Origin of the sequence: Streptomyces longwoodensis, assembly GCF_001514125.1 — a bacterium.
In the GTDB taxonomy this organism is placed as follows: Bacteria; Actinomycetota; Actinomycetes; order Streptomycetales; family Streptomycetaceae; genus Streptomyces; species Streptomyces longwoodensis.
Genome location: NZ_KQ948555.1, coordinates 301827 through 393114 on the forward strand (window position 1 = coordinate 301827; position 91288 = coordinate 393114).

Below are 91288 nucleotides of genomic sequence, written 5' to 3' on the forward strand. Positions count from 1 at the left end.
GGGCTACGGCTCCGACGACTCCGGCTACGGCTCGACCGGCGGCCACACCCCGCCCGACGAGGACTGCCAGGAGACCCCGCCCGGCGGTGGCGACCACACGCCTCCTCCCGGCGGTGGGGACCACACGCCTCCCCCCGGCGGCGGCGAGACCACCCCGCCCGGTGGCGGTGACCACACCCCGCCCGGCGGGCCGCAGGAGCAGCCGCCCACGCTGCCCCACACCGGGGCCGAAGGGCTGCTGGCCGCCTCCGGGTTCAGCGCGGCGCTGATCACCTCGGGCGCCCTGCTGTACCGGCGCGGCCGCGCGGCGTCCCGCCGCTGACCCACGGGGTGCCGGACGCCCCGCGCCCGGCACCCCGCCCGCCGTTCCCCGCCGGCCGGCCCGCTTCACCCGGGCCCGGCCACCCCCACGCCCTCCCGCAGGTCCCGGCCCGCCGGGACGTGGGCCAGGCCGCCCGGCGGGGAGCCGCGCAGATGGCGCCGTACGCCTCGCAGCAGGGTCCGCGCCGTGAACGTGGCGCCATAAATGAAGCGCATGGACGGCCCGAAGGCCGGGGCGGTGATCAGACCCGCCAGGAACAGGCCGGGCCGGGTGGTCTCGAACGTGTGGCCCACCACCGGGGCGCCGTCCGCCGTGGTGGCCAGGTCGGCGCGCAGGTCGGGTGACAGCAGGGCCAGTCGGTCGAGGGTCGCCCGGAAGCCCGTGGCGGCGATGACGTGCTCGGTCTCCAGGTACCAGGGCGAGCGGCCCGCGCCCGGGGTGTCCAGCTCCGGGCGGACGCCACCCGGCACCGGCCGTGCCCCGGTGACCCGGTGGGCCGTCAGCACCTCGACGGCGCCCTCGACGCGCTCGCGGATCCACCACGCGCCCGCCGGTCCCAGGGCCGTGGCCGCGATCCGGGACCGGGTGGCCCCGGGCAGGCGGCGGTACAGGCCCTGCCGTTCGGCGTAGAACCAGTTGCGCCAGCCGCAGCCCAGCCCGCTGTGCGGGGAGCGCAGGGAGCGGGTGCGGGGGCGGTCCAGGGGCGGCGGGACGTCGTTCCAGCGCAGCCGGTCCGCGCGGGCCAGGACCCGTACCCGGGTGCCCTGTTCGGCCAGCAGCGCCGCCGTCTCCAGGGCCGCCTGGCCGCCGCCGACCACCGTGACGTCCCGGCCGCGGAAGCGGTCCAGGGCGCTGTGGTGGCTGCTGTGCGACACCAGGGCGGGGTCCAGGGTGCGCAGGACCGGCGGGACCTCCACGAACGGCAGCACGCCGACCGCGAGCACCACCGCGCGGGCGGCCACCCGCTCGCCGTCCTCCGTGACCGCCTCGAAGCCGCCGGGCCGGGCCGTGACCCGGGTGATCGTGCGCTCGTCGACCGCCGGGACGGCGTGGCGGGCGAACCACTGCCCGTACGCCGCGAACGTCTCCACCGGGATCGGCGTCCCGTGACGGGCCGTCATGCCCCGCTCGGCGCAGTAGCTCTCCAGCCGCAGCCGGCCGGCCGGGTCGGAGAGGTCGGACGCCCACGGCTCGGACTTCAGGAACATGCCCCGGGGCATGTGGTCCCGCCAGGACGCCATGGGCCGCCCGAACACCCGCGGGTCCAGCCCGGCGGCCGCGGCGTGGGACGCGATGGACAGGCCGTACGGGCCGGCGCCCACCACCAGGAGGTCGTGCATCAGCGTCGGCCCGCCTTCTCGTCGTCGCTCGGCCCGGTCGCGGCCCCGGGGCCGGGTGGTGCCGTCTGCCGTACCACCCGGGGAGTTCCTCCGGAGCGCGCGGCGGCGGCGGTCCGGCGGCGCAGCCGCGCCAGCAGCCGGCCGCCGACGTGCCGGCCCCACAGCCCCCACATCGCCCGCCCGGGCGCGGTGTCGTCGCGGGCGCCCCAGGCCAGCTCGCGGCCGGCCGGGGCGGGCCGCAGCGCGGTGAGCGGGGCGTAGTTCTCCACCACGAACAGCCGGCCGGGCAGCGGCCGTCCGTCCGGCAGGGGACGGTGCGTCAGGTCGAGGTGCTGGGCGCGGACGACGTCCAGCCCGGCCGTGTCGGTGAACAGCCGGAACTGGGCGCCGGGCCGGGGGTTGAAGTCGAGCAGGTGGTAGCGGCCGGTCGTGCCGCAGCGGCGGAAGTCCAGGTCGAAGATGCCCCGGTAGCCCAGGCCGTCGGCGAGCCGCTCGGCCAGCGCCTGCACCTGAGGGTTGGGCGCCCAGGTGCCGGCCGCCGTCAGCCCCGCCGCGCGCGGCCAGGCCAGCAGCTTGCGCCCGGGGCCGCCCGCGCGCACCGCGCCGTGACGGTCGGCGTACCCGTGGAAGAACCAGTCGCGGTCGGCGCCCGGCGGCAGGAACTCCTGGAGCAGCAGCCGGCTGCCCGCCTCGGCACCGCGCGCGTACAGCTCGCGCGCCTCCCGCGGGCTGCGCACCACCAGCGTGCTGCGCAGTCCCGCACCGGCCGGCAGCAGCCAGGGGCGGCTCCACTTGGCGACCACCGGCAGCCCCAGCCGCCAGGCGGCCGCAGCGGCCTGGGCGGGGCTGTCGGGGACGACGGTCGTCGGGTGCGGCACGTCCGCCGCCGCGCACAGCCCCGCCAACTCCGCCTTGTCGGCGACCCGCTCGGGCAGGTCGCCCGGCTGCTGCGGCAGCAGGAAGGCGGGCGCCAGCCGCGCGCGCAGCCTGCTGACCGCGACCGCGCCCGCGTCGTCCATCGGGATCAGCACGGCGGGCCGTTCGACCCGCGCGGCCACCCGCAGCAGTGTGGCAGCGACCTCATCGAGGCCGGCGCCGGGCGGCGGCGGGGGATGCAGCTGGCGCACGAACCGGGAGGCGCGCACGGGACTTCCCGTCACGTCCGCGACCAGGTGCACGTCGACGTCGGCTCTGCCGAGCGAGCGCACGGCACCCAGCGTTCCGTGGTGAAAGGGGTTCCGGTCGATCCGCAGCAGTACGGCGGGGACGCGGGTGTCGAGCAGGGACACGTACCAATTTCCTTCGGTCGGTTCACCGGAGCGGCCGAGCGGAACACTCGAATGCCGTAACGGCGGTGGCGTACTTCCTTTTCGTGTGACTTTCATGTGACTGGCCGTCAGTAATGCGGCGTGAGGAAGGAGCAGGCATGACCCCACAGCAGCGCGGCGTCCGCTCGCGGCGGCTGACCGTCGTGGCGGCGGCGCTCGTCGCGTCGGCAGCCCTGGCGTGCGGACCTGGATTCGCCGCGGGCGCGGGGGTGACGCGGGTCGCCGACCCGCCCGCTCCCACCCCGGCCGTCCCGGCCCCGCCCGCCACCGCACAGACTCCGGCCCCGCAGGCCCCGGTCCCGCAGGCCCCGGCCCCGCAGGCCCCGGTCCTCCTGGCCCCGGTCCCGGAGACACCGGCCCCGCAGAACCCCGTCCCGCAACTCCCGGCGCCCGTGACCCCGGCCCCCGTGCCCCCGGCCGTCACCCCGGCGCCCGGGACGTCCGCCGGGCCCGGGCCGACCCCGGCGCCGCCGCAGCGCCCCGCCTTCGGCGCCTACCTCGACTACGGCCCCCTCGGCGTCGCGCGGATGGCCCAGCTCAGCACCTGGCTCGGCGGCGCCGAGCTGCGCGTCGGGCACACCTACCTGCCGGGCGACCGGTGGAGCAACATCGAGGGCCGGCCCGGCTTCCTGGACGTCTGGGCGCACTGGCGCCGCGAGAAGGCCGACCGGATGCTCGTCCTCAACGTGCCGATGATGGAGCGCAACGAGGACGGCGTGTCCGACGCCGAGGTGCGCCGCCTGCTGCGCCGGGGCGCCGACGGCGAGTTCGATCAGCACTTCAAGGCCCTCGCCGAACGGCTGGTCGAGCTGGACGTGCCGGACACGGTGCTGGTGCTCGGCTGGGAGATGAACGGCATCACGTACACCCATCGCTGCGGCCCCGACCCCGAGGCCTGGAAGACGTACTGGAACAGGATCGTCACCGCCATGCGGTCCGTGCCCGGCCAGCGGTTCAAGTTCGACTTCGCGCCGAGCCGCGGCCGGGACGCCGTTCCGTGGCCGCAGTGCTACCCGGGGGACGACACGGTCGACATCGTGGGAATGGACTCCTACGACCAGCCGAGCGGCCTCACCTTCGACCAACAGGTGAAGGAACCGTACGGCCTCCAGGAACACGTGGAATTCGCCGAGAAGCACGGCAAGGCCATCTCCTATCCCGAATGGGGCCTTTTCCGCAACGGCGACAACGCCACCTACATGCGGGGCATGCTCGCCTGGATGGACGCGCACAAACCGCTGTACAACACGCTGACCGACTACTGCCCGCACGGCGTCTGGCAGTGCCGGCAGAACCCGGAGGCGTCGGAGGTCTACCGCGCCGTCCTCTCCGGCCGCCCCGCCGTCCCCACCCTGCTGCCGTCCACGCCCGCACCGAGCGCGAGCGCGCAGCCCGCGACGCCACAGCCCGTGACGCCGCAGCCCGCCGGACAGCCGGTGCCCCAGCCGTCGCCGTCCGCGGCGCCCGCCCGCTGCTCGCCGCTGGACCTCGGCGACTGGGTCGAGTACTGGCTCGGCGGCAAGCTGTGCGTCCGCCTCGACTGGTACTCCCGCCGGCACTGACCGGGCCGCGGGTGGCGGCGGGCCCGGCTCAGGGCCTGCCGCCACCGGTGTGCTCCTTCGCCCGCCCGCGCGCCTCCCACCGGCGCACCACCTCCTTGCCCCGCTGTCGCGCCGCCGCGTCGCACAGCGCCGCCTGCAGCAGCGGGGCGGTGCGCCGACGGGCCATCAGCAGCCGCTGGCTGACGACCGTCTCGGGCCGCCAGTGGTGCTTGTACGGCTCGTCGCCGCGCAGCAGGCTCAGCGTGTCGTGGCCGCCGTCGCGGGTGTGCTCGGTGCAGGCGTCCAGCAGCATCACCGCCACGTCGGCCTTGCGCTCGCGCAGCCGGGGGTGGGCGCCGTACAGGTAGCCCCCGGCCAGGCGCGGCGACAGCAGGGTCAGGTCGACGGCCACCACCTCGCCCTCCAGCAGGAACTCGGTGACCACCGCGTCCCCGGAGCGCACCATCGCCCCCGCCGCGCGCACCAGGTGCGCACGGAACCGGGGCCGCAGGTGCTCGCCCGTCACCTTCCGCCCCTGCCACTGCAGCGCGTGCAGCTCCAGGAGCCGGCCCAGGGCCCGGTCCACCTCCCGCGGGCCGACCGGACGGCGCTCCACGCCCAGCGCGGCCAGCTTGCGCAGCTTGGCGCGCACCCGCTGGGCCTTCGCCGACGGCAGCCGCGCCAGCAGCTCCTCCATCGGCACCGCGGGCAGCTCCAGGCACACCGAGTCGTCCACCCGGTGCCGGGGCCCGCGCCAGCGCGCGTAGACCCGCTCGACCGCGCCGCCGGGGCGGACCTCGCGGAAGTCGACGAGCGCGGTGCGGGCGGCGGCGGCCAGCCCGTCGGTGAGCGCGGCGACGGCTTCCTCGCCGCGCTCGTCGTCGACCAGCACGTCCGCGTAGTCGGAGACGGCCCCGCCGAGCGGCACCAGCGCGGGCAGCGGACGGCGCACGGCCGTCAGCGGGGCCGCGGCCAGCAGGTCGCCGCCGTCGCGCACCACCAGCAGCCGCAGCCGCCCGGGCGTGCCGTACGAGCGCCACCAGGCGTGCAGCCAGGCGTGGTGCTGGAACGGCGTGGCCGTGGGGCAGCGCCGGTACAGCCGTCCCCAGGCGGGCGCGAGGTCGGCGAACGCGGCCTCGTCGGTGAGCAGTTCGCACACCGTCCCCGAGCGGCGCGCCGGGCGGGCGGTGCCCGGGAACGTGCCCGTCAGCGCCGCGTTCACAGTGCCCCGTGCGCGTCGGCGGCCACGGCCGGTCCCGGTACGGCGGCCGGGCGGCCGGGCTCCTCCTCGCGCGCCCGCTTCGGCCGGACCAGCAGCACCAGGCCGCCCAGCAGTCCGCCCGCGCTCGCGCCGACCAGGCCGGTCACCGCGGGCGACGCGGACGACGGCCCGGACGGCTCGACGGCCCGGGCGAACTGCTGGAGCCGGACGTTGGTGGCCCCCTGGCTGTGGGACGCGTACTGGGTCAGGGCGCGCGAGACGGCGTTGGCCATGTCGGCGGCCACGTCCGCCCGGTCGGCGTTCGCGGTGACGGCGACCATCGGCGCGTCCGGCGAGGTCGCGGTCTGCACGTCGCGCTGGAGCGTCGCCGCCGGCACCCCGGCCCACACCTGGGCGTCGCCGAGCACCGCGAGCTGGGTGGCGACCCGTCCGTAGGCCTGCGCGAAGCCCAGCGCGGACGCCGGGTCGGACTTCTCGGTGGGGACGGCGACGACGTAGGCCGTGGCCGTGTAGACGGGCGGGTGCAGCGCGCCGTACGCGGCGCCGAGCAGACCGCCCGTGACGACGCCCGCCGCGAGCAGCGACCACGGCGGGAGCGTCCTGACCCGCGCGAGCCGACGGGACCGGCCGTGCTGCCGGGTGGTGTTCTCGGTCATGACGAACTGACTCCCTGGGGTGACGGGGACGGGGGCAGTGACGGGGACAGTGACGAGGAAGGGGACAGCGACGAGGAGGGGGATGGTGACGGGGCCGGGGACGTGTGGGAGGCGGGGGACGCGGGGGTCACGGGGGCCGTGGGGGGCCGACCGGCCGCGGACGGGAGCGGGCGGCCCTCGACGACCGCCGTGTACACCTCCGTCAGCCGGGCCGCGCTGCGGGTGATGTCGTAGTGCCGGGCCGCCTCGGGGGCCTCGCGCGGGCGGGGGCCCCGGGCGCGGGCCTCGGCGACGGCCCGGGCGAACGCGTCGGGGCCGCCGGTGACGCGCCGCGCGCCGGGCGCGGCCTGCGGGGGCAGGTCCTCCACGGCGGGGCAGGAGGCGAACAGCACGGGCAGTCCGGCCGCGAGCCCCTCCACCACCGCGAGGCCGAACGCCTCCTCGGGGGACGGCGAGGCGAGCAGGTCCATCGCCGAGACGAGGGACGGCAGGTCGGGGCCCGGGCCGCCGTCGGGCAGGCCGGGCCGCTCGCCGGTGAACAGCACCCGGTCGGCGACCCGGGCGTCATGGGCGGTGCGCCGCAGCACGTTTTCCTCGGGTCCGCCGCCGACCAGCACCAGCCAGTGGTCCTCGGGCAGCCGGGCCAGGGCGCGCACCAGGACGTCGAAGCGCTTGCCCGCGGCCAGGCGGCCGATCCCGCCCACGACGAAGGCGCCCGGGGGCAGCCCGAGCCGCTGCCGGGTCCGCTCCCGGGCCGCCGGGTCGAAGCGGAAGCGGGCCAGGTCGATGCCGTTGGGCACGACCTCGACGCGCGAGGCGGGCACGCCCCAGCGCGTGAGCCGTGCGGCGACCGTCGGCGAGACGGCGACCGTGGCCCGGCCCAGCCGCTCGCCGGCCAGGTACAGCGCCCGCACGCCCCGGGTCAGCGGGCGCCCCTCCATCTGGGAGTCGCCGAGGGAGTGCTCGGTGGCCACGACCGCCCGCACCCCGGCGAGCCGCGCGGCCAGCCGGCCGTACAGACAGGCCCGGTACAGGTGGGTGTGCACGAGGTCGTACCGGCCGGAGCGCACCAGCCGGGCCAGCCGGGGCAGGGCGGCCAGGTCGCGGTTGCCCGCCATGCCGAGGTGGGTGACGGCGACGCCGTCGGCGGCCAGCCCGTCGGCCACCGCGCCCGGGTGGGTGAGCGTCACCACGTCGCAGTCGACGGGCAGGTGCCGCAGCAGCAGCCGCAGTTGCTGCTCGGCGCCGCCCACCCCGAGCCCGGTGATGACGTGCAGCGCCTTCACGGCTGCGCCGCCACGGGACGCCGGCGCAGCCGGTGCAGCCGGTACTTCAGGAACAGCCGCACGGCCGTGTCGCGCTCCCCGACGTGCAGCCGAGGCAGGGCGTGCGGGCCGGTCAGCGGGCCCGGGTCGATGGCGCACGCGTACGCGTACCCGGCGGCGCGCACGGCCTCGACGACGCGGTGGTCGACGGTCCCGTACGGGTAGCAGAAGCCCGCGGGCTCGGTGCCGAGCAGGTCGCGCAGCGCGGCGCGGCTGCCGGCGGTCTCCGCCGCGAGGGTGGCGTCGTCGACGCGGGTGAGGTCGAGGTGGGTGAGCCCGTGCGAGCCGATCTCGGTGCCCGCGTCGGCCGCCGCGCGGATGCCGTCGGCACTCAGCAGCGGCTTGCACGGGCCGGGCCGGTCCCAGGCGTTCTCCCCGCCGAGCCGGCCGGGCAGCACGAACAGGGTCGCGGTGCAGCCGTGGCGGGCGAGCAGGGGCAGCGCGCCGGTGAGGAAGTCGGCGTACCCGTCGTCGAAGGTCAGCCCGACCAGGCCGTGGCCGTCGCCCCGGGCGCGGGCGGCGAGGAGTTCGGCCATGGACACCCCGCGCAGGCCCCGGCCGCGCAGCCACGCCAGCTGCCGGTCCAGCCGCTCGGGTGTGACCGTCACCCGGTAGGGGTCGTGGGTGCGGTCGCCCACCGAGTGGTACATCGCCACCCAGGGGACCGGGCCGGGCGTCTGCGCCGGGCGTCGTGCGGTGTCAGCGGGAACGGACATGCGGCAGCCTCCGGAACGCGGAACGGACGGAACTCAGTGCGGTGTCGACGCCCTGGGCGCCCAGCGCCCGGCCGAGCGCCACGAAGACGGCGGTCACGGTGAGCGCCCCCGCCGCCAGGCCGGTGAGCGGGTCGCCGGGGCGGCCCGCGACGAGCGCCCCGGCGAGCGTGGCGGCCACGGCCGCGAGGACCGGCCGGGACAGCGCGCGCAGCAGGGCGCGGACCCGGACCGGTACGGCCCGCGGACGGCCGTGCCGGCCCGCGCTCTTGGTGCCGGTCAGCAGGACCAGCGCGGTGGCGGTGATGCCGGCCGCGTTGGCGGCGGCGATCCCGTACACGCCCCAGGGCCCCACGGTCAGCGCGCCGGCCAGGCAGGTCACGGCGATCCCGACGCCCATCGCGCCGACTGGGTACCAGGTGGCGCGGCCCGCCGAGAAGTAGGAGCGGGTGAGCGCCCCCACCAGCGTCTGGCCGAGCAGCCCGAGCGCGTACACCCGCATCACCCCGGCCGTCGCGGCGGTGTCCCGGGCAGTGAACGCGCCGCGCTGGAACAGCACCTCGATCATCTGCGGGGCGCACGCGATGACCGTGGCCGCGCCCAGCAGCACCACGCAGGCGGCCAGGGCCACGTCCCGCTCCACCCGGCCGCGGGCCCGTTCGGTGTCCCCGTCGGCGAGGGCGCGCGCGACCACCGGGAAGGTGACCGTGCACAGCATCAGCGACAGGATCATCGGCATCTGCGCGACCTTCTGCGCGTAGTTGAGGTGCGAGATGGCCCCGGCGGGCAGCTGCGAGGCGAGGAACCGCTCGACCAGCACCTGCGACTGGCGGCACAGCGCGAACAACAGCACGCTCGCCACCAGCGCGGTGTCGAGCGGACGCGGCTCCTCGGCGGGCGCGCCCGCCCGCTGCCCGCTGCGCCGCCCCAGCTGCCGCAGCAGCGACGGCAGTTGTACGACGACCATCAGGCAACCGCCCACCGCCACCCCGGCCGCCGCCGCGCGCACCCCCCACCGGCCACCGAGGACGAGCATCCCGGTGATGATCCCGGCGTTGTACGCCACGTAGATCGCCGCCGGTGCCACGAACCTCCGGTGGGCGCGCAGGGCGGCGGAGCAGTACCCGGCGAGGCCGAAGCTGACCACACAGGTGGCGGTGAGCCGGGTGCAGTCCACGGCGAGGCCCGGGTCGGGCAGCCCCGGCGCGAGGACGTCCACGAGTGGGGGCGCGGTCGCCACCAGCAGCGCGCCGACGGCCACGAAGGCCAGCGACAGCCGGGGCAGCGTGCCCGCGACCAGGGCCCGCACCGGGTCCCCGCCGGCGCCCCGGGCCCGCCGGGACAGGGCGGCGCTGAAGGCCGGGATCAGCGCGAACGCCAGCCCGTCCTCGATCAGCAGGGTGGCGGCGAACTCCGGCACGGTCCACGCCACCAGGAAGGCGTCGGTGTCGCTGCCCGCCCCGAACAGCCGGGCCAGCGCCTGGTCCCGCACCAGCCCGAGCAGCGACCCGGCGAGCGACAGCCCGGCCGTGACGAGCGCGGCCCGCGCGAGGAAGCCCCGCGAGGGGGCGGCGAGTTCGGGTCCACCGGGGGACGGCTCGGCGGGCAGGCCCGGCGCCCCGGGTGACGAGGCGGCGGACGGCCGCACCGGCGGCACGGGCGCGGGTCCGTCCGCCGGGGGTGTCCGGGAGGGCGTCACCGTCATCGCGCGACGGCCTCCGGATCGCCCTGGGCCCCGGTGGCCGGCCGGCCGGCGGCGGCCGGTGCGGGCGGGCCGTCCGGCTCGGCCAGCGCCCACCAGGCGACGAGCCCCAGGCAGACGGCGGTCAGCACGGTCGAGGGGCCGCCGATGTCGGCGTACACGAAGTCGGTCAGCTGCCACACGAGCAGCCCGCAGGCGACCAGCGCACAGTCCAGGCCCGGCGCGCGGGAGCGGTGCGCGCGGCGCAGCCGGCCGAGCGCGCACACCAGCAGGGCCAGCCAGCCGCCCGCGAGGGCCAGCAGCCCGATCAGGCCCTGCTCGGCGAGGACGAGGAGGTACATGTCGTGCGGGGACAGCAGCGGCTGCCGTACGAAGCCGGAGCCCGCGCCCGCGGTGTCGCTGCCCGAGGACAGGGCCAGCGAGGCGTGCGCGTCCCGGTGTTCGGGGAAGCCCTTCAGGCCGACGCCGGTCAGCGGGTGCTCGCGCCACATCCCGGCCGCGGCCGCCCACATCGTGTACCGGTCGGTGACCGACTGGTCGGGGGCGTCGGTGACCTGGGTGATGCTGCTGATCCGCTCCTGGAGCATCGCCGAGCCGACGCCCAGCCCGCCGACCAGGATCACGCCCAGCGCGGCCACCACCGCGGCCACGGTCAGCGCCCGCCGCAGCCCCGCCAGCACCAGCTGGGCCGCACAGGTCACCGCGGTCGCGATCCAGGCGCCCCGGCTGAAGGACACCGCCAGGGGCAGCAGCAGGGCGCCCGCGCAGGCGGTCGCGACCAGCCGCTGCCGTACGTCGGCGCGGCCGAGCGCCAGTCCGACCGCGCAGACCAGGCCGAACGACACGACCGTGGCCATGCCCATCACGTCCTGCGGTCCGAAGGTGCCGACCGCGCGGAGGTCCTCGCCCTGGTAGGAGGCGCCGGTGCGGGTGACGTACTGGTGCACGCCGACCGCGCCCTGCCAGCCGGCGAGCCCCACGAACGACCAGGCCAGCAGCCGGAAGTCGGAGCGGTCGCGGACCAGCAGCAGCACGGCCGCGGGTACCAGCACGAAGACCTGGAGGTAGCGGCCGAGCCCGGCCAGGCCCTCGCCCGGCGAGGACGCGCCCAGCGCCGCCAGGGTCAGCCCGGCCACCGGGAGGCCCAGCACCACCGCGGCCCGGCGGGACAGCGGGCGCCTGCGCCGCCGCAGCAGCCGGACGGCGCAGTACAGCACGGCGAGCGCGGAGAGCGCGTCCGCCGGGCCCGCGCCGCCCTCGCCGCCGGGGGCGACGGGCAGCGCGACCAGCGCGATCACGGCCACCACGGGCAGTACCGGCGGCCAGGGCCGGGGCGACTTCAGCGGCAGGGCGAGGGCCATCGGTGTCAGCTCCCGGTGGGCCGCACCAGGGCGGCCGCGGTGCGCAGCAGGATGCAGACGTCCTGCCACAGCGACCAGTTGTCGATGTAGGCGTTGTCGAAGCGGGCCCGGTCCTCGATCGAGGTGTCGCCGCGCAGCCCGTGGACCTGGGCGAGCCCGGTGATGCCGGTGCGCATCCGGTGGCGGGCCGCGTAGCCCGGGTAGGTCTGGCTGAACCGGTCCACGAAGTAGGGCCGTTCGGGGCGCGGTCCGACCAGGCTCATGTCGCCCCGCAGCACGTTCCACAGCTGGAGCAGCTCGTCGAGCGAGGTCTGGCGCAGGAAGCGGCAGAAGGGGCTCATCCGCTGCTCGCCGGCCACGCTCCAGCGGGTCGCCGACTCGTGCTCGTCGACCGGGCGGTGGGTGCGGAACTTCAGCAGCGTGAACGGGCGCCCGTCCTTGCCGATGCGCTCCTGCCGGAACACCACCCCCGGCCCGTCGGTGAGCCGCAGCACCACCGCGCACACCAGCAGCAGCGGGCCGACCGCCAGCAGCAGGGTCCCGGACACGGCGACGTCCAGCAGCCGCTTGCCGAGGTCGTCCCGCTCGCGCGGCCCGAGGTCCAGCCGGCGGCGGGGGAACCCGGCGAGCCGGTCGGGGGCGGCGTACGACGGGCTGTCCGCGTCGACCTCCCAGACCGTGCAGCCCGACCCGGCGAGCGCCCGCAGCAGCGGGCCCTGCGCCGTGCGCGCGGAGGGGTGCACGCACAGCACCTCGCTCACCGCGTTCTGGATGAGCGCGCGCTGCACCTCCTCACCCGTCGTCAGCACGGGCAGCCCGCCGCCACCGTCCGGGTGGTCGGCGACGATGCCCACCGGCCGCACCCCGCACCGCGGGTGGCGCAGCACCGCCGCGGCGACACGCTGGGCGGTGGCGGCGGGGCCGACGACGAGCGCGGCACGGGGGCGGCGCAGCAGCGCCCGGCGGCGGACCGAGTGGACCAGGCAACGGCCCGCGAGGGCCGTCACCGCCTGCGCGGCGCAGCCCAGCAGCAGGGTGCGCGCGGACAGGGCGTGGGCCGGCGCGTACGCCGCGACGAGCGTGCCCAGCGCGAGCCAGGCCACCGCGATCCGGCCGCAGACGGTGGGCAGTTCGTCCAGCACCCCGCTGACGGGCCGGGCGCGCCGGACCCGCAGCAGCAGGGTGGCCGCCAGCAGCACGGCGACCAGGTCGGGGTGGCGCGGCGCCTCCGCGAGCGCGAGGGCGCCGCCCGCGAGGGCGGCCGCGCCGTCGGCCAGCAGCAGCGGCAGCGGGGAGGCGGGGCGCGTCGGGGGGCGCCGGACCGGGAACGGGAAACCCGCGCCGCTCGCGCGCCGCGGGATGACCGACACGGACGCGCGTCCGGGCTGTGCGCCGGGGGAGGGGACGGTACTTTCCGCAGTCACGAGGGGATGTACTCCCTGCACTCGGTGGGTACGGTGTGCGGCGCCGGCCCGGGGCCGAGGAGGTCGCGGTACACCTCCGCGACCCGTTCGGCCGTGTGCCGCACGTCGTGCGTGGACAGGACGTGACGGCGCCCCCGCGAGCCGAGCGAGGCGCGCAGCGGCGCGTCGAGCAGCAGCCCGGCGACGGCCCCGGCCAGTTCCGCCGTCCGTTCGGGGAGCACCAGGCAGGGGGCGGCGAGGTCGGCGGGCAGGCTCTCGCGGGCGCCGTCCACGTCGGTCGCCACCACCGGCCGGCCGCACGCCATCGCCTCCAGCGGGGCGAGCGCCATGCCCTCCCAGCGCGACGGCAGGACCACCAGGTCGGCGGCCTGGTACCAGGGCACGGGGTCGGCGACCGCCCCCGCGAACCGCACCGAGCCGGGCGCCCGGGCGCGCAGCGCGTCGCCGTCGGGTCCGTCGCCGACCAGGACCAGCCGGACGTCGGGCACCCGGCGCACCACCTGCTCCCAGGCGTCGAGCAGCACGTCCTGGCCCTTCTGCCGGCACAGCCGCCCCACGCACACCACCAGCGGGGCGTCCGGGGCGAGCTCCGGCAGCAGCGCCGCGCGCACGCCGGCGGCCGGGGCGGGGCGGAAGCGGCCGGGGTCGATGCCGTTGGGGACGACCACGGTCTCCGCGGCGGCGATCCCGGCCCGCAGTCCGGTCGTGCGTTCCGCCTCGCTCACGCACACCAGCCGGTGGGTCCAGCGCGCCCCGAACCGCTCCCACGCACGCGCGAGGGCCGCCGTCGTGCCGGCGACCGCCTCGAACGACCAGGCGTGCGGCTGGAACACGGTGGGGATCCGCCCGCGCACCGCGAGCCGCCCGGCCAGCCCGGCTTTGGCGCTGTGCGCGTGCACCAGGTCGGGCCGCACCTCGTCGACCACGCGCGCGAGGCGGCGCACCTCGCCCCACAGGGCGGGACCCGGCGCCCGCGTCGCCTCCCACCGCCGCACGTCCGCGCCCAGGGCCGTCAGGTCCCCGGCGAGCGGGCCGCCGGGGCAGGCCACCGCGACGCGCAGCCCGGCGGCGAGCTGCGCCCGCACCAGGTCCGTCACGACACGGGCGACCCCGCCGTCCACCGGCTGGGTCAGGTGCAGGACCCGGACCCCGGGTTCTGACTCGTGCATGGCGCGTCTTCCTCGCTCGGGCGGTGGCGCTCGGGACGGGCGGAACCGCGCCTGGTCACTTCCGGGCGTCGACGGCGACGAAGAGTGCGCCGGCCCACGCCGCGTCCCGGTGGGCAACGAGCCGTAGCGCCGCCTGGTCACCGCCGCGCGGCGATCCGGGCCTGAGATCGAACACGTCGGAGTCGTAGCCGAGGGTGTGCGCGTACGCCGGGACACGCGCCGCCGGAGCCTCCCCCGGCTCGCTGATCGTGGAGTTCAGTACGTCGTCCCCCGGATTGGCCGCGTCCGACAGCGGGGCCCGGTCCGGGTGACCGTTCGAGAACGTGAGCGAATCCCCCGTACGGCCGCGGTCGCCGTCGTACGCCACGAGCCCCACCCGCCCGCGCGCCCCCGCCGCGACGGGCCGCCCGTCCAGTCGGACCCGCAGACCCCGCGCGAGCGTGTCGAAGCCGTCCCACAGGGTCAGGTGGCGCACCGGCTCGGCGGGGTTCTCGTACGCGGCCACCAGCGTCCAGCCGCCCCACGCGCCCGCGGCCGAGCGGCCCTTGGCCACGTCGACCTGGGCGACCGTGTACAGCCCCGAGCCGCTGTCGCGGACCAGACCGGTGACGTCGGCGGAGGCCTGGAAGGCGTCGGCGTCGTCGCCGACGCGGTGGCCGACGACCGTGTCCGCGCGGACCGCCTTGTACCGGCCGCCCGGCTCGGCGACCAGCACCCGCCCGGTGTCGGTGGCGGGCTTCTGCTCGCCCACGCGCAGGTTGCCGCCCCAGTACAGCCGCGCGTACGTCACCTGGGAGCCGGGCGGCAGGCGGAGCTCGGCGCGGGAGGAGTTGTAGGTGTTCGGGTCGTCGTCGACGTCGACGTAGGACATGTCGAAGTCGTCGTTGGCGCCCGCCCGTCCGGCCCGTACGTCGGCGCAGCCCGCGTCGGCCGTGCGGCAGCTGATCGCGGTGTTGGCCGCGCGGACGAACCCGCCGTGCTGGGTGGCGCGGTGGCGCACGGTGAACGGCAGGCGCTGGGCCTCGGCGGCGGGGGGCGCGGGTGCGGGGGGCGGGGGAACGGCGGCCCGGGCGCCGGTGGGGGCCCAGAACGCGGCGAGGGCGAGCGCCCCCGCCGTCGCGCGGCGCAGCAGGGGACCGGGGAGGAGGCGCATGACCGGCGATGCCCTTTCGGAAGAAGCCCCCGCGCAGTGCGACCGCAACCGGCGGGGTGGGTTCCGCCGGCACACAGGGGTGCGTCGGATCGGCCGCAACTCTAGCCCTTGTCCGGATTAATCCGGTCATTTCAGGCATCTGTGTCGGAACGGTGTGCCGGACGTGCGCGACGTGTGCGGACCGGGCCGGGCGGTGCGGGGGAGCGGGCGGTGGGAGGGCAACCCCCCGGACGGCGGATCACTCCTTTGGCGGCACAACTCCCGGCGCGTCCACGCGTTGACACAGCGCCGGGCATCCCCGCCCGGGTGTTCGTCTGTGTCAAAACCCCCAAGGAGCACCTCTCCATGTCGCGTATCGCGAAGGGCCTGGTCCTGACCTCTGTTGCCGCCGCGGCCGTCGCCGGCGCCTCCGGCATCGCCGCCGCCGATGCGGGCGCGGGCGCCGTGGCCGCCGGCTCCCCGGGCGTCCTGTCCGGCAACGCCATCCAGGTTCCGATCCACATCCCGGTGAACGTCTGCGGCAACACCATCGACATCATCGGCCTGCTGAACCCGGCGTTCGGCAACACCTGCGTCAACGACTGACGTCGGTCACGACGCGTTCGTGGTCGAGCGGCCGCCCTTCCGCCAGGAGGGCGGCCGCTCGCTCGTGCGGGGGCGGTCCCGGGTTCGCGGCGGGCCGTGAGTGCTGCTCCGGACGGGGGTGCGGCGGAGGGCCCCGTACGGGGGTGCCGCCGAGGGCCCCCGGGTGAGGGGCCGCACCCCCGCGCCACCAGCGGTGATTCGCCCGAACGGCGGTCACTGACCGTACGCGCCGGTTGCGAAGGGTGACCACCCCTTCCACGGTGGGCTCAGGCCCTGCCCACCTGCGAAAGGAACACCATGCGCCGCCTGCCCGTCCGGCACGTCGCGTCCACCGCGCTCTGCGCCGCCCTCGTGATCGGGATCGCCGGCCCGGCCGCCGCCGCGGTCGGCACGGCCCGTGAGCACGCCCCCGCGGCGGCCCACGCGCCCGTCCCCGGCGCGGACGAGCTGCTCGCCCAGGTCAAGAGCCTCGGCGACCTCGGGACCGTACTCACCCCGGTCACCGACCTGCTCGCCGACGCCCTGAAATCCGACAGCGGTCAGCTCACCTCCGCCCAGGCGACCAAGCTGGGCGACGCGATCAAGGACGTGATCGCCCGGATCACGGCGACGAACGCGGCCGCGTCGGCCACCTCGTCCACACCGTCGGCGCCCTCCGTGGCCCCGTCGTCGTCCTCGGCGGACGAACTGCCGTACACCACCCTGCCGTTCCCGCTCGGCAAGAACGCCCACGACCGGGCGGCCGCCCACGGCAAGAGGGCCGCCGACCTCACCGACGAGGCCCTCGCCGACCTGCAGAAGCAGATCGACGTCCTGCTGACGGCGGTCACCTCCGGCAACGTCACCGACGTCGTCCCCGCGGCCACGGGCCTGATCTCCCGCCTGGTCAACCTGGTCACCGCGACGCTGCTCGGCAGCGGGCTCCCGGCCGCCGACCTGGCCGCACTGCCGTCCCTGCCCGACCTGCCGGCGACCCCCGACGCCCCGGTCACCCCCGCGCTGCCCGCGCTCCCCGACATCCCCGCGCTGCCGGAGACGCCCGCCGCGCCGGAGACCCCCGCCGTCGCCCAGGTCCCCGCCGCTCCGCTGTCGCCCGCCGCGGCGGCCGCCGTCTCCCAGCCGTCCACGCCCGTGGTACCCGCGACCTAGGCGACGCTGGTGCCGGTTCCGTCGATGCACCCCGGTCGCCCGGTGTTTCTCGCCGGGGAAAAGTCCGGCCGGGGTGCAGAAATTTTCTGCGTACGGGGTTTCCGCTGACACGGGACATCGTTAGACACGGCGTCAGACATTTCCCTGGCGACTTTCCTGGTGTCCCCGGCCCTTTCCCGGTGATTCCCCGGTGACGGGGCGCGCCGTGGCGCCGGGCCGCCGTCGAGCCCAGTCGCCGATGAAAGGAACCCGATGAAGTCCCTGAAGGCTGCCGCCGTCGTCGCCGGAACCGTCGCCCTCGCCGGCGCCGCCACGCCCGCGTTCGCCTACGACACCGCCGAGCTCACGCCCACCAGCATCAACGGCGCCTGGAACACGCTCACCAAGGGCCCGATCGACCTGATGCCGGTGCGCCACCAGTCGGACGCGCTGGACACCGAGAACAAGGACTCCGCGCTGAGCACCGTGAACAGCGCGACCGACGCGCTCAACGCGCACAACCCGCTGCTGGGCGGGCTGCCGCTGTAGGGCGGAGCAGGTTCCTCCCGTACGCAGGGCCGGTCCCCGGGACCGGCCCTCGGTCGGTCGGGACGGATCTCCCCCGAGGCCCCCGAGGCCCCGAGGCCCCCGAGGCCCCCGAGGGCCCAGGGAGCCCGGGCCGCCCGGGATCCGATCGTGGGATTTCCACAGCAGCCGACGATCCGGACGATCGGAGCATTGGTGCGGCCGGGGGAATTGTGAACTGGTGACGTTTTCCTGCTCGTTACTCGCTACGCACGCACACAGCCCGCTTGAACTCCGAAAGGGTCCGTACTCGCGATGAAGTCGACCACCCGAGGAACCCTCGCCGCAGCACTCATGGCGGCCGCGGCCGGCGCCGCCGCCGCGACCCCCGCCGCCGCGGTGGGCACGGTCCCCGTCCCCCTGCCGCTGGGCGGCGTCGAGAAGTCCCTCCACGTGGAGCTGCCCGAGGTCACCGGACAGGTGCCCGTGCCGAAGCCGGGCGCACCCGACGGCCCCCGGTACGTGGAGGGCCGGCTCCTCCCGGAGCGGGTGGTCCCGCGGCTCCCCGTCAGCGCCGGACTGCCGGGCCTGGACGCGCGTGCCCCGCTGCCGCAGGTCCTCGGCGACGACTTCGACCACGCCGGCGTCGACGCCCCCGCCTCCGACCTGCGCACCCTCGGCCCCGGCCTGGCCGTGGACGCGCCGCTCACCCCGCCCGACGCCGACCACTTCGGCCTGCCCGACCTCAAGCTCCCCCAGGCCGGCGTGCTCACGCCGGTGCTGCAGGGGGCGCCGACGGCGGACCTGGGGCTGGGCAGCGGGCTGTAGTCCAGCGTCCGTCCGCCTCCCCTGCCCACCTGCCCTCCTGCCCACCTGTCCGCCCGTACGGGCCCGGGCCCGCTGTCCGGGCCCGTCGGCCTGTCCCGGCACGGACGGACTTCCCCGGCCCGCTCGGGCCGTTCGGGGGGCCGGCGGTGACCCGGGGGCCCGGTTCGCGGTTACCGCTGTGAACACCCGCAACCGGACCGGACGTAGGAGTGCAGCATGGTCGTTGGCGTCGGTGGACTGCCCGTGGGATCGGAACGCCCCGTACCGGACGCGGGGAGAGCGCGGCGTGCGCCGGGGACGCGCCGCAGGGACGTGCTGCGCGGGCTGTTCGGCGCCGGTGCCGTCGCCGCGATCGCCCCGGCGGTGGCCGCCTCCCGGCCCCCGCGCGCGGGCGGGGGCGACGGCCCGGGCGCCTCGGGCTTCGACCTGACCTACCGGGGCCGCCACCTCGTGGGCGCCCCGGTCGCCCGGTCGGCCGCCGCCGGGGACGAGCAGTGGCGGGTCACGGTCGACGGACGGCCGCTGCACCTGATGCGCCGCGCCGACGGCAGCTGGCTGAGCATGGTCGACCACTACCGCTCGTACGACACCCCGCTGGACGCCGCGCGCGCCGCCGTCGACGAGCTGGGCCCGGGGGAGCACCTGCGCGACCCCGGTCCGGGTACCGCACACGAGCACACGGACATGGGGGGACGCCATGGTCTACACCCGTAAGGACGTCAGCAGGCTCACCGCGTCGGAGAAGCGCCGCTTCGTCAACGCGCTGCTGGCACTCAAACGCCGGGGCGAGTACGACGAGTTCGTGCGGATGCACATCGACCACTACGTCTCCGACGGCGAGGGCGGCCTGCGCGCGGCCCACATGGCGCCGTCGTTCCTGCCCTGGCACCGGCGGTTCCTGCTGGACCTGGAGCGGGCGCTGCGCCGCGTCGACTCCTCGGTGACGGTGCCGTACTGGGACTGGACCCGCCAGCGGTCGGCCACGTCGGTGCCGTGGACGAAGGACCTGCTCGGCGGCAACGGGCGGCGCTCCGACCACCGGGTGACCACCGGGCCGTTCGCCCACGCCACGGGCAACTGGCCGATCAAGGAGAACGTCACCGACGGCGTCTTCCTCACCCGCGACCTGGGGCGCGCGAGCAACCCGATCGAGCTGCCCACGGCCGCCGAGCTGGAGGGGGCGCTGCGGGACCCGGTCTACGACACCTCGCCCTGGGACTCGACGTCCACGCGGGGCTTCCGCAACAAGCTGGAGGGGTGGGGGAGCGGGCGGGGCAGTGCCGCCTGGCGCAACCACAACCGGGTGCACCGCTGGGTCGGCGGGAACATGGTCGGCGGCGCGTCCGTCAACGACCCGGTGTTCTGGCTCCACCACGCCTTCGTCGACCTGCAGTGGACCCGCTGGCAGCAGCGCCACCGCGACGCGCGCTACCTGCCGGCCCAGCCGCCCCGCTTCGGCGACCCGCAGCGGGACCGGGTCGTCGCGCGGCACGAGGACCTGCCGCCCTGGGGCGTGACACCGGCCCAGCTGGAGGACGTCAGCGGTATCTACCGCTATGCGTGAGACGCGCTGAGCGGCGCGGTGCTCTTTCGGTCATCTTCCGGAGCCCCGCGCTCCGCGCCGGGCTCCCCGCCCCGCGCGTGGAAGAGCCCCGGCGCTCGAGGTGCCGGGGCTCTTCCACGCACATGCGCGTGCGGTATGACGAACGGTCAGCCGCCGTAGCTCTGGCTGCCGCCGTGCTTGCCACCGCCGTGACGGCCGTGGCCGTCCTTGTCGTGGCCCTCGTCGCCCTTGTCGTCGCTGATGTTGGCGCAGGTGTTGCCGAACGCCGGGTTGAGTACGCCGACGATGTCGATGGTGTTGCCGCAGAGGTTGATCGGGACGTGGATCGGGACCTGGATGACGTTGCCCGAGATGACACCCGGGGAGCCGACGGCCGCGCCGCCCGCGTCCGCGTCCGCCATGGCCAGGCCGGTGCCGCTGAGCACCACGGCACCGGCGCCGAGTGCGACGACGGCTGCCTTCGCGATGCGAGACATCACGTTCTCCTTTGTGACTCGGTTCGCGCGACGGCATGAGGCGCCGCCGCACTCACCGTTCAACGCCGCAGATCAGGGCGGGTCACGGCCGCCCGGCCCCGCGTCACCCTTCTGCGCGGCGAGCGCGTCGCCCTGAACACACCGTCTCGGCCTGATTACGTGGGGTGCGCCTTCGAAGGGTGACGGTGCGGGGTCCCCTTGGGGGTTTCGCTGGTGGAAAGTGGCGCCCCCGGCAGGACTCGAACCTGCGGCCAAGCGCTTAGAAGGCGCCTGCTCTATCCACTGAGCTACGGGGGCCGGGTGGGATGGCCTCGTACGTGCTGCCCTGGTGGGGGCCGGTCCGTGACGTTGCCGGGGACAAGGATAGGGCTCCCGCGTCCTCGTCCCGGTTGCTTCGCCTCCGTGGCTCGATGTGGAGGTTCGGTGAAGCGGTTCCTGATAATCGCAGGCAGGTACGAATCGTGCAGCGCTTTTCGCGCCACGAAGGCCGGGTGTTGTGCACTCGTTATGCCTGACCCGTGCCCCTGTCCCGCTCGCCCCTTGTGCCCTTTCTGTCCGGTCGGCGCGCAGACATGCTCATATGCTTCATAAATCCCCCGAAGTTGGGCATTCTTCGCATGTGGTGACCTTGGACGTACGGCCTCAGCTGCTCGACGCACTCTCCGCCCTGCGCGACCGTGTCGCCGCCGCACGCTTCCCGCTGCCGCTGGCGGGGGCCCCACGCGCGCGTGCCAACCGCGACGAACTCCTCGCGCAGCTCGACGACTACCTGGTGCCCCGGCTCAAACAGCCGGAGGCCCCGCTGCTGGCCGTCGTGGGCGGATCGACCGGCGCCGGGAAGTCGACCCTCGTCAACTCCCTGGTGGGACGGCGCGTCAGCGAGGCGGGTGTGCTGCGGCCGACCACCCGCACCCCCGTGCTGGTCTGTCATCCGGAGGACCACCACTGGTTCAGCGGGATGCGCGTCCTGCCCGAGCTCACGCGCGTGTGGACGCCCCAGCGGGAGGCCGGCGACGACCTGTTGCTGCCCGGCGACGACGGACGGCGCGTGCTGCGCGTCGAGACCGTCGACACCGTACCGCCCGGCATCGCCCTCCTCGACGCGCCCGACATCGACTCGCTCGTGGCCGACAACCGCTCCCTGGCCGCCGAGCTGATCTGCGCCGCCGACATCTGGATCATGGTCACCACCGCCGCCCGCTACGCCGACGCCGTCCCCTGGCACCTGCTGCGCACCGCCAAGGAGTACGACGTCACCCTCGTGACCGTCCTCGACCGCGTGCCCCACCAGGTCGTCTCCGAGGTCTCCCGGCAGTACGGCGCCCTGCTCACCAAGGCCGGACTCGGCGACGTACCGCGCTTCACGGTGCCCGAACTGCCCGAGTCCGCCTGGGGCGGCGGGCTGCTCCCGGCCAGCGCCGTCGCCTCGCTGCGCACCTGGCTCGTCCACCACGCGCAGGACCCGGCCTCGCGCCAGTACGCCATGGCCCGTACGGCGCAGGGGGTCCTGAACTCGCTCAAGTCCCGCCTGCCCGAGCTGGCCAGCGCCGCCGCCGTCCAGTACGCGGCCGCCCTGCGGCTCACCACCGCCGTCGACGGCGCCTACGACAACGAGTACGCGCGCCTGCGCGGGCGGCTGCAGACCGGCGCCGTCCTCGCCGGTGACGCCCTCAAGCGCTGGCGCGCCTTCCCCCTCGACTGCACCGCGGGCGAACTCCTCGACGCCCTCGTGGAGAGCCTCGCCGCGCTGCTGCTGTGCGCGGTCACCGCCGCCGACGAACGCGTCGACCAGGCCTGGCGCCTGGAACCGGGGGCCGCCGCGCCCGAACTGGCCGACGCCGACCCCGCCGGCAGCGGAGCCGAGCACCGCATCGCGCTCGCCGTCCGGCGCTGGCGGCGCGAGCTGGAGGAGTACGCCGAGGAGGAGGTGCGCGAGATCGACCGCGGCGCCGCGCCCGACCCCGAGGTGGTCGCCGCGCTCGTCGCCACCGCCCTGCTGGGCGGCCGACGTGCGCGGTCGGCGGGCGAGGGGCTCGCCGGGCGCATCGGTGCCCACGGCGCGCTGCGGCTGCGCGACCGGGGCGGGCGACTGCTCTCCGAGCACCTGGACCGTGTGATGCACGCCGAGCGCGAGCGCCGCCTCGCCCCGCTCGACGGCCTGGACGTCCAGGCCGAGCCCCAGGCCGAACTGATCGCCGCGCTGTCCGTTCTGCAGAAGGAGAGGTGACCGGTGACCGCCGTCACTGACCAGGACCACGACCCGGCCCACGCGCACGCGCACGCGCACGTGCAGGAAGGGGCCGAGCGGACCGGGCCGCCGCGACCGGGGGGTGAGCCGGACGCGGGAGCCGCCGCCGGTGCCGCGTCGGGTACGGCCTCCGGTGCGGCTTCCGGTGCCGTCGTGGGGGCGGCGTCCTCGGGTGGCGAGGGGGCGTCGTCGGAGGACGGGGCCTCGTCCGGTGAGGGTGCTTCGTCCGGTGGAGGGGTCAGGGGAGGGGCGTGCGCGGTGAGTTCGGACGGTGACGGTGACGGGGACGGGGATGTCAAGGGCGAGGGCGATGGTGACGGTGGGCGTGATGGGGCGGGCGTTGAGGAAGGGCGCGACGGCGTGAACGGCGTCAAGGCTGTGGAGGGGAAAGAGCGGCACGCGCGGGGGGAGTCCGGGGACGCGTCCGTAGGGGTGAAGTCGGGGGGCGGTTCCGCGCCGGTGAAGGCGGCGGGCGCCTCGGGGCGGGTGGAGGCCGGTGACGGTGCCGCCTGCGAGAAGGCGGGCGGTGACCACGCGCGCGTGAACGGCGACAGCGGCCGCCCGCGCGGGAAGGGCGACGACGACTCGCCCCGTCGTACGGACCCCCCTGCGCCCCGCGCGGAGGACTCATCGCGGCGAGGGGACGACGTCGGGGTCTGGGACGACGGGCTGATCGCGCGGCGGGTGAGTGAGAACGCCGCCGCGGCCGCCGCCGAGCACGCGGGCGTGCGGGAGGCGCGCGGACCGGGCGCGCAGTCGGCGACCACGCTGGCGCTGGACGGCCCGTTGCGGTCCCGGCTCGACGCGCTGCGCGAGCTGGTGGGGCTCTCCCGTACGCGTGTCGACAGCAAGACCCTCGCCGAGGCCGGCAAGGTGCTGGACGAGGCGGCGTCCCGGCGGCGGCTGTCCGGCCGGCACACGGTCGTGGCCATCGCGGGCGCCACGGGCAGCGGCAAGTCCCAGCTGTTCAACGCGCTCGCGGGGGTCACCATCTCCGAGACGGGCGTACGGCGGCCCACCACCGCCTCGCCCATCGCGTGCAGTTGGAGTGACGGCGCGGGGACCCTGATCGACCGGCTCGGCATCCCGGGGCGGTTGCGCAGGCGGCCGGTGCAGAGCCCGGAGGCCGAGGCGCAGTTGCAGGGCCTGGTCCTGGTGGACCTGCCCGACCACGACTCCGCGGCCGTGCAGCACCGCGAGCAGGTGGACCGCATCCTGACGCTGGTGGACGCGGTGATCTGGGTCGTCGACCCGGAGAAGTACGCGGACGCCATGCTGCACGAGCGGTACCTGCGGCCCATGGCCGGGCACGCCGAGGTGATGTTCGTCGTGCTCAACCAGGTCGACCGGCTGCCCGGCGAGGCGGCCGAGCTGGTCCTGGACGACCTGCGGCGGCTCCTCGACGAGGACGGCGTGGCGCTCGGCGAGTACGGCGAACCGGGCGCCGCCGTGCTGGCGCTGTCCGCGCTCACCGGCGAGGGCGTCGGGGAACTGCGGGAGGTGCTCGGCCAGTTCGTCGCCGAACGTCAGGCTCCGGCGCGGCGCATCGCGGCGGACGTGGACGCCGCGGCGAGCCGGCTGCGGCCCGTCTACACGACCGGCCGGCGCGCCGGGCTCAGCGAGGAGGCGCGGGACGAGTTCGCCGCGCGGCTCGCGGACGCCGTCGGGGCCACCGCGGCGGGCGAGGCGGCCGAACGGGCGTGGCTGCGCAACGCCAACCGGGCGTGCGGCACACCGTGGTTGCGGCTGTGGCGCTGGTACAACGACCGGCGTGAGCCCCCGACCGGCCGGATGCGGCTGCGGCCACCGGCCGACGAGGAGGCGACGGCCCGGCAGCGCGTGGAACAGGCGGTGCGGAGCGTGGCCGACCGTGCCTCGGCGGGACTGCCCGTGCCGTGGGCGCAGGCGGTGCGCGAGGCCGCCGTGCGCGGGGCGCACGGGTTGCCCGAGGCGCTGGACGAGCTGGCCGCGCGGGCCGGGCTGCCGCCGGGGAAGCCGCCGCGGCCGGGCTGGTGGCCGGTGGCGGTGCTGGCGCAGGCGTCGATGACGATCCTTCAGATCATCGGCGGGCTGTGGCTGGTGGGGCAGATCGTCGGGTTCATGGCACCCAACCTCGGGGTGCCGGTGCTGCTGATGGTGGCCGGGATCGTCGGCGGTCCGGTGGTCGAGTGGAGCTGCCGGATGGCGGCGCGCGGACCGGCCCGCCGGTACGGCCAGGACGCGGAACGGCGCCTGCGGGAGGCGGCCGCGGGGTGCGGGCGGGCGAGGGTGCTGGATCCGGTGGCGTCGGAGCTGCTGCGGTACCGGGAGGTGCGGGAGCAGTACGGGAAGGTGGTGGGGGTGGGCTAGGGGGAGGGCGCGGGCCGCGGGGGTGGGCTGAGGGGGCGTGTCCGGACGGCGGGTGGCCGGCGGCGGGGGCTGTCCGCTCGTCCTGGTGACGGAGTTGTCCACAGGCTGTGGGCGGTCCACAGCGCTCGGCGGGCCCGGCCCCCGCGGGGGCAGTCTGGCTCCGCGGCGATCGCGAGGAACGCGGTCGGTCGTGGCGGAGCCGTGGCGGTGCGCGAGGTGATGGCGCGCCGCCACGGCGGACGCGGCCGTACGGGACGGGCCCGTGCGGGTGCCCGCCCGGCGCGGGGCGCGGGGCGGGGAGGGGAGCTGGACATGAACGAGACGATCGTGTGCGCGGTGGGGAACGTGGCGACGCAGCCGGTCTACCGGGAGTTGGCGTCGGGACCGTCGGCACGGTTCCGGCTGGCGGTGACCGCGCGCTACTGGGACCGGGAGAAGAACGCCTGGACCGACGGCCACACCAACTTCTTCACGGTGTGGGCCAACCGGCAGCTCGCCGCGAACGTGGCCACGTCGGTGTCGGTCGGCGAACCGGTCATCGTGCAGGGCCGGTTGAAGGTGCGCACGGAGACCCGCGAGGGCCAGCAGGCGTGGACGTCGGCCGACATCGACGCGGTGGCGATCGGCCACGACCTGTCGCGCGGTACGGCGGCGTTCCGGCGGTCGGTCAGGACGGAGCAGCCCGGGGCGCCGGGGACGCCGGGGATGGGCGCGGCGCAGCAGCCGGAGCCCAACTGGGAGACACCGGTGCCGGATACGGCGGCGGAGGCGGCCGCGGTGGCCTCTGTGGCCTCCATGGGCGAGGCGGCCGGGGCGGAGCCCGAGCGGGAGCCGGTCACGGTGACCTGAGCCCATCGGACCGGAATCCGTACGGACGTCCGGGTCGGCAGAAGGGCGACGTATCACCGTACTGACCCAATTGCACCGGTGCATGCGGGTGGATATGTCGATAAGCCCAGCTCAGGGGCGGCCCGCAACCGATCTTGGCGATAACGATTCCGAGTCGGATCGGCGCGCGGGGTACCTCGCCGGGAGGTGGGGGTCCACGCGTCTCTAGGATGCCGAACGTAGCTCGTGTGGCTTCTGATGCTGCTGGTGGGACCCGGCCCCCCACGTCAACGGGTCCCGCTCGGAGGGGAATTAGGTGCTCTCTTGGTTCTCCGCGCCGTTCGCGCGCGGGCGAGGGGCGGGCCGCAGGCTCGCCGCCGTGGCCGCGGTGTCGGGGCTCGTCGCCGCCGGCGCGCTGACCGCCGCCGGGCCGGCCGCGGCAGACGCGACGGTGCGGAGCCAGAGCGGCGCGACCGCCGCCATGGACGGTCTGAAGACGTACGGCACCGCGGTGGTGCACGGCGCGGAGGGCGACCAGGAGGTCTCGGCAGGCCTGTTCGAGATGTCCGTCGACGGGGGCGGCACGCTCCAGACGTACTGCGTGGACCTGCACAACCCCACGCAGAAGGACGCCCAGTACCACGAGACCCCGTGGAGCGGCACCTCGCTCGCCGCGAACAAGAACGCGGGCCGAGTCCTGTGGATCGTGCAGCACTCCTACCCGCAGGTGAACGACCTGGCGGCGCTCGCGAAGAAGGCGGGCGTGACCGGCGGCCTCACCGAGCAGGACGCGGCGGCCGGCACGCAGGTGGCGATCTGGCGGTACTCCGACGGCGCGGACGTCGACGCGGTGGACCCGCAGGCCGAGCGGCTGGCGGACTACCTGCAGAAGGCGGCCCGCACCGTCCCGGAACCGGCGGCCTCCCTGGCCCTCGACACCTCGGCGGTGTCCGGTCACCGCAGTGAACGCCTGGGCCCGATCACCGTCCGCACGCGGGAGAGCGCCGTCACGGTGGTCCCGCCGGTGGACGCGGCGACGACCGGGGTGCGCGTGGTCGACGAGGCCGGCAAGCCGGTGACCACGGCGGCCAACGGCAGCCGGCTGTTCTTCGACGTCCCCGCGGACGCCCCGGACGGCACGGCCGAACTGACGCTCCAGACGTCCACCACCGTGCCGGTGGGCCGTGCGTTCACCGCCGACAGCCGCAGCCAGACGCAGATCCTGGCGGGCTCCAGCGAGTCGACGGTCTCGGCGACGGCGACCGCGACCTGGGCGGCCCGGGGTGCGATACCGGCCCTGTCGGCGGCGAAGGACTGCACGCACCACGGCCTGGCCGTCACCGCCGCCAACCAGGGCGACGAGGACTTCACCTACTCCCTCATGGGCACGGAGTACACCGTCGCCGCAGGCCAGTCGCGCACGGTGACGATCCCGCTCCAGGAGGACCAGGCGTACGACTTCACGATCGGCACGCAGCGCTTCGCCGGGATCCTCGACTGCCTGACCCGCAGCACGGAGACCGCGACGGCCGACCTGACCACCCAGACCCTCGCGGAACCCAGCCCCGCGACGATCGGCGGCACGACCACGGACACCAACCTCGCCGAGACGGGCGGCACGAGCGCGACCCCCCTGATCGCGGGCACGGCCATAGCCCTGGTGGTGATCGGCGGAGCGGTCCTGGTCCTGCTGGGACGCAGGGAGAACACGGCGGGGGAGTGACAGCCGGGGCCGCCCCGCAGACCCCAGCTCACAGGCCTCGGTCGCTATGCGTTTCCGCGCAGGGGTGGCGGTACGGCAAGATGGGGTGTATCTGCCCACTGCCTGATTTCAAGCTGCCGGACGGTTTCTCTTGGCTGAGTTCATTTACACCATGCGCAAGGCGCGCAAGGCGCACGGCGACAAGGTGATCCTCGACGACGTCACCCTGAGCTTCCTCCCAGGGGCGAAGATCGGCGTCGTCGGCCCGAACGGCGCCGGTAAGTCCACCGTGCTGAAGATCATGGCGGGGCTGGAGCAGCCGTCGAACGGTGACGCGTTCCTCTCGCCCGGTTACAGCGTCGGCATCCTGATGCAGGAGCCGAAGCTCGACGAGAGCAAGACGGTCCTGGAGAACGTCCAGGACGGCGTCGCCGGGATCAAGGGCAAGCTCGACCGCTTCAACGAGATCGCCGAGCTGATGGCGACCGACTACTCCGACGCGCTGCTCGACGAGATGGGCAAGCTGCAGGAGGACCTCGACCACGCCAACGCCTGGGACCTCGACGCCCAGCTCGAGCAGGCCATGGACGCCCTCGGCTGCCCGCCCGGCGACTGGCCCGTCGTGAACCTCTCCGGTGGTGAGAAGCGGCGCGTCGCGCTGTGCAAGCTGCTGCTGGAGGCCCCCGACCTGCTGCTCCTCGACGAGCCCACCAACCACCTCGACGCCGAGTCGGTGAACTGGCTGGAGCAGCACCTGGCCAAGTACGCCGGCACCGTCGTGGCCATCACCCACGACCGGTACTTCCTCGACAACGTCGCCGAGTGGATCCTCGAGCTCGACCGTGGTCGTGCCTACCCGTACGAGGGCAACTACTCCACGTACCTGGAGACCAAGCAGACCCGTCTGAAGGTCGAGGGGCAGAAGGACGCCAAGCGCGCCAAGCGCCTCAAGGAGGAGCTGGAGTGGGTCCGCTCCAACGCCAAGGGGCGGCAGGCCAAGTCCAAGGCGCGTCTGGCCCGCTACGAGGAGATGGCCGCCGAGGCCGAGAAGATGCGGAAGCTGGACTTCGAGGAGATCCAGATCCCGCCGGGCCCGCGGCTGGGCAGCATCGTCGTCGAGGTCAACAACCTCAACAAGGCCTTCGGTGAGAAGGTGCTGATCGACGACCTCTCCTTCACGCTGCCGCGCAACGGCATCGTCGGCGTCATCGGCCCGAACGGCGCGGGCAAGACCACGCTGTTCAAGATGATCCAGGGCCTGGAGACGCCCGACTCCGGCACCATCAAGGTCGGCGAGACCGTCAAGATCTCCTACGTCGACCAGAGCCGCGAGAACATCGACCCCAAGAAGACGCTGTGGGCCGTTGTCTCCGACGAGCTCGACTACATCAACGTCGGCCAGGTCGAGATGCCGTCCCGGGCCTACGTGTCCGCGTTCGGCTTCAAGGGCCCGGACCAGCAGAAGCCGGCCGGTGTGCTCTCCGGCGGTGAGCGCAACCGCCTCAACCTCGCGCTCACCCTCAAGCAGGGCGGCAACCTGCTGCTCCTCGACGAGCCCACCAACGACCTCGACGTCGAGACCCTCTCCAGCCTGGAGAACGCGCTGCTGGAGTTCCCGGGCTGCGCCGTGGTCGTCTCCCACGACCGGTGGTTCCTGGACCGGGTCGCCACGCACATCCTCGCCTACGAGGGTGACTCCAAGTGGTTCTGGTTCGAGGGCAACTTCGAGTCGTACGAGAAGAACAAGGTCGAGCGGCTCGGTCCCGACGCCGCCCGCCCGCACCGGGCCACCTACAAGAAGCTGACCCGGGGCTGATCGGTCTTGCGGCACCTCTACCGCTGCCCGCTGCGCTGGGCGGACATGGACGCGTACGGCCACGTCAACAACGTGGTGTTCCTCCGCTACCTGGAGGAAGCCCGTATCGACTTCCTGTTCCGCCCGGACAAGGACTTCCAGCAGGGGTCCGTGGTGGCGCGCCACGAGATCGACTACAAGCGGCAGCTCGTCCACCGGCACCGCCCGGTGGACATCGAGCTGTGGATCACGGAGATACGCGCCGCGTCCTTCACCATCGCCTACGAGGTGAAGGACGACGACGTGGTCTACGTGCGCGCCTCGACCGTCATCGTGCCGTTCGACTTCACGGCGCAGCGGCCGCGGCGGATCACCGACGAGGAGCGCGCGTTCCTCAAGGAGTACACGGACGACGCCTCCGGCCAGGGGGCCGTCGCCGCATGACCGTGCTGCACCTCGCCGACGAGACGGAGGCGGCCGACCTGGCCGCCTTCCTCTCCCGGCTGCTCCACTACGACCGTTCGGCCGCGGTGCGCCTGCAGGCCGCGGGCACTGCGCTGGCCGTCTTCGGGCGGCCGCCGTCCTTCGAGGTCCTGGCGATCCGCGCGGTGCGGCTGGCCAAGCCGTACGAGGACGGGCTGGACGTCACGCTCGACGTGACCGTCTCGGCCGGTGAGCTGCTGGAGGCCGTCGACGAGGCTGCGGCCACGGCGGGCGTGCCCGACGCGGTCACCGGGCCGCCGTGGGCCGGGCTGCTGCCGCCGCGCTCGGGCTGGCAGCCGGAGGGCGGACTGCCCGGCGCCGACGCCCTGCGGTCCCTGGTGTCGGCCGCGGTCGCGGAATTCCGTTCGCGGACCGAGGAGCTGGCGGCCGAACGGCGTACGCGGGCCGAACTCGACGCCATCGGGCGGGACATCTGGTCCCGGACGGTCGGGGAGACCGGGCTGCCCGTACGGGCCGTGCACGCGGCCCAGTCGCTGGGGTTCCTGCGACCCGGCGGCGGGGCGGCACTGCTCTCCGCCGGGGCATGGCTGCGGCTGCGCACGCCCTACGGGTCCGTCGCCGTGCGGCGGGCGGGGCTCGGGTCGTTCGGGCTCAGCGTGCGCTGAGGCGCTGTCCGAGGTCACGGTCCCGGAGGCCCGGTCGTGGACCGGGCCCGACCGGACCCTGACCGGATTCCGGCACGACGGGACCGGTCAGTCCGGGGTGTTCACCATCGACTTGGCCGCGTACGTCAGGTAGTTCCACAGCGTCGTCTCGTGCTCCTCGGACAGGCCGAGCTCCTCGACGGCGACCCGCATGTGCCGCAGCCACGCGTCGTGCGCGGCCCGGTCGACGGCGAAGGGGGCGTGCCGCATCCGCAGCCGGGGGTGGCCGCGGTTGTCGCTGTAGGTCGTCGGGCCGCCCCAGTACTGCATGAGGAACAGCGCGAAGCGCTCCTCGGCCGGGCCGAGGTCCTCCTCGGGGTACATGGGCCGCAGGACCGGGTCCTCGGCGACGCCCTCGTAGAAACGGTGCACCAGCCGGCGGAAGGTCTCCTCCCCGCCGACCTGCTCGAAGAAGGTCTGCTCCTGAAGCGTGCCGCGCCGAATCTCTTTCACGTCCCCCATGGTCTCAGACGACGGGTCCTAGGACCGAGGCCCTAGGGAGGCCGGCGGGAGGCCGCGCTGGGCCCGGCGCGAGGTGTGGCGGGAAGGCGTACTCGCCGCGGGCCGTCGCGGGCCGCACAGTGGAGGCATGGGTGCGGATGCGGTGGCGGCGCGGGCCGCGCTGGTGCGGGAGATCGAGGCGAGCGGCGCCTTCGCCGCCGACCCGCGCTGGCGGGAGGCGTTCACCGCGGTCCCGCGCCACCTCTTCGTGCCGTACTACTACGTCGCCACGGTCGCCGGCTACGAACGCCGCTGGGGCGAGAACCCCGACCCCGTCGCCCGCGAGCGGTGGCTGCGCGGCGCCTACGAGGACACCCCGCTGGCCACCCGGCTGCGCGACGGCGAGCTGGTCTCCTCCAGCAGCCAGCCCTCGCTCATGGCGCTGATGCTGGCCGAGCTGCGGGTCGAGGACGGCCACCGGGTGCTGGAGATCGGCGCGGGCACCGGCTACAACGCCGCGCTGCTCGCCCACCGGCTCGGCGACGACCGGGTCACCACCGTCGACCTGGACCCGGAGATCACCGAGTCCGCGCGCCGCCACCTGGACGCCGCCGGGTACCACCCCGTCGTCGTCACCGGCGACGGGGCCCGCGGGGTGCCGGAGCGGGCGCCCTTCGACCGGGTGATCGCGACCTGCCAGCTCGGCGCGGTGCCCCGGGCCTGGATCGCCCAGTGCCGGCCGGGGGCCCGGGTGCTCGTGCCGCTGGCCACCGGGCTGATCGCGCTCACCGTCCGGGACGCCGGGCACGCGGAGGGCACGTTCCTGGCCACCGCGGCCTACTTCGTGCCGCTGCGCGGCCAGGGCCGGACCGACCCCGGACCGGTCGCGCTCGGCGGGGTACCGCGCCCGGCACGCGACGACGACCTGTTCCGCTTCCTGGTGACGCTGACCCGGGGCGCTCTCGAACCGCCCGAGGCGTACGCCCTGTGGCGGCGCGAGGGCATGCCCGGACGCTCCCGCTACGGCATCACCGTCGAGGGCGACCGGGCCTGGGCCTGGCTGGACGACCCGGCGGGGCCGTACGCCTGGCCCCTGCCGGAAGGGCGGCCCTGACCGGCGCCGGGGCGCCGGCCGGGAGGGGGCGCGTCAGCCGCGCCGGACCGTGATCGTCGTCCACGCGCCGACGTGCACGCGGTCGCCGTCCTGCAGCGGCACCGGCACGAACGGCTGGATCGGCTCGTCGGAGCCGTTCACCGTGGTGCCGTTCGTCGAGTTCTGGTCGACGACCGCCCAGCCGCCGTCGGGCTGCTGCACCAGCACCGCGTGCTGGTGCGAGACGCCCGGGTCCTCCGGCGGCACCGACAGGTCGATGTCCGGGGTCTCGCCGGTGGAGTGCCGGCGGCGGCCGATGGTGACCTGGTTGCCGCTGAGCGTGCGCTGCTGCTCCGGGGAGTACGCGGGCAGGTTGAGCCCCGCGGCCTCCGGTCCCGAGCGGTGCATCATCGCCATGAAGTACTCGCGGTCCGGACCGATGGTGGCGGTCCAGGTCGCCGGCTGCTGCGGGAACGCCGGGCCGGGCGGGGCCTGGGCCGCGCCCTGCTGCGGGTAGCCGTAGCCACCGCCCTGCGGGCCCGTGCCGGGACCGCCCTGGCCGCCGTGGTGCCCTGGGGCCTGGCCGGACGGCGGGGGGATCACCCAGTCGTCCTCGCCGCCGCCGAAGGGCGGGGCGGAGCGCCGGCCCTCCTGCGGGAACGCGGGCGGGGCCGGGGGAGCGCCGGCCGCCTGGTAGCCCTGGGGGGCACCCGGGTCCGTCGCACCGGGGCCGCCGTGGCCGCCGGGGTCGCCGGGACGGCCGGGGCCGCCGTGCGTCGGCGGGAGGGGGCGCGACGGGTCGGCGCCGAAGCCGGACGGGCCGGGGCCACCGGGCCCACCCGGGCCGCCCTGTCCGGGGGGCGCGCCGAAGGGCTCACGGCCGTAGGGACCGCCGGGGCCACCGGGACCGCCCTGCTGGCCAGGGGTGTCCCGTCCGTACGGTCCGGGAGCACCGCCGGGACCGGAACCGGGGCCGCCGAAACCGCCACCGGGGCCGGTGGGGCCGCCAGGATTGCCGGGACCGCCGGGACCGCCGGGACCGCCGGGGCCACCCGGGCCACCCGGGCCGCCGGAGGGAGCCGACGGCTCGCGGCCGAAGGGGTCGGCGGGCGGACCGGACGGCTCACGGCCGAAACCGGACGGCTCGCGGCCGAAGGGGTCGCCCGACGGGCCCGGGGCCTCACGTCGGAAGGGGTCGCCGGCCGGGCCCGTGGGACCGGACGGGCCCGAGGGAGCGGAGGGCTCCCGTCCGAACGGTCCACCCGGACCCCCGGACGTCGACCCCGGGCCACCGCCGGGCCCGCCGGGACCACCAGGTCCACCGGGACCGCCAGGTCCGCCCTGTCCGCGCTGCCCGCCCGGTTCGCCGCCGAACGGCGGGGCCGGCGGGATCGGCTCGGCCGGCCGGTTCACCTGGGACGGCCGGGAGTGCTGGTAGTCGAAGGAGTCCCGCCCGCCGAACGACTGCGGCGCACCCTGGAACCGCCCACCGGGACCCGCGCCCGGGCCACCAGGACCACCGGGGCCGGGCCCGCCGGGGCCGCCGAAACCGCCACCCGGGCCACCCGGCGCACCCGGGCCGCCCGGTGCGGGCGCCGGCGGGCGCGGGGCGGCCGGGGTGTACGAGGTGGCCGTGTTGGTGAGGAAGTTCCACCGGCACTCCTCGCAGAACGGCGCACCGCCCTCGCGGGGCGTGCGGCACTGCGGGCAGAGCTCCGGCTCGGGGTCGGGCGACAGGGGCCGGCCCGGCTGACCGGGCTGACCCTGGTGGCCGCCCGGCGGGGGCGGCGGGAAGCCGTAGCCGCCACCGGGCGGGGGCGGCGGCGGGGGCGGTGGCACGGCACCGGCCATGCGGTGACCGCAGACCTCGCACCAGTCGTCGGAACCCGACTGGTGTCCGTTCGGGCAGGTCGGCATGTCGGCGCGTCCCCCTCTCCTTCGGTGTCCTGCTTGGGTACGGTCAGGTCACTTCTTTACACGAACAGTCTTGGTGGACCGGGTCTCGAGGGTCATTTCGTCTGCCTCCGCGACCTTCGCCTTCAACCGCACAGTACCTGTCGCGGCATCGACCACGTCCACCACCTTCGCAAGCAGTTTCGCAGTATCCGCGTTCCCGGAAGCGCTTGCCAGCTGAACGGCCCGGCCCAGTTTGGCCGTTGCCCCGTCCCGGTCGCCCGCCTTGCGGAGGTCGAGGCCCTGCTGGATCGTCCTCGCCAGCTCGGCCTGGCCGGTGTAGTGGGCGACCTGCGGGTTCAGGGAGGTGGAGGCGGCCACGTCGTCGGTCCACACGGCCCGGACCAGGCCCTGGGCGCCGAGGCTGCGGGCGCTGTCCGTGCCGGGCTCCGGGACGACCAGGGAGACGCGGGCGGCGAGCATCTCCTGGCCGACGTGGGCGGGCGGGACCTCGACGCACACGTGGTAGTCGCGGGACTCGTCGCCCCAGGAGCCGGTGGGGTAGTCGCCGGAGCGGGGCCCGGACTCGGTGCGGCGGCCGGTCAGGTCCTCGACCGCCGGGGCGACCTGCTTGACGAACCGCACGGTCGTGCCGACCGGGGTCCACAGCCGCAGCGCGACGTCCGCGACCTCCTTGCCCATGGCCGTCTCCATCATCCGCGTGAAGTCGGCGGCCAGGCCCGCCGGATCGGCGACGATGTCGGCGGTGCCGAGCAGCGCGGAGGCGATCCCTGTGACCTCTTTCACCTCCCAGTCGGTGCCCACGCCCCGGGCGTCGCAGGTGAACCGGCCGGCGCAGTCGTCGAGGGCGGCCCGCAGGTCCTGCGGCGACTCGTGCTCGTTGCGGCCGTCGGTGAGCAGGATGCCGTGGCGGATGGCGACGTCGGCCGAGGACAGCAGCCGGTCGGCGAGGCGCAGCCAGGTGCCGATGGCGGTGCCGCCGCCCGCGTGGAGCCGGCGCAGCGCCTGCTTGGCCTGCTCGCGGGTGGAGGCGTCGGCGACCGCGAGGCGCCCGCCGCCGGGGTAGACCTCCTTGGCCACGTGGGTACCGGCGATCACCGCGAAGTGCACGCCGTCGCGCAGGGTGTCCACGGCGGCGGCCGTGGCGTCCCGGGCGTTGCGCATCTTGGCGGGCGGGTAGTCCATGGAGCCCGAGCAGTCGACCATGACCGCCACGGCGGCCGACGGGGCCCGGCCGGGCGTGTACAGGTGCGGTGCGCCGACCGCGCCGCCGACCGTGCCGCCGCCGGTGGCGGTGACCGTGACGATCGCGTTCACCTCGCGCCCGCCCTCGGGCAGGTACTCGTTCTGGTAGACGTCCACCGCGAACTGCGGCACGTTCGGTTTCGAGAGCTTGGCCATGCCCACATCCCCCTTGAAGGCCCCGCGGCGACCGCGGAGTGACGACTCCTCCCGCCCCGGTCCCCTCCGGGGCGGTGAGGTTTCCCCGTTTTGTGCGGGTCGCTCAGGCCGATCCTGCCCCCTGCGGCGGCGCCGGGAACGGGACGACGGCCACTGTTACGTTGTCGTGGCCCCCGCCGTCCAGGGCGTGCCCGACCAGGACCCGGGCGCTGTGCAGGGGGCGTACGGCGGCGTCGCGGGGGACCGCCTCGGCCATCTCCTCGGCGGCCTCGGCGTAGTTCCACAGGCCGTCGGTGCACACCACGACCACGCCGGGCCGGTCCGGCTTGAACGAGGCGGTGTGCGGCTCCAGTTCGTAGGCGTCGGCGCCGAGCCAGCCGGTGATCGCGTGGGCGCGCTCGTCGGCGTAGGCCTCGGCCTCGCTCATCAGGCCGGCGGCGACCATCTGCGCGGCCCAGGAGTCGTCCTCGGTGAGCCGGGCGGCGGGGGAGCGGTCGTCCGGGATCCAGTAGGCGCGGCTGTCGCCGACCCAGCCGACGACCAGCAGGCCGGCACTGACGACGGAGCCGACGAGGGTGCAGGCGGGGGCGTTCTGGTGCGGGGTGTGCTCGCGGGCCGTGGCGGGTTCGGCGGCCAGGGCGTCGACGGCGCGGGCGGCGGCGACGATCGCGTCGTGCATGGCCTGCTGCGGGTGGGTGCCGTGGGCCAGTGCGGCCACCAGCGACTCGCACGCGGTGCGGGAGGCGGCGAGCGAGGCGTCGTCGGGGCGGGTCGCGGAGGACACGCCGTCGCAGACGATCGCCACGGTCGCGTGCGTGCCGTCGGGCAGCGCGGTGCGGCCGAGGGCGAAGGCGTCCTCGTTGCGGTGGTGGCGCAGCCCGCGGTCGCTGACGGCGGCGACCGGGCCGAACTCCTGCTCCAGGTGGTCGCGTTCGCGGGGCTGGGCGTGGCCGCAGTTCTCGCAGTAGCCGTCGCCGTCGACCCGGCCCGCGCGGCAGGCCACGCACACCGGGACGGGTCCGGCACCCGGGGCGGTGTCGGCGGCGACGCGCGGGTCGGGCGCCTGGAGCGGGTACTCGTCCGGCTCGGGCGCCCGGTCGAACCGCACGCCGGGGGCGGCGGCCGCGGGCGCCGGCGGTACGGCAGCGGCGGCGGGCCCGGCGGGCGCCTGCGGGGCCGGTGCGTGGGCGGGCAGGGGCTCGGCCGCGGTGGAAGGCGGGCCCTGGGGGGCGTCCGGGAGCACCGCGCCGTTCATCGCGAGCGTCGGGTGGTCGGGCGGGGGCGGCGGCACGGCGGACAGGTCGTACCCGCACGCGCCGCAGAACCGGTCACCCGACTCCAGCGGCTCGGCACAGCTCGGGCACTTGGACAGCGCGGCCTGGGGGGGCATCTGCGACATCAACTACACCCACGTCCGGGGGCGGTAACGGTTGGCACGTTCCACCAGATCGATCCTCTCCTCACCGCCGGGCGCGAGCCGGGCCAGCGTGCGGTACGAACGCTCCAGTCCGAAGCGCAGGCCCCGCTCGTCCAGGTCGCTGCCGAGCAGCGTGCGCCGGGCGTCCGGGGCGGCGTCGCGGCCACCGGAGAGTATCCAGTCCAGCGCGCTGCCGAGGACTTCGGCGGACAACTGCTCGCGCCGCGTGGGGTCGAGGCCGTGGGCGTCCAGCGCCTCGACCTGGGCCGCCGCGGCGGTGAGGTCCTCCAGGAAGGGTACGTCCCCGGCGGTGGCCGTCCGCTGCCGCAGCCGGGCCCGCACGGCGGCGACCCGGGCGGCGGTGGAGTGGACGGAGGACTCCGGCACCGACTCCAGCGTCCGTACGGCGGCCCGGCGGTCCCCGGCGGCGAGCTGCACGCGCGCGAGGCCGAACGCGGCGCTCACGTGGCTCGGGTCGGTCGCCCAGACCAGCCGGTAGTACTCGGCGGCGTTGTCCAGCTGGTGCAGCAGCTCGGCGCACAGGCCGAGGGCCAGCTTCGGCACGGGTTCGCCCGGGAACGCGTCGTAGATCGCGTCGAAGGCGAGGGCGGCGCCCTCGTGGTCGCCGGTGACCAGCGCGCTCACGCCCCGGTACCAGACGACCCGCCAGTCGTCGGGCCGCTCCTCCTCCAGGGTGGCCAGGGTGGCGAGGGCGTCCTCCAGGTCGCCCTTCTCCAGCCGGGCGCGCACCTGGCGCAGCCGGGTCTCCACGGAGGGCGCGGGCGCCGCCGCGAGCGCGGTGAGCAGCTCGCCCGGCGCGGTGGTCACCAGGCCCGCGAGGAAACCGGCGTTGGGGTCGGCGGGGTCCACGTGCGGCACGGGCAGGGCGAGCGCGGCGGCAGCGGCGTCGACGGGCCGGACCAGCCCGGGCGCCGTACCGGCACCCTGCGGGGAACCCGGCGGCGGGGTGGGGGGCCGTCCGGTCCGGTCGGTCCGGGCGCCCAGCCGGGACACCTCGCCGTCCAGGCGCGGGAACAGCTCCGTGTCGGTCACCCGGGTCTCCGGCCCGAACAGGGTGGACAGCGCGGGGCGCGCCCGCCCCGTCTGCAGCGAGACGACCTCGCGGAGCACACCGGTCAGCTGCTCGGCCATCTCCTGCGCGGAGGCGAACCGCCGGGCCGGGTCGGGGTCGGTGGCGCGCACCAGCAGCCGGTAGAACGACTCGTAGGCGCGGAACACCTCGATGTGGTCGGGGTCGGGCAGCGCGTCCGCGTAGACGGACGTGTAGCCCTGGAAGTCGAAGGTGAGCACGGCGAGGGTGCGGCCGACCGTGTACAGGTCGGACGCCACGGACGGCCCGGCGTCGGCGACCTCGGGCGCCTGGTAGCCCACCGTGCCGTAGATCGCCGACTCGGTGTCGTCCATGCGGCGCACGGCGCCCATGTCGATCAGCTTGAGCTCGTCCTCGGTCTGAATGGCGTTGTCGACCTTGAAGTCGCAGTACAGCAGGTTGCGGCTGTGCAGGTGGCCGAGCGCCTCCAGCGCCTCGATGCCGTAGGCGCAGGCCTGCTCCACGGGCAGCGGGTCGCGCCGGCCGTCGGGCGTGCGGCGGGCGTTGGCGATCTCCTTGAGGGACTTCCCGCCGACGTACTCCATGACGATGTACCCGTCCAGGGACCCCGTCCGCTGGTCGAGGTGCTCGACGAAGTTGTAGATCCGCACGATGTTGGCGTGCTCGATCTCGGCGAGGAAGCGCCGCTCGGAGATCGCGGCGGCCATCGCGTCCTGGTCGCCGGTGTCCAGCAGGCCCTTGAGGACCACCCACCGGTCGGAGACCGCGCGGTCCACGGCGAGGTAGATCCAGCCGAGCCCGCCGTGCGCCAGGCAGCCCACGACCTCGTACTGGCCGTGCACGACGTCGCCGGACTTCAGCTTCGGCACGAACGAGTAGGGGTGGCCGCACTTGGTGCAGAAGCCCTCGGTGCGCCCCCGCTGCTCACCGCGCGAACGGCCCACCGGCGCACCGCAGTCGGAGCGCGAGCAGAACCGCTTGCGTTCGGGCACCTCCGGGTCGTCCAGCACCATCGCGCGCGGGTCGGGGCGCGGCACCTGGGGCACCGAGACCAGCCCGGCGCCGAGCCGCACCCGCCCCGAGGAGCCGGCCGAGGAGCCGGAGCTGCGCACCGACACCGACCGGCCGGTCGAGGTGCCCGAGAGCTCGCGCGACAGGCGGCCCGACACCGAGCGCCGCGACCGCGACGACTGCGAGGCCGTGCGCGCGGAGCGGGCCGAGCGCGCACTGCCGCTGTCCGGGCCACCCCTGCCGGCGCCGACGTGCGTGGGCGCGGAGCCGCCGGGACCGCTGCCGGAGACCACCGGGGCGAGCCCGCAGGTGCCGCAGTACAGCTCGCCGCCGCCCATGTCCTCGTACGACCCGTCGCAGCCCGGTCGCTGGCACGGCCGCCCTGCCTGACTCATGGCGTCTGCTCCCCCCTGCCGTCGTGGCCGTTCTGGCCGTCGTGGCTGCCCCGGCCGTCGTACGGCCGGTCCTGCGGGCCGCCCTGGCCGGGCACCCGCGAGGTGCCGAGCAGTTCGGCGGCGGCCTGCTGGAAGCGCAGCACGGCCTGCTCGGCGACGCGCAGGTCGCACGGCGCGCTCCACAGCATGCGGCGCGCCGCGTCGTACCGCTCGACCAGGAACGGGTCCTCCGCCAGGCCGTGCCGGGCCACCTTCGCCTTGTACGCGTCGAGGCGGCCGCGCAGCTCCGCGCGGACCGCGAGCGGCGCGGTGACCGCGGTCAACGACTCACGGGCGCGCAGCAGTTCGTCCTCGGCCTTCTCCTCCAGGGACTCCAGGAGCGGGGACAGCCGGTGCCACTGGCCCTGCCGGCGGTACTCGGCGGCGGTCGCCAGCTGCTCCTGGAGCGCGGTGGGCGGGCCGCTGACCACCGGCACCTCCGTGGCGGCGATCTTCGCCAGCACCTCGCCGCGCGCGGTGCGCGCCTCGGCGAGCGTGCGGTCGGCGCGGGAGAGCACGTCGCGCAGCCGCACCAGCCGCTTCTCCGCGTCCTGACGCACCGTCAGTACCGCGTCGATCTCCCGGCGCACGTCCTCGAGGGCCCGCGCCTCCCGGTCGTACACCGTGGTGTCGGGCCGGCCGCCGCCCGGGGCCGAACTGCCCTGCGCGGGCACCCAGAAGGCCAGCGGGTCGGAGATGACGCGGGCGCGCAGCGCGGTCAGCGTGCGGGTGATGCGCTCCAGGTCGTCGCCCGACGGGTGCTCGCCCGGGCGCACGCCGACGGAGTGCGCGAGCTGCCGGGTGCGCTGGAGCTCTGCGGCCAGTAAATCGATCCGCGCGGGGAGCGCCGACCACACCGAGTCGGCGGCGACGACCACGTCCAGCGAGGACGCGTACAGCTCGTTCATCCGCTCCACCAGCGCGGCCAGCGTGAAGCGGTGGCTGAGCCTGCCGGTGCCGTGCAGCGTGGGCGCGTGCGCGAGGGCGGTCGCGGAGTCGGCGATCGTGACGCTCTCGCCGCGCAGCAGCTCGGTCAGCTCCACCAGGTCCTCGCGGCTGGACCAGCGGCGCCGCGAGCGGATCCCCCGGGCGGTGCGCAGCGCGTCCGCGTAGGCGTCGAAGTACGTCCACAGCAGCGTGATCGACGCCTCCGTGGCCGTCCAGCGCTCGGCGGTGACGCCGGTGAGCTCGGCGCCCTCGAGGAGTCTGCGGCCCGCGTGGTCCTGGAGGGCCAGCAGCGAGGTCTCGATCGCCTCGTGCTCCTGGCCGAGCCGCGCCAGCGCACGGTCCACCTCGTCCCGGTCCATCACCGGCCCGGCGGGGTCCGTGACGCCCATCGATCACCTCTCGCTGCTGTGTGTGCCCTCGTGTACGTCCTGGCCGTGCCCCGGTCCCGCCCGGTCGCCCCCGCCCTCCTCCGTGGTGCCGTCAGCTCGTGCGCCGGTACGTGGGCGCCGGCGGCCGGGACGCCGCCGCGTCTGTCCCCAGTGTGGCCGACAGCCAGGTGTCGTACGACGCCTGCCAGCCGCTCGCGCGGTACTGCACCAGGATCTGATTGACCCGGCGTACCAGATCGTCCGCGTCCTTCTTCATCGCCACGCCGTAGTACTCGGTCGTGAACGGCGCGCCCTTGAGCGTGACCGTCGGGTCCTGGGCGGCCTGGCTGGCGGCGAGCGCGCCGTCGGTCACCACCGCGTCCGCCTCGCCGAGTTGGAGGCGTACCAGGCAGTCCAGCTGGTTGGGCACGGTGAGGGAGATGTCCGTGGACGCGGGCAGCCGGCCCGTCCCGCGGTCCTCCGTCAGGCGGGAGTTGGCGGTCGAACCGGCCGCCGAGCACACCTTCTGGTGCGCCAGTGAGGCGTCGTAACCGGTGATCGCCGACGACCGGGGCGCGAGCACCTGCTGCCCGGTCCGGAAGTACGGCGCGGAGAACGCCACTTCGTCCAGCCGGGAGCAGGTGATGGTCATGGTGCGCACCACCATGTCGACCCGGCCCTCCTGGATCGCCGGGACGCGCTGGTTGGTGGGGATCGCCTTGAACTGGACGGCGTCGGGGTCGCCGAGGATGTCCTGGGCGATCCGGTGGACCAGGTCGATGTCGAAACCCTCCAGCTCCGCACGGGCGTTGTTGGGGTTGCGGTAGCCCCAGCGGTAGCTGTTCTGGTCGACGCCCACGACCAGTTTGCGCTTCTCGCCCCGGCGGGCCTTGATGGCGCTGATCGTCGGACCGTCGGCACCGGACGGCGCGAGGGTCTGCTGCTCCGGCGCGGTGCAGTGCTCGTCGGCGGCCGCGCTGCCCCGGCCGCTGCCCCCGCCGTCCCGGCCGGGGCCGTCGCCGTGCGCCCCGGCCCGCGGCAGCAGCAGCACGAACGCCAGCGCGAGCACGCAGGCGACCGCCATCGCGCCGACCCCGCCCCAGCCGCGCGGGAGGCGACGGCGCGGCCCCGTCCGGCCGGCGGCGCCGTCCGCCCCGGACCGTCCGCGTCGCGTACGTATCCCTGCGATCACTGCGCCCCCTCTCACCGGTACTCCGACAGCCGGCGCCCGATGCCGACGACCGCGCCCGCGGCCGCGAGGACGGCGAGCACGGCGGCACCGGCCGGCAGACCGGTCATGGCGTCCCGGCCGTCGCCGGCCGCCCGCAGGAACTGGCGCTGCTCGTGGGCGAGCGCCTGGTCGAGGTGGTCGTCGACACTGTCGAAGCACTCGCCGGTCGACCCCTTGGCGCCGATCACCAGCGCCAGCGCCTGCTGGTAGTTGCCGTTGTCGTCCTGGTCGCGGGCGGCGGTGTGCCGCTTGCGCCACTCGGTCATGTTGCCCTCGGCCGCGGTGACCGGCTGCCGGCCCGCGCGGTCGTCGGCCAGGTCGGCGGCCCGGTCCAGGCCCTTGGCGAGGACGGCCATGTCGGCGGTGAAGTCGTGGTCGTAGCGGTCGACGGTCCGTTCCTCGCCGTCCGCGGTCACCTTCACCGTCTCGGCGCCGCGGGCCACCAGGGTCAGGTTCTCGTTGCCGCGGGCCTTCAGGGAGGCGACGCGGGCGTCGTGCAGGACGTTCAGCGAGCGGACGCCGTGGTCGTAGGAGTCGTCCAGGCCCGCGCGGGCGACACCGTGCCCGACGACCAGCCAGAGCAGGACGATGCCGGTGGCCGCCGTCGCCGCGACCAGGCCGTGGTTGAGCACCCGGTTCGTGCGGCGGTAGGTGCGGTGCTGGGCCCAGGCCAGCGCGGCCAGCGCGAGGACGCCGAGCGCGATCGCCGCCCACGGGTAGGGCGTGGCGTCCGCGTAGTCGTCCTCCAGCCGCTGGTTCTCCTTCTGGTACAGGTCTTCCGCGGCCGGGAGCATCTCCTGCTGCATCTTCTGGTTGGCGTAGCGCAGGTAGGCGCCGCCGACCGGGAAGCCCTGCCGGTTGTAGGTGCGGGCGCGCTCGACCAGGCCCTTGTACTCCGGCAGCAGGGTGTTGAGCCGGGTGATCGACGCGGCCGCGGGGGAGCCGGGGTCGGAGCTCTCCGCGGCGGTGACGAGGCCGGCCGCCGCGGTGTCGATGTCCCGTTCGTAGCGCTCGCGGGTCCCGGCGCTCTCCTGGCCGCCCGACAGGAAGCCGCTGGAGGCGGCCGTGTTGGCGTCCGCGAGGGAGCGGTAGATGTCGGCCGCCGCCGAGCTGAGCGGCTGGCTCTTGTGCAGCACGTCGTCGGCGGCGGCCGCGCGGTCGGTGGTCTGCCAGGCGGCGACGGAGCCGAAGGCGAGCACCAGCAGGGCGAGCAGCGCGCCGATGACGCGCAGCCGGCCCGGCTCGGTGGTGGCGGCCGCCCGCAGCCGGTCCAGGCCCTCGGCGAACGCCGTACGGCGGGGCGGCGGCGGGGCCGCGGTGATCGTCGGCGTCATGGCCACTGCCTGACCTCCCCCATGGTCATCTCCCGCGGCAAGTATCGCTGCCGCGACCGGCGGTGCGAACCCCGCTTCACGGGATCTTGGTGCGATCCCGGCCCCCCTGTCCATGAATACGCGGAGAACGGGGGTTCGGTTCCTGGGGGATGGAGGGGGAGGGGGAGGGAGGCCGGGGGGCGGCCCGCGCACCGGCCTGGTGGGCGGGCCGCCCGTCAGGGGCTGGTCAGGACCACCAGCCGCTGGGTGGCCCGGGTCATCGCCACGTAGTGGTCCACCGCGCCCCGCACGCCCCCGCCGAACCGCTGCGGGTCCACGAGGACCACGAGGTCGAACTCGAGCCCCTTGGACAGCTCGGGGGTGAGCGAGCGCACCCGGGCCGTCTCCCGGAACGCCGGGTCGCCGATCACGCACGCCACGCCCTCGTCGTGGTCGGCGAGCCAGGCGTCGAGCACCGCGTCCCGCTCGGCCACGGGGGCGTGCAGCACCGGAACGCCGGTGCGGCGCACGGACATCGGCACGTTGGCGTCCGGCAGCGTGGCCCGGATGACGGGCTCGGCCTCCTCCATGACCTCCTGCGGCGTGCGGTAGTTGATGCCGAGGGAGGCCACCTCGACCCGGTCGAGCCCGACCCGCGCCAGCCGTTCCCGCCACGACTCGGTGAACCCCTGCCGGGCCTGCGCCCGGTCGCCGACCACGGTGAAGCTCCCGGACGGACAGCGCAGCCGCAGCATCTGCCACTCGGCGTCGGTCAGTTCCTGTGCCTCGTCCACCACGACGTGCGCGAACGGGCCCGCCAGCAGGTCGGGTTCGGCGACCGGCGGCCCGTCCACCGGGACCAGGCTGTTCTGCAGGTCCTGCCCGGTCAGCATGGTCATCAGCATGGAGTGCCAGTCGTCGTCGGCGCGGACCAGGTTCTCGGTGACCTGCGCCCGGTACGCGCGCTCGGCGGCGGCCTCGGCCTCCCGTCGGCGCCGGCGCCGGGACGCGCGCGGGTCGCCGAGCCGCTGCCGGGCCGCGTCCAGCAGCGGCAGGTCGGACACCGTCCACGCCTGCGGCTCGGCCCGCTGGAGCCGCCGCACCTCCTCGCGGGACAGCCAGGGCGCGCACAGCCGCAGGTACGCGGGCACCGACCACAGGTCCCCGACGAGGTCGGCCGCCTCCAGCAGTGGCCAGGCCCGGCCGAGGGCCCCGGTCAGCTCCCCGTCGGCCGCGAGGGCCCGGCGGAAGTGCTGCGGCGGGACGTCGCCGCGGTAGCGGTCGTACAGGATCTCGACCAGCTTGTCCCACACCTGGTCGCGCCCCTCGTTGTGCGGGGTGCCCGGCTCGGGCGCGTCGAACGCCTCGGCCCAGTCCGCGGCGTCCAGCCGCAGTTCGTGCCGGTCGACGGTGACCGTCAGCGGCTCGGTGGGCGCCTCCTCGTAGAATGCGACCGCCTTCTCGATCGCCCGCACCAGGTCCGCGGACGCCTTCAGCCGGGCCACCTCCGGGTCGCCCTCCTCCGTCGCGGCGGCGCCCTCGGGCACCAGGTCCCGCAGCAGGCAGGTCTGCACGCCCTCCTCGCCGAGGCTGGGCAGCACGTCGGAGACGTACGTCAGGTACGGCCGGTGCGGGCCGACGAAGAGCACCCCGCCCCTGCGGTGCCCGAGGCGCGGGTCGGAGTAGAGCAGGTGGGCGGTGCGGTGCAGGGCGACGACGGTCTTGCCCGTGCCGGGGCCGCCGTCGACGACGAGGGTGCCGCGGGACCCGGCCCGGATGATGGCGTCCTGGTCGGCCTGGATGGTGGCCAGCACGTCCCGCATGCGCTCGGAGCGGTGGCCGCCCAGGCTCGCGACGAACGCCGACTGGTCGTCCAGCGCGGCGCGTCCGTCCAGGCCGTCGGCGGTGAACACCTCGTCCCAGTAGTCGGTGATCCGGCCGTCGGTCCAGCGGTACCGGCGGCGGCTGGCCAGGCCCATGGGCCGGGCGTGGGTGGCCGCGAAGAACGGTTCGGCCGCCGGGGAGCGCCAGTCGATCAGCAGCCGGCGGCCGTGGCCGTCGGTCAGGCCGAGCCGTCCGACGTACAGCGGCTCGTCGGGCCGGTCCGCCGGGACCATGCGGCCCAGGCACAGGTCGAGGCCGAAGCGGCGCAGGGTGCGCAGCCGGGCGCTGAGCCGGTGCACCTCCAGGTCGCGGTCCATCGCCTGCTGGCCGCTGCCGCCGGGGTTGCGCAGCTCGGCCCCGAGCTGCTCCGACAGCTCGGCGATCGTCTCCTCCAGGCTCCGGGCGACGTCCGCGAAGTGCCGCTCGTCAGCGGCGATCAGCGCCGGGTCGGCCTTGGCGGAGAGCCGGCCGGGCAGGTCGAACGGGCTCCGCCCCGGCTGGTGCGGGTGGTCCGACCGTTCCGACACAAGCGCGCACACGTCGTGAGTCCCTCATTTCCGCAGATTCTGGCCGGATCCGGCCCCAAGACCTGCGATTGTGCGGTACGAGGGGGGCCTTGCCGCAAGCCCCCCGGTGCGCTATAGGTTGAGAGTGGCGAGGAGTCGGTGACACTCCTCGCTTTTCTTGTCCGTCGCTCCGCTTCCGTCACTTCGCTTCCGTCACTCCGTGAAGTGCGCCCGCAGCCGCTCCTGCGTCCGGGCGTCGGCCCCCACCCGGTCCAGGCCCAGCAGGGCGGCGCCCAGCACCGGGCGGGCCCGCACCACGCGCGCCGTCGCCTTCGGGGCGCGGGCCGCCAGCCGCTCGCGTATCCCGTCGTCCAGCTGTGCGTGGCCGGCGGTCAGGACGCCCCCGCCCAGCAGGACCGGGGCCTCCTCCGCCAGCAGGTCCAGGCGGGTGAGGGCCACCGTCGCCAGGGCGACCACCTCCTCGGCCAGGCGGTCGACGATGCCCCGGGCGACCGCGTCCCCGGCGGCGGCCGTCGCGAACAGCACCGGCGTGAGCTCGTGGCGCCGGTGCGGCGCGAGGCGCTCCAGGTGCAGCGCCTCGATCAGGTCGTACATCGTGCCCAGCCCGAAGTACGCGGGCAGGGTGCGCGCCAGGTCGGTGGGCGCGCCCCGGCCGTCCTCCGCGCGCGCCGCGCTCCACAGGGCCTCCTCGGCGAGGCCCCAGCCGCCGCCCCAGTCGCCGGAGATGCGCCCGATGGCGGGGAAGCGGGCCGTGCGGCCGTCGGGGCGCATGCCGACGCAGTTGATGCCGGCGCCGCACACCACGGCCACCCCGCGCGGCTCGGCCACGCCGGCCCGCAGGATCGCGAAGGTGTCGTTGCGGACCTCGACGGTGTCGCCCCACGCGCACGCGTGCAGCGCGGCGGCCAGCTGCTCCTCCTCGACCGGCAGGTCCGCGTTGGCCAGGCACGCCGACACGTGCGCGACCGCGTCCACGCCGGCCGCCTCGTACGCGCGCGTGACGGTCGCGGCCAGCGCCCCGACGGCCGCGGCGACGCCCACGGCGGGCGGCCGGAAGCCGCCGCCGCGGGCCGTGGCCAGGACCTGTCCGTCGGCCGCCACCACCGCGACGTCGGTCTTGCTGTTGCCCGCGTCGATGGCGAGGACGCTTGCGGTCAGGCCCACGCGAGGTGCTCCCGGTTGTGTGCGATCAGTTCGTCGGCGAGGCGGTCGGCGTACGCGTGCTGCCCGATCAGCGGGTGCGCGAGCAGCGCGCGGACCACCCGGTCGCGCCCGCCGCGCAGCGCCGCCTCCAGCGCCAGGTCCTCGTACGCGGTCACGTGCGCCATCAGGCCCGCGTACAGCGGGTCCACGCGGGGCACGGGCAGCGGGGAGGCGCCCTGCGCGCCGACGGCGGCCTGCACCTCGACCACCGCGTCCGCGGGCAGGAAGGGCAGCGTGCCGTGGTTGTAGGTGTTCACCACCTGGTAGGGGCTGCCGCCCCCGCCGAGCAGGGCCGCCGCCAGGTCCACGGCCGCCTCCGAGTAGAAGGCCCCGCCGCGCCGCGCCAGCAGCTCCGGCTTCTCGTCCAGCGCGGGGTCGCCGTACATCTCCAGCAGCTCCCGCTCCATGGCGGCCACTTCGGCGGCCCGGGGCGGCTTGGTGCGCTGCTCCTCGACGACCTCGTCGTGGGCGTAGAAGTAGCGCAGGTAGTACGACGGGACGACGCCGAGCCGGTCGAGCAGCGACCGGGGCAGACGCAGGTCGGCCGCGATCGCCCCGGCGTGGCCGGCCAGCAGCTTGGGCAGCACGTCCTCGCCCTCCGGGCCGCCGAGGCGCACGCCCGTCTCCCACGTCAGGTGGTTCAGGCCCACGTGGTCCAGGTGCACCTGCGCCGGGGCCACCCCGAGCAGCGCCGCGAACTTGCGCTGGAAGCCGATGGCCACGTTGCACAGCCCGACCGAGCGGTGGCCCGCCTTCAGCAGGGCCCGGGTGACGATGCCCACCGGGTTGGTGAAGTCGATGATCCAGGCCCGCGGGTTGGTGCGGCGGACCCGCTCGGCGATGTCGAGGACGACCGGGACCGTGCGCAGCGCCTTGGCGAGGCCGCCCGCGCCGGTGGTCTCCTGTCCGACGCAGCCGCACTCCAGGGGCCAGGTCTCGTCCTGTTCCCGGGCGGCCTGGCCGCCGACGCGCAGTTGCAGCAGCACGGCGTCGGCGCCGTCCACGCCCGCGTCCAGGTCGGTCGTGGTGACGATCCGGCCGGCGTGGCCCTGCTTGGCGAAGATGCGCCGGGCCAGGCCGCCGACCAGTTCGAGCCGGTCGGCGGCCGGGTCGACCAGCACGAGTTCCTCGACGGGCAGGGTGTCCCTGAGGCGGGCGAAGCCGTCGACGAGTTCGGGGGTGTAGGTCGAGCCTCCGCCGACCACGGTGAGTTTCATGTCCGGATCAACCCTTCACTCCGGTCAGCGTGACACCCTCGACGAACGCCTTCTGCGCGAAGAAGAACACGAGGATCACGGGGGCCATGACCAGCACGGTGGCGGCCATGGTGAGGTTCCAGTCGGTGTGGTGCATGCCCTTGAAGGACTCCAGGCCGTAGGACAGCGTCCAGGCGCCGGGGTTCTCCGAGGCGTAGATCTGCGGCCCGAAGTAGTCGTTCCAGGCGTAGAAGAACTGGAACAGGGCCACCGCGGCGATGCCGGGCTTCGCCATCGGGACGATCACCCGCAGCAGGGTGCGCAGGTCGCCGCAGCCGTCGACCCGGGCCGCGTCGACGTACTCGTTGGGGATGGTCGTCAGGAACTGCCGCAGCAGGAAGATGGAGAACGCGTCGCCGAACGCCATCGGCACGATCAGCGGCCACAGCGTGCCCGACAGGTCCAGCTGCTTGGCCCAGAACAGGTACATCGGGATGACGACCACCTGCGGCGGCAGCATCATCATCGAGATGACCAGCATCAGCGCCAGGTTGCGGCCGCGGAAGCGGAACTTGGCGAGCGCGTACGCCACCGGCAGCGAGGAGACGACCGTGAGGACGGTCCCCAGCCCCGCGTACAGCAGGGTGTTGCGCCACCAGGTCAGGAAGCCCGGGGTGTCCAGCACGCGCCGGTAGTTGTCCCACTCCCACGGGTGCGGGAGCAGGTCGCGGCTGAGCGCCTGGCTGTCGCTCATCAGCGAGGTCAGCAGGACGAACACGAACGGCAGCGTGAAGAACAGCGCGGCCGCCACGCCCAGCGCGTGCACGGCGATCCACTCCAGCAGCGCCCTGCGCCGTGCGGTGCGCCGCGCGTCGGGCGCCGGGGTGGCCGACGCGACGGGTTTGTCCAGTACGTGGGTCATGCGTCAGTCACCTGCCTGGATGAGCCCGCCCCGGCGCCGCATCAGCAACGCGGTGAACGCCATCGACAGGGCGAAGAGGACCAGGGCCACCACGCACGCCGAGCCGTAGTCGAAGCGCTGGAAGCCGAGGTTGTAGACGAGCTGGGGGAGGGTGAGCGTGGAGTGCTCCGGGTAGCCGGGCTCGAACATGGTGCCCGCGCCCTGGATGACCCCCGAGGCGACCTTCCCGGCCACCAGGGGCTGCGTGTAGTACTGCATGGTCTGGATCACGCCCGTGACCACGGCGAACATCACGATCGGCGAGATGTTCGGCAGCGTCACGTAGCGGAACCGCTGCCACGCCGAGGCCCCGTCCAGCTCGGCGGCCTCGTACTGCTCCTTCGGCACGTCGAGCAGCGCGGCCATGAAGATGACCATGAGGTCGCCGATGCCCCACAGGGCGAGCAGGGTCAGCGCCGGCTTGGACCAGGCGGGGTCGTTGAACCAGCCCGGCGCCGGCACACCGACCTTCTCCAGAAGGGAGTTGACCGGCCCGGTCCCCGGATTGAGCAGGAAGGCGAAGGCCATGGTGGCCGCCACCGGCGGGGCGAGGTAGGGCAGGTAGAACAGCGTGCGGAAGACGCCGGTGCCGGTCCTGATCCGGGTGATCAGCAGGCCCACGCCCAGGCCGAACAGCACCCGCAGCGTGACCATCACCAGGACCAGCCAGAGCGTGTTGCGCAGGGCCGGCCAGAAGAAGGGGTAGTGCTCGAAGACGTAGGTCCAGTTCTTCGTCCCGCTCCACGTGGGCGGCCGGAAGCCGTCGTAGTGCATGAACGAGAAGTAGACGGTCGACAGGAGCGGGTAGGCGAAGAAGACCGCGAAGCCGATCAGCCAGGGCGACAGGAAGGCGATCGTCCGCAGGGCCGCGCGGCGGCGCTTGGCGGCGAGGGTGACGGTGCTCATGGCGGTGGGCCCCCGGGCTACTTCGCCTGCGCGATGTCCGTGTCGATCTGCGCGGCGGCCTTCTTCAGGCCGGCCCGCAGGTCGGTGACCTTGCCGCTCTCGTAGTCGTAGCCGAGCTGCTGGATCGTGGTGAGGTAGACACCGCCGTTGACGGTCGCGGGGGACGTCGTGGAGTGCGGGTTCGCCGCGATGTCCAGGAACGTCTTGAAGCGCGGGTCGTACGTCAGGTCCGGGGACTTCAGGGCGGCGAGCGTGGACGGCACGTTGTGGATGGCGTTGGAGAAGTCGACCACCGCGCCCGTGTCGGTGGTCATGTACTTCACCAGCTCCCAGGCCGCGTTCTGCTTGTGGCTGGTGGCCGCGATGCCCGCGATGGTGCCGGTGATGTAGCCCTTGCCGTACTCGTCGGCCCGGTCGTCCGGGACGGGCAGCGGGGCGACGCCGATCTCGAAGCCGGGCTTGGCCTCCTCGGCCATGCCCAGCCGCCACTCGCCGTCGAGCTGCATGGCGACCTGGCCGGTGTGGAAGGGGTGCTTGGGTCCCCACTCGTCGCCGAGCCCGGAGCGGAACTTCTCCAGCTTCCTGAATCCGCCGAGCGAGTCGACGAGGTTCTTCTGCATCGTGAAGGCGGCGGCCACGGCCGGGTCGGTGGCGAGGGTCGACTTGCCGTCCTGGTCGAAGTAGGTGGGCGAGAACTGGCCCAGGTAGTGCTCGGTGGTGCTCTCCCAGCCGTGGTAGTTCGGCATGAAGCCGAGCTGCTTGAAGCCGTCGCCCTGCGGGACCGTCAGCTTCTTGGCGTCGGCCGCGAACTCCGACCAGGTCTTCGGCGGCGCGGCGATGCCGGCCTTACGGAACGCCGTCTTGTTGTAGTAGAGGCCGTAGGCGTCGCCCAGCAGCGGGACGGTGCAGCGGTTGCCGTCGTACTGGGTGTACTCGTTCATCGCCTTCGGGAACGTCGTCCCCGGGTCGATCTTCGCCTTCTCGAAGAAGGGGTTCAGGTCGACCAGCGCGCCGGAGGAGCAGAACTTGCCCACGTTGTTGGTGGTGAACGAGGAGATCACGTCGGGCGCCTTGCTGCCGCCCGCGCGCAGCGCCTGGTTGATCTTGTCGTCGGTCATGTTGCCGACGACGGTCACGTGGATGTTGGGGTGGGTCTTCTCGAAGCCGGCGACCAGGTTCTTGACGGCCTCCACCTCGTTCGGCGCGCTCCAGGCGTGCCAGAAGGTGAGGGTCGTCTCCTTCGAGGCGTCGTCGTCGGCGCCGGCCGACGACTGGCCGGTGCAGGCGGTGGCGCACAGGGCCAGGGCCGTGACGGCACTCAGGGCGAAGGCCGCTTTCCGGGCGGCTCGGGGCAGGGTTCGGGGCATGGCGGGACCTCCCGGTGACGGGCGAGGGCGATGGAAGAAGAGCGGGGGGAAGGCGGGTGCGGGGGGCTGAGGGGCCGGTGACGGGTCAGCGCGAGGTGTCGAAGACCTCGTCCCGGGTGGCCGCCAGCGCGCTCTCCAGCGCGCCGCGCAGCACGGGGTGTTCCTGGACGTCGCCGACGACGAGTTTCGGCCGGGACGCGGCCAGTTCCTCCAGTTCGGCCTGGACGAGGGCGCGCAGCACCTCGCCGCCGGCGGTCAGCGCGGCGCCGGACAGGACGACGAGTTCGGGGTCGAGGACGGAGACCAGCGAGGCCAGACCGGTCGCCAGCCGGGTCGCGTAGGTCCGCAGCAGCTGCCGGTGCGCGTCGCTGTCCTCCGCGGCGGCGCGGGCCACCAGGGCGGCCGCCGCCTCGGCGTACGGCCCGGACGGCACGTCGGCCAGGCCGAGTTCGCGGGCCAGCCGGGGCAGCGCCTGGGAGCCGGCCAGCTCCTGGTAGCCGCCGCTGTTGGCCTTGGTGACGTGCCGGACCAGCGGGGCGCCCGGGACCGGCAGGAAGCCCACCTCGCCCGCGCCGCCGGTCCAGCCGCGGTGCAGCCGGCCGCCGAGGACCAGGGCGGCGCCGAGGCCCTCCTGGTTCCACAGCAGGACGAAGTCCTCGTGGCCGCGGGCCGCGCCGAGCCGCTGCTCGGCGAGGGCGACCAGGTTGACGTCGTTCTCGTACTCCACCGGCACCGGCAGGGCCGCCGCCAGCTCGTCCAGCAGGCTGGGGGAGTGCCAGCCCGGCAGGTGCGAGGCGTAGCGCAGCCGGCCCGTGCCCGGGTCGAACGCGCCGGGCGTGCCCACCACGATCCGGCGCACGTCGTCCCGGGCGAGCCCGGCGGCCTTCACCGCGCCGTCGAGCGCGTCGGTGACCTGCCGTACGACGGACCCGGCGGCGCGCCGGCCCGGGGTGGGCACCTCGTGGGTGGCCACCGTGCGCCCGGTGATGTCGGCGACGGCGGCCAGCACCCGGCCGGGGGTGACGTCGAGTCCGGCGACGTGGGCGGCGGCCGGGTTGACCTCGTACAGCTGGGCGCTGGGGCCCGGCCGGCCCTCGCTGGTGCCGGTCGCCAGGACCAGCCCGGCGGCCTCCAGCCGGGCCAGCAGCTGGGAGGCGGTCGGCTTGGACAGGCCGGTGAGCTTGCCGATCCGGGTGCGCGACAGCGGTCCGTGCTCCAGCAGGAGGTCCAGGGCGGCACGGTCGTTCATGGCGCGCAGGACGCGCGGGGTGCCCGGCGTACCGGCGGTTCCTGCCATGGGTCTCGACACCTGCCTCTCCGGCCGCCCAGCTTCCCAGCGAGCCGGTCGTACCGTCCAGTCGTGATCACCGGCCGACGGTCCGCCGGTCGGAGATCACTGTTAGGAAAGTTTCCTATCGGGGTGGGAGGAACGTAAGCCCCGGGCGAAGAGGGCGTCAATAGGCGACGCCCCCGAGGAGACGGAGTCGTTACCTCGGGGGCGTGCGGGAGGGAGTGCGAAGGCGGGGCGCGCCGGCGGCGCCGGCTACTTGGCGGGCGGGGCCGGGCGCTGGGGCGTGATCGGGGCGGTCGCCGCCACCTGCGGCGAGTCGGCGTTGGCGTACACGGACGGCGCGGCCATCGCGGCCGCCGGGTCGGCCGCGGCGGCCTCGGCGTCCTCCACCGACGTCGCACCGCCCACGATGCGGATGTCCGCCGCGTCGAAGGCGCGCTTGATGCGCCAGCGCAGCTCGCGCTCCACCGCCACCGACTTGCCCGGCATCGTCTTCGCCGAGACCCGCAGCACCATGGAGTCGATCAGCACCGAGTCCAGGCCGAGGACCTCCACCGGGCTCCACAGGAACTCGTTCCAGGGCTCTTCCTTGCTCATCTTCTCGGCGACCTCGGCCAGCGTCGCCCGCAGCCGGTCCAGGTCCTCGCTCGCCTTCACGGTCACGTCCACCCCGGCCGTGGCCCAGCCCTGGGAGAGGTTGCCGATCCGCTTGACCTCGCCGTTGCGCACGTACCAGATCTCGCCGCTGTCGCCGCGCAGCTTGGTCACCCGCAGCCCGACCTCGATCACCTCGCCGGAGGCCACGCCCGCGTCGATCGTGTCGCCGACGCCGTACTGGTCCTCCAGGATCATGAACACGCCGGACAGGAAGTCCGTGACCAGGTTGCGGGCGCCGAAACCGATCGCCACGCCGGCGACACCGGCCGACGCCAGCAGCGGCGCCAGGTTGATCTTGAAGGTGGACAGCACCATCAGCGCGGCCGTGCCGAGGATCAGGAAGCTCGTCACCGAGCGCAGCACCGAGCCGATGGCCGCCGAGCGCTGCCGTCGCCGCTCGGCGTTGACCAGCAGCCCGCCCAGGCCGCTGCCGTCCAGGCTCTGCGGGGTGCGGCCCATCCGGTCGATCAGCTGGGTGATGGCCCGCCGCACCACCGCCCGCAGCGCCACCGCGACGACCACGACCAGCAGGATCTGCAGCCCCATCGCCAGCCAGGTCGACCAGTTCTGCTCGACCCACCCGGCCGCGTTCGCCGCGCTCTCGTGCGCGTCCTGGAGCGTGGGCACGGACACCGCCGGCGACTCGGAGGACGACGGCGACGGCGACGGACCGGCGGCCAGCCGGACGACCGACGGGCCGGCGGAAGCGGACGACGCGGACGACACGAATGACGCTGACGACGCGGACGACGCGAGGGACGCGTACGACGCGACAACGGACACGGCAGGAACCTCCAGGTGCGGTCCACCCGGCCGGAACGGCGGTCAGGGTCGTCAAGGTCACGGAAAGGTCACCGGACGGGCAGGCCCACCACACTAACGGGGCATCGTGTGCGGGTCCGACGGATGCGCCGCGCAGAGACCGTCCTCACCTGGGCTTGGGCCCCGGCCGGTGCGGGGGATGCTCCGGGTGTGGTCGAAAACACTCCCAGCCCGTTACCGGGACATGGTGGCGCGTTCACCAGGCCGGAGGGGAGACTGAAGCAGATCGTCCCGGCGCGAGCCACGCGCCGCCGGCGTACAAGGAGGCATCCGTGCCGCACGTCCTGGTCCTCAACGCGTCGTACGAGCCGCTCGGCGTCGTACCGCTCCGCCGCGCGCTCGTCCTCGTCCTCGAGAACAAGGCCGTCTGCCTCGAGGAGTCCGGCGCCTTCCTGCACAGTGCGACCGTCACAGTCCCCGCACCCAGCGTGGTCCGGCTCAAGCGATTCGTACGGGTTCCCTACCGGGGGCCCGTTCCTCTGACCCGCCGGGCGCTGTTCGCCCGCGACGGGGGCCGGTGCATGTACTGCGGTGGCGTCGCAACCAGCGTCGACCACGTCATCCCGCGCAGCCGCGGGGGCAAGCACGTCTGGGACAACGTGGTGGCGTCCTGCCGCCGCTGCAACCACGTCAAGGCCGACCGCCACCTCGTCGAACTCGGCTGGCGGCTGCGCCACAAACCCGCCCCGCCGACCGGTCTGGCCTGGCGCATCATCGGCACCGGCCACCGGGACCCCCGCTGGCTGCCCTACCTCCAGCCCTACGGCGCGGACGACGCACTGGCCCGGATCGACGGCATCTCCGCCTGACGGTCCGGGCCTTCGCGTCCCCGGCCCGAGGCCGCCCGTGGCCCCGGGCCGAGCGGTCGTGCGCGCGAGACCGAGCGGCCGTGCGCGCGACGGGGCCGAGCGGTTCTGCGCGCGACGGGGTCGAGCGGTCGTGCGCCCGGTGACACCTGCCCGGCGTTGGGCCGAAATGCCGGTCGTGTGCCCCCGCGGACGTCTGCCTCCGCGTCCACTGGGTAGGGCTGCGATAGCCCCTTACGACGCCCTACCCGAGGAGGTCACGTGGCCGTGTCGGCCCGCCCCCTGATCCCGGCCCCGTCCGAACCTCCGGCGGAGCCCCCCTCCGCCGCACCCCAGGAAGGCGCCTCCGGCGCCGAGGGCGCCCGCGCCGAGGCCCCGCTGACCAGCGAGCCCCCGCTGCCCGACGCCGAACCCCTCACCAGCGAACCGCCGCTCGCCGCCGCGGACCCCGACTCCACGAGGCCGTAGATGACCGCACCCCGTGAGGACGCCGCCCACCACCAGCCCCCCGGCGAGGAGCTGTCCCGGCTCGCCGAGCTGCACGGCGTGGCCACCTCCTACAGCCCCTCCCCGGACCGCACCGTCCCCGCCACCGCCACGGCCGTCACCCGCGCCCTGGCCGCCCTGGGCGTCGACGCGAGCACCCCGCAGGCGCTGCGGACCGCCCTCGCCGCCCGCGAGCGCCACCTGCGCGAACGGCTGCTGCCGCCGACCGTGGTCGCCTGGAGCGGCAGCCCGGTGCCGGCGCTCACCGCCCTGCCCGACGGCACCCGGCTGCACGTCACCACCGAGGAGGGCGACACCCGCACCTCCCTGGACGGACTCCCGCCCGGCGTGCACGAGCTGACCGCCACCGTGCCCGACGGCCGCACCGCCCGCTCCCACCTCGTCGTCGCCCCGCCCCGGCTGCCCTCCGTGCCGGGACGCTCCCACGGCCTGCTGGTCCAGCTGTACTCCCTGCTGTCCTCCCGCTCCTGGGGCATGGGCGACCTCGGCGACCTCGCCGAGCTCACCGGCTGGGCCGGCCGGGACCTCGGCGTCGGCTTCGTCCAGGTCAACCCGCTGCACGCGGCCGTGCCCGGCACCCCCACCGACCCCTCCCCGTACCGGCCCTCCTCGCGCCGCTTCCCCGACCCGGTGCACCTGCGCGTCGAGGACGTCCCCGAGTACGCCTACGCCGACGACCAGGAGACCCTGCGCTCCCTGCGCGAGCGGGCGGCCCGGCTGCGCGCCGCCGTGCTGGAGAAGGGCGAACTGATCGACCGGGACGCCGTGTGGGACCTCAAGCGCCAGGCCCTGGAACTGGTCGCGCGCGTCCCCCTCGGCCCCGGCCGGGACGCCGCCCACCGCGCCTTCCTCGCCGAGCAGGGCCAGGCGCTGGAGGACCACGCCACCTGGTACGCCCTCGCCGAGGTGCACGGCTCCGACTGGACCCGCTGGCCCGAGGGCCTGCGCGACCCGCGCTCCGCCGAGACCGCCCGCGCCCGCGCCGAACTGCGGGACCGGGTCGACTTCCACGAGCGGCTCGCCTGGCTCACCGACACCCAGCTCACCGACGCCCAGCGCGCCGCGCGCGAGGCCGGGATGGCGGTGGGGATCGTGCACGACCTCGCCGTCGGCGTGCACCCCGAGGGCGCCGACACCTGGGCGCAGCAGGAGTACTTCGCGGCCGGCATGTCCGTCGGCGCGCCCCCGGACGCCTTCAACGCCCGCGGCCAGGACTGGGGCTTGCCGCCCTGGCGCCCCGACCGCCTCGCCGCCTGCGGGTACGCCCCCTACCGCTCCCTCCTGCGCGCCCTGTTCCGCTCGGCCGGCGCCCTGCGCATCGACCACGTCATGGGCCTGTTCCGGCTCTGGTGGGTCCCCCAGGGCGAACCCCCGACCCAGGGCACCTACGTCCGCTACGACGCCGAGGCCATGCTCGCCGTCCTGGTCCTGGAGGCGTCCCGGGCCGGGGCCCTGGTGATCGGCGAGGACCTGGGCACGGTCGAGCCGGGCGTGCGCGAGCGGCTGCGCGAGCGCGGGGTGCTCGGCACCTCGGTGCTGTGGTTCGAACGCGACTGGACCGGCGACGGCCACCCGCTGCCGCCGGAGAGCTGGCGCGCCGACTGCCTCGCCACCGCCACCACCCACGACCTCCCGCCCACCGCGGCCCGCCTCAGCGGCGAACACGTCGAGCTCCGCGACCGCCTGGGCCTGCTCACCCGCCCCCTCGACGTCGAGCGCGCGGAGGCCGCCGCCGACATCGCCGAGTGGCGGGAGGTGCTGGCCCGCCTCGGCCTGCCGGCCGCCGGCTCCGGCGCGGGCGGGGACGGCTCCTCGGAGGAGGCCGAGGTGCAGGCGGTCCACCGGTTCCTGCTGCGCACCCCGGCCCACATGGTCGGCGTCTGGCTCCCGGACGGCGTCGGCGACCGCCGCCCGCAGAACCTGCCCGGCACCTGGGACCAGTACCCGAACTGGCGGCTGCCCGTCGCCGACGCGGAGGGCCGGCCCGTCACGCTGGAGGAGGTGGCGGCCTCGCCCCGGATGCGGGCGCTGATGGAGGTGCTGCGGGACCGGGCGCAGGACCTTCCTCCCGCCGGCGGGTGAGATCCGCGGGGAAGGAGTGCGCCGGCCCCCGCACGGCCACCCGGGCGCCCTCATACGGCACCCCGGGCGCGCACCCCTTCCACCGGTTCGCTAACTTGGGCGTCGTGGACAAGAAGAACGCCCTGCGCGCCGGCGCCCTGGCTGCCGGTACGACGCTGATGATGCTGCTCATGTCGTCCCCCGCGCTCGCGCTGACGCGCGACGACGGTGACGACCCCGGTCCGGGCCTGAGCGTCATCGAGACGCTGGGCCTCTACGTCGTGGCCCCGCTCGTGCTGTTCGGGGTCATCACCGGCCTGGTCATGGTCCTGGACAAGTCCCACCGCGCCAAGGACACCACCAGCTCCAACATCGACACCCGGGCCGACGCCAAGGCCTGACGCGGAGCGTCCGTCCGCAGCACTCCACGAGGGCGCCGCCCCCGCCGCCGTACGCGCACACCACGCCGTACGACGACGGGGGCGGCGCCCTTGCCGTCGTACGGCGTGGTGTGCGGCGCGGTGACCCCACCGGGACCGGTCACGGGTTCGGTGCCGTCAGGTACCGCTGCACGGTGGGTGCCAGCCACGCCACGATCTCCCGGCGGTGCAGCGCGGCGGCGGGCGCCAGGCGCAGGACGTAGCGGGCGAGGGCGAGGCCGAGGAGCTGCGACGCGGAGAGCGCGGCGCGGGTGGCGACCTGCTCGGGGTCGGGGCAGACGGCCCGGGCGACGGGCAGCAACTGGTCGCGGAAGATGTCCTGCACCCGCTCGGCCCCGGCCTGGTTGGTGACGCCGACCCGCAGCAGCGCGGTGAGCACCTCGTTGCTCTCCCAGAGGTCAAGGAAGTGGGTGACCAGGGCCTCACCGACCTCGTGCCGGGGGACCGCGCCGAGGTCGGGCAGCTTGAGGTCGACGGCGACGGCCGCCGCGAACAGGCCCTCCTTGCTGCCGTAGTAGCGCATCACCATCGAGGGGTCGATGCGCGCGTCCCGGGCGATGGCCCGGATGGTGGCCCGCTCGTAGCCGTCGGCGGCGAACCGCTCACGAGCCGCGTGCAGGATCGCGGTGCGGGTGGCGTCGGAGCGGCGGGGCGACGCGGTGCTGTCAGGAGCGGCGGTGCGGTCTGGCATGCCAACGAGCGTAGGCCAACAGGCGTGGGCAAACCAGTGTTGGCTGCATTTCGGCCAGGTGGCCGCCGGTTGCCCTGCGAACAAATGTTGGCCAACACGTGTAGGCCAACGGATGTTGGCAATCCGCATCGCGACGCCTATCGTCATGGCCAACACGCGTTGACCACCGCGCCGGCACCAGGAGGGCTCGATGAACGGCACAGGCACCCAGGACACCCACTCCGTGATCGTCGTCGGCGCCGGCCCCACCGGTCTGCTCCTCGCCGGTGACCTCGCCACCGCCGGTGTCCCGGTCACCGTCCTCGACAAGCGCCCCCGCGAGATCAGCAACCTCTCGCGCGCCTTCGTGCTGCACGCCCGCACCCTGGAGGAGCTGGACGCCCGCGACCTGGCCGACCGGCTGGAGTCCGTCGGCCGCCCCCTGGAGAACCTCCAGCTCTTCGGCCGGCTGGACCTCGACCTGGGCGGGCTGCACTCCCGCTTCCGGCACGTCCTGGTCATCCCGCAGTACGAGGTCGAGAAGGCGCTCCTGGAGCGCGCCGAGCGGGCCGGGGTGACGTTCCGCTACGGGACCGAGGTCACCCGGCTGGCCCAGGACGCCGACGGCGTGACCGTCACCGTCGCCGCCTCGGAGAAGGACTCCGGCAAGGGCTCGGGAAAGGACTCCGGCAAGGACGGCAAGGACTCCGGCGCCCCCGCCCCCGCCCCCGCCCCCGCCCCCGCCACCGAGCGCCTGCGCGCCGCCTACGTCGTCGGCGCCGACGGCCTGCACAGCACCGTCCGCAAGTCCGTCGGGCTGCCCTTCCCCGGCCACGCCGTGATCCGCTCCGTCGTCCTCGCGGACGTGCGGCTGGCCGAGGAGCCGGAGGCGCTCCTCACGGTGAACGCCACCGGGAAGGCCTTCGCCTTCCTCGCGCCCTTCGGCGACGGCTACCACCGGGTGATCGGCTGGAACCGCGACCGGGTCGTCTCCGACCACGCGCCGCTCGACCTCGACGAGGTCAAGGAGATCACCCGGCTCGCGCTCGGCCGAGACTTCGGCATGCACGACCCGCGCTGGATGTCCCGCTTCCACAGCGACGAGCGCCAGGCGCCCGCCTACCGCGTCGGCCGGGTCCTCCTGGCGGGCGACGCCGCGCACGTGCACAGCCCGGCCGGCGGCCAGGGCATGAACACCGGCCTCCAGGACGCCGCCAACCTGGGCTGGAAGCTCGCCCAGGTGGTGCACGGCCGCGCCGACGACGCCCTGCTCGACTCCTACCAGGCCGAGCGCCACCCCGTCGGCGGGGCCGTGCTGCGCAGCAGCGGCGGCATCGTCCGCCTCGCCATGGCCCACCGGCCGTGGTCGCGGGGGCTGCGCGCGGCCGTCGCGGGCGTGGTGGACTCGGTGGCCCCGGTCCGCCGGCGTGCCACCGGCCAGGTGACCGGGGTCGGCTACCGGTACCCGGCGCCCCGGGGCGCCCACCGCTTCACCGGGATGCGCGTGCCCGACGTCGCCCTCGCCGACGGCGGCCGCCTGTACGCGTCGCTGCGCGGCGGCCGCTTCGTGCTGATCACCCCGGGCGCCCCGGAGACGGCGGCGCACCCGTACGACGAGGGCCGCAAGGACCGGCTGGCGGTGGAGCACTGGGCGAGCGACCGCCGCACGGCCGTCCTGGTGCGCCCCGACGGGTACGTGGCCTGGGCGTCGGACAGCGCGGACCCGGCCGGGGTCGAGGCGGCCCTGGGGCGGCACGTGGGGTGAGCCCGTACGTCGCCCGGCGAGACGTCCCCTAGCGTTCCGTCGAGCGCAGCAACTCCCGCAGCAGGTCGGCCAGCTGGTCGGCCTGTTGTGCGTTCAGGGCGGACAGCGCCTCGCGCTCGACGGCGAGCCCGGAGCCGACGGCGCGGTCGACGAGGTCGAGTCCCTGCTCGGTGAGCGTGACGCGCAGCCCGCGCCGGTCGTGCGGGTCGGGGGAGCGGCGCAGCAGTCCGGCGCGCTCCAGCTTGTCCAGCCGGCCGGTCATCCCGCCCGTGGTGAGCATGAGCGTCGCCGACAGCTCGCGGGGCGAGAGGGTGTACGGCTCGCCGGCGCGGCGCAGGGTGGCGAGGACGTCGAACTCGCCGCGGGACAGGCCGAGGGGCGCGTACGCCTTCTCCATGCGGTCGCCCATCGCACGGGAGAGCCGGAAGATCCGGCCGAAGACCTCCATGGCGGAGGTGTCGAGGTCGGGCCGGACGGCGGCCCACTGCTCGACGATCGCGTCGACGGGGTCCTGGGGGTGCGCCTGCGGGTTCATGGCCCGCAGTATCCGACGGCGGTCGGCTCGGTCGCAAGAAAGCTGCTTGACGGTAAGTCGCTTAGCGCTAAGCTAATTGCTGCCTACCTAATCGTCGGGAAAGAAGAAGGAACGGCCATGAACCGGTCCGCCACCGTCCTGCTCACCGCCCTCGCCCCCGTCTCCTGGGGCACCACCTACGCGGTCACCACCGAGTTCCTCCCGGCGGACCGCCCCCTGTTCACGGCCACCCTGCGCGCGCTGCCCGCCGGCCTGCTGCTCCTCGCCCTCGCCCGGGTCCTGCCGCGCGGCGCCTGGTGGGGCAGGGCGGCGGTGCTGGGCGCGCTGAACATCGGCGCGTTCTTCCCGTTGCTGTTCCTCGCCGCGTACCGGCTGCCGGGCGGCATGGCGGCGGTGGTGGGCTCGGTCGGCCCGCTGTTCGTGGTGGGCCTGTCGGCGCTGTTCCTGGGGCACCGCCCCACCGCCCGCACCCTGCTGACCGGCATCGTGGCGGCCCTCGGCGTCAGCCTGGTGGTGCTCAGGGCGGCCGGGGCGCTGGACGCGGTGGGGGTCCTGGCGGCCCTCGCCTCCACCGCCTCCATGTCGGCCGGCACGGTCCTGACCAAGAAGTGGGGGCGCCCCGAGGGGGTCGGTCCGCTGGCGCTGACCGCCTGGCAGCTCACGGCCGGCGGTCTGATGACGGTGCCGCTCGCCCTCGTCGTCGAGGGGGCCCCGCCCGCGCTGGACGCCCCCGCGGTCGGCGGCTACCTCTACCTGGCCCTGGCCAACACGGCGCTCGCCTACTGGCTGTGGTTCCGCGGCATCGGCCGGCTCAGCGCCACCCAGGTCACCTTCCTCGGCCCGCTGTCCCCGCTCACCGCGGCGGTCGTCGGCTGGGCGGCCCTGGGCCAGGCGCTGACCCCCGTCCAGCTGGCGGGCATGACCCTGGCGTTCGGCGCGACGGTGGCGGGCCAGCTCCGCCCGGGCGGCGGGACCGGCGTCCCCCGGGCACCCCGCACGCCCCGGCGGGCGACCACCGCACCCGCCGCCCCGGTGCCCGCGCCCCGCACGACCACCGCGAGCCCCCTCGCCACCCCCGCGCCCGCGCCCGCCCGGCACGGATGACCCCCGAGCCCGCGGCGGCGCACGGAAACGCCGAGGGGCGCCCGGTACCCACCGGGCGCCCCTCCACGTTCACCGACTCCGGTTCACCGAGCGGCTGTCACCGGCCGGCGCTCACCGGCCCGCGTGCGCCGCGTCCGCGGCCTGAGCCTTCAGGGCCCGCTCGACGCCGGAGCGCGACTCCGACACCAGACGGCGCAGGGCCGCGTTCGGCCCGGCCGAGGCGAGCCAGGTGTCGGTCCTGGTCAGGGTGTCCTGCGTGACCTGGACCGACGGGTACAGGCCGATCGCGATCTGCTGCGCCATCTCGTGCGAACGCGACTCCCAGATGTCCTTGAGGACCTCGAAGTACTTGTCCGTGTAGGGGGCGAGCAGCTCGCGCTGGTCGGTCTGCACGAAGCCGGCGATCACCGCCTCCTGCAGGGCGTTGGGCAGCTTGTCGGACTCCACGACCGACGCCCACGCCTCGGCCTTGGCCTGCTCCGTCGGACGCGCGGCGCGGGCGGTCGCCGCGTGGCGCTCACCGGCGGCCGTGCGGTCCCGCTCGTACTCGGTGGCGATCTCCGCCTCGTCGTAGCGGCCCACCGCGGCCAGGCGCTGCACGAACGCCCAGCGCAGCTCGGTGTCGACGGCCAGCCCCTCGACGGTCTGCGAGCCGTCCAGCAGGGCCTCCAGCAGGTCCAGCTGCTCGGGCGTGCGGGCGGTCGCCGCGAAGGCGCGCGCCCAGGCGAGCTGGTGGTCGCCGCCCGGCTCGGCCGACCGCAGGTGGGCCAGCGTGGCGTCGGTCCACCGGGTGAGCAGCGTCTCGCGCGCGCTCGGGTCGGCGTAGAGGTCGATCGCCAGCTTGACCTGGCGGTGCAGCGACTGCACGACGCCGATGTCCGACTCCCGGCCGATGCCGGACAGCACCAGCGACAGGTAGTCGCGGGTCGCGAGCTCCCCGTCCCGGGTCATGTCCCAGGCGGACGCCCAGCACAGGGCGCGCGGCAGCGAGGCGTCGAAGTCGCCCAGGTGCTCGGTGACGAACGCCAGCGACGCCTCGTCCAGGCGGACCTTGGCGTAGGACAGGTCGTCGTCGTTGAGCAGGACCACGTCGGGGCGGCGCCGGCCGTGCAGCTGCGGCACGGCGGTCCGCTCGCCGTCGACGTCCAGCTCCAGGCGGTCCTCGCGCACCAGCTTGCCGCTCGCCGCGTCACGGACGTACAGGCCGACGGCGATGCGGTGCGGGCGCAGCGTCGGCTCGCCCTTGGCGCCGGCGGGCAGGGCCGGGGCCTCCTGGACGATGGTGAAGGAGGTGATGACGCCGTCGGCGTCGGTCCCGATCTCCGGGCGCAGGACGTTGATGCCGGCCGTCTCCAGCCACTTGCGCGACCAGTTCTTCAGGTCGCGCCCGGAGGTCTCCTCCAGCGCGCCCAGCAGGTCCGACAGGCGCGTGTTGCCGAACGCGTGGCGCTTGAAGTACGCCTGCACGCCCCGGAAGAACGCGTCCTCGCCGACGTAGGCCACGAGCTGCTTGAGGACGCTGGCGCCCTTGGCGTACGTGATGCCGTCGAAGTTGACCAGCACGTCGTCCAGGTCGCTGATGTCCGCCATGATCGGGTGCGTGGAGGGCAGCTGGTCCTGCCGGTACGCCCAGGTCTTCATCTGGTTGGCGAACGTCGTCCACGAGTGCGGCCACTTCGAGCCGGGCGCGTCCGCCTGGCAGGCGGCCTCGGCGTAGGTGGCGAACGACTCGTTCAGCCACAGGTCGTTCCACCACTCCATGGTGACCAGGTCGCCGAACCACATGTGCGCCAGCTCGTGCAGGATCGTCGCCGCCCGCACCTCGTACGCGGCGTCCGTCACCTTGGAGCGGAACACGTACTGGTCGCGGATGGTCACCGCGCCCGCGTTCTCCATCGCGCCCGCGTTGAACTCCGGCACGAACAGCTGGTCGTACTTCTCGAACGGGTACGCGTAGTCGAACTTCTCCTGGAACCAGTCGAAGCCCTGCCGGGTGACCTCGAAGATCGCGTCGGCGTCGAGGTACTCGGCGAGCGAGGGACGGCAGTAGATGCCGAGCGGCACGCTCTGGCCGTTCTTCTCGTAGACGCTGTGCACGCTGTGGTACGGGCCGACGACGAGCGCCGTGACGTACGTCGAGATGCGCGGGGTCGGCGCGAAGGCCCAGACGTTGTCCTGGGGTTCGGGCGTCGGGGAGTTGGAGACGACCGTCCAGCCCTCGGGGGCGCGCACGGTGAACCGGAAGGTGGCCTTGAGGTCGGGCTGCTCGAACGAGGCGAACACCCGGCGGGCGTCCGGCACCTCGAACTGGGTGTAGAGGTAGGCCTGTTCGTCGACCGGGTCGACGAACCGGTGCAGGCCCTCACCGGTGTTGGTGTACGCGCAGTCGGCGACGACCCGCAGGACGTTGCGGCCCTCCAGCAGGCCCGGGAGCGCGATCCGGGAGTCCGCGAAGACCTCCGCCGGGTCGAGGGCGTCACCGTTGAGGGTCACCTCGTGGACGGCCGGGGCGACCAGGTCGATGAAGGACTGGGCCCCGTTCTCGGCCACGTCGAAGCGCACCGTCGTGACGGACCGGTAGGTCCCTCCCTCCTGCGCGCCGGAGAGGTCGAGATCGATCTCGTACGAGTCAACGGTGAGCAGCTTCGCCCGCTGCTGCGCCTCTTCGCGAGTCAGGTTTGTGCCAGGCACGCGGTCATCTCCTCGTGGTGTGTCGGTCGCGTCATCCTTCCACGCGACCGGGGCCGAGCGCGATGTCCGTTTCCTGCCGGTGAGCAGGTCGTACGTGCGACAGCCTGGAGCCATGAGCACCTACACGGCACGAGCACTCGCCCCCGAGGTCCTGGCGGAACTGCGCGCCACCGACGACGCCGGACGCGTCCCCGTCCCGCAGCGCGACGAGGAGGGCGGCGCCCCGCTGCGCTGCTGCCTGCGGCACAGCCGGGCCGGGGAGCGGATCATCCTCGTCTCCTACGCGCCGCTGCGCCGCTGGGCGGCCGCCACCGGCGCCGACCCGGGCCCGTACGACGAGCAGGGGCCCGTCTTCGTCCACGCGGAGGAGTGCGCGGGACCCGAGGGGGACGGCCTGGCGTTCACGAACGCGCACCGCGTCCTGCGCCGCTACTCCGCCGACGGGCGCATCCTCGGCGGCGACCTGGTCGGGGAGGGCTTCGGCGACGCGGAGCTGGCGAAGGCGTTCGACGACCCGGCCGTGGCACTGGTCCACGTCCGGGCCGTCGAGTACGGCTGCTTCCACTACGAGGTCCGCAGGCCCTGAGCCCGGACCGGGGCGACCTAGGCGGACGCCGTGCGGCCCTTGAGCTCGGCCGCCACCAGCTCCGCCAGCTGCACCGCGTTCAGCGCGGCGCCCTTGCGGAGGTTGTCGTTGGAGACGAACAGCGCGAGGCCGTTCTCCACGGTCTCGTCGCGCCGGATCCGGCCCACGAACGACGGGTCCTGGCCGGCGGCCTGCAGCGGGGTCGGGATGTCGCTGAGGGCGACCCCGGGGGCGCCGGCCAGCAGCTCGGTGGCCCGCTCCGGGGTCAGCGGGCGGGCGAAGCGGGCGTTGACCTGCAGCGAGTGGCCGGAGAACACCGGGACGCGGACACAGGTGCCGGAGACCTTCAGGCCGGGGATCTCCAGGATCTTGCGGGACTCGTTGCGGAGCTTCTGCTCCTCGTCCGTCTCGTTGAGACCGTCGTCGACGATGGTGCCGGCGAGGGGCAGCACGTTGAAGGCGATCGGGCGCTTGTAGACGCCGGGCTCGGGGAAGTCCACGGCCGAGCCGTCGTGGGTGAGCCGGTCGGCCTCGGCGACTACCTTCTGCACCTGGCCGTGCAGCTCGGCGACGCCGGCCACGCCCGAACCGGACACCGCCTGGTAGGTGGCCACCACCAGGGCCTCCAGGCCGGCCTCCTCGTGCAGCGGCTTGAGGACCGGCATCGCGGCCATCGTCGTGCAGTTCGGGTTGGCGATGATGCCCTTGGGGCGGCTCGCGATCGCGTGCGGGTTGACCTCGGCCACCACCAGCGGCACGTCCGGGTCGCGGCGCCACGCCGACGAGTTGTCGATCACGACCGCGCCCTGCGCGGCGACCTTCTCGGCCAGCGCGCGGGAGGTGGCGCCGCCCGCGGAGAACAGCACGATGTCGAGGCCGCTGTAGTCGGCGGTGGACGCGTCCTCCACCGTCACCCCGTCCAGCTCGGTCCCGGCGGAGCGGGCCGAGGCGAACAGGCGCAGCTCGGTGACCGGGAAGTCGCGCTCCTTGAGGATCCTGCGCATGACCGTGCCGACCTGTCCGGTGGCTCCGACGATTCCGACCCTCACGGCGACTCCCTCTGCGTGTCCTGCGCGTCTCTGTCCTGCGTGTCTTCGTCCCGCAGGTGGCTGCGGTCCTTCCATCATGCGGCCGACCGGGGTGAGCCTGTCCAATTCTTTGCCCCCGTGTTCGAGGAGTGGGACACCTGGCGGCGCGGGTGTGACGTACGCCTCCGAACGTTTCCGGGCCCGGCTGCGTCGTAGGGGAAACGCGGTGAGGGGAGGGGTGTCCGTGCTGCGCAGAGCGGCCCGCCGCGCCCAGGGGGACACGGCCGTGCCCGGCGACCCCCTGGACGCGGCACAGGAACGCCGGGTGCGGGCGGTGCTCGCGCTGGGCGGCGTACCGCAGGCGGACCTGCCGGACGGGGTGCAGCAGGTCCGCCTGCGGCTGCTGGAGCGGGCGGCGAACGGGCAGGAGGCGCCGCGGGACGTCTCGGCGTGGGCCGCCGTGGTCGCCTCGAACCTGGCCATGGACTGGCACCGCGCCAAGCGCCGCCAGGAGCGGCTGGGGGAGCGGCTGGCCTCCCTGCGCCAGGCCGCGCACCCCTCCGGCGAGGACACCAGCGTCCTCTCCCTGGCGGTCGCGCGGGGCCTGGACCAGCTGCCCGACGCCCAGCGGCAGGTCGTCGTCCTGCGGTTCTACGCCGACCTCCCGGTGCGCTCCATCGCCGAGGAGCTCGGCGTCCCGGAGGGCACCGTCAAGAGCCGCCTGCACACGGCGGTACGGGCCCTGCGGGTCCGGCTGCACGAGGACGAGGTGGTGTGAGATGACCGCCGGACACGACACCGCCGGACCCGCCGGGCCCGGCCGCGACCCGCTGTCGGCCGTGCTGGGCGGGGAGCCCCTGACCGACGAGGAGCGCGCCGACCCGGCCTTCCTGGCCGGGCACCGGGCGGCCGCCGCCGACGTGGACCTGCTCAGGGAGCAGCTGGCACTGCTCGCGGACGCCCTCACCGCGGACGGCGCCGCCCCGGCACCCCGGCCCCCCGCCCCCGTGGCGGAGCTGCGGGCGTCCCGCCGCCGGGCGCTGCCGCTCGCCCTGAAGGGGCTGGGCGTGGCCGCGGCCGGCGCGCTGGTCGTCGGCTCCGGGTGGCTGCTCCTGGGAGCCGGGCACGGAGCCGGCCTGAACGTCTCCGGCAGCGCGGACAAGGCGCAGTCCGACGCGAAACCCGACGCCGGGTCCGACGCCGGGGCCGGTGCCAAGGGCGGCGAGGCCTGGCAGGGCGCCGCCGGTCCGCTGGGCGACCCCGCCTACCTGGCGTGCGCGCGGCTGGTGGTGGAGGGCGACGTGACCCGCGTGGCCCGGCTGCCCGGCGGCCCGGGCCGGCCGGACGCCCTGGGGATCACCCTGCGGGTCACCCGCGCCTACAAGCCCGGCCGCACCGCGGCCGAGGTCACCTTCACGACCGACGGCGCTGCCGCCGCGGACGGCACCGGCGCGTCCACCGCCCCGCTCCCGGTCCCCGGCGACCACGTCCTGGTGGGCGTCTCGCCCGGCTCGTCCGAGGCGGACACCTGGACGGCCGGCGAGACGGCGATCGCCCCCGAGCGGGCGGCCCTGCTCCGGGCGCTGCCCGCGGCCCGCGGCCTGCCCTGCTCGTGACGCCCAGGTACGACGAAGGGGCGGGCGCCCGTTGCGGACGCCCGCCCCTCCTCACCGCTCGCGCGGTGTCACCGTGTCACGGTGTCACTGCGTGACCTTGCCGATGGCCACGTTGCCGGTGCCCGCGACCGTGCCGTTCGCGTTGACCAGCTGGACCCGGCCGAAGAAGGCCCGGCCCTCCGGCGCGGCGGCCGCGGCGGTGACGGTGGCCGACACCGACGCGGAGGCGCCCGTGGCCAGCTTCACCGGCGCGGAGCCGGCGACGTCGACCGTGCCGAGGGACGTCGAGAAGAACACGTCCCGGTAGTCGTACGCGGTGGAACCGGCCGGCACCGAGTAGCCCGCGACCTGGATGGTGTACGTGCCGGCGGCGGGCGACGGGATGGAGACCGCCTCCTCCGAGTCGCCGTCGGCGGACTGGGCGACCTGCTGGCCGGCCGCGTCGTAGACCGTCAGGTCCAGGTCGGCGGAGGTGTCGGAGACGTTGCCGATGGCGACGTCCAGCGACGTGGCGCCCGCGGGCACCTCGACCGTGGTGGTCTGCGTCTCGCCCTGGGCGATGCTCGGGCGGGTCGTCTTCGACGAGCCGAGCGGGCCGCCGACCAGCTTGCCGTCGAGCGCGGCGAAGCGGTTCGTCACCGTCCAGGAGGCGGCGGCCGGCGTGCCGACCTTGGCCTCGGGCACGGTCACGGTCGCCGGCGCGAAGTCCGCGCCGAGCACGGTGACGTCCAGCTTGTACGGGTTGTCGAGCAGCGGCGACGTACGGCGCGACTCGACCTCGATCTCCCAGACGCCGGGGGCCGGGGCGGCGTACGCGCGCACGTCGGGCCGGCAGCCGTTGCCGTCGAGGTAGTTGTTGTAGCAGTACGGCGTCGAGGTGTTGTCCTGCGGGACGCCGTAGGGGTGGATGGCGATGAACCGGGTCTGGCTCTTGTCCTTCAGCCCGCCGAGGGCGACCTCGAGGGACGTGGCGCCCACGGGGACCGTCACGAAGTAGGACCGCGTGCTGTTGCGCTGCACGGTGTCCGACGCGCTGAAGGTGTACGTCACCGGCGAGGAGACCACGACGGTCGTCAGGATCTGCTGGTCGACGCCCTCGGTGCGAGGGTCGTCGACCTCGAGGATCGCGCTCTTCAGGCCCGCCGAGCGCGGGGCCGCCTGGACCTTGACGGTGACCGGCTGGTTCAGCGGCAGCTTCACCTCGTCGGAGCCCACGATCCGGAAGGTGTCACCGGCGTTGTTCGCGAAGTCCAGCTCGTGCCGGACCGCCTTGTCCGGGCCGGACGTGCGGGTGACGGTGATGTCGTAGGTCTTCTTCTGACCGGCCTTCAGGCCGCCCTCGCGGTCGTAGAGGCCGGTGCCGAAGCCCGGCTCCTTGAGCGCGTAGTCGATCGCGGTGTCGACCGGGGCCTTGACGGTGTAGTCGTGGGCGGAGGCACCGTGGCGGATCGAGTCCCAGGCGTCCACGATGTCGATCAGGCCCGCGCCCTCCTCGTACGCCTGCACACCCTTGATGTGGTCGGCGGTGGAGGTCAGTGCCGTGCGCAGCACGGCGGGCGTCAGGTCGATGCCCTTCTGCTTCGCCGCGGACAGCAGCAGCGCGGAGGCGCCGGCGGCCTGCGGGGAGGCCATCGAGGTGCCCTGCAGCATGGAGTAGCCGGCCGGCAGCGTGTAGCCCGCCTCGGCGACCGGGGAGCCCGGCAGCCAGGTCTGGGTGGTGTTGATCGACGCGCCGGGCGCGGTCAGGGTCGGCGTGAAGCCGCCGTCCTCACGCGGGCCGCGCGAGGAGAACGGCATCATCGCGTACTTCTTCGTCACGGCCGAGCCGTAGTTGGAGGCCCAGGTCTCCTTGGAGATGGACGCGCCGACGGAGATGACCTTGTTCGCGAGGCCGGGGTCGCCGATGGTGTTGGCGCCGGGGCCGGAGTTGCCCGCGGAGATGACCAGCTGCACGCCGTAGGTGTCGATGAGCCGCGTGTACAGCTCGGAGCGGGCGTTGTTGCCGTCGTTGAGCGCCGGCAGGCCGCCGATCGACATGTTGACGATGTCGACGCCGCGGTTGACGACGAGGTCGATCATGCCCTCGGTCAGCGCGACGTTGGTGCAGCCGCCGGTCCAGGTGCAGGCGCGGGACGAGACGATCTTCGCACCGGGCGCCGCGCCGTCCATCTGCCCGCCGAACAGGCCGTTGGCGGAGGTGATGCCGGCGACGTGGGTGCCGTGCTCGGACTCGATGACACCGATGTTGACGAAGTCGGCCTTCTTGCCGACCCAGTCGCCGCCGTACGGGTCGGTGGGGACGTCCTTGCGGATCTCCACGACGAACGGCTGGCGCTCGACGACGTCGGTCGTCGGGTCGTCGGTGCCGAAGTAACCGACCTGGTAGCCGTCCTTGTACGGCTTCATCGGCGCGTCGTCGGTGAAGTCGAAGTTGTTGTTCAGGTCCACGCGGACGGTGCCGGCGGCCGGGTCGTAGAGCAGGCCCCAGGCGTCGGTGGTGTCGCCGTCGCGGTTGGCGTCGCCCTTGGCGTCGCCGCCGGCCGTGGCCGACTCGCGGAACAGGCTGACCTGGTAGCTGCCCGCGGGCGCCTTCCAGGTGGCGCCGCCGTAGCTGAACGACGGGCCGCTGACCGGGTTGGTCATCCGCCGCCAGGTGCCGTCGCTGTCGACGATCGGGTCGGTCGCGGTGACCCAGTCGACGATCTTGCGCTCGCCGGTGGTGGTCTTCTGCAGCGCCGGGTGGCCGAGGTCCACGCCGGAGTCCAGGATGCCGATGGTGACGCCGCGGCCGTCGGCCTTGGGGTGCTCGCGCACGAAGTCGACGGCGCCCGTCTCGAAGGACGGGTTGTACGGGTTGACCGCGGGGGTCTTCTTGCCCGGCGCCGGGTACGTCGTGGTGCCGGTGCCGCCCTTGGCGCCGTGCGCGGTGTCGGCGCTCGGCGTCGGGTCGTCGAGCTGGATCTCCTGGCGCAGGTCGATCGCGTGCACCGAGGACAGCTTGGCGGCGGCGGCGATGGCCGCGTCGGCCTTGGCGGTGGGGACGGTGGCGCGGACGTAGCCGAGCTTGTCGTAGGAGCGGCCCACCGAGCCGCCCTTGACGCCGTCCAGCTCCTCGGCGACCTGCTCGGTCCTGCCGGGCGCGGTCGCCACCATGAGGGTGACGTTCTTGTCGCCGGCGGCCTTGGCGTCGGCGAGCAGGTCGGCGTCGTCGGCGCCGAGCTTGTCGTGGGCGGACTTCACGCCCGGGTCGGCGGCGGCCGGGGTCTGGTCGGCGGAGAAGGCCATCGGTATGGGCCCGGCCGCGGACAGCGCGGCCACCAGACCGGCGGCCACGGCTATGCGGACCGCGCGTCCGGCGCCCCGGCCCGGTTCCCGCTCGGGGGTGTGGGTCATCGGCATCCCTTGCAGTGAAGGAGCGTGCGTCATACGACCGCGGCGCAGCACGCCCGGTCGCACCCGTCCGGAATCCGGTCCCGGACGGTCGCACAGCTTTACGCAAGAGACAGCTATTTGGGGAGGGTTGACCGAATCGAAATGGATGTATGGGGAAAACCCGCGATGGATTTTACGGACGCCACCGGCCAAGCTATGACATTCCTGTGGGCCCGACAGGCCGCGCCGGCCGGACAATTCACCTGCCCGGTCCGCCCGGCAGCCGTTAACGTCCCCCCGTGCGACAGAACTTGAGGGTGGCGGCCTACGCCGTGTGCGTCCGGGACGGACACCTGCTGCTGGCCCGCTCGCCGGCCGCCGACGGCACCCCGGAGTGGGTGCTGCCCGGCGGCGGCATGGAGCACGGCGAGGACCCGTACGACACCGTGGTGCGCGAGCTGGAGGAGGAGACCGGGTACCGCGTCGAGGTGACCGGGCTGCTCGGTCTCGACTCCGTCCGCCGCGTCCTCCCCGGCGGCGGTGCGCTGCGCCGCCCGGTGGACCACCACGGCGTCCGGCTCGTCTACGAGGCCCGGGTCACCGGCGGCGACCTGCGCTTCGAGACCGGCGGTTCGACGGACATGGCCGCCTGGCACGACCTGGCCGAGGTGCCCGGGCTGCGCCGCATCCGGCTGGTCGACGTGGGCCTGCGCCTGTGGCGCGAACGGCCGCCGACGGGGCGGGTTCCGGCCACCGGGGGGTGACCCCCCGGCCGTCAGCCCGCCCGTCACCGCGGCCGTCACCCCGCCCGTCACCGCGGCAGCACCACGACGTACGCGGCCGGGTCCCGGTCGCCCGCCGCCATCAGCGCCGTGCGGATCACCGCCGCCTGCTGCTCGGCCGCGTCGCGCAGCTTGCGCGGGGTGACGTGCACGACCGTGATGCCCAGCCGCTCCAGGTGCTCCCGCTTGCGCGCGTACTCCGACCACAGCGCGTCCTCGTCCTGGCGGGGCGCGCGGGTGTCCAGCTCCACCGCGACCGCCTGCTCCGGCCAGTACGCGTCGAGGCCGCCGAGGTGCGGTCCGCCGGGCAGGCGCAGGTCGACGTTCCACACCGGGTCGGGCAGGCCGTACGCGCGCACCATGCGGTAGAGCCGCTCCTCGGCGATCGCCCGCCCCTCCGCCAGCAGCGAGTCCACCGCGTCCACCACGTGCGGCCGGGTGAGCAGCTTCGCCCGGGTCAGCTCCCGCACCACCGCGGCCGGTTCGCAGTGACCGCCGCGCACCGCCTCGGTCAGCAGCCGCCGGACCGCCCCGGCGTCCGTCAGCTCCGCCACCGCGTCGGCCAGCGCCCGCGGCACCGGCGCCACCGGGACGCCCGTCACCTGCTCGGGCGCGGGCAGCTCGGCGGTGCGCACGATCCGCGCGCACCCGGTCGAGCGCAGCCGGCGCAGCCGGGGCACCAGGACGTCGACCCGCTCCAGCGACAGCAGCGGGGGAGCGCAGGTGAAGCCGTGGAGGGTGAGGGCCGCCAGGCCGGTGATCATCGCGTCGGCGTACGCCGCCCGGTGCGGGCCCCCGGCCCCCGGCTGGACCGGCACCGCGGGGGAGACGGTCTGCCGGGCGGCGTACAGCAGGACCGCGTGCAGGCGCTCCTCGCCGGTGGGCGGCCCGGGGTGGAGCAGGTACACGCCCGGCAGGAACTGCTGCCAGGGGCCGCCGGGCCGGCACTGCTCGGTGGTTTCGGCGGGCGAGACGCCGTGGCTGCGCAGCTGCGCCGTGGTCAGGACGCGCCGCTGGACGTCCGAGAGGTGGCGCAGCGGGCGGGGGGAGAGCGGGGGGACCGGGGTGTTGTGGTTCATGACCCGGGGATTCCCGCGCCGGATCGGCTGCTTAACCGCTGTTACACGCTCGTCGACCATTCCGGACAAGCGCGTACTAAAGGACGGGTGTTCGGATGCCGATAGGCGCCGAAAACCCCTGGTCCCCGAGGGTGGGTCCAGGGGTTACGGTGACGATTGCCCGAATTTCGTAACGGTGACCGTCGGCCCCATCGTTGGCCAAAGGCCGCCGGAGGTCAGGGTGCCGTGGCCTCCGCCCGGGCGTCGCACTCCTGGCCGCGCAGGGTCCGCGCCAGGTCGTCCCGCGCCTCCAGCACCAGCCGGCGCAGCGCCGGCGGCGCGTCCTCGTGCGCGGTGAGCCACGCGTCGGTCGCCGCCAGCGTCGCGGGGGAGTCCTGCAGCGACGGGAACAGGCCCGACACCACGTCCATGCCGATCTGGATGGACCGCTCGGCCCACACCCGCTCGATCGCCGCGAAGTACTTCTCGGTGTACGGCGCGAGCAGCTCCCGCTGGGAGGACTGCGAGAAGCCCGCGATGGTGGCCCCCACCAGCGCGTTGGACAGCGCGTCCGACTCCACGACCTGCGCCCACGCCTGCGCCTTCACCGCGGCCGAGGGGCGCGCGGCCAGGCAGCGCACCTGGTGGCGCTTGCCGGACGCCGTGTCGTCGCGGGTCAGCTCGGCCGCCAGGACCTGCTCGTCGGCGACGCCGTGCGCGGCCAGCGGCTCCAGGAACGCCCAGCGCAGCTCCTGGTCCACCTCCAGACCGTCGATCTTCCCGGTGCCGTCCAGGAGCTCGCCCAGCAGCCGCAGGTCAGCCTCGCCGCCGGCCACCGCGGCGTAGAAGCGGGCCCAGGTGAGCTGCTGCTCGCTGCCCGGCGCGGCCTCCCGCAGCTCCGCCAGCGCGCCCTCGGCCAGCAGCCGCTCACCGGTGGGCCGCCAGCCGGGCGCCGCGTAGTGCTCCAGCGCCGACCTCGCCCACGCGTGCAGCATCTGCAGCACGCCGATGTCGCTCTCGCGCCCCGCGAACCGCAGCACCAGCGCGATGAACTCCCGTGCCGGCAGCAGCGCGTCCCGGGTCAGGTTCCACAGCGCCGACCAGCACAGGGCGCGGGCCAGCGGGTCGGTCAGCGCGCCCAGGTGCGCCCGGAGCGTGTCCAGCGAGGTCGCGTCGAAGCGGATCTTGCAGTAGGTCAGGTCGTCGTCGTTGACCAGCACCAGCTCGGGCGCCCCGGCGCCGGCCAGCTCCGTGACGACCGTGCGCGGGCCGTCGACGTCCACCTCGGCGCGCGCGTATCGCTCCAGCGCCCCGGCCGGGGTGCGCCGGTACAGCCCGACCGCGACCCGGTGCGGCCGCAGCTCCGGGTGCGACTCGGCGGCCTCCTGCAGCACCGCCAGCTCGTCGATGCGGCCCTCGGCGTCCAGCAGCACCTGCGGGGTGAGGGCGTTCACGCCCGCCGTCTGCAGCCAGGACCGCGCCCACGTGCCCATGTCCCGGCCGCTGGTCTCGGCCAGCACCGACAGCAGGTCGCCCAGGCGCGTGTTGCCGTACGCGTGCCGCTTGAAGTAGCGCCGCGCGCCCTCCAGGAAGGCGTCCTGGCCGACGTACGCCACCAGCTGCTTGAGTACCGAGGCGCCCTTGGCGTAGGTGATGCCGTCGAAGTTGAGCTTGGCGTCCTGCAGGTCGCGGATGTCGGCGGTGATCGGGTGGGTGGAGGGCAGCTGGTCGGCGCGGTACGCCCACGCCTTGCGGCGGTTGGCGAAGGTGATCCAGGCGTCGGTGAACCGGGTCGCGCCGACGTTGGCGAAGGTGCCCATGAAGTCGGCGAACGACTCCTTCAGCCACAGGTCGTCCCACCAGGCCATGGTGACCAGGTCACCGAACCACATGTGGGCCATCTCGTGCAGGATCACGTTGGCCCGGGCCTCGTAGGAGGACCGGGTGACCTTGCCCCGGAAGATGAACTCCTCGCGGAAGGTGACCAGCCCCGGGTTCTCCATCGCGCCGAGGTTGTACTCGGGCACGAACGCCTGGTCGTACTTGCCGAAGGGGTACGGGTAGTCGAAGTGCTCGTGGAAGAAGTCCAGGCCCTGCTTGGTCACCAGGAACACGTCGTCGGCGTCGAAGTGCGGGGCGAGCCCCTTGCGGCACAGGGCGCCGAGCGGGATGCGCAGCGTGGAGCCGTCGGGCAGCTCGCGCTCGTAGGAGTCGGTGACGTAGTGGTACGGGCCCGCCACGACGCAGGTGATGTACGTCGAGATCGGCCGGGTCTCCGCGAACCGCCACACGCCGTCCGTGAGGGTGCCGGCGCCGTTGCTCCACACCGTCCACCCCTCGGGCGCGCGCACCTCGAAGCGGAACGGCGCCTTGAGGTCGGGCTGCTCGAAGTTCGTGAACACCCGGCGGGAGTCGGCCGGCTCGTACTGCGTGTACAGGTAGACCTCGCCGTCCTCCGGGTCGACGAAGCGGTGCAGGCCCTCACCGGTGCGCGAGTAGGCGCACTGCGCGTCCACGACCAGCTCGTTCTCGGCGGCCAGGTCCTCCAGCGCGATCCGGGAGCCGTCGAAGACCTCGGCCGGGTCCAGGTCGCGGCCGTTGAGGGAGACGGCCGTCACCCGCGGCGCGATCAGGTCGGCGAAGGCCGAGGCGCCCGGCTCGTTGCAGCGGAAGCGGACCGTGGTCACCGAGCGGAAGGTGCGCGGCCCGTCGGCGGGGGCGTCGCCGACCGCCGAGCGCACGTCGAGGGACACGTCGTACCCCTCGACGGACAACAGGGCGGCCCGCTCCCGGGCTTCGTCGCGGGACAGGTTCTCACCGGGCACGGGCGGACTCCCTCACTGCGTGTGCCGAGGTCAAGTGACAGGCCCGATCCTGCCACGCGCCCCTGACGCCGGGCAGCAGGGAATGACCGGGGCGACCGCCGGCGTTGTCCCGGGGAACGCTGCATCGCGCCGCTGAGCTCGCTGAGGAGAGACATGTCGGAGAAGACGCCCGTCGACTTCTGGTTCGACCCGCTGTGCCCGTGGGCGTGGATGACCTCCCGCTGGGTGCTGGAGGTGGAGAAGGTCCGGGACATCGAGGTGCGCTGGCACGTGATGAGCCTGGCCGTCCTCAACGAGGACAAGCTCGACGAGCTGCCCGCGGAGTACCGGGAGATGCTGGCCACCAAGGCGTGGAAGCCGATCCGGGTGGTCACCGCCGCCTGGCAGAAGCACGGCGACGACGTCCTCGGCCCGCTGTACACCGCGCTCGGCACCCGCATCCACAACAACGGCGAGGGCCCGACCGTGGAGGCCGTCGCCGGTGCGCTCGCGGACGTCGGCCTGCCCGCCGACCTCATCGACTACGCCGACCAGGAGGACTTCGAGTTCGACGCCGAGCTGCGCGCCTCCCACAAGGAGGGCATCGAGAAGGTCGGCCAGGAGGTGGGCACCCCGGTCATCGCCGTGCCCGGCCCCGACGGCGAGCAGATCGCCTTCTTCGGCCCGGTCGTCACCCCCGCGCCGAAGGGCGAGGAGGCCGCCCGGCTGTGGGACGGCACCCTGGCCGTCGCCTCGGTCCCCGGCTTCTACGAGATCAAGCGCACCCGGACCAAGGGCCCGGACTTCAGCAACCTCTGAGCCCCACCCCACGGATCCCGGCGGTCTTCACACGCCTTCCGCACCGGGCTCCGGCATCTTCCGGGGCGGGTCGAGCGGCTTGACCCGCCAGGCGGTGCGGATGGTGCGGCAGTCCCGTTCGGTGCTGACGCAGATCCAGTGGTCGTCCACGTAGGCGCGGGGCCCGAGGCCCCGCAGCGCGCGGATGACACCGCGCTCCCGGTCGTCCTTGGGCTGCCGGTGCGGCTGGTACGTACCGCAGGTGTGACAGGGCAGCGACCTCTCCATCGGCATCCCGCCACGATGGCCCGGAATCCCGCACACGGGAAGGCCCCCCGCGCGTCACGTCCGCGCAGGGGGCCTTCCTTCTTTCCTCGACCTGCCCGCGTGAAGGGTGAGAAGACGATCACGAGGCAGGACGCACCGGGGTGCGGGAGCGGGCTCAGGGCGTCGGCAGCAGCACGTTCCCGCGGGTCCGGGCGGCCGCCAGGCGGCGGGCGACGTCCTGCCAGTTCACGACCTGCCACATCGCCTCGATGAAGTCGACCTTCTGGTTCCGGTACTGGAGGTAGAAGGCGTGCTCCCAGGCGTCGAACACCAGCAGGGGGACGGCGCCCTGGCCGACGTTGCCCTGGTGGTCGTAGACCTGCTCCACGACCAGCCGACCGCTGAGCGGCTCGTGGGCGAGGACGCCCCAGCCGGAGCCCTGGGTGGTCGCGGCGGCCTTTGACAGCTGGGCCTTGAACCCGGCGAAGGAGCCGAAGGACTCCCGGATCGCCTCGGCCAGGTCACCGACGCCGTCCTGCGCCAGCGGCTCGCCGCCGCCGTCCTTCGGGCCCGTCATGTTCTGCCAGTAGATCGAGTGCAGGACGTGCCCCGACAGGTGGAAGGCCAGGTTCTTCTCCAGGCCGCCCAGCGAGCCCCACTGCTCCTTGTCGCGCGCCTCGGCCAGCTGCTCCAGCGTGTCGTTGGCGCCCTTCACGTAGGCCGCGTGGTGCTTGTCGTGGTGCAGCTCGATGATCTCCGGGCTGATCACGGGTGCCAGCGCCGCGTAGTCGTACGGCAGGTCGGGCAGCGTGTACACGGGCATGCGCGGGGTCCCCTCGGCTTATTGCAACTAGCTCGCAACAACAACCTAGCAGCAAGAAGCCCCCGTGGACGAGACCACGGGGGCTTTCGCGCGGTGGCCGGCGCGTCCCTACGCCGCCAGGGGCGTGTAGTGCGAGGCGTCGCCCTCGATCGAGTAGCTCTCCTTGCCCTCGACACCGACCGGGACGTCCCCGGCGACGGTCACCCGGTGCAGCCGGCGGGGCAGGCCGTCGTAGTTGTCGATGGCGTAGTGCTGGGTGATGCGGTTGTCGAAGACGACCAGCTGGTTCTCCGACCAGCGGTGGCGCAGCACGTTCTCCGGCCGGGTGACGTACGACTGGAGCAGGTCGAGCAGCTTGCGGGACTCGCCGAGCGACAGCCCCACCAGGCGCTGCGCGAACCCGCCGATGAACAGGCCGCGTTCGCCGGTCAGCGGGTGCACGCGCACCACCGGGTGGACGGTGCGGTACTTGATCGAGGTGAACTGCGCGCGCTGGGCGGCCTTGTCCTCGTCGATGTCCTCCTCCGGCACGGCGTAGTCGTAGTCGTTGGTGTGCTCCGCCCACAGCGTGTCGGCGAGCCGGCGCAGCGGCTCGGGCAGGTCGCGGTAGGCGGCGGCCTGGTTGGCGATCAGCGTCTCGCCGCCGTACGGCGGGACGGTGAGCGAGCGCAGGGTGGTGGCCTGCGGCGGGTTGAGGACGAACGTGACGTCGGTGTGCCAGTGGTTGGCGCGGCCCCGCTCGCTGTCGACGGGCAGCACGTTCGGGGCGTCCGCCACGGCGCCGACCGTCGGGTGGGCGGTGGTGAGGTCGCCGAACCTGCGGGCGAACGCCTGCTGGCCGGCGTCGTCCAGGCCGTGCGCGTCGAGGACGAGCGCCTTGTGCGTGTTCAGCGCCTCCCGGAGCGCGGCGACCTCCGACTCGGCGAGCGGGCGGGTGAGGTCGACGCCGGAGACGTGCGCGCCGATCCGGGCGGTGACCTTGGTGATCTCGATGCTCATGACGGACCTCTCGTGACTGGAGGAAGGGCAGGGGTGGGGGCGGGTCAGACGAGGGCGGGTGCGCCGGCCGGGCGGACGTACTGGTTGGCCGGGCGGGGCAGGCCGTAGCGCTGGCGCAGGGTGGTGCGCGGGCCGTACTCGGTGCGCAGCAGGCCGCGGGCGCGCAGCAGCGGCACGACGTGGTCGACGAACAGCTCCAGCCCGGACGGCAGCACCGGCGGCATGATGTTGAAGCCGTCGGCCGCGCCCTGGGTGAACCAGGTCTCGATCGCGTCGGCGACCTGCTCGGGCGTGCCCGCGAAGGTGAGGTGGCCGCGCCCGCCGCCCAGCCGGCCGATCAGCCGCCGCACGGTCAGCCGCTCGCGCCGGGCCAGTTCGACGACCAGGGTGTAGCGGCTCTTGGCGCCCTCGATCTCGCTCTCCGGGGGCAGGTCCGCGGGCAGCTCGGCGTCCAGGTCGAGGGAGCCGGCGGGCAGTTGCAGCAGCCGTTCGAGGTGCTCCACCCCGTGCCGGTGCACGATGTGGTCCTCCAGCAGCTCCTCCTGGGCGCGGGCCTCGGCCTCGGTGGAGCCGAGCACCGGGACGATGCCGGGCAGCACCTTGACGTGCTCCGGGTCGCGCCCCTCCCGCACGGTGCGTGACTTCAGGTCGGCGTAGAAGGCCCGCGCGTCCTCGATGGTCTGCTGGGCGGTGAACACCGCCTCCGCGTACCGGGCGGCGAAGGCCTTGCCGTCCTCCGAGGAGCCGGCCTGTACCAGCAGCGGGTAACCCTGGGGCGTGCGCGGCACGTTGAGGGCGCCCTCGACGCTGAAGTACCTCCCCCGGTGCCGGGGCGGGTGGATCTTGGCGTCGTCGCCCCAGACGCCGGCGGCCTTGTCGGCGACGATCGCGTCGTCCTCCCAGCTGTCCCAGAGCTTCAGCGCCACGTCGAGGAACTCGGCGGCCCGGGCGTACCGCTCGGCGTGCGCGGGCTCGGCGTCCAGGCCGAAGTTGCGGGCCGCCTCCGCGCCGGCGGTGGTGACGATGTTCCAGCCCGCGCGGCCGCCGCTGATGATGTCCAGCGAGGCGAACTTGCGGGCCAGGTTGTAGGGGGAGTTGTAGGACGTGGAGGCGGTGGCGATCAGCCCGATGTGCTCGGTGGCCGTCGCCAGCGCGGTCAGCAGGGTGAGCGGTTCCAGCGCCCCGGCGGGGCGCTGCGCGACGCTGCTCCACAGCTGCGGGCCGTCGGCGAGGAACAGCGAGTCGAACGTGCCGCGTTCGGCGGTGCGGGCCAGCCGCACGTAGTGGGCGAGGTCGACGTGCGCCGACGGGTCGCTCTCAGGGAGTCGCCACGACGCCTCGTGGTGGCCGGTGGTCATCAGGAACGCGTTGAGGTGGAGCTGACGGGGCATGGGGGTCCTTCACTGGGGGACGGGGGCGTCCGGGGTCTCGTGGGCACGGGGGAGGCGGGGATCGCCGCTCAGTCCGTGTCCTCGACCACCCCGAGTGCGCCGAGCAGTTCGGTGCGGTACGCGCTCAGCAGCGGGTCCCGGTACGAGCGCGGGTGCGGCCGGTCGATGGTCAGGTCCAGGCCGATGCGGCCGTGCTCGAGGACGAGCACCCGGTCCGCGAGGACGATCGCCTCGTCCACGTCGTGGGTGACCAGCAGCACCGACGGCCGGTGCCGCTTCCACAGCTCCCGCAGCAGCGCGTGCATCCTGATCCGGGTCAGCGCGTCCAGCGCCCCGAACGGCTCGTCGGCCAGCAGCAGTTCCGGCTCGCGCACCAGCGACCGGGCCAGCGCCGCACGCTGGGCCTCCCCGCCCGACAGCTCGCTGGGCCAGGCCCGCTCGCGCCCGGCGAGACCCACCTCGGCGAGGGCCGCGCGGCCCCGCTGCTCGGCGTCCTTGCCGTCCAGGCCGAGCAGCACGTTGGGCAGGATCCGCCGCCAGGGCAGCAGCCGGGAGTCCTGGAAGACCACCGACACCCGCTCCGGCGCGGTCAGCCGGCCGCTGCCGGTGACCTCGTGGTCCAGGCCCGCGACGGCCCGCAGCAGGGTGCTCTTGCCGGACCCGCTGTGCCCGAGCAGCGCCACGAACTGGCCCGCGGGGATCTCCAGGTCGACGCCGTCGAGGACGGTGCGCCCCTCGAAGGACCGGGTCAGCCCCTCGAGCCGGACGGCGGGACGGGTCAGCTGCTCAGTGTGCGGCGCCATGACAGCACCCTCCGTTCGACGAGACGGACCACGCTGTCGGAGACCAGGCCGAAGATGCCGTACACCACCAGGCCGACCAGGATCACGTCCGACTGGCCGTAGTTGGTGGCCTGGAACATCAGGTAGCCGAGCCCGCTGGTGGCGTTGATCTGCTCCAGCACCACCAGGCCCAGCCAGGAGCCGGTGACGCCGAGCCGGAGTCCCACGAAGAACCCGGGCAGCGCCCCGGGGACGACGACCTCCCGGACGAAGCGGGCCCGGGACAGGCCCTGCACCTCGGCGAGTTCGACGAACCGGTGGTCGATGCCGGCCAGCGCGGCATGGGTGTTGAGGTAGATCGGGATGTAGACGACGATCGCGATGATGGCGATCTTGAAGGTCTCGCCGATGCCCAGCCAGAGGATGAACAGCGGGATCAGGCCCAGCGTCGGGATCGCCCGGTTGAGCTGCACGGTCCCGTCGATCAGGGCCTCGCCGGCGCGGCTCAGCCCGGACGCCAGCGCCAGCACGACGCCCGCGGTGAGCCCGATGGCGAAGCCGTACCCGGCGCGCCGCAGCGAGGTGGCGATGTCCCCGGCCAGCGTCCCGTCGGTCCACAGGTGGACCCCGGTGCGCAGCACCGTCCAGGGCGCGGGGACCGCGGCCGGGTCGAGGCGCCCGGCGGCGGAGGCGGCGGCCCACAGGGCGAGTACCAGCAGGGGCCCGGCCAGCCGCGCGGCGGGCAGCCGGCGGCCGGGGGACAGGCCGCTGCGGCGGGTGCGCGGCCGTTCGTCGGGGGCGGCGGCGGGCGCCGCGGTCACGGTGGTGGTGGTCACGGCGGTCACTTGCGGTACTCCTCGGGGACGGCCTCGGCCGCGAGGGACTCGAAGCGGTGGTCGAAGAGGGAGGAGACGTCGAACTTCTTCACGAAGCCGCCCTCCGCGAGCAGGTCGGCGGTCTCCTGCTCCCAGGCGATCGCCTCGTCCCAGCGCGGCGGGAACAGCGGCTTGTTGGCGAGGGCGGAGATGCCCCGGGCCTGCGCCAGGCTGAGGTTCTGCGTCTTGACGTAGAACTCCTCGTTCCACACGTCCGGGTGCTCGTACTGCCAGACCAGGCCCATGGCCCACTGCGGGATGTACGCGGCGACCGCCGCCGCCTTGGCGCGGTCCTCGAGCACCGACACCGGCGCCCACAGCAGGTTGAGCAGGTCGACCACGTCGGTGGTGATGGTGCGGGCGCCCTTCGGGCCGTACTGCTGGAGGTAGGCGGGCGCCTGCTGGTTGCCGAGCGGCGCGATGTCGACCTGGCCGGACTGCAGGGCGGTGAGGAACTGGTTGCTGGTCAGCGGCACCAGCCGGACGTCGTCGTAGGACAGGCCCGCCTTCTTCAGGGCCCGCAGCAGCACCACGCCCTGCGCCTGCCCCTGGGAGAACGCCAGCTTCTTGCCCTTGAAGTCGGCGACCGTGTGGAGGTCACTGCCGGGCTTGGTGGCGAACACGTAGTTCGGCTTGCGGGTCACGTCGATCGCGACGATCTTCGCGCCGAAGCCCTGGAAGTGCGCCTGGATGGGCGGGATGCCCGCGTTGTTGGCGAGGTCCAGGGACTTGGCGCGGAACGCGTTGATGACATCGGGACCGGCGCCGATGTTCAGCCAGCTCGACACGGTGAACGGCAGCTCCGGCAGTTTCGCCAGCTTGAACAGGAGCTGCTGCTGGTTCTGGAACGACGCGATCTTCAGGCGGGTGCCCGCCGGCACCTTGTCGGCGAGCGGGGCCGACGAGGCGCCCGTACCGGTGCTCGCGGCGCTGCTCTGGGCGCAGCCGCTGAGGCCGGCCACCGAGGCGGCGGCCCCCAGCACGGAGGCGAGGAAAACACGTCGGTCGTGGGACACAGGCATGGCGGAACTCCCGGGAAAAGGGGCGTGGAACGGGCAGGGAAGAGCGGTGGAAAGCGCGTGCGGGCAAGCGGAAAAGCGGGCCCGGAATGCACGGACCGGAAACGGACCGGAAAGGGGAAAACGCGCGTGACTACGCGGGGAAAGGCGGGAGGAGGGAGGCGCTCCCGGCGCGCCGGGGCGTCAGCAACAGAAGGTGCGACAGCTCATGGGCACCAGGCTCCCGGTCACGCTCGGCCCCTGTCAACATTCCGCGTTTCTGAATTAATTAAATCGAGGTGACGCGCCCAGCGGGTCCCGGAAAAGCACGTCCAGGGCGACCGCGCCGCCCGCCACGGCCAGTACGGAATCGAGCGGGAAGCTCGTCGGCGCGACACAGTCCGCCCGCGCTCCACCGACCTCCGCGCGCAGCGCCGCGAGACAGTCCGCGCGGACCATGGCACCGACCTCGGTCACGACGACCCGCTCCGGGTTCAGCACGTCGAGCAGCAGCCCCGCCGCCCGGCCCACCATCCGCGCCCGCTCCACCAGCAGCCGCACCGCCACCGGGTGCCCGCCCGCCGCAGCGGCCACCACCCGCATCGGGTTCGCCCCGTCGACGACCCCCGCCTCCCGGGCCCGCCGGCACAACGTCCGCTCGCTCAGCTCCACCTGGAGGCAGCCGACCCGCCCGCACGCGCAGGGCTCGCGGCCCCCGGCCAGCGGCAGGTGCGCGATGGCGCCCGCCTGCGAGCGGGGACCGTGGTGCACCCCGTCCCGGGTGGCGAACGCCGCGTCGACCACGTTGCCGACGAACAGGTGCAGCAGGCTCCCGCTGCCCCGCGCCCGTCCGAACAGCCGCTCGGCGTTGACCAACGCCCGCGCGTGGCCGTCGACATGGACCGGCAGGCCGGTGCGGGCACCGAGCAGCTCGCGCACCGGCACGTCCCGCCAGCCCAGCAGCGGGTGCTCCACCACCGTCCCCGAGTCCCGGTCCACCCAGCCGCCCACCGCGACCCCGACGCCCAGCGCAGGACGGCCGGCCCGGGCGAGCAGCGCCTCCAGCGCGTCGACGGCGCCGGTGAGCACCCGGCCGGGGTCCGTCGAGGCGTGCTTCACCTCCCGGCGGGCCAGCACCCGCCCCCGCAGGTCCAGCAGCGCGACGGTCGTGTACGGCACGGCCACGTGCACCCCGGCCACCACGAACCCGGTGTCGTCCAGCTCCACGGGGACGTGCGGCCGGCCGACGCGGGCGCCGGCCGTGCGGGGCGGGGCCGCCTCCCGGACCAGCCCGAGCCCGGCCAGCCGGGCGCAGTGCTCCGTCACCGACGCCGGGGACAGTCCGGTCAGCCGGGCCACGGTGCTGCGGGCGACCGGGCCGTGCTCCAGCACCGTCCGCAGCACGGCGCTGGCGCTGGTGCGCCGCCGGTCGGGGTCGGCGACCCGGGGGACGGGCGAGACGGACGGGCCGGCCGCCACCGCGGCAGACGCGGGGACGGCGGACGTCTGGGTACGGGGTGTCGCGGTACGGGGCATGGGAGCTTCCTCGGGGCCGGTCCGGCAGTGCGCCTTCACTTCGCTGCTCGCGCAGTGGGCGAGGCGTGCCGGAGCGACCCGGCCGCCTCACCGCCGGGGGCGACAGGCGGCCGTGTCCACGCGCCGCAGGTCGACGTGGCGACGCGACGAGAAGTACCGGGACTGGGCGACCATGCGCCCGAAGCTAGCAAGGCGGCCGACGTCCTGCCCAGAGGGCGACCGAGCGCTGAGACACGGGAATGAGACGCCCCCGCCCGGATTGGCGGAACCCTACAGACGCCTCCCGCCCGGCCCGCGTCGCACCGGCCACGCCACCTCAGTGACCGGCGTCACGTCGGGCCGCGCAGAGGTCGCCCTCTTTGTGCGGACCCGATGAAGCCGGTGGCGGCGCCTTTGTCGACGGCTGACGGTGATCACGCCGGCCGCCCTGGGATAGCGTCACGGTGTCCAGCCTGCCCTCACCCCGCGGAGACCCCCAATGAGCACCGCTGCCGCCGCACCGGCCCGTACCGGCGAGGTCCTCGCCGACCTCCTGCCCGCCTCCCGTCTGCGGGACGTGGCCCTGGTCCTCGGCGGCGCCGCCCTGACCGGGCTCGCGGCCCAGATCGCGGTGCCCGTCCCCGGCTCCCCGGTGCCGGTGACCGGCCAGACCTTCGCCGCGCTGCTCGTCGGCACCTCCCTGGGCGCCCGCCGCGGCTTCCTGTCCCTCGCGCTGTACGCGCTGGCGGGCGTCGCCGGTGTGCCGTGGTTCGCGCAGGGCGGCTCCGGCGCGGCGGCCCCCTCCTTCGGCTACGTCCTCGGCATGCTCCTCGCCGCCACCGTCGTCGGCGCCCTCGCCCGGCGCGGCGCCGACCGCAACGTGTGGCGCACCGCGGCCACCATGCTGCTCGGCGAGGCGATCGTCTACGCGGTCGGCGTGCCCTACCTGGCCCTGGCCACCGGCATGTCCGCGTCCGCCGCGATCGCGGCCGGCCTCACGCCGTTCCTGATCGGCGACGCCCTCAAGGCGGCGCTGGCGATGGGCCTGCTGCCCACCGCCTGGAAGCTCCTCGACCGCTGAGCACCACCGTGCTGATCACCACGCGCTGATCACCACCATGTGAAGAGGCCCGCCGGACATCTGTCCGGCGGGCCTCTTCGTGGCCGTGCGTCGCGCGGCGCGGCGGACTACCGGGGGGTGTCCGCCGGGTCGCGGTCCTGCTCGCCGCCGTCCGTGACCGGCCGCGGCCTCCGCTTCCCCAGGCCCTCCTTGACGAAGGCGATGACGAGGACGACCGCGGCCACGAGCAGCGACAGCAGCACCGTCTCGCGGCCGTCGTGCTCGGTGTCGGTGAGCATGTAGCCGAGGACGAAGACGATCAGCCCGGCCGTCGCCCAGGTCAGGTACGGGTACAGCCACATCTTCACGACGAGCTTCTCCGGGGCCTCGGCCTGGATGATCCGGCGCATCCGCAGCTGCGAGAAGCAGATGACGAGCCACACGAACAGGGCCACCGCGCCACTGGAGTTGACCAGGAAGAGGAAGACCGAGTCCGGGTACTTGTAGTTGAAGAAGACGGCCACGAAGCCGAAGACGACGGACACGACGATCGCGGTCCTCGGCACACCGCGCGAGGTGGTCCGGGCGAAGCCCTTGGGCGCGTCGCCGCGCTCACCGAGCGAGAAGGCCATCCGGGAGGCCGTGTAGAGGCCGGAGTTCAGACAGGACAGCACCGAGGTCAGCACGATGAAGTTCATGATCTGACCGGCGTGCGCGATGCCGAGGGAGTCCAGGGCGGCGACGTAGGAGCCCTTCTCCTTGATCGACGGGTCGTTCCACGGCAGCAGGCAGATGACCACCAGGATCGAGCCCAGGTAGAACACGGCGATGCGCCAGATGATGCTGTTGGTCGACTTGGTGACGGCCCGCTGCGGGTCCTCGGACTCGCCGGCCGCCAGCGTCGCGATCTCGCTGCCCATGAAGGAGAAGACGACCAGCAGCACACCGGTGAGGATGGCGCCGGGCCCGTGGGGCAGGAAGCCGCCGTGGCCGGTGAGGTTGGACAGGCCCGCCTTGTCGCTGTCGACGCCGGGCAGCACGCCGAAGACCGCCAGGCCGCCGACGACGATGAACGCGCCGATCGCGACGACCTTGATCCCGGCGAACCAGAACTCGAACTCGCCGTAGGAGCCGACGGAGACGAGGTTGGTGGCGGTCAGCACCACCATGACGATCAGCGCCCAGCCCCACTGGGGCACGGCGGGGATCCAGCCCTCCAGGATCGTGGCGCCGGCGGTGGCCTCGACGGCCAGCACGACCACCCAGAAGAACCAGTAGAGCCAGCCGATGGAGAAGCCGGCCCAGCGGCCGAGCGCGCGGTCGGCGTGGGCGGAGAACGACCCGGAGGTCGGGTTGGCGGCCGACATCTCGCCCAGCATGCGCATCACCAGCACCACGAGCGTGCCGACGAGGGCGTAGGAGAGCAGGATGCCGGGACCGGTGGTGCGGATGCCGGAGCTGGAGCCCACGAAGAGTCCGGCGCCGATGACACCACCGATGGCGATCATCGTCAGATGGCGGTTCTTGAGTCCGGCCTGGAGTCCGGAACCGGGTTCCCCGGATCCGTGCGGGCCTCCGTGGCCGCTTCCGGCCTTCGACAGGGTCGGCTGCGAAGTCATGGACGGATTTCCTTTGCGCCGCTTGAGGGGGTTCCTCGTACGAGCGGTGTACGAGTCGGTCCAGTGAATCGGAGGTGTACGGATCTGGAAACCTTTGATTCCGGATTGTTATTTGAGGTTTCCCTGAGGTTCTGTAGTCTGAGTCACAGGCTGTACGTCGGCCACCCCACGCTGCTGCCCCCGGGCCCCCGTGTCACACTGCACCCATGCGCGTGTATCTCGGCTCGGACCATGCGGGCTACGAACTCAAGAACCACCTCGTCGACTGGCTTAAGGCGGCCGGCCACGACCCGGTCGACTGCGGCCCCCACGTCTACGACGCCCAGGACGACTACCCGCCCTTCTGCCTGCGCGCCGCGGAGCGGACGGCCGCGGACCCGGACTCCCTCGGCATCGTGATCGGCGGCTCCGGCAACGGCGAGCAGATCGCCGCGAACAAGGTCAAGGGCGTCCGCGCCGCCCTCGCCTGGAGCGAGGAGACGGCGTCCCTGGGCCGCCAGCACAACAACGCCAACGTCGTGGCCGTCGGCGCCCGCATGCACAGCACGGAGGAGGCGACGAAGTTCGTCGAGACCTTCCTCGGCACCCCCTTCTCGGGCGACGAGCGCCACGTGCGCCGCATCGACATGCTGGCGTCCTACGAGACGACGGGCGACCTCCCCCCGATCCCGGCGCACCACCCGCAGCAGTAGCCGCAGGCGCGCGGGGGCGGACCGGAACGGGACGGAAGGACAGGATCAGCGTGCCGGAGGGGCACACCATTCACCGGCTGGCCGAGGACTACGCCGCCCGCCTCACGGGCGACGTCACCGCGACCAGCCCGCAGGGCAAGTTCTCCGACGCCGCCGCCCTGATCAGCGGCACGCCCCTCGCCACCACCGAGGCCCATGGCAAGCACCTCTTCCTGGGCTTCACCCCCGACACCTGGGTCCACATCCACCTCGGCCTCTTCGGCAAGGTCGCCCTCGGCTCCGCCCCCGCGCCCCCGCCCACCGACACCATCCGGCTGCGCCTGACCACGGACACCGGTTTCGCCGACCTGCGCGGTCCCACCACCTGCGCCCTCGTCACGGACGACGAGAAGCGGGCGGTCCACGCGCGCCTCGGCCCGGACCCGCTGCGTCCGGACGCTGACCCCGCCCTCGCGTACGCCCGCATACGCCGCAGCCGCACCACCATCGCCGCCCTGCTCATGGACCAGAAGGTCATCGCCGGCGTCGGCAACGTCTACCGCGCGGAGGTCCTCTTCCGCCACCGCATCGACCCCTACCGCCCGGGCCGTGACATCACCGCCGCCGAGTGGGACGCGCTCTGGACCGACCTGGTCGCCCTGATGCGCGAGGGCGTCCGCACCAACCGCATCGACACGGTCCGCCCCGAGCACACCCCCGAGGCCATGGGCCGCCCGCCCCGCGTGGACGACCACGGCGGCGAGGTCTACGTCTACCGCCGCGCGGACCGGCCGTGCCACCTGTGCGGCACCCCCGTCCGCACCGCCGACCTCGCGGCCCGCAACCTCTTCTGGTGCCCCACCTGCCAGACACCCTGACGCCGACCCGCCCCGGCCCGGGACAGGCCACGTCGGAACACCCCGACGCGCACCCCGCCCCGGCCCCGGGGAGAAGCCGTCAGAACCCGTGCGGCAGCCACGGCGCCACCGCGCTGCCGAACCCCACGGAGGCCTCGGCGAGCGCCCCGCCGCGCAGCTCCCGCACCCGCCCGGCCGCCGCGAGCGATGCCAGCGACACCCCGCCGAGGTACGCCGCCCCCAACTCCCGCGCCGACAGGGCGAGGTCCGCCGCGTCCGTCGTACGGTCGCAGCTCGCGCCCTTGGCGTCGCCGCTGAGCCGCCAACGCCCGGCGTTCCACGGGCAGAAGTCGTCCGCCACCTCCAGCACCACGTCCACCGGCGCCTGGTACGTGCGCGCCTGGAGCGCCGCCCCGACGTCCACCGGCCGCACGTGCAGCGCGTCGCGCACCTGCATCCCGCACCGCCGCACGTCCGACACCAGGTGCTGCCAGTCCTCGTCGACCGGCCGCCCGCGCGTCTTCAGCGACGACGTGAGGTCCAGGTCGAACAGGAACCGCCACAGCGCCGCCCGCGCCGCCGGGTCCATCCCGGCGAGGTCCTTCAGCAGCACCTGCCCCTCGGGCCCGGACGGCGTCCACTCCGGCCGCACCCGGTACCGCGCGAACCCGACCGTCTCCCCGTCCCGCTGCGCCAGCACGCACTGCAGCGGCGACGCCCCGCCCCGCTCGCTCTCCGGGTCCAGCAGGCCCACCCGCTCCCAGCCGGGCCGCCGCGCCAGCATCCCGGGCCGCTCCGGCACCGTCCGCGCGTACACCTCCTCGCACGCCGCGAGCGCGTCACCGGGCGCCGCGTACCGCAGCCGTACGTCCTCGGTGCCCGGCGGCACGGACAGCCGCACCCGCGCCGTGTCGATCTCGGCGCTCAGCGCGAACGTCGCGGCGCCGTACCCGAACCGGCCGTAGATCGCCGGCTCCGACGCGGTGAGCACCGCCAACGGCTCGCCCCAGGACCGCACGTCCTCCAGCTGCCGCCGCATCATCGACGTCAGCACCCCGCGCCGCCGGTGCGTCGCGGCCACGCTGACCATCGTCACGCCCGCGGCCGGCACCGACGCCCCGCCCGGCACGGTCAGCCGGAACGAGAACGCCCCGGCCGTCCCCACGCACACGTCCCCGTCCCACGCCCCGAGCGACCGGTCCGACTCGGTCAGCGCCCGCCACGTCTCACGCTCCTCCGGCGCCTCCGCGACCCCGCCGAACGCCCGCAGCAGCGTGTCGTACCAGCCGTCCCACTCGTCCTGCCGCAGCACCCGGAGGTCGCCCGCGAAGCCACCACGCCCGCTCATGTCACCGTCTCCTCGGTCGGTCCCCCGGTCACCATGGGTCCATCCGTACCAGGGCCGCGCGGACCCGGGCGAGGCAATTTCCCCGACCCCGGGGCGCGAGCGCTTTCCGTGCAGTTCACTGGAGTCCGCTGTGGAGTCGGGCCCCGGACGGGGGACAAGTGGGACCTCCCGTGCCAAGCAGCGGGTTCGATGGATAGGGTCCCGAACTGATGGCAGCAGGACGAGGGCGGCGCGCGGAAGCCGAGACGGTCACGGCCCGGTTGAAGCACTTGATGCACCGGGTCCGCACCGGCGTGCGCAAAAGCGCCGTCGACTACTTCCGCGGCGACGGCTCCGACTGGATCGCCCTGGCCGGCCTGCTGCTCACCGTCCCGCTCATCGCCGCCGGCACCCTCGCCGCCCCCGTCTGGTGCTCCCCGGCCGCGCTGGTCCTGCCCATCGTCGCCGGCGGCCTCCTGCTGCGCCCGGCCAGCCTGCTCGGCCTGTACGCGGCGGCGGCCACCGCCCTGATCGTGGAGTCGGTGCGGCTCGGCCCTTACACCGAGGGCGGCGTCTCCCGGGTCACCCCCGGCGTCGTCCTCGTGGTCGCGGCATGCGGTTTCTTCGGCCTGCTGATCGCCCAGTTCCGCAGCCGCGTCGGCGTGCCCTGGCGGCGCGGCGGCACCATGCTCTTCGACCTGCGCGAACGCATCCGCGTCCAGAGCAAACTGCCGAAGCTGCCCAAGGGCTGGCACCAGGAGATGGCGCTGCGCCCGGCCGGCGGCCAGTCCTTCTCCGGCGACTTCGTGGTCGCGGCCCGCACCAACGGCGGCCGCACCCTCGAGGTCGTCCTCACCGACGTCTCCGGCAAGGGCATGGACGCCGGCTCCCGGGCCCTGCTGCTGTCCGGCGCGTTCGGCGGCCTGCTGGGCTCCCTACCCCCGCACGCCTTCCTCCCCGCCGCCAACGGCTACCTGCTGCGCCAGGACTGGGAGGAGGGCTTCGCCACTTCCATCCACCTCGTCCTCGACCTCGACTCCGGCGACTACGAGCTGTACTCCGCGGGCCACCCGCCGGGCCTCCAGCTCAGCGCGGGCAGCGGCCGCTGGGAGGAGAAGGCCGCCGAGGGCCCCCTCCTCGGGGTGTACGAGGGCGCCCAGTTCGACTCGGTCAAGGGGTCGCTGCGCGCCGGTGACGTGCTGATGCTGTTCACCGACGGCCTCGTCGAGACCGCCGAGCGCGACATCGCAGAGGGCATCGACCGCCTCACCGGCGAGGCCGACCGCTACGTCGCCGGCGGCTTCCAGGGCGCCGCCTGGCACCTGATCGAGGCGGTCGCCAAGGACGTCAACGACGACCGGGCCCTCCTGCTCATCTGCCGCGAAGGTGCCACGGCCGTCTCCGCGCCCCGCTGACGCCGGGCGGCCATCGCCCGCTGTGTCCCGTTGCGCGTCCCCATGACACGGTCATGGAACTGTCCCATGCACGTAACTACGGCCGGATCCTGATTGCGACGGCAATCGGACACTTGCTACAGATGGGATGCGTACAGATGTGGCAGACAGACCCCAACGGGGGAGGGCGGGTTCGGT

76 protein-coding genes and 1 tRNA gene are annotated in these 91288 nt (G+C 74.4%); 31 read left to right on the plus strand and 46 right to left on the minus strand.

Going from position 1 to position 91288, the window contains the following annotated elements:
* Positions 1-322: LPXTG cell wall anchor domain-containing protein (locus AQJ30_RS39435; RefSeq protein WP_245727002.1), on the plus strand; the 322-nt coding region annotated here is incomplete at its 5' end.
* A gap of 65 nt (positions 323-387) precedes the next feature.
* On the opposite strand, the gene AQJ30_RS21210 is transcribed toward AQJ30_RS39435, so the two are convergent.
* Positions 388-1662, minus strand: coding sequence for an FAD-dependent oxidoreductase (locus tag AQJ30_RS21210; protein ID WP_067236384.1), 1275 nt, complete (start codon positions 1660-1662; stop codon positions 388-390).
* Entirely contained in the window at positions 1662-2951 is a 1290-nt protein-coding gene (locus tag AQJ30_RS21215; protein WP_067236388.1) for a carboxylate--amine ligase, read from the minus strand. Before AQJ30_RS21215 ends, AQJ30_RS21210 begins: the two co-directional genes overlap by 1 nt.
* A 137-nt stretch (positions 2952-3088) precedes the next feature.
* On the opposite strand from AQJ30_RS21215, the gene AQJ30_RS21220 reads away from it, so the two are divergent.
* Positions 3089-4552 carry a glycoside hydrolase family 26 protein gene (locus AQJ30_RS21220; protein ID WP_067236390.1) on the plus strand — a complete coding sequence of 488 codons (1464 nt, stop codon included), beginning with the start codon at positions 3089-3091 and terminating at the stop codon, positions 4550-4552.
* A 28-nt stretch (positions 4553-4580) separates the two neighbouring features.
* Here the strand turns inward: AQJ30_RS21220 and AQJ30_RS21225 are convergent, their stop codons facing one another.
* From AQJ30_RS21225 to AQJ30_RS21265, 9 genes are read right to left on the minus strand one after another with little or no spacing between them, the layout of a single operon-like run.
* Complete coding sequence (locus tag AQJ30_RS21225) at positions 4581-5741, minus strand: GNAT family N-acetyltransferase (protein ID WP_067236601.1); 1161 nt, start codon at positions 5739-5741, stop codon at positions 4581-4583.
* 8 nt (positions 5742-5749) lie between these two features.
* Positions 5750-6409, minus strand: coding sequence for a YveK family protein (locus AQJ30_RS21230; RefSeq protein ID WP_067236392.1), 660 nt, complete (start codon positions 6407-6409; stop codon positions 5750-5752).
* The gene (locus AQJ30_RS21235) at positions 6406-7695 is read right to left on the minus strand and encodes a glycosyltransferase (RefSeq protein WP_079084175.1); all 1290 of its coding nucleotides are present in this window, start codon (positions 7693-7695) and stop codon (positions 6406-6408) included. The genes AQJ30_RS21230 and AQJ30_RS21235 overlap by 4 nt, the downstream gene beginning before the upstream one ends.
* The gene (locus AQJ30_RS21240) at positions 7692-8450 is read right to left on the minus strand and encodes a polysaccharide deacetylase family protein (protein ID WP_067236394.1); all 759 of its coding nucleotides are present in this window, start codon (positions 8448-8450) and stop codon (positions 7692-7694) included. Before AQJ30_RS21240 ends, AQJ30_RS21235 begins: the two co-directional genes overlap by 4 nt.
* Positions 8434-10152: a lipid II flippase MurJ gene (locus tag AQJ30_RS21245; RefSeq protein WP_067236397.1), complete on the minus strand. Its 1719-nt coding sequence runs from the start codon at positions 10150-10152 to the stop codon at positions 8434-8436. The genes AQJ30_RS21240 and AQJ30_RS21245 overlap by 17 nt, the downstream gene beginning before the upstream one ends.
* Positions 10149-11510: an O-antigen ligase family protein gene (locus AQJ30_RS21250; protein WP_067236399.1), complete on the minus strand. Its 1362-nt coding sequence runs from the start codon at positions 11508-11510 to the stop codon at positions 10149-10151. Before AQJ30_RS21250 ends, AQJ30_RS21245 begins: the two co-directional genes overlap by 4 nt.
* Before the next feature lie 5 nt (positions 11511-11515).
* Positions 11516-12934, minus strand: coding sequence for an exopolysaccharide biosynthesis polyprenyl glycosylphosphotransferase (locus tag AQJ30_RS21255; RefSeq protein ID WP_067236401.1), 1419 nt, complete (start codon positions 12932-12934; stop codon positions 11516-11518).
* Positions 12931-14103, minus strand: coding sequence for a glycosyltransferase (locus AQJ30_RS21260; protein ID WP_067236404.1), 1173 nt, complete (start codon positions 14101-14103; stop codon positions 12931-12933). Before AQJ30_RS21260 ends, AQJ30_RS21255 begins: the two co-directional genes overlap by 4 nt.
* Positions 14104-14158: 55 nt before the next feature.
* Positions 14159-15256, minus strand: a complete 1098-nt coding sequence (locus tag AQJ30_RS21265; protein WP_067236406.1) for a DUF3344 domain-containing protein — start codon at positions 15254-15256, stop codon at positions 14159-14161.
* 345 nt (positions 15257-15601) lie between these two features.
* Here AQJ30_RS21265 and AQJ30_RS21270 point away from each other — a divergent pair, with 345 nt between their 5' ends.
* The 6 genes from AQJ30_RS21270 to AQJ30_RS21295 all read left to right on the plus strand — a co-directional run bounded on the left by AQJ30_RS21270 (position 15602) and on the right by AQJ30_RS21295 (position 19886).
* Entirely contained in the window at positions 15602-15841 is a 240-nt protein-coding gene (locus tag AQJ30_RS21270) for a chaplin (protein ID WP_067236408.1), read from the plus strand.
* A 297-nt stretch (positions 15842-16138) separates the two neighbouring features.
* Positions 16139-16990 carry a hypothetical protein gene (locus AQJ30_RS39440; protein WP_067236411.1) on the plus strand — a complete coding sequence of 284 codons (852 nt, stop codon included), beginning with the start codon at positions 16139-16141 and terminating at the stop codon, positions 16988-16990.
* A gap of 252 nt (positions 16991-17242) precedes the next feature.
* Complete coding sequence (locus AQJ30_RS21280; protein WP_067236413.1) at positions 17243-17518, plus strand: hypothetical protein; 276 nt, start codon at positions 17243-17245, stop codon at positions 17516-17518.
* Positions 17519-17809: 291 nt separating this feature from the next.
* The gene (locus AQJ30_RS21285) at positions 17810-18322 is read left to right on the plus strand and encodes a hypothetical protein (RefSeq protein ID WP_067236415.1); all 513 of its coding nucleotides are present in this window, start codon (positions 17810-17812) and stop codon (positions 18320-18322) included.
* A gap of 216 nt (positions 18323-18538) precedes the next feature.
* Positions 18539-19036: a tyrosinase family oxidase copper chaperone gene (locus AQJ30_RS21290; RefSeq protein WP_067236418.1), complete on the plus strand. Its 498-nt coding sequence runs from the start codon at positions 18539-18541 to the stop codon at positions 19034-19036.
* The gene (locus AQJ30_RS21295; protein ID WP_067236421.1) at positions 19020-19886 is read left to right on the plus strand and encodes a tyrosinase family protein; all 867 of its coding nucleotides are present in this window, start codon (positions 19020-19022) and stop codon (positions 19884-19886) included. Before AQJ30_RS21290 ends, AQJ30_RS21295 begins: the two co-directional genes overlap by 17 nt.
* Positions 19887-20032: 146 nt before the next feature.
* Here AQJ30_RS21295 and AQJ30_RS21300 read toward each other — a convergent pair whose 3' ends face one another.
* Together AQJ30_RS21300 and AQJ30_RS21305 are read right to left on the minus strand one after the other, a co-directional pair.
* Positions 20033-20362 carry a chaplin gene (locus tag AQJ30_RS21300; protein ID WP_067236422.1) on the minus strand — a complete coding sequence of 110 codons (330 nt, stop codon included), beginning with the start codon at positions 20360-20362 and terminating at the stop codon, positions 20033-20035.
* A 221-nt stretch (positions 20363-20583) separates the two neighbouring features.
* Positions 20584-20659, minus strand: a tRNA-Arg gene (locus AQJ30_RS21305).
* Between the two features lie 322 nt (positions 20660-20981).
* Here AQJ30_RS21305 and AQJ30_RS21310 point away from each other — a divergent pair.
* The 7 genes from AQJ30_RS21310 to AQJ30_RS21340 all read left to right on the plus strand — a co-directional run bounded on the left by AQJ30_RS21310 (position 20982) and on the right by AQJ30_RS21340 (position 30393).
* A complete protein-coding gene (locus tag AQJ30_RS21310) occupies positions 20982-22589 on the plus strand; it encodes a dynamin family protein (RefSeq protein ID WP_067236425.1) in 1608 nt (535 codons plus the stop codon).
* Between the two features lie 174 nt (positions 22590-22763).
* Positions 22764-24959, plus strand: a complete 2196-nt coding sequence (locus AQJ30_RS21315; RefSeq protein WP_425424167.1) for a YfjP family GTPase — start codon at positions 22764-22766, stop codon at positions 24957-24959.
* Between the two features lie 312 nt (positions 24960-25271).
* Positions 25272-25808 (plus strand): single-stranded DNA-binding protein, encoded by a 537-nt coding sequence (locus AQJ30_RS21320; RefSeq protein ID WP_067236428.1) that lies wholly within the window; start codon positions 25272-25274, stop codon positions 25806-25808.
* A gap of 295 nt (positions 25809-26103) precedes the next feature.
* Positions 26104-27510, plus strand: a complete 1407-nt coding sequence (locus tag AQJ30_RS21325; protein WP_067236430.1) for a thioester domain-containing protein — start codon at positions 26104-26106, stop codon at positions 27508-27510.
* A 130-nt stretch (positions 27511-27640) separates the two neighbouring features.
* Positions 27641-29305 carry an energy-dependent translational throttle protein EttA gene (ettA, locus tag AQJ30_RS21330; protein ID WP_067236433.1) on the plus strand — a complete coding sequence of 555 codons (1665 nt, stop codon included), beginning with the start codon at positions 27641-27643 and terminating at the stop codon, positions 29303-29305.
* A gap of 6 nt (positions 29306-29311) precedes the next feature.
* On the plus strand, positions 29312-29728 hold the full coding sequence (locus AQJ30_RS21335; protein ID WP_067236435.1) for an acyl-CoA thioesterase: 417 nt from the start codon (positions 29312-29314) through the stop codon (positions 29726-29728).
* Complete coding sequence (locus AQJ30_RS21340) at positions 29725-30393, plus strand: DUF8185 domain-containing protein (protein ID WP_067236438.1); 669 nt, start codon at positions 29725-29727, stop codon at positions 30391-30393. Before AQJ30_RS21335 ends, AQJ30_RS21340 begins: the two co-directional genes overlap by 4 nt.
* Before the next feature lie 87 nt (positions 30394-30480).
* Here AQJ30_RS21340 and AQJ30_RS21345 read toward each other — a convergent pair whose 3' ends face one another.
* On the minus strand, positions 30481-30894 hold the full coding sequence (locus AQJ30_RS21345; RefSeq protein ID WP_067236440.1) for a globin: 414 nt from the start codon (positions 30892-30894) through the stop codon (positions 30481-30483).
* A 127-nt stretch (positions 30895-31021) separates the two neighbouring features.
* On the opposite strand from AQJ30_RS21345, the gene AQJ30_RS21350 reads away from it, so the two are divergent.
* A complete protein-coding gene (locus tag AQJ30_RS21350) occupies positions 31022-31987 on the plus strand; it encodes a methyltransferase domain-containing protein (RefSeq protein ID WP_067236442.1) in 966 nt (321 codons plus the stop codon).
* A 33-nt stretch (positions 31988-32020) separates the two neighbouring features.
* On the opposite strand, the gene AQJ30_RS21355 is transcribed toward AQJ30_RS21350, so the two are convergent.
* The 15 genes from AQJ30_RS21355 to AQJ30_RS21425 all read right to left on the minus strand — a co-directional run bounded on the left by AQJ30_RS21355 (position 32021) and on the right by AQJ30_RS21425 (position 53793).
* Complete coding sequence (locus AQJ30_RS21355) at positions 32021-33883, minus strand: FHA domain-containing protein (protein ID WP_067236444.1); 1863 nt, start codon at positions 33881-33883, stop codon at positions 32021-32023.
* A 48-nt stretch (positions 33884-33931) separates the two neighbouring features.
* Positions 33932-35281 carry a vWA domain-containing protein gene (locus AQJ30_RS21360; protein ID WP_067236446.1) on the minus strand — a complete coding sequence of 450 codons (1350 nt, stop codon included), beginning with the start codon at positions 35279-35281 and terminating at the stop codon, positions 33932-33934.
* Positions 35282-35384: 103 nt separating this feature from the next.
* Positions 35385-36683: a PP2C family protein-serine/threonine phosphatase gene (locus AQJ30_RS21365; protein ID WP_067236449.1), complete on the minus strand. Its 1299-nt coding sequence runs from the start codon at positions 36681-36683 to the stop codon at positions 35385-35387.
* Entirely contained in the window at positions 36684-39176 is a 2493-nt protein-coding gene (locus tag AQJ30_RS21370; protein WP_067236451.1) for a serine/threonine-protein kinase, read from the minus strand.
* Positions 39173-40552: a coiled-coil domain-containing protein gene (locus AQJ30_RS21375; protein WP_067236455.1), complete on the minus strand. Its 1380-nt coding sequence runs from the start codon at positions 40550-40552 to the stop codon at positions 39173-39175. Before AQJ30_RS21375 ends, AQJ30_RS21370 begins: the two co-directional genes overlap by 4 nt.
* Positions 40553-40643: 91 nt before the next feature.
* On the minus strand, positions 40644-41615 hold the full coding sequence (locus AQJ30_RS21380; RefSeq protein WP_067236458.1) for a glutamate ABC transporter substrate-binding protein: 972 nt from the start codon (positions 41613-41615) through the stop codon (positions 40644-40646).
* A 119-nt stretch (positions 41616-41734) separates the two neighbouring features.
* Entirely contained in the window at positions 41735-43096 is a 1362-nt protein-coding gene (locus AQJ30_RS21385) for a hypothetical protein (protein WP_067236603.1), read from the minus strand.
* 215 nt (positions 43097-43311) lie between these two features.
* Positions 43312-45498, minus strand: a complete 2187-nt coding sequence (gene helR / locus AQJ30_RS21390; RefSeq protein ID WP_245727004.1) for an RNA polymerase recycling motor ATPase HelR — start codon at positions 45496-45498, stop codon at positions 43312-43314.
* Positions 45499-45678: 180 nt separating this feature from the next.
* Entirely contained in the window at positions 45679-46650 is a 972-nt protein-coding gene (locus tag AQJ30_RS21395) for an N-acetylglucosamine kinase (protein ID WP_067236463.1), read from the minus strand.
* Positions 46641-47906, minus strand: a complete 1266-nt coding sequence (locus AQJ30_RS21400; protein WP_067236465.1) for a 6-phospho-beta-glucosidase — start codon at positions 47904-47906, stop codon at positions 46641-46643. Before AQJ30_RS21400 ends, AQJ30_RS21395 begins: the two co-directional genes overlap by 10 nt.
* A gap of 7 nt (positions 47907-47913) precedes the next feature.
* Positions 47914-48807 (minus strand): carbohydrate ABC transporter permease, encoded by an 894-nt coding sequence (locus AQJ30_RS21405; protein WP_067236468.1) that lies wholly within the window; start codon positions 48805-48807, stop codon positions 47914-47916.
* Positions 48808-48810: 3 nt separating this feature from the next.
* Positions 48811-49752: a carbohydrate ABC transporter permease gene (locus tag AQJ30_RS21410; protein ID WP_067236472.1), complete on the minus strand. Its 942-nt coding sequence runs from the start codon at positions 49750-49752 to the stop codon at positions 48811-48813.
* 17 nt (positions 49753-49769) lie between these two features.
* A complete protein-coding gene (locus AQJ30_RS21415) occupies positions 49770-51119 on the minus strand; it encodes an ABC transporter substrate-binding protein (RefSeq protein WP_079084177.1) in 1350 nt (449 codons plus the stop codon).
* 85 nt (positions 51120-51204) lie between these two features.
* Positions 51205-52416 (minus strand): ROK family transcriptional regulator, encoded by a 1212-nt coding sequence (locus AQJ30_RS21420; RefSeq protein ID WP_067236473.1) that lies wholly within the window; start codon positions 52414-52416, stop codon positions 51205-51207.
* A 246-nt stretch (positions 52417-52662) separates the two neighbouring features.
* Positions 52663-53793 (minus strand): mechanosensitive ion channel family protein, encoded by a 1131-nt coding sequence (locus AQJ30_RS21425; protein ID WP_067236476.1) that lies wholly within the window; start codon positions 53791-53793, stop codon positions 52663-52665.
* 368 nt (positions 53794-54161) lie between these two features.
* Between AQJ30_RS21425 and AQJ30_RS21430 the strand changes: the two genes are divergently transcribed.
* The 4 genes from AQJ30_RS21430 (at position 54162) to AQJ30_RS21445 (ending at position 57664) form a co-directional block, all read left to right on the plus strand.
* Positions 54162-54698, plus strand: coding sequence for an HNH endonuclease (locus tag AQJ30_RS21430; protein WP_067236479.1), 537 nt, complete (start codon positions 54162-54164; stop codon positions 54696-54698).
* A 258-nt stretch (positions 54699-54956) separates the two neighbouring features.
* On the plus strand, positions 54957-55163 hold the full coding sequence (locus AQJ30_RS21435) for a hypothetical protein (protein WP_067236482.1): 207 nt from the start codon (positions 54957-54959) through the stop codon (positions 55161-55163).
* Positions 55164-57284, plus strand: coding sequence for a 4-alpha-glucanotransferase (gene malQ / locus AQJ30_RS21440; RefSeq protein WP_067236484.1), 2121 nt, complete (start codon positions 55164-55166; stop codon positions 57282-57284).
* A 104-nt stretch (positions 57285-57388) separates the two neighbouring features.
* Positions 57389-57664, plus strand: a complete 276-nt coding sequence (locus AQJ30_RS21445; RefSeq protein WP_067236607.1) for a hypothetical protein — start codon at positions 57389-57391, stop codon at positions 57662-57664.
* Between the two features lie 139 nt (positions 57665-57803).
* Here the strand turns inward: AQJ30_RS21445 and AQJ30_RS21450 are convergent, their stop codons facing one another.
* Positions 57804-58394, minus strand: a complete 591-nt coding sequence (locus AQJ30_RS21450) for a TetR/AcrR family transcriptional regulator (RefSeq protein WP_067236487.1) — start codon at positions 58392-58394, stop codon at positions 57804-57806.
* 190 nt (positions 58395-58584) lie between these two features.
* Between AQJ30_RS21450 and AQJ30_RS21455 the strand changes: the two genes are divergently transcribed.
* Positions 58585-60138 (plus strand): FAD-dependent monooxygenase, encoded by a 1554-nt coding sequence (locus AQJ30_RS21455; protein WP_067236489.1) that lies wholly within the window; start codon positions 58585-58587, stop codon positions 60136-60138.
* Between the two features lie 28 nt (positions 60139-60166).
* Here AQJ30_RS21455 and AQJ30_RS21460 read toward each other — a convergent pair whose 3' ends face one another.
* Positions 60167-60673, minus strand: coding sequence for a MarR family winged helix-turn-helix transcriptional regulator (locus tag AQJ30_RS21460; protein WP_067236492.1), 507 nt, complete (start codon positions 60671-60673; stop codon positions 60167-60169).
* Between the two features lie 117 nt (positions 60674-60790).
* Between AQJ30_RS21460 and AQJ30_RS21465 the strand changes: the two genes are divergently transcribed.
* On the plus strand, positions 60791-61777 hold the full coding sequence (locus AQJ30_RS21465; RefSeq protein WP_067236495.1) for an EamA family transporter: 987 nt from the start codon (positions 60791-60793) through the stop codon (positions 61775-61777).
* Positions 61778-61888: 111 nt separating this feature from the next.
* Here the strand turns inward: AQJ30_RS21465 and pepN (AQJ30_RS21470) are convergent, their stop codons facing one another.
* Positions 61889-64468 (minus strand): aminopeptidase N, encoded by a 2580-nt coding sequence (gene pepN / locus AQJ30_RS21470; RefSeq protein ID WP_067236497.1) that lies wholly within the window; start codon positions 64466-64468, stop codon positions 61889-61891.
* 112 nt (positions 64469-64580) lie between these two features.
* Between pepN (AQJ30_RS21470) and AQJ30_RS21475 the strand changes: the two genes are divergently transcribed.
* Positions 64581-65054, plus strand: coding sequence for a DUF1203 domain-containing protein (locus tag AQJ30_RS21475; RefSeq protein ID WP_067236499.1), 474 nt, complete (start codon positions 64581-64583; stop codon positions 65052-65054).
* Between the two features lie 17 nt (positions 65055-65071).
* Here the strand turns inward: AQJ30_RS21475 and AQJ30_RS21480 are convergent, their stop codons facing one another.
* Complete coding sequence (locus tag AQJ30_RS21480; RefSeq protein WP_067236502.1) at positions 65072-66103, minus strand: aspartate-semialdehyde dehydrogenase; 1032 nt, start codon at positions 66101-66103, stop codon at positions 65072-65074.
* 217 nt (positions 66104-66320) lie between these two features.
* On the opposite strand from AQJ30_RS21480, the gene AQJ30_RS21485 reads away from it, so the two are divergent.
* Both AQJ30_RS21485 and AQJ30_RS21490 read left to right on the plus strand, forming a co-directional pair.
* On the plus strand, positions 66321-66860 hold the full coding sequence (locus AQJ30_RS21485; protein ID WP_067236505.1) for a sigma-70 family RNA polymerase sigma factor: 540 nt from the start codon (positions 66321-66323) through the stop codon (positions 66858-66860).
* Between the two features lies 1 nt (position 66861).
* Entirely contained in the window at positions 66862-67698 is an 837-nt protein-coding gene (locus tag AQJ30_RS21490) for a hypothetical protein (protein WP_067236507.1), read from the plus strand.
* Between the two features lie 84 nt (positions 67699-67782).
* Here AQJ30_RS21490 and AQJ30_RS21495 read toward each other — a convergent pair whose 3' ends face one another.
* The gene (locus tag AQJ30_RS21495) at positions 67783-71091 is read right to left on the minus strand and encodes a S8 family serine peptidase (RefSeq protein WP_067236510.1); all 3309 of its coding nucleotides are present in this window, start codon (positions 71089-71091) and stop codon (positions 67783-67785) included.
* A 278-nt stretch (positions 71092-71369) separates the two neighbouring features.
* On the opposite strand from AQJ30_RS21495, the gene AQJ30_RS21500 reads away from it, so the two are divergent.
* Complete coding sequence (locus AQJ30_RS21500) at positions 71370-71834, plus strand: NUDIX hydrolase (protein WP_245727006.1); 465 nt, start codon at positions 71370-71372, stop codon at positions 71832-71834.
* Positions 71835-71881: 47 nt separating this feature from the next.
* Here the strand turns inward: AQJ30_RS21500 and AQJ30_RS21505 are convergent, their stop codons facing one another.
* Positions 71882-72931 carry a hypothetical protein gene (locus AQJ30_RS21505; protein ID WP_067236515.1) on the minus strand — a complete coding sequence of 350 codons (1050 nt, stop codon included), beginning with the start codon at positions 72929-72931 and terminating at the stop codon, positions 71882-71884.
* Positions 72932-73146: 215 nt separating this feature from the next.
* Positions 73147-75735 (minus strand): aminopeptidase N, encoded by a 2589-nt coding sequence (pepN, locus tag AQJ30_RS21510; RefSeq protein WP_067236517.1) that lies wholly within the window; start codon positions 75733-75735, stop codon positions 73147-73149.
* Between the two features lie 153 nt (positions 75736-75888).
* Between pepN (AQJ30_RS21510) and AQJ30_RS21515 the strand changes: the two genes are divergently transcribed.
* Positions 75889-76533: a DsbA family protein gene (locus AQJ30_RS21515; RefSeq protein ID WP_067236519.1), complete on the plus strand. Its 645-nt coding sequence runs from the start codon at positions 75889-75891 to the stop codon at positions 76531-76533.
* 27 nt (positions 76534-76560) lie between these two features.
* On the opposite strand, the gene AQJ30_RS21520 is transcribed toward AQJ30_RS21515, so the two are convergent.
* The 8 genes from AQJ30_RS21520 to AQJ30_RS21555 form a co-directional block, all read right to left on the minus strand.
* Complete coding sequence (locus AQJ30_RS21520) at positions 76561-76806, minus strand: hypothetical protein (RefSeq protein ID WP_159052348.1); 246 nt, start codon at positions 76804-76806, stop codon at positions 76561-76563.
* 148 nt (positions 76807-76954) lie between these two features.
* Positions 76955-77602 (minus strand): superoxide dismutase, encoded by a 648-nt coding sequence (locus AQJ30_RS21525; protein ID WP_067236523.1) that lies wholly within the window; start codon positions 77600-77602, stop codon positions 76955-76957.
* 108 nt (positions 77603-77710) lie between these two features.
* Positions 77711-78601 carry a TauD/TfdA dioxygenase family protein gene (locus AQJ30_RS21530; RefSeq protein ID WP_067236524.1) on the minus strand — a complete coding sequence of 297 codons (891 nt, stop codon included), beginning with the start codon at positions 78599-78601 and terminating at the stop codon, positions 77711-77713.
* Between the two features lie 44 nt (positions 78602-78645).
* Positions 78646-79992, minus strand: a complete 1347-nt coding sequence (locus AQJ30_RS21535) for an LLM class flavin-dependent oxidoreductase (protein WP_067236527.1) — start codon at positions 79990-79992, stop codon at positions 78646-78648.
* A gap of 68 nt (positions 79993-80060) precedes the next feature.
* The gene (locus AQJ30_RS21540; protein WP_067236530.1) at positions 80061-80795 is read right to left on the minus strand and encodes an ABC transporter ATP-binding protein; all 735 of its coding nucleotides are present in this window, start codon (positions 80793-80795) and stop codon (positions 80061-80063) included.
* On the minus strand, positions 80771-81619 hold the full coding sequence (locus tag AQJ30_RS21545; protein WP_067236531.1) for an ABC transporter permease: 849 nt from the start codon (positions 81617-81619) through the stop codon (positions 80771-80773). Before AQJ30_RS21545 ends, AQJ30_RS21540 begins: the two co-directional genes overlap by 25 nt.
* Positions 81616-82671, minus strand: coding sequence for an ABC transporter substrate-binding protein (locus AQJ30_RS21550; protein ID WP_067236534.1), 1056 nt, complete (start codon positions 82669-82671; stop codon positions 81616-81618). Before AQJ30_RS21550 ends, AQJ30_RS21545 begins: the two co-directional genes overlap by 4 nt.
* Positions 82672-82932: 261 nt before the next feature.
* A complete protein-coding gene (locus AQJ30_RS21555; RefSeq protein WP_067236536.1) occupies positions 82933-84183 on the minus strand; it encodes an ROK family protein in 1251 nt (416 codons plus the stop codon).
* 478 nt (positions 84184-84661) lie between these two features.
* On the opposite strand from AQJ30_RS21555, the gene AQJ30_RS21560 reads away from it, so the two are divergent.
* Positions 84662-85243, plus strand: coding sequence for a biotin transporter BioY (locus AQJ30_RS21560; protein ID WP_067236539.1), 582 nt, complete (start codon positions 84662-84664; stop codon positions 85241-85243).
* 107 nt (positions 85244-85350) lie between these two features.
* On the opposite strand, the gene AQJ30_RS21565 is transcribed toward AQJ30_RS21560, so the two are convergent.
* The gene (locus AQJ30_RS21565; protein WP_067236542.1) at positions 85351-86841 is read right to left on the minus strand and encodes an amino acid permease; all 1491 of its coding nucleotides are present in this window, start codon (positions 86839-86841) and stop codon (positions 85351-85353) included.
* A gap of 206 nt (positions 86842-87047) precedes the next feature.
* Between AQJ30_RS21565 and AQJ30_RS21570 the strand changes: the two genes are divergently transcribed.
* Both AQJ30_RS21570 and AQJ30_RS21575 read left to right on the plus strand, forming a co-directional pair.
* On the plus strand, positions 87048-87533 hold the full coding sequence (locus AQJ30_RS21570; protein WP_067236545.1) for a ribose-5-phosphate isomerase: 486 nt from the start codon (positions 87048-87050) through the stop codon (positions 87531-87533).
* Between the two features lie 50 nt (positions 87534-87583).
* Positions 87584-88390 (plus strand): Fpg/Nei family DNA glycosylase, encoded by an 807-nt coding sequence (locus tag AQJ30_RS21575; protein WP_067236550.1) that lies wholly within the window; start codon positions 87584-87586, stop codon positions 88388-88390.
* A gap of 79 nt (positions 88391-88469) precedes the next feature.
* Here AQJ30_RS21575 and AQJ30_RS21580 read toward each other — a convergent pair whose 3' ends face one another.
* Entirely contained in the window at positions 88470-89717 is a 1248-nt protein-coding gene (locus AQJ30_RS21580) for a GNAT family N-acetyltransferase (protein ID WP_211279049.1), read from the minus strand.
* A 209-nt stretch (positions 89718-89926) separates the two neighbouring features.
* Here AQJ30_RS21580 and AQJ30_RS21585 point away from each other — a divergent pair, with 209 nt between their 5' ends.
* Entirely contained in the window at positions 89927-91111 is a 1185-nt protein-coding gene (locus AQJ30_RS21585) for a PP2C family protein-serine/threonine phosphatase (protein ID WP_067236552.1), read from the plus strand.
* The last annotated feature ends 177 nt before the right edge of the window (positions 91112-91288 follow it).

Bases quoted from the DNA above. Each gene is read 5' to 3' on its own strand.
- AQJ30_RS21460 (WP_067236492.1), bottom strand. From the start codon at position 60,673: ATGAACCCGCAGGCGCACCCCCAGGACCCCGTCGACGCGATCGTCGAG.
- AQJ30_RS21230 (WP_067236392.1), bottom strand. From the start codon at position 6,409: ATGACCGAGAACACCACCCGGCAGCACGGCCGGTCCCGTCGGCTCGCG.
- AQJ30_RS21455 (WP_067236489.1), top strand. From the start codon at position 58,585: ATGAACGGCACAGGCACCCAGGACACCCACTCCGTGATCGTCGTCGGC.
- AQJ30_RS21490 (WP_067236507.1), top strand. From the start codon at position 66,862: ATGACCGCCGGACACGACACCGCCGGACCCGCCGGGCCCGGCCGCGAC.
- AQJ30_RS21535 (WP_067236527.1), bottom strand. From the start codon at position 79,992: ATGCCCCGTCAGCTCCACCTCAACGCGTTCCTGATGACCACCGGCCAC.
- AQJ30_RS21570 (WP_067236545.1), top strand. From the start codon at position 87,048: ATGCGCGTGTATCTCGGCTCGGACCATGCGGGCTACGAACTCAAGAAC.
- AQJ30_RS21245 (WP_067236397.1), bottom strand. From the start codon at position 10,152: ATGACGGTGACGCCCTCCCGGACACCCCCGGCGGACGGACCCGCGCCC.
- AQJ30_RS21345 (WP_067236440.1), bottom strand. From the start codon at position 30,894: ATGGGGGACGTGAAAGAGATTCGGCGCGGCACGCTTCAGGAGCAGACC.
- AQJ30_RS21420 (WP_067236473.1), bottom strand. From the start codon at position 52,416: ATGGCAGGAACCGCCGGTACGCCGGGCACCCCGCGCGTCCTGCGCGCC.
- AQJ30_RS21465 (WP_067236495.1), top strand. From the start codon at position 60,791: ATGAACCGGTCCGCCACCGTCCTGCTCACCGCCCTCGCCCCCGTCTCC.
- AQJ30_RS21565 (WP_067236542.1), bottom strand. From the start codon at position 86,841: ATGACTTCGCAGCCGACCCTGTCGAAGGCCGGAAGCGGCCACGGAGGC.
- AQJ30_RS21520 (WP_159052348.1), bottom strand. From the start codon at position 76,806: ATGCCGATGGAGAGGTCGCTGCCCTGTCACACCTGCGGTACGTACCAG.
- AQJ30_RS21260 (WP_067236404.1), bottom strand. From the start codon at position 14,103: ATGCACGAGTCAGAACCCGGGGTCCGGGTCCTGCACCTGACCCAGCCG.
- AQJ30_RS21380 (WP_067236458.1), bottom strand. From the start codon at position 41,615: ATGGCGGTCGCCTGCGTGCTCGCGCTGGCGTTCGTGCTGCTGCTGCCG.
- AQJ30_RS21270 (WP_067236408.1), top strand. From the start codon at position 15,602: ATGTCGCGTATCGCGAAGGGCCTGGTCCTGACCTCTGTTGCCGCCGCG.
- AQJ30_RS21375 (WP_067236455.1), bottom strand. From the start codon at position 40,552: ATGGGCGTCACGGACCCCGCCGGGCCGGTGATGGACCGGGACGAGGTG.
- AQJ30_RS21240 (WP_067236394.1), bottom strand. From the start codon at position 8,450: ATGTCCGTTCCCGCTGACACCGCACGACGCCCGGCGCAGACGCCCGGC.
- AQJ30_RS21295 (WP_067236421.1), top strand. From the start codon at position 19,020: ATGGTCTACACCCGTAAGGACGTCAGCAGGCTCACCGCGTCGGAGAAG.
- AQJ30_RS21555 (WP_067236536.1), bottom strand. From the start codon at position 84,183: ATGCCCCGTACCGCGACACCCCGTACCCAGACGTCCGCCGTCCCCGCG.
- AQJ30_RS21350 (WP_067236442.1), top strand. From the start codon at position 31,022: ATGGGTGCGGATGCGGTGGCGGCGCGGGCCGCGCTGGTGCGGGAGATC.
- AQJ30_RS21410 (WP_067236472.1), bottom strand. From the start codon at position 49,752: ATGAGCACCGTCACCCTCGCCGCCAAGCGCCGCCGCGCGGCCCTGCGG.
- AQJ30_RS21560 (WP_067236539.1), top strand. From the start codon at position 84,662: ATGAGCACCGCTGCCGCCGCACCGGCCCGTACCGGCGAGGTCCTCGCC.
- AQJ30_RS21450 (WP_067236487.1), bottom strand. From the start codon at position 58,394: ATGCCAGACCGCACCGCCGCTCCTGACAGCACCGCGTCGCCCCGCCGC.
- AQJ30_RS21405 (WP_067236468.1), bottom strand. From the start codon at position 48,807: ATGACCCACGTACTGGACAAACCCGTCGCGTCGGCCACCCCGGCGCCC.
- AQJ30_RS21370 (WP_067236451.1), bottom strand. From the start codon at position 39,176: ATGAGTCAGGCAGGGCGGCCGTGCCAGCGACCGGGCTGCGACGGGTCG.
- AQJ30_RS39440 (WP_067236411.1), top strand. From the start codon at position 16,139: ATGCGCCGCCTGCCCGTCCGGCACGTCGCGTCCACCGCGCTCTGCGCC.
- AQJ30_RS21585 (WP_067236552.1), top strand. From the start codon at position 89,927: ATGGCAGCAGGACGAGGGCGGCGCGCGGAAGCCGAGACGGTCACGGCC.
- AQJ30_RS21475 (WP_067236499.1), top strand. From the start codon at position 64,581: ATGAGCACCTACACGGCACGAGCACTCGCCCCCGAGGTCCTGGCGGAA.
- AQJ30_RS21360 (WP_067236446.1), bottom strand. From the start codon at position 35,281: ATGGCCAAGCTCTCGAAACCGAACGTGCCGCAGTTCGCGGTGGACGTC.
- AQJ30_RS21515 (WP_067236519.1), top strand. From the start codon at position 75,889: ATGTCGGAGAAGACGCCCGTCGACTTCTGGTTCGACCCGCTGTGCCCG.
- AQJ30_RS21355 (WP_067236444.1), bottom strand. From the start codon at position 33,883: ATGCCGACCTGCCCGAACGGACACCAGTCGGGTTCCGACGACTGGTGC.
- AQJ30_RS21290 (WP_067236418.1), top strand. From the start codon at position 18,539: ATGGTCGTTGGCGTCGGTGGACTGCCCGTGGGATCGGAACGCCCCGTA.
- AQJ30_RS21320 (WP_067236428.1), top strand. From the start codon at position 25,272: ATGAACGAGACGATCGTGTGCGCGGTGGGGAACGTGGCGACGCAGCCG.
- AQJ30_RS21495 (WP_067236510.1), bottom strand. From the start codon at position 71,091: ATGACCCACACCCCCGAGCGGGAACCGGGCCGGGGCGCCGGACGCGCG.
- malQ (WP_067236484.1), top strand. From the start codon at position 55,164: ATGACCGCACCCCGTGAGGACGCCGCCCACCACCAGCCCCCCGGCGAG.
- AQJ30_RS21550 (WP_067236534.1), bottom strand. From the start codon at position 82,671: ATGCCTGTGTCCCACGACCGACGTGTTTTCCTCGCCTCCGTGCTGGGG.
- AQJ30_RS21415 (WP_079084177.1), bottom strand. From the start codon at position 51,119: ATGCCCCGAACCCTGCCCCGAGCCGCCCGGAAAGCGGCCTTCGCCCTG.
- AQJ30_RS21280 (WP_067236413.1), top strand. From the start codon at position 17,243: ATGAAGTCCCTGAAGGCTGCCGCCGTCGTCGCCGGAACCGTCGCCCTC.
- AQJ30_RS21400 (WP_067236465.1), bottom strand. From the start codon at position 47,906: ATGAAACTCACCGTGGTCGGCGGAGGCTCGACCTACACCCCCGAACTC.
- AQJ30_RS21250 (WP_067236399.1), bottom strand. From the start codon at position 11,510: ATGGCCCTCGCCCTGCCGCTGAAGTCGCCCCGGCCCTGGCCGCCGGTA.
- AQJ30_RS21285 (WP_067236415.1), top strand. From the start codon at position 17,810: ATGAAGTCGACCACCCGAGGAACCCTCGCCGCAGCACTCATGGCGGCC.
- AQJ30_RS21340 (WP_067236438.1), top strand. From the start codon at position 29,725: ATGACCGTGCTGCACCTCGCCGACGAGACGGAGGCGGCCGACCTGGCC.
- AQJ30_RS21210 (WP_067236384.1), bottom strand. From the start codon at position 1,662: ATGCACGACCTCCTGGTGGTGGGCGCCGGCCCGTACGGCCTGTCCATC.
- AQJ30_RS21530 (WP_067236524.1), bottom strand. From the start codon at position 78,601: ATGAGCATCGAGATCACCAAGGTCACCGCCCGGATCGGCGCGCACGTC.
- AQJ30_RS21265 (WP_067236406.1), bottom strand. From the start codon at position 15,256: ATGCGCCTCCTCCCCGGTCCCCTGCTGCGCCGCGCGACGGCGGGGGCG.
- AQJ30_RS21580 (WP_211279049.1), bottom strand. From the start codon at position 89,717: ATGAGCGGGCGTGGTGGCTTCGCGGGCGACCTCCGGGTGCTGCGGCAG.
- AQJ30_RS21385 (WP_067236603.1), bottom strand. From the start codon at position 43,096: ATGACGCCGACGATCACCGCGGCCCCGCCGCCGCCCCGCCGTACGGCG.
- AQJ30_RS21540 (WP_067236530.1), bottom strand. From the start codon at position 80,795: ATGGCGCCGCACACTGAGCAGCTGACCCGTCCCGCCGTCCGGCTCGAG.
- AQJ30_RS21525 (WP_067236523.1), bottom strand. From the start codon at position 77,602: ATGCCCGTGTACACGCTGCCCGACCTGCCGTACGACTACGCGGCGCTG.
- AQJ30_RS21220 (WP_067236390.1), top strand. From the start codon at position 3,089: ATGACCCCACAGCAGCGCGGCGTCCGCTCGCGGCGGCTGACCGTCGTG.
- AQJ30_RS21300 (WP_067236422.1), bottom strand. From the start codon at position 20,362: ATGTCTCGCATCGCGAAGGCAGCCGTCGTCGCACTCGGCGCCGGTGCC.
- AQJ30_RS21505 (WP_067236515.1), bottom strand. From the start codon at position 72,931: ATGAACCACAACACCCCGGTCCCCCCGCTCTCCCCCCGCCCGCTGCGC.